At 68.8% G+C, this 85,745-nt stretch carries 80 protein-coding genes; 36 read left to right on the top strand and 44 right to left on the bottom strand.

Annotated elements, in window-relative coordinates:
• Positions 1-156: 156 nt before the first annotated feature.
• A complete protein-coding gene (locus ACFY2X_RS41410) occupies positions 157-624 on the bottom strand; it encodes an Lrp/AsnC family transcriptional regulator (protein WP_389948988.1) in 468 nt (155 codons plus the stop codon).
• A 120-nt stretch (positions 625-744) separates the two neighbouring features.
• Here ACFY2X_RS41410 and ACFY2X_RS41405 point away from each other — a divergent pair, with 120 nt between their 5' ends.
• Both ACFY2X_RS41405 and ACFY2X_RS41400 read left to right on the top strand, forming a co-directional pair.
• Positions 745-1,638, top strand: a complete 894-nt coding sequence (locus ACFY2X_RS41405) for a phenylalanine 4-monooxygenase (protein WP_389948985.1) — start codon at positions 745-747, stop codon at positions 1,636-1,638.
• 159 nt (positions 1,639-1,797) lie between these two features.
• Positions 1,798-2,853, top strand: coding sequence for a serine hydrolase (locus ACFY2X_RS41400; RefSeq protein WP_389948982.1), 1,056 nt, complete (start codon positions 1,798-1,800; stop codon positions 2,851-2,853).
• Here ACFY2X_RS41400 and ACFY2X_RS41395 read toward each other — a convergent pair.
• From ACFY2X_RS41395 to hisN, 6 genes are all read right to left on the bottom strand, one after another.
• Positions 2,826-3,545: a response regulator transcription factor gene (locus ACFY2X_RS41395; RefSeq protein WP_389948979.1), complete on the bottom strand. Its 720-nt coding sequence runs from the start codon at positions 3,543-3,545 to the stop codon at positions 2,826-2,828. The genes ACFY2X_RS41400 and ACFY2X_RS41395 overlap by 28 nt on opposite strands.
• A gap of 23 nt (positions 3,546-3,568) precedes the next feature.
• The gene (pstB, locus tag ACFY2X_RS41390; protein WP_389948976.1) at positions 3,569-4,348 is read right to left on the bottom strand and encodes a phosphate ABC transporter ATP-binding protein PstB; all 780 of its coding nucleotides are present in this window, start codon (positions 4,346-4,348) and stop codon (positions 3,569-3,571) included.
• A 13-nt stretch (positions 4,349-4,361) separates the two neighbouring features.
• Positions 4,362-5,237 (bottom strand): phosphate ABC transporter permease PstA, encoded by an 876-nt coding sequence (pstA, locus tag ACFY2X_RS41385; RefSeq protein ID WP_389948974.1) that lies wholly within the window; start codon positions 5,235-5,237, stop codon positions 4,362-4,364.
• Positions 5,234-6,211 carry a phosphate ABC transporter permease subunit PstC gene (pstC, locus tag ACFY2X_RS41380; protein ID WP_389948971.1) on the bottom strand — a complete coding sequence of 326 codons (978 nt, stop codon included), beginning with the start codon at positions 6,209-6,211 and terminating at the stop codon, positions 5,234-5,236. Before pstC ends, pstA begins: the two co-directional genes overlap by 4 nt.
• A gap of 2 nt (positions 6,212-6,213) precedes the next feature.
• Positions 6,214-7,326 (bottom strand): phosphate ABC transporter substrate-binding protein PstS, encoded by a 1,113-nt coding sequence (gene pstS / locus ACFY2X_RS41375; RefSeq protein WP_389948969.1) that lies wholly within the window; start codon positions 7,324-7,326, stop codon positions 6,214-6,216.
• 397 nt (positions 7,327-7,723) lie between these two features.
• Positions 7,724-8,527, bottom strand: a complete 804-nt coding sequence (gene hisN, locus ACFY2X_RS41370) for a histidinol-phosphatase (protein WP_389948966.1) — start codon at positions 8,525-8,527, stop codon at positions 7,724-7,726.
• 164 nt (positions 8,528-8,691) lie between these two features.
• On the opposite strand from hisN, the gene ACFY2X_RS41365 reads away from it, so the two are divergent.
• The gene (locus ACFY2X_RS41365) at positions 8,692-9,135 is read left to right on the top strand and encodes a DUF4442 domain-containing protein (RefSeq protein ID WP_389948963.1); all 444 of its coding nucleotides are present in this window, start codon (positions 8,692-8,694) and stop codon (positions 9,133-9,135) included.
• Between the two features lie 64 nt (positions 9,136-9,199).
• Here ACFY2X_RS41365 and rsgA read toward each other — a convergent pair whose 3' ends face one another.
• A complete protein-coding gene (gene rsgA / locus ACFY2X_RS41360) occupies positions 9,200-10,252 on the bottom strand; it encodes a ribosome small subunit-dependent GTPase A (protein ID WP_389948994.1) in 1,053 nt (350 codons plus the stop codon).
• A gap of 81 nt (positions 10,253-10,333) precedes the next feature.
• Positions 10,334-11,611 carry a 3-phosphoshikimate 1-carboxyvinyltransferase gene (gene aroA / locus ACFY2X_RS41355; RefSeq protein ID WP_389948960.1) on the bottom strand — a complete coding sequence of 426 codons (1,278 nt, stop codon included), beginning with the start codon at positions 11,609-11,611 and terminating at the stop codon, positions 10,334-10,336.
• A 59-nt stretch (positions 11,612-11,670) separates the two neighbouring features.
• On the opposite strand from aroA, the gene ACFY2X_RS41350 reads away from it, so the two are divergent.
• Both ACFY2X_RS41350 and ACFY2X_RS41345 read left to right on the top strand, forming a co-directional pair.
• Entirely contained in the window at positions 11,671-12,432 is a 762-nt protein-coding gene (locus tag ACFY2X_RS41350; RefSeq protein WP_389948957.1) for an SOS response-associated peptidase, read from the top strand.
• 333 nt (positions 12,433-12,765) lie between these two features.
• Entirely contained in the window at positions 12,766-13,098 is a 333-nt protein-coding gene (locus tag ACFY2X_RS41345) for a TraR/DksA family transcriptional regulator (RefSeq protein WP_389948955.1), read from the top strand.
• A gap of 3 nt (positions 13,099-13,101) precedes the next feature.
• On the opposite strand, the gene ACFY2X_RS41340 is transcribed toward ACFY2X_RS41345, so the two are convergent.
• Positions 13,102-13,842, bottom strand: a complete 741-nt coding sequence (locus ACFY2X_RS41340; protein WP_389948952.1) for a class I SAM-dependent methyltransferase — start codon at positions 13,840-13,842, stop codon at positions 13,102-13,104.
• 284 nt (positions 13,843-14,126) lie between these two features.
• On the opposite strand from ACFY2X_RS41340, the gene ACFY2X_RS41335 reads away from it, so the two are divergent.
• The 7 genes from ACFY2X_RS41335 to ACFY2X_RS41305 all read left to right on the top strand — a co-directional run bounded on the left by ACFY2X_RS41335 (position 14,127) and on the right by ACFY2X_RS41305 (position 20,744).
• Complete coding sequence (locus ACFY2X_RS41335; RefSeq protein WP_389948950.1) at positions 14,127-14,732, top strand: sigma-70 family RNA polymerase sigma factor; 606 nt, start codon at positions 14,127-14,129, stop codon at positions 14,730-14,732.
• Between the two features lie 67 nt (positions 14,733-14,799).
• Positions 14,800-15,066, top strand: a complete 267-nt coding sequence (rsrA, locus tag ACFY2X_RS41330; protein WP_389948948.1) for a mycothiol system anti-sigma-R factor — start codon at positions 14,800-14,802, stop codon at positions 15,064-15,066.
• A 53-nt stretch (positions 15,067-15,119) separates the two neighbouring features.
• Positions 15,120-16,064 (top strand): NAD-dependent epimerase/dehydratase family protein, encoded by a 945-nt coding sequence (locus ACFY2X_RS41325; RefSeq protein WP_389948946.1) that lies wholly within the window; start codon positions 15,120-15,122, stop codon positions 16,062-16,064.
• A 199-nt stretch (positions 16,065-16,263) separates the two neighbouring features.
• Positions 16,264-17,619, top strand: coding sequence for an HD-GYP domain-containing protein (locus ACFY2X_RS41320; protein WP_389948943.1), 1,356 nt, complete (start codon positions 16,264-16,266; stop codon positions 17,617-17,619).
• A gap of 114 nt (positions 17,620-17,733) precedes the next feature.
• Positions 17,734-19,026, top strand: coding sequence for an HD-GYP domain-containing protein (locus tag ACFY2X_RS41315; protein WP_389948942.1), 1,293 nt, complete (start codon positions 17,734-17,736; stop codon positions 19,024-19,026).
• A gap of 124 nt (positions 19,027-19,150) precedes the next feature.
• The gene (locus tag ACFY2X_RS41310; protein WP_389948939.1) at positions 19,151-20,482 is read left to right on the top strand and encodes an acetyl/propionyl/methylcrotonyl-CoA carboxylase subunit alpha; all 1,332 of its coding nucleotides are present in this window, start codon (positions 19,151-19,153) and stop codon (positions 20,480-20,482) included.
• A gap of 49 nt (positions 20,483-20,531) precedes the next feature.
• Positions 20,532-20,744, top strand: coding sequence for a biotin/lipoyl-binding carrier protein (locus ACFY2X_RS41305; RefSeq protein ID WP_389948937.1), 213 nt, complete (start codon positions 20,532-20,534; stop codon positions 20,742-20,744).
• An 89-nt stretch (positions 20,745-20,833) separates the two neighbouring features.
• Here the strand turns inward: ACFY2X_RS41305 and ACFY2X_RS41300 are convergent, their stop codons facing one another.
• Positions 20,834-21,214 (bottom strand): thioesterase family protein, encoded by a 381-nt coding sequence (locus ACFY2X_RS41300; RefSeq protein WP_389948934.1) that lies wholly within the window; start codon positions 21,212-21,214, stop codon positions 20,834-20,836.
• 282 nt (positions 21,215-21,496) lie between these two features.
• On the opposite strand from ACFY2X_RS41300, the gene ACFY2X_RS41295 reads away from it, so the two are divergent.
• Complete coding sequence (locus ACFY2X_RS41295) at positions 21,497-21,679, top strand: hypothetical protein (protein ID WP_389948931.1); 183 nt, start codon at positions 21,497-21,499, stop codon at positions 21,677-21,679.
• A gap of 243 nt (positions 21,680-21,922) precedes the next feature.
• Positions 21,923-23,590 (top strand): serine/threonine protein kinase, encoded by a 1,668-nt coding sequence (locus ACFY2X_RS41290; RefSeq protein ID WP_389948928.1) that lies wholly within the window; start codon positions 21,923-21,925, stop codon positions 23,588-23,590.
• Positions 23,591-23,630: 40 nt separating this feature from the next.
• On the opposite strand, the gene ACFY2X_RS41285 is transcribed toward ACFY2X_RS41290, so the two are convergent.
• The 6 genes from ACFY2X_RS41285 to ACFY2X_RS41260 form a co-directional block, all read right to left on the bottom strand.
• Entirely contained in the window at positions 23,631-25,283 is a 1,653-nt protein-coding gene (locus ACFY2X_RS41285) for an acetolactate synthase (RefSeq protein WP_389948925.1), read from the bottom strand.
• Between the two features lie 196 nt (positions 25,284-25,479).
• Positions 25,480-26,448, bottom strand: a complete 969-nt coding sequence (locus tag ACFY2X_RS41280) for a thermonuclease family protein (RefSeq protein WP_389948923.1) — start codon at positions 26,446-26,448, stop codon at positions 25,480-25,482.
• Positions 26,449-26,515: 67 nt separating this feature from the next.
• Entirely contained in the window at positions 26,516-27,511 is a 996-nt protein-coding gene (bioB, locus tag ACFY2X_RS41275) for a biotin synthase BioB (protein ID WP_389948922.1), read from the bottom strand.
• 24 nt (positions 27,512-27,535) lie between these two features.
• Positions 27,536-28,258: a dethiobiotin synthase gene (gene bioD, locus ACFY2X_RS41270; protein ID WP_389948920.1), complete on the bottom strand. Its 723-nt coding sequence runs from the start codon at positions 28,256-28,258 to the stop codon at positions 27,536-27,538.
• 62 nt (positions 28,259-28,320) lie between these two features.
• Entirely contained in the window at positions 28,321-29,040 is a 720-nt protein-coding gene (locus ACFY2X_RS41265; protein WP_389948917.1) for a GntR family transcriptional regulator, read from the bottom strand.
• Positions 29,041-29,116: 76 nt separating this feature from the next.
• The gene (locus ACFY2X_RS41260; RefSeq protein WP_389948913.1) at positions 29,117-30,289 is read right to left on the bottom strand and encodes an 8-amino-7-oxononanoate synthase; all 1,173 of its coding nucleotides are present in this window, start codon (positions 30,287-30,289) and stop codon (positions 29,117-29,119) included.
• A 59-nt stretch (positions 30,290-30,348) separates the two neighbouring features.
• On the opposite strand from ACFY2X_RS41260, the gene ACFY2X_RS41255 reads away from it, so the two are divergent.
• Complete coding sequence (locus ACFY2X_RS41255) at positions 30,349-31,812, top strand: sensor histidine kinase (RefSeq protein ID WP_389948910.1); 1,464 nt, start codon at positions 30,349-30,351, stop codon at positions 31,810-31,812.
• Positions 31,813-31,843: 31 nt separating this feature from the next.
• Here the strand turns inward: ACFY2X_RS41255 and ACFY2X_RS41250 are convergent, their stop codons facing one another.
• Both ACFY2X_RS41250 and ACFY2X_RS41245 read right to left on the bottom strand, forming a co-directional pair.
• Positions 31,844-32,098 carry a WhiB family transcriptional regulator gene (locus ACFY2X_RS41250; protein WP_389948907.1) on the bottom strand — a complete coding sequence of 85 codons (255 nt, stop codon included), beginning with the start codon at positions 32,096-32,098 and terminating at the stop codon, positions 31,844-31,846.
• A gap of 278 nt (positions 32,099-32,376) precedes the next feature.
• Positions 32,377-33,336, bottom strand: a complete 960-nt coding sequence (locus ACFY2X_RS41245; protein ID WP_389948905.1) for a diacylglycerol/lipid kinase family protein — start codon at positions 33,334-33,336, stop codon at positions 32,377-32,379.
• A gap of 77 nt (positions 33,337-33,413) precedes the next feature.
• Here ACFY2X_RS41245 and ACFY2X_RS41240 point away from each other — a divergent pair, with 77 nt between their 5' ends.
• On the top strand, positions 33,414-33,803 hold the full coding sequence (locus ACFY2X_RS41240) for a hypothetical protein (protein ID WP_389948903.1): 390 nt from the start codon (positions 33,414-33,416) through the stop codon (positions 33,801-33,803).
• On the opposite strand, the gene ACFY2X_RS41235 is transcribed toward ACFY2X_RS41240, so the two are convergent.
• From ACFY2X_RS41235 to sodN, 3 genes are all read right to left on the bottom strand, one after another.
• Entirely contained in the window at positions 33,800-34,579 is a 780-nt protein-coding gene (locus ACFY2X_RS41235) for an RNA polymerase sigma factor SigF (protein ID WP_389948901.1), read from the bottom strand. The genes ACFY2X_RS41240 and ACFY2X_RS41235 overlap by 4 nt on opposite strands.
• 17 nt (positions 34,580-34,596) lie before the next feature.
• The gene (locus ACFY2X_RS41230) at positions 34,597-35,022 is read right to left on the bottom strand and encodes an anti-sigma factor (protein WP_389948898.1); all 426 of its coding nucleotides are present in this window, start codon (positions 35,020-35,022) and stop codon (positions 34,597-34,599) included.
• 203 nt (positions 35,023-35,225) lie between these two features.
• On the bottom strand, positions 35,226-35,627 hold the full coding sequence (gene sodN, locus ACFY2X_RS41225) for a superoxide dismutase, Ni (RefSeq protein WP_389948896.1): 402 nt from the start codon (positions 35,625-35,627) through the stop codon (positions 35,226-35,228).
• Positions 35,628-35,717: 90 nt separating this feature from the next.
• On the opposite strand from sodN, the gene sodX reads away from it, so the two are divergent.
• A complete protein-coding gene (sodX, locus tag ACFY2X_RS41220; RefSeq protein ID WP_389948894.1) occupies positions 35,718-36,023 on the top strand; it encodes a nickel-type superoxide dismutase maturation protease in 306 nt (101 codons plus the stop codon).
• Here sodX and ACFY2X_RS41215 read toward each other — a convergent pair.
• Complete coding sequence (locus tag ACFY2X_RS41215) at positions 35,990-36,523, bottom strand: CGNR zinc finger domain-containing protein (protein ID WP_389948891.1); 534 nt, start codon at positions 36,521-36,523, stop codon at positions 35,990-35,992. The two genes, sodX and ACFY2X_RS41215, sit on opposite strands and share 34 nt — an antisense overlap.
• A 269-nt stretch (positions 36,524-36,792) precedes the next feature.
• Between ACFY2X_RS41215 and ACFY2X_RS41210 the strand changes: the two genes are divergently transcribed.
• Both ACFY2X_RS41210 and ACFY2X_RS41205 read left to right on the top strand, forming a co-directional pair.
• Positions 36,793-37,983: an NADP-dependent malic enzyme gene (locus tag ACFY2X_RS41210; protein ID WP_389948888.1), complete on the top strand. Its 1,191-nt coding sequence runs from the start codon at positions 36,793-36,795 to the stop codon at positions 37,981-37,983.
• Positions 37,984-38,200: 217 nt separating this feature from the next.
• Positions 38,201-39,562, top strand: coding sequence for a hypothetical protein (locus ACFY2X_RS41205; RefSeq protein WP_389948886.1), 1,362 nt, complete (start codon positions 38,201-38,203; stop codon positions 39,560-39,562).
• 199 nt (positions 39,563-39,761) lie between these two features.
• On the opposite strand, the gene ACFY2X_RS41200 is transcribed toward ACFY2X_RS41205, so the two are convergent.
• From ACFY2X_RS41200 to ACFY2X_RS41190, 3 genes are all read right to left on the bottom strand, one after another.
• Positions 39,762-41,279, bottom strand: a complete 1,518-nt coding sequence (locus tag ACFY2X_RS41200) for a hypothetical protein (protein WP_389948883.1) — start codon at positions 41,277-41,279, stop codon at positions 39,762-39,764.
• Between the two features lie 535 nt (positions 41,280-41,814).
• A complete protein-coding gene (locus ACFY2X_RS41195) occupies positions 41,815-42,972 on the bottom strand; it encodes a trypsin-like serine peptidase (protein WP_389948881.1) in 1,158 nt (385 codons plus the stop codon).
• 205 nt (positions 42,973-43,177) lie between these two features.
• Positions 43,178-44,734, bottom strand: a complete 1,557-nt coding sequence (locus ACFY2X_RS41190; RefSeq protein ID WP_389948879.1) for a hypothetical protein — start codon at positions 44,732-44,734, stop codon at positions 43,178-43,180.
• A gap of 539 nt (positions 44,735-45,273) precedes the next feature.
• Between ACFY2X_RS41190 and ACFY2X_RS41185 the strand changes: the two genes are divergently transcribed.
• The 5 genes from ACFY2X_RS41185 to ACFY2X_RS41165 all read left to right on the top strand — a co-directional run bounded on the left by ACFY2X_RS41185 (position 45,274) and on the right by ACFY2X_RS41165 (position 50,589).
• Complete coding sequence (locus ACFY2X_RS41185; protein WP_389948876.1) at positions 45,274-45,921, top strand: SSI family serine proteinase inhibitor; 648 nt, start codon at positions 45,274-45,276, stop codon at positions 45,919-45,921.
• 280 nt (positions 45,922-46,201) lie between these two features.
• Positions 46,202-47,662 carry an acetyl-CoA acetyltransferase gene (locus tag ACFY2X_RS41180; RefSeq protein ID WP_389948873.1) on the top strand — a complete coding sequence of 487 codons (1,461 nt, stop codon included), beginning with the start codon at positions 46,202-46,204 and terminating at the stop codon, positions 47,660-47,662.
• Between the two features lie 101 nt (positions 47,663-47,763).
• Positions 47,764-48,651 (top strand): hypothetical protein, encoded by an 888-nt coding sequence (locus ACFY2X_RS41175; protein WP_389948870.1) that lies wholly within the window; start codon positions 47,764-47,766, stop codon positions 48,649-48,651.
• 9 nt (positions 48,652-48,660) lie between these two features.
• Positions 48,661-49,623, top strand: a complete 963-nt coding sequence (locus ACFY2X_RS41170) for a zinc-binding dehydrogenase (RefSeq protein ID WP_389948867.1) — start codon at positions 48,661-48,663, stop codon at positions 49,621-49,623.
• Positions 49,624-49,710: 87 nt separating this feature from the next.
• Positions 49,711-50,589 carry an oxygenase MpaB family protein gene (locus ACFY2X_RS41165; RefSeq protein ID WP_389948865.1) on the top strand — a complete coding sequence of 293 codons (879 nt, stop codon included), beginning with the start codon at positions 49,711-49,713 and terminating at the stop codon, positions 50,587-50,589.
• Between the two features lie 116 nt (positions 50,590-50,705).
• Here ACFY2X_RS41165 and ACFY2X_RS41160 read toward each other — a convergent pair whose 3' ends face one another.
• From ACFY2X_RS41160 to ACFY2X_RS41140, 5 genes are all read right to left on the bottom strand, one after another.
• Positions 50,706-51,449 (bottom strand): helix-turn-helix transcriptional regulator, encoded by a 744-nt coding sequence (locus ACFY2X_RS41160; RefSeq protein WP_389948862.1) that lies wholly within the window; start codon positions 51,447-51,449, stop codon positions 50,706-50,708.
• Entirely contained in the window at positions 51,446-52,243 is a 798-nt protein-coding gene (locus tag ACFY2X_RS41155) for a DUF4097 domain-containing protein (protein ID WP_389948859.1), read from the bottom strand. Before ACFY2X_RS41155 ends, ACFY2X_RS41160 begins: the two co-directional genes overlap by 4 nt.
• A 70-nt stretch (positions 52,244-52,313) precedes the next feature.
• Positions 52,314-52,490, bottom strand: coding sequence for a DUF6104 family protein (locus tag ACFY2X_RS41150; protein ID WP_306864470.1), 177 nt, complete (start codon positions 52,488-52,490; stop codon positions 52,314-52,316).
• A gap of 64 nt (positions 52,491-52,554) precedes the next feature.
• A complete protein-coding gene (locus ACFY2X_RS41145) occupies positions 52,555-56,223 on the bottom strand; it encodes a multifunctional oxoglutarate decarboxylase/oxoglutarate dehydrogenase thiamine pyrophosphate-binding subunit/dihydrolipoyllysine-residue succinyltransferase subunit (RefSeq protein WP_389948991.1) in 3,669 nt (1,222 codons plus the stop codon).
• A 170-nt stretch (positions 56,224-56,393) separates the two neighbouring features.
• The gene (locus ACFY2X_RS41140) at positions 56,394-57,059 is read right to left on the bottom strand and encodes a B3/4 domain-containing protein (RefSeq protein WP_389948857.1); all 666 of its coding nucleotides are present in this window, start codon (positions 57,057-57,059) and stop codon (positions 56,394-56,396) included.
• A 232-nt stretch (positions 57,060-57,291) separates the two neighbouring features.
• Between ACFY2X_RS41140 and ACFY2X_RS41135 the strand changes: the two genes are divergently transcribed.
• From ACFY2X_RS41135 to ACFY2X_RS41105, 7 genes are all read left to right on the top strand, one after another.
• Positions 57,292-58,338 (top strand): MBL fold metallo-hydrolase, encoded by a 1,047-nt coding sequence (locus tag ACFY2X_RS41135; RefSeq protein WP_389948854.1) that lies wholly within the window; start codon positions 57,292-57,294, stop codon positions 58,336-58,338.
• 241 nt (positions 58,339-58,579) lie between these two features.
• On the top strand, positions 58,580-59,590 hold the full coding sequence (locus tag ACFY2X_RS41130) for an ABC transporter substrate-binding protein (RefSeq protein WP_389948851.1): 1,011 nt from the start codon (positions 58,580-58,582) through the stop codon (positions 59,588-59,590).
• A complete protein-coding gene (locus ACFY2X_RS41125; protein ID WP_389948848.1) occupies positions 59,587-60,381 on the top strand; it encodes an ABC transporter ATP-binding protein in 795 nt (264 codons plus the stop codon). The genes ACFY2X_RS41130 and ACFY2X_RS41125 overlap by 4 nt, the downstream gene beginning before the upstream one ends.
• Positions 60,374-61,405 carry an ABC transporter permease gene (locus ACFY2X_RS41120; protein WP_389948844.1) on the top strand — a complete coding sequence of 344 codons (1,032 nt, stop codon included), beginning with the start codon at positions 60,374-60,376 and terminating at the stop codon, positions 61,403-61,405. The genes ACFY2X_RS41125 and ACFY2X_RS41120 overlap by 8 nt, the downstream gene beginning before the upstream one ends.
• Positions 61,405-62,733, top strand: a complete 1,329-nt coding sequence (locus ACFY2X_RS41115; protein ID WP_389948841.1) for an LLM class flavin-dependent oxidoreductase — start codon at positions 61,405-61,407, stop codon at positions 62,731-62,733. Before ACFY2X_RS41120 ends, ACFY2X_RS41115 begins: the two co-directional genes overlap by 1 nt.
• Entirely contained in the window at positions 62,730-63,260 is a 531-nt protein-coding gene (locus ACFY2X_RS41110) for an NADPH-dependent FMN reductase (protein WP_389948838.1), read from the top strand. The genes ACFY2X_RS41115 and ACFY2X_RS41110 overlap by 4 nt, the downstream gene beginning before the upstream one ends.
• A gap of 162 nt (positions 63,261-63,422) precedes the next feature.
• Positions 63,423-63,926, top strand: a complete 504-nt coding sequence (locus tag ACFY2X_RS41105; RefSeq protein ID WP_389948836.1) for a flavin reductase family protein — start codon at positions 63,423-63,425, stop codon at positions 63,924-63,926.
• A 266-nt stretch (positions 63,927-64,192) separates the two neighbouring features.
• Here the strand turns inward: ACFY2X_RS41105 and ACFY2X_RS41100 are convergent, their stop codons facing one another.
• Complete coding sequence (locus ACFY2X_RS41100) at positions 64,193-65,251, bottom strand: dihydrodipicolinate reductase (RefSeq protein ID WP_389948833.1); 1,059 nt, start codon at positions 65,249-65,251, stop codon at positions 64,193-64,195.
• A gap of 249 nt (positions 65,252-65,500) precedes the next feature.
• Here ACFY2X_RS41100 and ACFY2X_RS41095 point away from each other — a divergent pair, with 249 nt between their 5' ends.
• Positions 65,501-66,397: an SDR family oxidoreductase gene (locus tag ACFY2X_RS41095; protein WP_389948830.1), complete on the top strand. Its 897-nt coding sequence runs from the start codon at positions 65,501-65,503 to the stop codon at positions 66,395-66,397.
• Positions 66,398-66,645: 248 nt separating this feature from the next.
• On the top strand, positions 66,646-67,653 hold the full coding sequence (locus ACFY2X_RS41090; RefSeq protein ID WP_389948827.1) for a sugar phosphate isomerase/epimerase family protein: 1,008 nt from the start codon (positions 66,646-66,648) through the stop codon (positions 67,651-67,653).
• A gap of 94 nt (positions 67,654-67,747) precedes the next feature.
• Here ACFY2X_RS41090 and ACFY2X_RS41085 read toward each other — a convergent pair whose 3' ends face one another.
• The 3 genes from ACFY2X_RS41085 to ACFY2X_RS41075 are packed head-to-tail and all read right to left on the bottom strand — an operon-like array spanning position 67,748 to position 69,512.
• The gene (locus tag ACFY2X_RS41085) at positions 67,748-68,833 is read right to left on the bottom strand and encodes an alcohol dehydrogenase catalytic domain-containing protein (RefSeq protein WP_389948824.1); all 1,086 of its coding nucleotides are present in this window, start codon (positions 68,831-68,833) and stop codon (positions 67,748-67,750) included.
• Between the two features lie 10 nt (positions 68,834-68,843).
• Positions 68,844-69,038 (bottom strand): ferredoxin, encoded by a 195-nt coding sequence (locus ACFY2X_RS41080; protein ID WP_389948822.1) that lies wholly within the window; start codon positions 69,036-69,038, stop codon positions 68,844-68,846.
• A 9-nt stretch (positions 69,039-69,047) separates the two neighbouring features.
• The gene (locus tag ACFY2X_RS41075; RefSeq protein WP_389948819.1) at positions 69,048-69,512 is read right to left on the bottom strand and encodes a pyridoxamine 5'-phosphate oxidase family protein; all 465 of its coding nucleotides are present in this window, start codon (positions 69,510-69,512) and stop codon (positions 69,048-69,050) included.
• A gap of 77 nt (positions 69,513-69,589) precedes the next feature.
• On the opposite strand from ACFY2X_RS41075, the gene ACFY2X_RS41070 reads away from it, so the two are divergent.
• Positions 69,590-70,237: a class I SAM-dependent methyltransferase gene (locus ACFY2X_RS41070; protein ID WP_389948817.1), complete on the top strand. Its 648-nt coding sequence runs from the start codon at positions 69,590-69,592 to the stop codon at positions 70,235-70,237.
• Positions 70,238-70,332: 95 nt separating this feature from the next.
• Here ACFY2X_RS41070 and ACFY2X_RS41065 read toward each other — a convergent pair whose 3' ends face one another.
• The 7 genes from ACFY2X_RS41065 to ACFY2X_RS41035 all read right to left on the bottom strand — a co-directional run bounded on the left by ACFY2X_RS41065 (position 70,333) and on the right by ACFY2X_RS41035 (position 82,451).
• A complete protein-coding gene (locus tag ACFY2X_RS41065) occupies positions 70,333-74,745 on the bottom strand; it encodes an SDR family NAD(P)-dependent oxidoreductase (protein WP_389948814.1) in 4,413 nt (1,470 codons plus the stop codon).
• Positions 74,746-74,775: 30 nt separating this feature from the next.
• Positions 74,776-75,729 carry an enediyne biosynthesis protein UnbU gene (locus tag ACFY2X_RS41060; protein ID WP_389948812.1) on the bottom strand — a complete coding sequence of 318 codons (954 nt, stop codon included), beginning with the start codon at positions 75,727-75,729 and terminating at the stop codon, positions 74,776-74,778.
• Positions 75,729-77,822: an FG-GAP-like repeat-containing protein gene (locus ACFY2X_RS41055; protein WP_389948810.1), complete on the bottom strand. Its 2,094-nt coding sequence runs from the start codon at positions 77,820-77,822 to the stop codon at positions 75,729-75,731. Before ACFY2X_RS41055 ends, ACFY2X_RS41060 begins: the two co-directional genes overlap by 1 nt.
• 32 nt (positions 77,823-77,854) lie before the next feature.
• On the bottom strand, positions 77,855-79,291 hold the full coding sequence (locus tag ACFY2X_RS41050) for a DUF1702 family protein (protein WP_389948808.1): 1,437 nt from the start codon (positions 79,289-79,291) through the stop codon (positions 77,855-77,857).
• Positions 79,292-79,405: 114 nt separating this feature from the next.
• The gene (locus ACFY2X_RS41045; protein ID WP_389948806.1) at positions 79,406-80,446 is read right to left on the bottom strand and encodes a prenyltransferase; all 1,041 of its coding nucleotides are present in this window, start codon (positions 80,444-80,446) and stop codon (positions 79,406-79,408) included.
• A gap of 7 nt (positions 80,447-80,453) precedes the next feature.
• Positions 80,454-81,170: a class I SAM-dependent methyltransferase gene (locus ACFY2X_RS41040; protein ID WP_389948804.1), complete on the bottom strand. Its 717-nt coding sequence runs from the start codon at positions 81,168-81,170 to the stop codon at positions 80,454-80,456.
• A 36-nt stretch (positions 81,171-81,206) separates the two neighbouring features.
• Positions 81,207-82,451 (bottom strand): glycosyltransferase family 4 protein, encoded by a 1,245-nt coding sequence (locus tag ACFY2X_RS41035; RefSeq protein WP_389948802.1) that lies wholly within the window; start codon positions 82,449-82,451, stop codon positions 81,207-81,209.
• A 290-nt stretch (positions 82,452-82,741) separates the two neighbouring features.
• On the opposite strand from ACFY2X_RS41035, the gene ACFY2X_RS41030 reads away from it, so the two are divergent.
• Positions 82,742-83,767 carry a GDP-mannose 4,6-dehydratase gene (locus tag ACFY2X_RS41030; protein ID WP_389948801.1) on the top strand — a complete coding sequence of 342 codons (1,026 nt, stop codon included), beginning with the start codon at positions 82,742-82,744 and terminating at the stop codon, positions 83,765-83,767.
• A 134-nt stretch (positions 83,768-83,901) separates the two neighbouring features.
• Positions 83,902-84,252, top strand: coding sequence for a hypothetical protein (locus ACFY2X_RS41025; RefSeq protein ID WP_389948799.1), 351 nt, complete (start codon positions 83,902-83,904; stop codon positions 84,250-84,252).
• Positions 84,253-84,433: 181 nt separating this feature from the next.
• Here the strand turns inward: ACFY2X_RS41025 and ACFY2X_RS41020 are convergent, their stop codons facing one another.
• Positions 84,434-84,649 carry a DUF397 domain-containing protein gene (locus ACFY2X_RS41020; protein ID WP_389948797.1) on the bottom strand — a complete coding sequence of 72 codons (216 nt, stop codon included), beginning with the start codon at positions 84,647-84,649 and terminating at the stop codon, positions 84,434-84,436.
• On the bottom strand, positions 84,637-85,470 hold the full coding sequence (locus ACFY2X_RS41015) for a helix-turn-helix domain-containing protein (protein ID WP_389948795.1): 834 nt from the start codon (positions 85,468-85,470) through the stop codon (positions 84,637-84,639). The genes ACFY2X_RS41020 and ACFY2X_RS41015 overlap by 13 nt, the downstream gene beginning before the upstream one ends.
• Between the last annotated feature and the right edge of the window lie 275 nt (positions 85,471-85,745).

Below are 85,745 nucleotides of genomic sequence, written 5' to 3'. Positions count from 1 at the left end.
GGTCGCCGCCGGACAATCATTGTGGGAAAGGCCATCCTTCGGGGTGGCCTTTCCTGCGTTTTGGGGGGTGTTCCCGGGGAACCGGGACACCCCCCTTTTTTTTCGGGTCTTTCCCCGGAGACCCCCAAGACAACGCCCTGCCCTTTTTTCGTGTGATCAGGCGTTCGGGGCGGCGCGGAGCAGCGGCTCGATCCGGTAAGGGATCTGGACGGACAGGGCGATCGTGGTGTCGGTGCGCTGGACCGCCGGAGAGGCCAGGATGCGAGCGATGATCTCCTGGAGGTCCGGCGTGCTGCGGGCGACCACGCGGCAGAGCAGGTCGGCCTGGCCGCTGGTGCCGTGCACCTCGAGGATCTCCGGAACGGACTGCAACGCCTGCACGGCCTCGGCCAGACGGCCCTGAGCTATCTGCAGGGAGACGAAGGCCAGGATCGGGTAGCCGACACCCTCGGGCGTGACCGTGGGGCCGAAGTCGGCGATGACGTTGCGAGCGGTGAGTTTCTCGACGCGGGCCTGCACGGTACCCCGAGCCACGCCGAGCAGGCGGGCGAGCTCGGTGAGGCCGATGCGGGGATGAGCGCGCATGGTCACCAGCAGGCGGCTGTCCAGGTCATCGATGGGCACCGCATCAGAGTAGGCGATACGACCAGTGGGAAACAGGTTTTACCGGGCGATCATGAGCAGATCGTGTAGTAAAACTGCTCGCTCTTGTCAACGATTCCGCGAATTGCTGTCATTTCATACATGTTCGAGGAAGCACAGTACTTCGCACCGGTGGCTACTCGTGACGACGGCACGGTCGAGGTCGAGCTCGCCGCGAGTCACCCCGGTTTCGCGGACCCGGTCTACCGGGCTCGCCGCAACGCCATCGCCGCGCTCGCGGTCGGGTACGTACCCGGTACACCGATCCCGACGGCCGAATACACCAGCCAGGAGCATGAGGTCTGGGCCCTGGTCAGCCGGGAGCTGGCGATCAAGCATCGTAAATACGCGACTGCGGAATACCTGGACGCGGCTGCGCGGCTGGGACTGCCCGAGGAGCGGATTCCGCAGCTGCAGGAGGTCGGTGACCTGCTGGAGCCGCTGACCGGATTCCGCTATCTCCCGGCTGCCGGACTGGTGCCGCTCCGCGACTTCTACGGCGTGCTGGCGGATGGTCTCTTCCACTCGACCCAGTACATCCGGCACCACTCCACGCCGCTCTATACGCCGGAGCCGGACGTGATTCACGAGGTGATCGGCCACGCCAACGCGCTCGCCTCGGATCGATACTCGCAGCTCTACCGCCTTGCCGGCGGTGCGGCCCGGCGCGTGGAGGGCGAGGAGGCGCTGGAGTTCATCTCGAAGATCTTCTGGTTCACCCTGGAGTTCGGCGTGATGATCGATCAGGGCGAACTGCGGGCCTACGGTGCGGGCATCCTGTCCTCCTACGGGGAGATCGAGGAGTTCCGTGGCATGGACATCCGGCCGCTGGACCTCGTCGCCATGGGCACGACCCAGTACGACATCACGAAATATCAGGATGTCCTCTTCCAGGCCGAATCGCTGGAGCACCTGGAAGACGTGGTCGGACAGTTCTGGGCGACCTGTGACGACGAGAGCATCGCCCGGCTGATCGCCGACGCCGACCAGAGCTGACCGCCGACCAGAGCTGACCGCCGGACCAGAGCCAGAAGCCCCGCCCGGCGTTCAAGGCTTGGATCTTATTCGGGCTAGGTTCCGCCCTGTCGTCTTCCGGCTTCGCTTTTCGGGATAGATCCCGATCATGCGTGACCGGAGGGGCGGTTGGGGCTCGTGATGAAACTGGTTTGTCGGGCGGCTGTGGCGGCGGCCGTACTGGCTCCCGTGGTGACGTGTGGCCACGCCGCCGAGGGCGAGACGGGCGAGACGGTGACTGGAATCGTCTCAGCAGCCGAACGGGCGGCGACGGCCGCCGGTGCCGCCGGGCGGGCGGTGGCGATCCCCGAGGACCTCGGGGATCCTGAGCCGCCGACCGTTCCCGCACCGCGGGCTTCCAGTTCACCGGCGTTGTCGGTCGTCCGGGAGACTCCCCGGCCGCCGGCGCCGCCGAAGGTCTCCGCCCCGGAACTCACACGCGTCCTCGACCGATTTCTCGCGCGCCACGGTGGCCGGGCGAGCGCCATGGTGCAGGACCTGGCCACCGACCGGGTCTATCGCTACCACCACGGTCTGCAGCTGCCCACGGCCAGCACATCGAAGGTCGATATCCTGATGGCGCTGCTGCTCAGGACACGATGGCGGGAGCTGAGCGAGCAGGACAAACACGACGCGAACCGGATGATCCGTTTCAGCGACAACGCGGCGGCCGACCGGCTGTATGAACGCATCGGCCTGGAGTCAGGTCTGGCCAGGGCCAACCGGAAGTTCGATCTCGAGCACACCTACACGCCGGCGGGCCGGTGCCTGAATCTCTACTGCTGGGGCATCACGCAGACCACCGCGGAGGACCAGGTCCGGTTGATCAGGGTGCTGGCGGGGGACGAGAGCCTTCTGGCCGAGAAGGACCGGGAGCGGGTGCTCCGGCTGATGGAAGACGTGACCCCCAGGCAGAAGTGGGGAATCAGCGCCGCGGCGTGTGAGGGTGGCCAGGTGTCGCTGAAGAACGGCTGGTTGCGACACGTGGCCAACCGGCGCTGGGCCGTCGTCAGCGCCGGGTTGATCCGGGAGCCTGGGCACGACTACGCCGTGGTGATCCTCACCGAGGACAGCCCGAGCATGAGGACGGGCGTCACCAAGGTCGAGGGCATGGCCAAGCGCATCCTGAACGCCTTCCGCGGCGAGCGAAGATGTGCGGCGAACGACCGTTACGCCGACTTGTCGATCAGCCGGTAGCCCACTCCACGCACGGTCTGGATCAGCTGGTCGTCGTTGTCGCCGAGGCGGGCGCGCAAGCGCTTGACGTGCACCGCGATCGTGTTGGTCGAGGTGGTGTCGGTGGAGTTCCAGACATGCCGCATGATCTGCTCGCGGGTGACCGTGCGATGCGCGTTGCGCATCAGGTAGTGCAGCAGCTCGAACTCCCGCAGCGGCAGATGGACGGTCCGGCCGTTCACCTTGACCTGGTACGCGTTCACGTCGAGCTCGACATTGCCGACCACCAGCGTCCGGCGAATCCCCGATTCGCCGGAGAACGCGGCCTGCACCAGGGGCAGGAGCTCGGGCACTCGGTACGGCCGGGCCACGCATGCGGTGGCTCCGGCCGCGAGTGCCTGGACGGCCTGCTCGGCATGGCCCTCACCCACACCGAGCAGGACTGGGATCGCCCGCGTCAGCCGTACGGCGCGGACGAACTCCACCGCCCCGATGACCGGCAGAGATGCGCTGACGAGTACGACATCAGGCTGGAGCGCCCCAGCCTGCAGCAGGGCTTGGGCACCGTCGGTCACGCCCGTGACTTCGACGCCCTCGCGTTCGAGGGCGCCGGACAGACCCTGGACCATGGCCGATTCTGGATCAGCCACCAGCAGCAGGGGTGCTGTCCGGGTGTCCCCGTTCACCTCGGGTGCCGACTGCGGCTGGATCACCCAGGTCCTCCAATATGGTCGGTTTATCCGAAGCGGCCGGTGATGTAGTCCTCGGTCGCTTTCTGGGTGGGGTTGGTGAAGATCCGGGAGGTGTCGTCCATCTCGATGACGCGGCCCGGCTGGCCCTGCCCCGCGAGGTTGAAGAAGGCGGTGCGGTCGCTCACCCGCGCGGCCTGCTGCATGTTGTGCGTCACGATGACGATCGTGAACTGGCTCTTCAGCTCGACCATCAGGTCCTCGATGGCCAGAGTGGAGATCGGGTCCAGGGCGGAGCACGGCTCGTCCATCAGGAGGACCTCGGGCTTGACCGCGATGGCCCTGGCGATGCACAGGCGCTGCTGCTGACCGCCGGAAAGGCCGGCACCGGGCTTGTTGAGCCGGTCCTTGACCTCGTTCCAGAGGTTGGCGCCCTTCAGCGACTCCTCCACGATGCCGTCGACCGAGGACTTGGAGGAGCGCTTGCCGTTGAGCCGGAGACCGGCCGCCACGTTCTCGTAGATCGACATCGTGGGGAAGGGGTTGGGGCGCTGGAAGACCATGCCGATCATCCGGCGCACCGACACCGGCTCCACGTCGGGGGCGTAGAGGTCCTCCCCGTCGAGCAGGACCTTGCCCTCCACACGTGCGCCGGGGATGACCTCGTGCATGCGGTTCAGCGTCCGGAGGAAGGTCGACTTGCCACATCCGGAGGGGCCGATGAAGGCGGTGATCGACTGCGGCTCGATCGTCATCGAGATGTCCTCGATCGCCTTGTGCTTGCCGTAGTACGCGTCGAGGCCGGAGACCTGGATTTGCTGGCTCATTTCGATATTCCTCCTATCGCCCTCTGGCCGGAGAGCGCCACCAGCTGATAAGGCGTGCCACCAGGTTGAGCAGCATGACGATCAGAATGAGCGTGAGCGCTCCGGCCCACGCGCGGTCGATGGCGGCGTCGGTCGGACGGCCCGCCTGGTCGAAGACGAAGAGCGGCAACCCCATCTGGGGCCCGTTGAAGGGGTCGCTGTTGATGGAGTCGGTGAAGAAGACCGTGAGCAGGAGCGGAGCCGTCTCGCCCGCGACACGGGCGATGGCGAGCATGACGCCGGTCGCGATACCGGTGAAGGAGGTCGGAAGGACGACCTTGACGATCGTCCGCCACTTCGGCACGCCCAGCGCGTAGGAGGCCTCGCGCAGGTCGTTCGGGACCAGCCGGAGCATTTCCTCCGCGGAGCGGACCACCGTCGGCATCATCAGGATCGACAGGGCCAGCGCGCCGGCGAAACCGGAGAACGGCATGCCCAGCGCCAGGACCCAGAAGGCCAGGATGAACAGGCCGGAGACCACCGACGGGATGCCGGTCATGACATCCACGAAGAAGCTGATCGCCCGGCTCAATCTGGTGCCCTGGCCGTACTCCACGAGGTAGATCGCGGTGAGCAGGCCGACGGGGATCGAGATGAGCGAGGCCAGCAGGACCTGCTCCAGGGTGCCGAGGATGGCGTGGTAGGCGCCGCCTCCCGCGTCCCTGGCGCCGATGTTGCGCATGGAGTGGGTCAGGAACTCCATGTCGAGCCGCGCGAAACCGTTTTTGATCACCATCCAGAGGACGGCGACCAGCGGCACCACGGCGATGGCGAACGCCAGGTAGACGAGCGACTGGACGAACCGGTCCTTGAGACGACGGCCCGTCGAGATGCGTTGAATCGCGGTCATGCGGCCGCCCCCGAGAATTCCTTGCGACGGGCGATGATCAGACGGGCGCCCATGTTCACGAGCAACGTGATGACGAACAGCACCAGACCGGATGCGATCAGCGCGCCGCGTCCGATCGGGGTGGCCTCGCCGAACCCGTTGGCGATGTTGGCGGCGATGCTGTTGCCCTGGGGCGTGAGGATCTGGAAGTCGATGCCGAACGTCGCGGGGAAGATGAGCGCGACGGCGATGGTCTCTCCCATGGCCCGGCCGAGGCCGAGCATCGAGGCGCTGATGACGCCGGGACGCCCGTACGGCAGGACCGCCATCCTGATCATTTCCCAGCGGGTGGCGCCGAGGGCCAGGGCCGCCTCCTCGTGCATTCTGGGTGCCTGGAGGAACACCTCCCGGGAGATCGCCGCGATGATCGGCAGGATCATGACCGCGAGCACGATCGACGCCGTCAGCATCGAACGGCCGGTGACGACGTCACCACCGAACAGCGGGATGAACCCCAGATACTTGTTGAGGAACTCGGAGGGACCCTGCATGAAGGGGACGAGGAAGACGACACCCCACAGGCCGTAGACGACACTGGGGACGGCGGCCAGCAGGTCGACGACGTATCCCAGGACCCCCGCCATGCGCCGGGGCGCGTAGTGGGAGATGAACAGCGCAACACCCACGGCCACCGGCACCGCCATGACCAGCGCGAGAGCCGCGCTCATCAGCGTGCCGAAGGCCAGGGCGGCGATGCCGAAGGACTGGCTGCCGTTCGGTTCCCACGTGGGAGTGGTGAAGAAACTGCCCTTGTTGGCCTGCAGGGCCGGGACCGCCTCGACGACGAGGAAGACGGCGATGGCCGCCATGATCGCCAGCAGGAGGATGCCGGCGGCCGTGGAGGCGTAGCGGAAGGGCACCTCACCTCGGCTGCGCCGAGAGGCGGACCGGCTCATGGCCGATCCGCCGTCACGGGTGCGAACTGGAGTCGCCATATTTAGGAGATCGCCTCGACCGCGGTGCGGACCTTGGCGAGCAGCGTCGTCGGCAGCGGGGCGTAGCCCAGGCCGGTCAGAGCCTTCTGGCCCTCGTCGCTGGAGGTGTAGGTGAGGAAGGACTTCACCAGCTTGGCCTCCTCGGGCGCGAGCCCCTTCTCGCAGGTGATCTCGTAGGTCACCAGGACGATCGGGTAGGCGCCGGCGGCCTTGGTGGCGTAGTCGATGCTCAGCTTGAGGTCGTTGCCCTGGCCGACGACCTCGGCGGCCTCGACCGTCTTGGCCGCGCTCTCCGGGGTCAGCTCCACGAACTCGCCGGAGCCGTTGGCGACCTTGGCCTTGGTGAGGCTGGAGTTCTCGGCGTAGGAGAGCTCCACGTAGCTGATCGCGCCGGGGGTGCTCTTGATGGACTGCGCGATGCCGTCGGAGCCCTTGGCGCCCTGGCCCTTGGCCTCGGCGGGCCACGCCTTGGCGGGCTCGTACGGCCACTCGGCGGTCTTGGCCAGGAACTTGGTGAAGTTGTCGCTGGTGCCCGACTCGTCCGAGCGGTGGAACGCCTGGATCGGGGTCGAGGGAAGCTTGGCGTTGGGGTTGTCAGCCTTGATCGCCGCGTCGTCCCACTTGGTGATCTTGCTGTTGAAGATGCCGCCGATGGTCTTGGGGGAGAGCTGCAGCCCCTCGACGCCGGGCAGGTTGTAGACGACGGCCACCGGGCCCGTCACCATCGGCAGGTTGATGGCCTTGCCGGTCTTGCAGCGCGCGTCGGCCTGAGCGGGCTCGCCCTTGTCGTCCTTGAGCGCCGAGTCGGAACCGGCGAACGCGATCGTGCCCTGGATGAACGCCTGGACACCCGCGCCGGAACCGCTGGGCTGGTAGTTGAGGCTCACGCCGGGGTTGGCCTGCTGGAAGTTCTTCTTCCACTCGTCGATGGCGTTGGCCTGTGCCGAGGAGCCCGCAGCGTTGATCGTGCCGCCGCTACCGGCGTCCGACCCGGCGGAGGCTGCCGTCGAAGCACCGCTGGTGCTGCCGGTGCTGGCATTGTTATCGGTGCCGCACGCAGCGAGGGAGAGCGCGCCGACGAGGGTGACGGCGGCGAGCCGGCCTGCATACTTCACGGTTGGGTTCCTCCCACTAAGTCCTTCAACGTTCAGAAGGCTAGGCAGGCAAAGTGACTCGAAACCCGTATAAAGGTGAACACAAAATGAATGCCTTCGGTCGCTGTCATGGCGGTCCCTTGGGCAAGCCCTGAAACTTCGGCCAGTTCGGCGGCTGTTCCCGACTCCCGGAAGGGGGTAGCGGGAATCATGGCTGAGTTTGGGCAGGGGTTTTGTTCATGTCGACGTGAGCAGGCGCCGGGCAGGCCGAAGGCACTGAGCGGGTCACTTCTGCGCCCCGCGGGTCACCTCTGCGCCCCGCGGGTCACCTCTGCGCCCCGCGGGTCACCTCTGCGCCCCGCGGGTCACCTCTGCGCCCCGCGGGTCACCCTCTACATGGGGAGGGTGAGCTGTCCGCCTACACGGGGAGGGTGAGCGGTCCGCCGCCGAGGCGCTTGAGGACCTCGCCGTGCAGGGAGCCGTTGCTGCACACCAGGCTGCCGCCGTCGAGGTCGGGAACCCCGGACAGGTCGGTCCAGATGCCGCCGGCCTCCTCGATGATCACGGTCAGTGCGGCGATGTCCCAGGGGGAGAGTTCCGGCTCGGCCGACACGTCGACCGCGCCTTCGGCGACGAGCATGTGCGACCAGAAGTCACCGTAGGCGCGGCTGCGCCAGACGGATCGGTTCAGGTCGAGGAACTCGTCGAGTTTTCCGGCCTCTTCCCAGCCTCCGAAGCTGGAGTAGGAGAAGGAGGCGTCTTCCAGGCGTGTGACGGAGGAGACGTGGCAGCGGGTGGCCTTGGTGAGGCTCTTGCCGGTCCAGGCGCCGCTGTCGCGGGCGGCCCACCAGCGGCGGCCGAGCGCCGGGGCGGAGACCAGGCCCACGACGACCCGGCCCTCCTCCATCAGTGCGATGAGCGTGGCCCAGACGGGGACGCCGCGCACGTAGTTCTTGGTGCCGTCGATCGGGTCGATCACCCACGAACGCGCGCCGTAGCCGGTGTTGCCGAACTCCTCGCCGATCACGGCGTCGCGCGGGCGGGCCCGGCTGAGCGTGCCACGGATGGCTTCCTCGACCGCCCGGTCGGCGTCGCTCACCGGGGTGAGGTCCGGCTTGGTCTCGACCCGGAGGTCCACGGCCTTGAACCGGCGCATGGTCAGATCGTCGGCGGAGTCGGCCATGACGTGCGCGAGGCGCAGGTCGTCGTTGTAACCCGTCACAGGTCGCAACGTTATCGCGTCGATGGTGGGTTACAGGAGAGGGGGGAACAAGCCGGGGAATTGTGTCGCGTCACGTCAGTCGGCTGGATAGGGCGCAAATCATCCGCCACCCATATGTTACCGACAAGTAGCGACTGGTGTTACTCGCAAGTAGCATTCGGGGCATGACCTTTGATGTTGGTGCCTTCATGCTGCAGAGCGTCCCGTTCGCCCGGACCTTGGACATCTCCTTCGACAAGGTGGAGCCGGGATTCGCGGTAGCCCGCATGCCCGACCGCGCGGACCTGCACAACCATGTGGGCGGCCCCCACGCCGGAGCCCTGTTCAGCCTCGCCGAGTCCGCCTCCGGCGCCGCGATGCTGTCGGCTTTCGGCGACCAGCTGACCCGGGCGACCCCGCTGGCCGCGAATGCGGCGATCCGCTACGTGAAGCTCGCGATGGGCGAGGTCGTCGCCGAGGCCCGCCTGCAAGCCTCCCGGGAGGAGGTCGTGGCCAAGCTGGACGCGGGCGAACGCCCCGAGTTCGAGGTCACTGTCGACATCAGGACGGTCGACGGCACCCTGGTCTCCGAGATGACCGTCGCCTGGACCCTGCGGCCCAACCGCTAGCCGGGCGGCGGATTCGCCTGGAACCACCCCGGGCTCGGGTGGCGGATCCGCCGGAGACCGGTCCCTAGTCGTCGTCGGGGGCGCCTTCCCGGCTGGCGAGCAGGCGGCGCAGGGAGACGAGCCGGGTGGGGTCGGCGTGGCCGGCCGCCACCCAGGCGTCCAGAGCGCACTCCTCGCCGAGGTGGTTGCAGGCCTTGGGACACGTGACCGTGCCCTCGACGAGGTCGGGGAAGCCGGCGAGGACGGTTTCCACCGAGACATGGGCCAGGCCGAAGCTGCGCACGCCCGGGGTGTCGATGATCCAGCCGCCCTCGGGAAGCTCCAGGGCCACGGCCGAGGTGGAGGTGTGGCGCCCCCGGCCGGTCACCGCGTTGACATGGGAGACGGCTCGATTGGCGTGCGGGACCAGGGCGTTGACCAGGGTGGACTTGCCCACGCCTGAGTGGCCGACGAGCACGCTGATCCGGCCGCTCAGGCGCTCCCGGATCCCGTCCAGGGCGCCGCCCTTCTGGAGCACCACGTACGGCACGCCGAGCGGGTCGTAGAGGGAGACCAGCTCGTCGGACGGGGCGAGGTCGGACTTGGTGAGACAGAGCAGGGGATCGATGTCGGCGTCGAAGGCCGCCACCAGCATCCGGTCGATCATGCGCGGGCGGGGCGGCGGGTCGGCCAGGGCGGTGACGATCACGAGCTGGTCGGCGTTGGCGACGACGGGGCGCTCGATGCCGTCGGTGTTGTCGGTGTCGTCCGCGGAACGGCGGAGCATCGAGGTGCGGGGCTCCACACGGACGATGCGGGCGAGCGTGTCGGACGCGCCGGAGACATCGCCCACCAGGGCCACCCGGTCACCGACCACGATTCCCTTGCGGCCGAGCTCCCGGGCCTTCATGGCGACCACGATCCGGCCGCTCATGGCGGCGTCCCGCACCTTGCTCTTCTTGTGGTGGCGGCTCTTCTCCCCGTCCACCTCGACCAGGCATGTGTAGCGACCCCGGTCGACCGTCACGACGAATCCCCGCACCGCGTTCTCATGGGCAGGACGAATCCGGGTCCGGGGCCGGGAACCCTTTCCCGGCCTGACCCTGACGTCGTCCTCGTCGTAGTCCCGCTTTCTCAGTTTCTTCGCCTCGATCTGCCTTCGTATGAACGGTTGCCTGCCACTATCGGGCAGCCCCAAGTCCCACCGGCCGGTGATCCGTCACCGCGCGCCGTGCAGCATGTTCAGCCACATGGAGGCGAACTCAGGGAGAGTCTTACCCGTGGTGGCGATGTCCTCCACCTCGACCCCCGGCACGGCCAGGCCGATCACCGCGCCGGCGGTGGCCATCCGGTGGTCGGCGTAGGAGTGGAACACCCCTCCGGTGAGCGGGCGCGGCCGGATCTCCAGGCCGTCCTCGGTCTCGTTCGCGTCACCGCCGAGACCGTTGATCTCGGCGACCAGCGCGGCCAGCCGGTCGGTCTCGTGCCCGCGGATGTGCGCCACACCGCTGATCCGGCTGGGGGAGTCGGCGAGGGCGGCGAGGGCGGCGATCGTCGGGGTCAGCTCGGCGACGTCGCGCAGGTCCGCCTCGATGCCGGTGATGCGCCCGGTGCCGGTGACCGCCAGGCCGTCGGGCGTGCGCTCGACCGAGGCGCCCATGTCGGCCAGCAGTTGCCGGAGCTGGTCGCCCGGCTGGGTCGTCTCGGAAGGCCAGCCGGGGATGGTGACCGTGCCCCCGGTGACCATCGCGGCGGACAGGAACGGCGCCGCGTTGGACAGGTCGGGTTCCACGGTGAAGTCCCTGGCACGGATCGGGCCGGGCTCGACCCGCCAGACGTCCGGCTCGGAGTCGTCGACCTGGACGCCGAACTCGCGGAGCATCTGGACGGTCATCCGGATGTGCGGCTGCGACGGGATCGGCGGGCCGTCGTGCCGTACTGTCACGCCCTTGTCGAAGCGCGCCGCGGTCAGCAGCAGGCCGGACAGGAACTGGGAGGAGCCCGACGCGTCGAGCGTGACCTCCCCACCGGCCAGCGGGCCCCGGACGGTGAACGGCAGCGCGTCACCCGTCACCTCGGCGCCGAGGGCGCGCAGCGCGCCCAGGATCGCTCCCATCGGGCGCTTGCGCGCGTGCGGGTCACCGTCGAAGAACACCTCGCTGCCGGCCAGCGCCGCCATCGGCGGCACGAACCGCATCACGGTGCCCGCGAGCCCCACGTCGATCCGCGCCCCGCCGGTGACCGGGCCGGGCACGATCGCCCAGTCGACGCTGGAGGCGCTCTCGTTGGAAGGGGTCATCGTGGCGCCGAGCGCCCTCAGGGCGTCCGCCATCAGGTCGGCGTCCCGGCTGCGCAGTGCCAGCCGTACGGTGCCGGGACCGTCGGCCAGCGCGGCGAGCAGCAGCGCGCGGTTCGTCACGGATTTCGAACCGGGCAGGGGAACGGTCGCGTGGACGGGTTCGGTCGCGGTCGGTGCGGGCCACAGCGGAACGGACATGCTCAAAAGCCTACCGGGGCAGTGACCCTCCGCCCCCGGACGCGTGGCAAGGTGGGGATATGTGCGGGAGATACGCGTCTGCGCGAGACAAGCACGAGTTGCTTGAGGAGTTTCAGGTCGAGGTCGACGGGGCGGCCGACGAGGAGCTCCGGCCCGATTACAACGTCGCGCCGACCAAACCGGTTTACGCGGTCCTGAGCCGGGTGCCCAAGTCCAATCCGGACGGTCGCGCGGTCCGGCAGCTGCGGGTGCTCCGGTGGGGCCTGGTCCCGGCCTGGGCGAAGGACCCGTCCATCGGATCAAAGCTGATCAACGCTCGGGTGGAGACGGTCGCCGAGAAGCCGTCGTTCCGCAGGGCGTTCGCCGAGCGCCGGTGCCTGCTGCCCGCGGACGGTTACTTCGAATGGGTCGTGCGGGAAGAGGCCGAGGCGGGCGGGAAGCCGAGGAAACAGCCCTACTTCGTCCAGCCGGCCGACGGCGGGATCATGGCCATGGCGGGGCTGTACGAGTTCTGGCGGGACCGGACCCGGGCTGACGACGATCCGCTCGCCTGGCTGGCGACCTGCACGATCATCACCACCACCGCTCTGGACGAGGCCGGTGCGGTCCACGACCGGATGCCGATGCTGATCGAGCGGGATCGCTGGTCGGAGTGGCTCGACCCCGGGGTGCCCGACGCGCGGGAGTTCCTGATCCCCGCCGGTTCGACCGGATTGAAGGTGTATCCGGTCTCCACCGCGGTGAACTCGGTGCGGAACAACGGCCCGGAACTCGTCGAGCCGATTCCGGAAGAAGAAAAAGGCAGCCAGGCGCTCTTCTGAAAACACTCCGTAATCGGTGTAAAACCTTTGCCAAGTGGGCATCCGCTGATGAAAGCGATCCTTCTGAAGGAGGCATCGCCGTACACATTCATCCCCTTCGCGCCTGACGGGAGTATCGGGGATCCCCCCACAGGCCGCCCCCATCTCGCGGAGGTGCGGATTGTCGACATCCTTCCTGCCCCTGGAGAACCGGGATGCCCGGCCGAAGCCAGGCGGTTCGCGGTTCACGGCCCCGCCCGGCGGCCGGAGGGCCCCTCGCGCCGCCACCCCGTGCCCTGAGGCGATCGCACACGCCGACGGCTCCATCACGGTGGAAGGAGCCGGCCGATTCCGATGAACGCCGCTGCCGCGCGTATGCGCCTGGAGAACATGCTCGCCGAGCTCGACCGGTCCATCAGGGTTCTGCGGGGAGATCCCCTGACCACGTGGGACCGGTCCACGGCCGACGCCGGATCGGTCCTGACCGACGCGGACCGCAACCAAGCCATGCTGGACGTGGCCATCCGCCAGCGCCGTTCGGTGGTCGAGGCGCTCAGGCGGCTGGATGAGGGGCTCTACGGCCTCTGCGCGGACTGCGGCAAGCCCGTGCCGGAAGGCAGGCTTGAGGCGCGTCCTGAGGCCACCCGCTGCGTTCAGTGCCAGGCCAGGCGCGAGCGGAGACGCTGAGCCTCACAGGCGGCGGGCGCTGGCGACCAGATGGATGCCCACGGTGTCGTCGTCGTTCGGGTGAGCCTCCAGCTCGGTGTTGACCAGCCAGGTGAGGGCCCGGGAGTCGGAGGCGAGCACGTGATCGACCGTCGAGGGAGACAGCAGCGTGCGGGGCCGTATCCACTCGACTTCCAGACCCGCCTCGGTGAGCAGGTCGCGAAGCTGGCCGCTGCTGAAGCACCGGGTGATGCTCCCGTCCGGCCAGGGCACGAGCATGACCTCGCCGGTCTGGCGCAGGTGGGCCCAGTAGTTCTGCTCGGCGAGGATCGCCATTCCCAGCACCAGGGAGTCGACGCAGACCAGCGCCCGGCCGCCGGGGCGCAGCACCCGGGCGACGTCGTCGATCGCGGACTCGGCCATGAGTTCCACCGACAACGCCCGTTCCTCGGCGAGCACGGCGTCCATGCTGCGGTCGGGCAGGAAACGCAGGTCGTCGGCGCGGACCTGGCGGACCTTGGAGGCGTCGTGAAGCAGGGGCTGGCCCTCCACGGCCCGGCGGAAGTCGACGACCTCCAGCACCCGGTGCCCGGCCTTCGCGGCCTGGGCGGACCAACGGCCTCTGCCACCGGACAGGTCGAGAACGGTGGAAGGACTCTCCGGCAGCCATCGGCTCAGTTGCTCGGCGACGACCGCGCGGTAAAAGGTCCAGTACGGCCCGAGCGTTCCTGAGCCATTCAGCTCCTCGGCCGGGATGGGCAGCACAAGCGGCTCCTGGCGTCAGGGTTTCCGGTGGTCTACAGCTACCTTCCGGTACGTATCTTTTTCCCCGTACCGGGTCCTTCGTCACCTTCTATCTTGAGGGAACAGATGACTGGGCGAGCGTGTTGCAAGCGGACAACGCACGATCCTTTCCGGAGGTTGCCAACCCCATGCTCGCACTGATCGACCCCGTCACCCGCCCCGGTGATCGGTCTTTCCCTGATGAGCGGGTATTCTCCGCTCAGTACGGAGTCCCGCGTCAGCCGGACTTCGGCGATCTTAAGGGGGTGGGTCCGGTCCCTGCGACAGACGAGGAGACTCTGGAGCAGCGGAGCACGCGGTTCGAGCGGGATGTAATGCCCTATCTCGACCAGCTTTACTCTGCCGCGCTTCGGATGACCCGGAACCCAGCGGATGCCGAAGACCTCCTCCAGGAGACTTTCGCCAAGGCCTTCGCGTCCTTCCACCAGTTCCAGGAAGGCACGAACCTCAAGGCCTGGCTGTACCGCATCCTCACCAACACTTTCATCAACAGCTATCGCAAGAAGCAACGCGAGCCCAAGCAGTCGGGCACCGAGGAGATCGAGGACTGGCAGCTCGCCAGGGCCGAGTCGCACACCTCGGGCGGGCTGAAGTCGGCGGAGATCGAGGCGCTCGAACACCTTCCCGACAGCGACGTCAAAGACGCGCTGGCCGCACTCCCCGAGGAGTTCCGGATCGCGGTCTACCTCGCCGACGTCGAGGGCTTTCCCTACAAGGAGATCGCCGACATCATGGGCACCCCGATCGGGACCGTCATGTCGCGGCTCCACCGTGGCCGTCGTCAGTTGCGGACGCAACTTGAGGACTACGCCAGAGAGCGTGGACTGATTCCTGCGGAGGGGGCGAAGTGAGCGAGCGAGCCGGCGGGCGGTGCGAGCTTGTGGACGCGGACCGTGAGCCTCTGGACGGGGTGATCGTATGAGCTGCGGCAAACCTCACGCCACCGACTGCCGCGAAGTCCTGGACAAGGTCTACAGCTATCTGGACGGCGAGCTCGACGAGCGCAACTGCGTCGACATCCGCGTGCACCTGGACGAATGCGGGCCCTGCCTGGAGGAATACGGCCTGGAGCAGGTCGTCAAGCAACTGGTCGCCAAGCACTGCGGGTGCGACAAGGCCTCCGAGGACCTGCGCGCCAAGGTGCTCGGCAGGATCGACCAGGTCCGCTCCGAGCTGGCCGGCTGACCTCCTAGGATCTCTCGTACGGCCATGGCCATACGAACTGGGGGTCAGTCAGCATGCGGATACTCGTCACCGGTGGAGCGGGATTCATCGGGTCCACCCTGGTGGACCGGCTGCTGGCCGATGGCCACGAGGTCGCGGCCGTGGACGACCTGTCCAGTGGTGACCGGGCCAATCTCGTCGACGCGGCGCGGAGCCCGCGCTTCGGCCTGCACGAGATGGACATCCGCGACCCCGCGCTGATCGGCCTGGCCGCCTCCTTCCGGCCCGAGGTCATCTGTCACCTCGCCGCGCAGATCAGCGTGCGCAAGAGCGTGGCCGACCCCGTTCACGACGCCCGGCTCAACGTCGAGGGCACCGCTTCCGTCCTCACCGCCGCCCACCGCGGCGGCACCCGCAAGGTCGTCTTCGCGTCCTCCGTCGCCGTGTACGGCAAGCCCGAGGTCATCCCGGTTCCGGGGGACGCGGCGACCGACCCGCGCTCGCCGTACGCGGCCTCCAAGCTGAGCGCGGAGGTCTACCTGGCCACCTTCAAGGCGCTCTACGGCATCGACTACACCACGCTGGTGCTCTCCAACGTCTACGGCCCGCGCCAGTCGCCCGACGGCGAGGCGGGGGTGGTCGCCATCTTCACCAACGCGCTGCTCAACGGCACCCCCACGGTGGTGTACGGCGAGGGCGCCCAGACCCGCGACTACGTCTTCGTCGACGACGTGGTGGACGGTTTCGTCCGTGCCTGCGGGGATGCCGGCAACGGCCGCCGGTTCAACCTGGGCACCGGCGTGGAGACCACCGACCGCGCGCTACACACCCTGGTGGCCGCGGCCGCCGGTGCCCCTGACAAGCCGGGCGGCGCCGAGCCGCGGCTGGGCGATCTTCCCGCGATGGCCGTGGACCCGGCGCCCGCGTTCGAGGGGCTGGGCTGGCGGCCCCAGACGGATCTGGCCACGGGGTTGAAAGCCACCGTCGACTGGGCAAGGACTCGTCTGGCGGCTCTTTAGCCGCCACCGGCCTGGGTGGCTTGTGGTGATGGATTGATTACGCTTTGCTTGCGATCCTCGGTCTGTCCCTCCCGGCCTAGCTCGCTTCTGTAACCTGAGTTGCGAAACCAACGTGGAGGCAGCGCATGTTGAAGGAAACGGTCAGCCCGGTGCGTCCGGGGATCTCCTGGACTTGAGCACGCGCCCGTAGGACCCAAGGGTGGCCGCTTTGCGTGGACTGCCGTGGTTTGCCAAGGTCTACCTTGTCGCTGTAATCGGAGCAGCGTTCGCGCTGCTCGGATACAGCGTGACGCTGAGCGGCCACACTGAGCGGTTCGACTGGTCGAACCTGCTCGTTCTGGCCTTGTTGTTCCTGGTGTGCGAGTCGGTGCCGACCCTGCTCAACGTCAAGCAGGCGGCGGTGTCGGTAAGTTTCTCGGCCGCTCTCGCCGCGGTGGTGCTTGTCGGGCCCGAAGGGGCGGCGCTGGTCGGCATGACGGCGGTGTTCAGCGTGCGGCCCGGTCTGCCGCTGGTGAAACGACTGTTCAACGGTGCCCAGTTCGCCGTGTGCGGTTACGCGGCGGGTCACGCCTATGAGTGGCTGGGCGGCAGGGCCGGTCTGCCGAACATCGCCGGGTTCGACGACCTGATCGTGCCGTTCGCGGGCGCGGCGGCGGTCTTCGTGCCGCTCAACTTCATCCTGATCGCCATCGTGCTCGTGCTCACCGGTCAGGCGGACCAGGTGCCGTTACGGGGGCTGGCCCAGTTCATGGTCTCGTATCTGGGCTATGCCACCTTCGGGTTGCTGATCGCGGGACTGTGGGCGACGGTCAACTCGATCTCCGCGGTGCTCGTGCTGCTTCCGCTGTTCGTCGCGCGCTGGGCCTTCGGCCAATACCTCGCGCAGCAGCGCTCCTACGACGCCACGATCGCCGCTCTCTGCCAGGCCGTGGAGACCAAGGACTACTACACCCGCGGTCACTGCACCCGCGTCTCGCTGGCTTCCGGCATGATCGCCCAGGAGATCGGCATGGGGCCGGAGAGACTGCGGGCGATCCGCTATGCGGGGATGCTGCACGACGTGGGCAAGCTGGGCGTGCCGACCAAAGTGCTGCAGAAGAACGGCCCGCTCACCGAAGAGGAATACGCCGCCATCCAACTTCACCCGATGCGCGGGCTGGAGATCGTCCGGGGCATCGACTTTCTGGACGAGGCGTTCGCCGGGATCATGCACCACCATGAGCGGCAAGACGGCAAGGGTTACCCGATGGGGCTGGCCGGGGACGAGATCCCGGAGTTCGCCCGGATCATCGCGGTGGCCGACGCCTTCGACTCGATGACCTCCGATCGCTCCTACCGGGGTGCTCGCCCGGTGGAGGTGGCGATGGAGGAGCTCCGCAAGGGCGCGGGCACCCAGTTCGATCCGGTGATGGTCATGGCCTTCATCAAGGCCGTGGACCGGTACGGCTGGGAGCCTCCGCGTAAGGTCATCACCCCTCCGGCCGACGTGACCGAAACCACCGCCAAGGACCACGACGACCCGACCATGCCCATTCAGGTGGTGTCGGAGCGGTGAGCCGCCGAGCGAGCGGAGCGAGGAAGAAGGCGAGCGCGACCATGGGTGCAGAGCGGTGAGCCGCCGAGCGAGCGGAGCGAGGAAGAAGGCGAGCGCGACCATGGGCGCAGAACGATGAGCAGCACCACCGCCGCCACCGCCGCTCCTCGCGCGCTCCAGAGGCTCGACTCGGGGCAGCTCCTGTTGATCTGCGCGGCGGGTCTGCTGGCGGTGGCCGGGGTGGCGCACACGGCCGCGACCGGACTGACCGACCCTGAGATCGCCATCGGCTTCGGCGCGCTGATCGCGGCGGGTGAGCTGGCGAGGCTCACCATGCCGGGCAACCGGGAGGTGGCGCCGATCGGAGCGGCCGCCGCGCTCGGCTACACGCTCCTGCTGGACATGGGCGACGTTCCGGCACGGCACTCGGCGCTCCAGGTCGTCGCAGTGCTGGCTGTCGGCATGGTCGCCGGGGTGCTGCCGCACCTCGCGGTGGGTCGCCCGCCGAGGCCGGACGCGATGGCGCGCAGGCTGCTCACGGGCGCGTTGCTGGCCCTGGCCTACCGGCCGCTGGCGGGGCCGCTGTTCGACCTGGCCAAGGGGCCCGAAGGCAGCTGGTGGCCCGCGCTCGGCGTGATGGCCCTGCTCATCCTGGTGATGGTGCTGGTGGATGTGGTGCTGGCCGCCGTGCTCCGGGCCGAGCAGGTGCGCGCGGCCTTCGGCGTGGCGGTCCACGACGAGCTGCGGATGGCGGCACCCCTGTGGGCCGCCGTCGCCGCCTCCGGGATCCTGCTCGCCCTCGCCTCGCACAGCATGGACATGGCGGCGCTGCTGGTTTTCGCCGCGCCGCTGCTGGTCACCCAGGTCGCCTTCCGTAAATATGCCGGGATCCGGGCCACCTATCTCCAGACGGTCCGGGCACTGTCACGGGTCACCGAGGTCGGCGGCTACGTCGAGCCGGGGCATTCACATCGGGTGAGCCGCCTGGCGGTCGCGATCGGGCGGGAGCTGGGCATGGCCGAGCCCGAGCTGCTGGAGCTGGAATACGCCGCGCTCATGCACGACATCGGCCAGCTCTCGCTGCGTGACCCGATCCCCGGCGGCGCCACGGTGCTCACCGAACCCGAGCAGGCGCGGCGCATCGCCGAACTGGGTGCGGAGGTGATCAGGCAGACCGGGGTGCTGGACCGGGTGGCCGAGATCGTCCGCCGCCAGTGCGATCCCTGCGCGGAGATGCCTCCGCTGGCCAGCCGCATCATCAAGGTGGCCAACGCCTACGACGACCTGGTCGGCAGTTCCGTCGACCGGGACCGGGCCGGGGCCACCCTCGAACGGCTCCGCCTCGGTACCGGCGAGGAGTACGATCCAGCGGTCGTCGAGGCGATGGCCCGCGTCATCGACAGGCTGGCTCCCACGCACTGGATCTGAAGCGATCCGATTCCCGCAGTTGTGGGTTTCCTACAGATCGCGTCACCGCGATCGGTGGTTTCGGGCAAAGGTTTGTGCCGAGATCACGGCCATAAGGTGGAGCGGTCGAAAGGGGGCCACCAACGTGTTCGAATCCGTTCTTGTCGCCAACCGTGGCGAAATCGCCCGGCGAATCATCCGCACGGTCCAGCGCATGGGGCTGCGAGCCGTTGCGGTGTACTCCGAGGCCGACGCGGACCTGCCGTTCGTCCGGGAAGCCGACGAGGCGATCCTGCTGGGGCCGGCCAACCCGGCGCAGAGCTATCTCGACGCCGACAAGGTGCTCGCGGCCGCACGCGCATCGGGTGCCCAGGCCGTCCACCCGGGTTACGGTTTCTTCTCGGAGAACGCCGGATTCGCCCGTGCGGTCATCGACGCGGGGCTGACCTGGATCGGCCCCTCGCCGGAGGCGATCGAGCGGATGGGCGACAAGATCAACGCCCGGAACCTGATGGAGGAGGCGGGCGTGCCCGTCGCCGCCGGGACTCGCGAGCCGGTCACCGACCTGGACCAGGCCGTGGTGGCCGCCACCAAGATCGGCTATCCGGTCATGGTGAAGACGGCAGGCGGAGGAGGAGGCATCGGCATGGGCGTCGCCCATGACGAGGCCGAGCTGGCCAAGGCGTTCGAGCAGGCGTCCAGGGCCGCCGCCCGCTTCGGCGGAACACCCGCGATCCTGCTGGAGCGCTACATCGAGCGAGCCCGTCACGTCGAGGTGCAGATCCTGGGCCTCGCGGACGGCACGGTCGTCGCGCTCGGCGAGCGTGACTGTTCGGTGCAGCGCCGTCACCAGAAGGTCGTGGAGGAGACGCCTTCTCCCGGCATCACCCAGGAGTTGCGCGAGCGCATGCTGGCGGCGGCCGTACGGGCGGGTGAGGCGGTCGGATACCTCGGCGCCGGAACCGTGGAATGCCTGGTGGACGCCGACAAGCAGGACTTCGTGTTCCTGGAGATGAACACCCGGCTCCAGGTGGAGCACCCGGTGACCGAGCTCGTCACCGGTCTGGACCTGGTCGAGCAGCAGCTGCGGATCGCCGCCGGCGAGAAGGTCGAGCTGTCGGTGGTCACGCGTGGTCACGCGATCGAGTTTCGGGTCTACGCTGAAGATCCCAAGAGGTTCTTCCCTGGACCGGGAAGGATCGATGTGTGGGCGGAGCCGTCCGGTGAGGACGTCCGGGTGGACTCCGGCTACGAGGAGGGGAACACGGTCACGCCGTTCTACGACCCGCTCATGGCCAAGCTGTGCGTGTTCGGGCAGACGCGCGCCGAGGCCCTGGAGCGAGCCCGTGAGGCCGTGGCGAGCTTCAAAATCGTAGGACCCAAGAACAATCTGCCGTTCTGCGAGGAGCTGCTTGAGCACTCCGCGTTCGTCGGCGGCGACTACGACACCGGACTGGTGGCTCGTATGAGGGCCTGATCGGGTCTATCTGGCACAGTTGAATCACAGTGATTGATGGGAGTGTCCGGTGGCTGAAGTACGCGCCGAGATGGTGGCTAATGTCTGGAAAGTCCTCGTCAATGAGGGTGACACCGTTGAAGACGGCGACACCCTCGTCATCCTTGAGTCGATGAAGATGGAGATCCCCGTCATCGCCGAGGACGACGGTGTGATCGCTGAGCTCAAGGTCGCCGAAGGCGACGTCGTCCAGGAGGGCGACCTCATCGCCGTCATCGAGTAGCCCGGGCCGCGCGCCGTACCCAGGCGCCGGCCGCCGCACGGGCCCTCACCGTACCGGCGCCGGAAAAGCGCCAGGTGAGGGCCGGGTGGTCAGCGGGCGAGCTTCGAGAGAAAACGCTCGCGCTCGACGACCACGCGCTCGATCGTGCCGGTCGCGACGGTGGTGTGCCGGTCGCGGGCGGTGAAGGCGAAGACCAGGCGGCGGCCGTCGACCTCGACGAGCTCGGCGGTGATCTCGACGTGGGTGCCGACCGGGCTGGCCGCCAGGTGCTCCAGGGCGACCTTGGTGCCCACGGAGGTCTGGCCGGGGCCGAGCGCACCCGCGACCGCCTGGACGGTCGCCCGCTCGGCGAGGGCCAGCACGCGGGGAGTGGCCAGCACGGGGACGTCCCCGCTGCCGACCTTCACCGCGGTGTCCCCCTGTTCGACCACGATGAGGAGCTGGGCGCGCAGACCGGGAGCGAGTGTCATGCGCGTCAGCATAGAGTCTGATTCTTTGACATCCTCCTGGCCTTTGAAGGACCGGGATTCCCGGCCGGAGCCGAGTGGTTCGCGGTTCACGGCCCCGCCCAGCGGCTGGAGGGCTCCCCGCGTCGTCGGCCCATGCCCTGGGGCGGTCGGACGATGCCGGCTCGGCTGTCGCCGACCCGACCATCCTGTCCGGCCTCACCGAGACCCGGAGGCCGGACTCAAGAACTCTTCCGCGGGTTCCCGCCACCCTGGAGAATGGGGCATCCACACTGGAGGTACTCGGTGACTTCTTACTGCGATCACTGCGGTCGCCCGGCCGATGAGGGCGACCACGCGGCGTGTCTCGCCGCGCGGGCGATGGAGCCGCCGCGCTACTGCGCCCGTTGCCGTCGCCGGATGGTGGTCCAGGTGACCCCCAGCGGCTGGACGGCGCGCTGTGCGGAGCACGGCCTGCTGAGCGGTTGATCCGGTTTGCTTGTCTGATCGTCGACCGAGGCTTCTTCGCAGCCCTGGCGGAAAGACGTAGAAGGCGTAGAACTCGTACAACTCCCCAAAAGTTCTGAGATTTGTGCGATGCTACGGCACGCGTCTTGATTTATGAGGCATATGGCATGCAGGGTTTCGTTACGATGCCGTGACGTTGGCGCGATACAAATCCGCTTTGTTGGAGAACCCTGGGGTGGGAGCGAAGAGGGTTACGGGGGAGTCATGGTGGCCCAAGGCACGACGCTGGCGGGGCGGTATCGCCTGGATACCCGCATCGGCGCCGGCGGCATGGGCGAAGTGTGGCGTGGTGAGGACATCGTCTTGGCCCGCACGGTCGCCGTCAAGGTGTTGCTCCCGGGCCGCACTGACGATCCGGGCTTCCTGGTGCGATTCCAGGGCGAAGCCCGGGCGATGGCGACGATCAACCATCCCGGGGTCGTGGACGTCTACGACTACGGGATTCACGAGGTGCCCGGCGCGGGGGCGACGGCATACCTGGTGATGAAATTCGTGGACGGCGAGCCGCTGGACCGCCTGCTCGGGCGGCTGGGGAGCATCGCCCCGGTGCCCGCGATGGAGCTCATCGCCCAGGCGGCCTCGGCCCTGCAGGCCGTGCATGACCAGGGCATCGTCCACCGCGACGTCAAGCCCGGCAACCTGATGGTGCGCTCCGACGGCACGCTCGTGCTCACCGACTTCGGCATCGCCAGGTCGGACGCGGCGAGCAGGCTGACCGACGCGGGCATGGTGCTCGGCACCGCCGCCTACTGCGCACCCGAGCAGGCGGAGGGCGCCCCGGTCACCCCCGCGGTGGACATCTACGCGCTGGGCGTGGTGGCCTACGAGTGCCTGGCGGGGCAGCGGCCCTTCGAGGGTGACACCCCGGTCACGATCGCGCTCAAGCACATCCGTGAGGCGCCCCCACCGCTGCCCCCGCACATCCCGCCCGCGATCCGAGCCCTGGTCGAGCGGGCTCTGGCCAAGGATCCGGCCCGGCGTTTCCCCAGCGCCGCCGCGATGAGCGCCGCCGCGAGGCAGGCCGCGGTCCTCGGGCCGGAGACCGGTGCGACGGCGGTGCCGCCCGTTTCGCAGGCGTCGCCGGCCGACGTCGCCCGTCAGGGCGGGTGGGAGGCCTCCCTGCCACAGACCGGCTGGCAGGAGCCCTGGGCGGCCCAGAACGGCCGGCAGGAGGCCGTGTCGCCCATGACGGCCCCGTCGCCCGGACCGGCCACCGAAGCCGTCCCGAGGGGACGTGGCCGCCGCGCCGCGCAGAAGCCACGGCGCAAGGGCGGGTTGCTGGCCCTGTCCGCCGTGGCGGGCGTGATGTGCGTCGGCCTCGCCACCGTCGTGATCAACGGCCTCCCGGCCTCCAGCGAGACTCCCGTCGAGCCACTCTCCCCGCCGCCCAGCGCCAGCGAGTCGCGGGGGCCCTCCAGGAGCCACAGCAACACGACGCGCAAGCCGACCCCGACCCGGACCACCTCGGGCCAGCGGCCCACGCCGGACGAAGAGCCCACCGAGACCGAGGAGCCCACCCCGACCGAGGAGCCGACCCCGGACCCCACGCCCACACCGAAGCCGACCAAGACTCCGACCAAATCCCCGACCCCGACACCGACGCCCACGCCGGTGACGAAGCGGAGGGTGCCGAGCGTCATGAACATGACGCGGGAGGCGGCCACGGAGCAGCTCAGGACGGCGGGCCTGAAGATCACGATCACCGACAGCGGCGACATCGATCACACGCAGTGCGAGAAGGTGGTGGAGCAGCGCCCGGGTGGCGGGACCCTGTGGGACCCAAGGAAGCCGGTGGAGGTCATCATGGCCAACTACAGGTGCACGCCGACCCCCACGCCGACTCCCTCACCGACCCCGACTTTCACCCCCTAGATCCTTTTCTGCGGCTCCTGGTGTCTGCCGTTGCCGGTCCTCAGATGCCGGTGGTGTTGCGGGGGTAGGCGACGGACGGGTCGGTGGCGATGTTCACCATGTACGGCACGCCGGAGTCGAACGCGCGGCGCAGCGCCGGGCCGATCTGCGACGGGTCGGTGACGAGCTCGCCGCCACCGCCGAGCGCGGTCACCACCTGGTCGTAGCGGCACTGCGGCTGGAGGTCGGCGGCCACGTCGTAGCCGTAGAGCATCTGCATGGGATGCTTCTCCAGACCCCACATGCCGTTGTTGCCGCAGATCATCACGACGGGCAGGCGGTGCCGTACGAGCGTGTCCACGTCCATCAGCGAGAACCCTGCGGCTCCGTCGCCGAGCAGGAGCACCACCTGCGAGGAAGGCCGGGCCAGCCGGGCGGCGATGGAGTAACCCAGGCCGGTGCCCAGGCAGCCGTACGGGCCCGGGTCGAGCCAGTTCCCGGGCTGCTTGGGCTCGACGTATTTGCCCGCGTAGGAGACGAAGTCGCCGCCGTCGCCGATCACCACGGCGTCGTCGGCGAGGACCTTGCCGAGCTCCCCGTAGATCCGCATCGGATGGATCGGGTCGGAGTCGGAGGCCAGCAGGGCGGCGTCTCCGGCGGCGGCCGACGCGGCGGCCTCGGCCAGCTTCGACAGCCACGGCTCGTAGGTCTTGGGGGAGACGCCCGCGTCGGCGCAGGCCGTACCGAGTCCCCAGAAGACCAGCGAGAGGTCGCCGGAGGCGACCCCGACGGGCTCGATGTGCGTGGTCAGCTGCGACGGCGCGTCGGCCAGGTGCACGACCTTGGCGAGGGGAGCGCCGTCCTTGCCGCCGAACCAGCCGTAGCCGAGGCGGAAGTCCAGCGGGGTGCCCGCCACGATCACCAGGTCGGCCTGGGAGAACGCCAGCCCCCGGGCCCGGGTGACCAGCAGCTCGTGCCCGGCGGGCAGGATGCCACGCCCCTGCCCGTTGGGGATGACCGGCAGGCGGAACTCCTCGGCGAAGCCCCGCGCGACCTCCTCGGCGCGGTCCATCCACACGTCCGAGCCCAGCACCAGCACGGGCCGCTCGGCCGCGGCGATCAGGCGGGCGATCCCGGCGAGCGCGTCGGGGTCGGGCTCCAGCGGCGACGGGGTCAGCGTCTCGGTGGCGTGGTCGAGCGGGGGCGCCGCCGCGAACAGGTGATCCATGTGGAAGTCAAGGAAGACCGGGCCTCGGTGCGGGGCGAGGGCCGTCCGAAAGGCCATCTCCACGTCCTGGCCGATGGAGTCGGGGCCGGAGCCGGTGAAGGCCAGCTTCGTGATCGGGGCGAACAGCGGCGGGTGGTCGATCTCCTGGAGCGCGCCGGATCCCCAGCGCGACTGCGGGGCACGGCCTCCCATGACCACGACGGGGGAGCCGTTGAAATGAGCGGTGGCCACGGCGCTGACGCCGTTGGTGACCCCGGGACCGGCGGTGAGCACGGCGAGCCCGGGTTTGCGGGTCAGCCGGGCGGTCGCCTCGGCGGCGAAGACCGCGCTCTGCTCGTGCCGTACGTCCAGGATGGGCACGCCTTCGTGGACCGCCCCGTCATACAGCGGGAAGACATGCCCGCCGGACAGGGTGAACATGGTTTCGATGCCGTAGGCCTTGGAGACGGTGACCGCGATGTCACCTGCGTGCTTGGGAGACTCCATATCGCGCAACCTACCAGTCAGTCACTTAGCCGGACAGTGATTGTTCACCCTGCCCAGATTCGTCCCATCTAACGCTCTCACCACGTATTGCGGCCGTTTGGCGGCGAAGCGGTGTGCCCGCCGATCACATGATCGAACGGCCCGCCTCGCCGCCGGTCCGCGGCGGTGATCGCAGTCGCCGTCTGGACGGCTGCGCCTAGAGCGGTGGGACCGACCAGCCCTTCTCGGCCCACAGGGGTGCGTGTTCGGCGTTGACGAACAGGCGGTCTTCCGGGTTCGGGACCCGGTGATAGCTCTGCGGGTGGAGCAGTTCCGAGGAACTGTCGGACAGGTCGAGGACATACCGGTCGGGTGCCCGGCGACCGGCCAGGAAGCGCAGCTCGAAGGCGTGCAGCCGCAGGGGGTCGGCGGGGTTCCAGACGCCGAGACCGGCCTGGCGTGCCCGCCGTACCGACTCGCGGGCCTGACCCAGCGCGCCTGCCTCGGCCAGGGTGCGGGCCGAGCCGGGAGCCGGTACGGCCTGCGCCACCCGGTTCTCCTGCCGGACGAAGGGATCGACGTTGGGCCAGATGAAGTAGGGCATGGCATGCCCGCCGGCGAGCAGCCGCTCGTTGTACGGCGCGGGCCTGGGCTTGAGCTTCTGGTCCCGGTTGACGTAGCAGAGCAACCGGCCGTACCGGTCGAGGACCTCGTGCGCGAAGGCCAGCCGGAACTTGAAGGTCTCGCCGCTCAGACCCTGCTCGGCGATGTCGGAGGTGATCATCTCCTTGAGTGCCTGGGCCGGAGGTCCCCCGTGCTCCGCGTGGTTGCGCGCGGTGGTCGCGTCCAGCTTGCCCAGGAGGTGGTCATGGAGTGCGGCGCGCAGCCGCAGCGGCTCGAAACCCGGAGCGAAGGGGTCGGCCAGGAAGTCGGTCCAGGCCGGGTGGGAAATCTTGACGAAGCCCTTGGGGAGGTCGGGGAGGTTGGGATTGCGCGGCAGCTCGAAGCTGACCTCGGGGGCGTCCACGCCGAGCAGGCGCACGCCGAAGTTTCCGTCGGCGGCGATGTTGATCGTGTCGCCGTCGTGAACGAGCTTGTCGACGGGCTGGGGAACACCGTCGGAACGCGCGAGGAGCGCATGCCCGATGGTGATACCGGGAACGGGCTGTTCGATCGCCTTGGCCATGCTCACATCATGAACGCCTGTTCGCGGCGCGTCATGGTATTGCTCCGTCCGACGCGTGTCGGAGAGTTCAGAGCGTGTCGGAGAGCGCCTTGATCGGCATCTTCAGGTCCGCCAGCAGCCCGAGGTCCGCCTCGGCGGTGCGCCCGAGGGTGGTCAGGTAGTTGCCCACGATGATCGCGTTGATCCCGCCGAGCATGCCGTCGCGGGTGCCCAGGTCGCCCAGGGTCAGCTCGCGGCCACCGGCGTAGCGCAGGATCGTGCGCGGCAGCGCGAGCCGGAAGGCGGCGATCGTCTTGAGCGCTTCGGAGCCCGTGAGGAGCGGGAACGACTCGAAGGGGGTGCCGGGGCGCGGGTTGAGGAAGTTCAGCGGGACCTCGTCGGGCTGCAACTCGCCGAGCTGCCCGGCGAACTCCGCGCGCTGCTCCAGACTCTCGCCCATGCCCACGATGCCCCCGCAGCACAGCTCCATCCCGGCCTCGCGCACCATCAGGCAGGTGTCCCAGCGCTCCTCCCACGTGTGGGTGGTGACGACCTTCGTGAAGTGCGACCTCGCGGTCTCCAGGTTGTGGTTGTAGCGGTGCACGCCGATCTCGGCCAGCTCGTCGACCTGGTCCTGGGTGAGCATGCCCAGCGAGCAGGCGACGTTGATGTCCACCGCCTCCCGGATCGCCTTCACGCCCTCGCGGACCTGGTCCATCAGCCGCCGGTCGGGCCCGCGCACGGCGGCCACGATGCAGAACTCGGTCGCGCCGGTCCGCGCGGTCTCCTCGGCGGCCTGGACCAGGGACGGGATGTCCAGCCAGGCCGCGCGGACCGGGGAGGAGAACTGCCCCGACTGGGAGCAGAAGTGACAGTCTTCGGGGCAGCCGCCGGTCTTGAGGGAGATGATTCCCTCGACCTCCACCTCGGGGCCGCACCACTTCATCCGAACCTCGTGCGCGAGCGCCAGCAGGTCCGGGAGGCGGTCATCGGGCAGTTCCAGGCACCGCAGGGCCTGTGCGGCGTCGAGTCCCCGGCCCTCTTCCAGAACCTGCGCGCGGGCGATTTCGAGGATGTCGCTCATGCTGCTCCACTCTGCGTCCGTCGTTTACGGCAGAAGCCTAAAGGTGGTGCGAAAAGCGGCGGGGTCGAACCCGCCGCCCAGAGCCGGGCCCAGGCCCGCGTGGGCCGTGCGGGCGAAGGTTTCCCGGTCGAGGTTCCCCGCTCCCTCGGGGAGCGCGCCCGTCAGCGGCCTGGCGGCCAGCATCTCCAGATCGGCCACGTTGCACCGCTCGGCCAGGCCGGGTTCGGCGGGCCAGGATCCGATCACCACTCCGGCCGGCTCCAGGCCGCGGTGGGCCATCGCCTCCAGCGTCAGCGCCGTGTGGTTGAGCGTGCCCAGCGCCGCCCGGACCACCAGGAGCACCGGAGCGGAGAGCATCCGGGCCAGGTCGGCCAGGGTTCCTCCCTCCTCGTCGAAGCGGACGAGCAGGCCGCCCGCTCCCTCGACGAGCACCAGCCGGTGCGACTCGGCCAGCTCCTTGATCCGGGCCGCCGCCTGGTCGAGGGAGACCTGCGGCAGGCCCATCACACGGGCGGCCGCCGCCGGGGCCAGCGGATCGGGGAATCTGGAGAACTCGAACGTGGTCGTCACCCCGGAGAGCCGGATGACGTCGTCCAGGTCTCCGGGTTCGGTTTCGCCCACTCCGGTCTGTGCGGGCTTCACCACCGCGACCGAGGAGCCCCGCTGCCTCGCGAGGGAGGCCACCGCCGCGGTGACGATCGTCTTGCCCACTCCGGTGTCGGTCCCGGTGACCACGAGGATGCTCACCCCCCTCACCTTAGGCGGCCCTGGCTTTTCGAGGGGACCCGGACAGGGGTGGAGGGGGAAGGTCAGGGGCGGCGCAACCGGGTGACGAACTTGTAGCGGTCGCCGCGGTAGAGAGACTGGGCCCACTCCACCGGGTTGCCGTCGGCGTCGAAGGCGTGCCGGGTGAGCAGGAGCATCGGCAGGCCGACGTCGACGCTCAGCACCTGCGCGTCGTACGGCGTGGCCAGCACGGTCTCGATGATCTCCTCGGCGTCGGTCAGCCGCACGTTGTAGGCGTTGTGCAGCGTTTCGTACAGCGAGGAGTGCACCTCCAGCTCGCGCCGGAGCCTGGGGAAGCGCCGGGCCGACAAGTGGGTGGTGTCGATCGACATCGGTTCGCCGTTGGCCAGGCGCAGCCGGTGGATGCGGAGCACCCGCCCGCCCGGGTTGATCGCCAGGCGGCGGGCCAGGGCCTCGTCGGCGGTGATGTAGCTGATGTCGAGGATCTTGGTGTCGGGTTCGAGACCGACGGTGCGCAGGTCGCCGGTGTACGAGGTCAGCTGGAGGACCTGAGCGACCTTGGGGTGCGCGACGAATGTCCCCTTGCCCTGGATGCGCACCAGGCGCCCCTCGACCACCAGCTCGGAGAGGGCCTGGCGCACGGTGGTCCGCGACGTCTCGAAGCGGATCGCGAGGGTCCGCTCGGGTGGCAGCGCGCTGCCCGCGGCCAGGCTCTTGGTGAGCGCGAGCAGGCTGCGCTTGACGTCGTAGTACTTCGGAATCCTGGGGGAGTCGTCTGTCACGCCCGCACCTCACCTAACGGCTCGGGACCGGCCTGGCCGCAGGCGCCGCACCTGCCGGCCCGCTCGCTTCGCTCACTCACACGGTCACCTTCATCATCTCGGCCACGGCGGTGAGCGCACCCCTGATCACCGCTAGATCATCGGAACTCAGATTGGCCCGCGCGGTCAACCGCAGACAAGAGCGGCCGACCGGCACCGAGGGCGGCCGGAAGCATCCGGCGCGCACTCCGTGTTCCGCACAGATGGCGGCGGCCCGAAGTGCGGTCTCGGGTGGGCCGAGCACGATTGGGACGACCGCACCCGCCGGGTCGTTGGTCTCCAGACCGAGTTCGCGGGCCATCGCGGCCAGCTCCTTCGCTCTGGTTCGCACGAATACGGGCAGTTCGGGCTGGTTTTGAAGGATATCCACAGCGGCGAGTGCCGCAGCCACGCTCCCCGGAGCCAGGCCGGTGTCGAAGATGAACGAGCGGCCCGTGTCTATCAGGGTTTCAACTATCTCCGGGGCCCCGAGCACGGCCCCGCCCTGGGATCCCAGGGACTTGGAGAGTGTGATCGTTCTCACAATGTGCGGCTCGGCCGCGAGGCCGGCGGCGTGCACCGCTCCCTGCCCGCCGGGGCCGATGACGCCGATCGAGTGGGCCTCGTCCACGATCAGCAGCGCGCCCTGCCGTACGGCTGCCGCGTGCAGTTCGGCGAGCGGCGCCAGATCTCCGTCCACGGAGAAGACCGCGTCGGTGACCACGACGGCGTGCTCCTCGCTCCGGTCGGCCAGGGCCTTCTCCACGGCCACCACGTCCTTGTGCGGGGTGACCACCACACGGGAACGTGACAGCCTGCAGGCGTCCACGATGGACGCGTGGTTGCCCGCCTCGGAGACCACCAGCGCGCCCTTGCCCAGGGCCGCCACGGCCGCCAGGTTGGCCAGGTATCCGGAGGAGAACACCAGCGCGCTCTCCGCTCGGGTGAAGGCGCACAACCGCGCCTCCAGCTCGGCGTGGAGCGCGGTGGAGCCGGTCACCAGGCGAGAGCCGGTGGAGCCGGTGCCCCAGGTTCGGGTGGCCGCCGTCGCGGCATCGGCCAGCCGGTCGTCCCTGGCCAGTCCGAGATAGTCGTTGGAGGCCAGGTCGATCAGGCCGTCGTCATCCGGGGTGCGGGCGCGCAGGGTCCGTTTCAGCCCCGCCGCCTGCCGAGTGGCCGCCTCCGAACGGAATCGTGCCAGCGGATCCGGGGTCTGTTCCATAGGGGGCATTGTCCCAGCCGAGTTCGCCCGATTCGCGTTCGGGCTGGCAAAGAACGCATGATGCACACGTGCCGACTCTTAGTGACCTGGCGGTTCGTCACACCGCGCTCGACGATGCCGACCTCGAGTGGATGCACTCGCTGGTCTCCGACTGGCAGCTCCTGGCGGACCTGTCCTTTGCCGATCTCATCCTGTGGATCCCGCTCCGGGACGGCACGGGATGGATCTCGATCGCGCAGATGCGGCCCACCACGGGGCCCACCGTCTATCACGACGACATCGTCGGGACGATCGTGGCCAAGGGCGAGCGGGCGCTCATCGACACCGCATGGAACGAGCGGCGGATCTGCCGCGAAGGCGATCCCGACTGGTCGAGCGGGGTCCCGGTGCGGGAGGAGACCATCCCGGTACGGCGGGCGGACCACTTCCTGGGCGTGATCCAGCGTTCGACGAACCTGTCCTCCGCGCGCACTCCTTCAAGACTGGAGCTCACCTACCTGCAGAGCGCCTCGGACCTGGCCCAGATGGTGGCCGAAGGCCGGTTCCCGTTCTCCGGCGCCGAGCCGATCCTGGTCCGCTCGCCGCGGGTGGGTGACGGGCTGCTCCGCCTGGACCGCGCGGGACGGGTCACCTACGCCTCGCCGAACGCCCTGTCGGCCTATCGACGGCTGGGCCTCAACGCCGACCTGGTCGGCGCCGAGCTGGGCCGTACCACCGCCACCCTCTGCTATTCGGACGAGCCCATCAACGAGAACCTGATGATCGTGGCCAGCGGCCGGGAGCCCCGGGAGACCGAGGTCGAGGCGGGTGGCACGGTCGTCCAGCTGCGGGCGATCCCGCTGGTCGTCGGGGGCGGGAGGATCGGCGCGCTGGTGCTCATCCGGGACGTGACCGAGCTGCGGCGCCGCGAGCGGGAACTGATGACCAAGGACGCCACCATCAGGGAGATCCACCACCGGGTGAAGAACAACCTGCAGACGGTGGCCGCGCTGCTCCGGCTGCAGGCCAGGCGCCTGCAGGTGCCGGAGGGGCGGGAGGCGCTTGAGGAGGCGGTGCGCAGGGTCGGGTCGATCGCGATCGTGCACGAGACCCTGTCCCACACGCCCGAGGAGCAGGTGGACTTCGACGACATCGCCGACCGCGTGATCGCGATGACGGGTGAGGTAGCGGCTCCGGAGGCGCAGGTCGTGCCGCGCCGCGTCGGGACGTTCGGGGTGCTGCGCTCGGAGATCGCGACGCCGCTGGCGATGGTCCTCACCGAGCTGCTGCAGAACGCGGTCCAGCACGGGCTGGCGCACCGGCCGGGAAGGCTTCAGGTGATCGTGTCGCGGGGGACCGACCGGCTGGACGTGATCGTGTCCGACGACGGAAGCGGCCTGCCCAGTGACTTCGACCTGGACTCGTCCACCAGTCTCGGCCTGCAGATCGTCCGCACGCTGGTGGTCGGAGAGCTGTCCGGGCGGCTGGCCATCGAACCCCGGCGGGGAGGCGGCACCGAGGTCACCTTGAGCATTCCCCTCCCCGCGGTCTGAGCCGGACCGGGGAGGGGGAGGTCTTCGGAGGTCAGACGCTGGCGCGGGCGCGGGCGCGGGCCGTGCGGCGCTTGAAGGCGCGGCGCTCGTCCTCGCTCAGACCGCCCCAGACACCGGCGTCCTGGCCGGATTCGAGGGCCCACTGCAGGCAGGCTTCACTGACGGTGCACGTACGGCAGACCTGCTTGGCCTCTTCGATCTGCATCAGGGCGGGGCCGGTGTTGCCGATCGGGAAGAACAGCTCGGGGTCCACGTCACGGCAGGCAGCGCGGTGGCGCCAGTCCATGCGTCCACTCCTTCGTAAGAGGAGCCCTTGCTGCGGCTCCGTCGGCTTACTTTGTGAAGACTTTCACTAACCAGCGCGAACAATTACCCGATCCTTGTTCGGTTCGGGACTGTTCGCTTGATCGTCAGTGGCCTGGGAGCGATGTTGCGCTCAAAGGTCCTACGTTCCGACGTCAATGTTGAGATTGTCAGCCACGTTCCGTACACGCAAGAGGTTTGGGAGAACGTTTTGCCGTATATGCATGTCGGATGCGTCACATGATGACCGCATGTAACTATCTAGACCAGAACTTGTAACACGTCCGGGATAGACCGGTACGTTACGCGCTCCACTTCTCCCAGGTAGTCGCCGTCGAGCTGGAACGCCACGGGCCGTTCGGCGTGCAGCGTGAACTCCCTCTCGTCATGGAACTGGACCAGATGGCGGCCGGTGGGCAGGGCGTCGCGCTCCCCGATGATCTGGGGGAGGAGGCTGAGCATCGAGGGCAGGCCCAGGCGCTGGAGCCCCAGCATGTCGAGACCGGTCTCGAAGCTCGCCCACGGGGTCGGGGAGACCGGCTGGGGGCCCACGTAGGTCCAGGGTGAGGTGTTGGAGACGATCGCCATGAAGATGTCGCCGGTCGACGGCAGATCCGGGCCCTCGACGGTCATGGCGGGGTGGCGTTTGTCGGTCGAGAGATAGTGACGCAACGCGGTGTTCACATAGCGCGCGGGGGTGGCCTTGCGGCCGGTGCCGCGCATTCCTTCGACCGCTCGGATCACCTCGGCGTCATACCCCAGGCCGCTACAGAAAGTGAAATATCGGCTTTCGTCGTTCCATAGGGCCTGGCCGAGCCCGACGGCCCGGCGCCGGTCGTCGCGGAGCGCCTCAAGCACCGCACCGGCCGCCTCGACCGGGTCGTTCGGCAGCCCGAGCGCCCGGGCGAACACGTTCGCGCTCCCGCCGGGGATCACCAGCAGCGCCGGCCGGTCCGCCGCGGTCCCGGCCCTCCCGCCCTCGCTTTCGTCGGCGTCGAGCAGGCCGTTCACGGTCTCGTTGATGGTGCCGTCGCCGCCGAGCACGGCCACCACGTCATACCCGGAGGCGTGGGCCTTTCGGGAGAGCTGGGCCGCGTGGCCCCGGTAGGCGGTCTCCTCGACGGTCAGGTTCATGGTCGCGCTCAAGGCCCTGATGAGCACGTCCCGCGTCCGCTGATTGGTCGTCGTCGCCTTGGGATTCACCAGGAGCATCGCGCGCATATTGCCAGCGTATCCGCCGAAAACGGCATCAGAGCCGCGAAAAGCGAGGGGAGAGGCCCCGGCGATAGGGTTGGGTTGTGTCGAACCGCCCGCTGACCCTCACCGTCGCCGCCGCCGTCATGGCCGTGGAAGGCTTTACCACCCTGTTGCTCGGCGGTTACGTCGGAGTCGAAACCGTGATCGGCGAACCCTCCGACGTGACGAGCTCGATCTTCGTCGCCGGGTTCGGGATCCTCGTCGGCGCGGTCCTGCTCTGGGTGGGCTGGGGCATGCTTCGCGTCGAGCGCTGGACACGGAGCCTGGGCGTGCTGGCGCAGATCTTCGCCGTCGTGGTCGGCATCACGCTGGTCCAGTCCGACCAGCAGACCATCGGCATTCCGCTGATCGCCGTGGCAGTGGTCGGACTGGTCGCGTTGCTGTCCCCGCCGACGACCCAGGCTCTCTACGGGGACCAGGACAGGGCCTAATCCTCCGCGGTCAGCCCCTCGCGGAGCTGGGCCAAAGTTCTGGCCAGCAGCCGTGAGACGTGCATCTGGGAGATGCCGAGCTCGGTGGCGATCTGTGACTGGGTCATGTTGCCGAAGAACCGCAGGAGCAGGATCCGCTTCTCGCGCGGCGGGAGCCGTTCGAGCAGCGGCTTGAGCGACTCGCGGTATTCGACGCCCTCAAGGGAGTCGTCCACGATGCCGAGGGAGTCGGCCACCGCGGGCGCGTCGTCGTCACCGGAGTCGGGCGCGTCGAGGGAGACCGTGGAGTAGGCGTTGGCCGACTCCAGCCCTTCGAGCACCTCCTCCTCGGTCATCTTCAGGAACGCGGCGAGCTCGGCGACGGTGGGCGCACGCCCCTCACGTTGCGAGAGCTCGCTGATCGCCTTGGTGAGCGAGAGCTTGAGCTCCTGCAGGCGGCGCGGCACACGAACCGCCCAGCCCTTGTCGCGAAAATGCCGCTTGATCTCGCCCACGATCGTCGGGGTGGCGTAGGTGGAGAACTCCACACCCCGGCCGAGATCGAAGCGGTCGATCGACTTGATCAGGCCGATGGTGGCGACCTGGGTGAGGTCGTCGAGCCATTCGCCCCGATTACGGAACCGGCGGGCGAGATACTCCACCAGGGGGAGATGGAGCTCCACGAGCTCGTCACGGATACGCTGGCGCCGTGAGTCGTCGGGGGTCAACTCCGCCAGTTCCGCGAAGAGCAGGCGCGCACGCACCCGGTCGGGCACCGCGTGGTCGCTGGCGGCCATGGCACGAGTCCTTTCCGTCACGCCGGCCTCGCTGCGCCTCGGCGCTTGCGTAGCACGATCGCCATGCGGTCGGGGGAGTCGGTTACGGCATCCACGTCGTCAGCCAGGGCGGTGAGCACCATCCACGCGAAGTCGTCGCGTTTCGGCGCGGAACTGCCGACCGTGTTGACCTCGACCCGGACCTGCATTAGCTGCCCGGTGAGCTCGAACTCGGCCGTCAGGTCGGTCCCGGGAACGGCCTGGGTCAGCAACATCGCGCACGCCTCGTCGACGGCGATCCTCAGATCCTCGATCTCGTCGAGCGTGAAGTCCAGCCGTGCGGCCAATCCGGCGGTCGCCGTACGTAGCACGGACAGATAGGCACTCGCGGCCGGTAGCCGGACGCTCACCACGTCACGGATCCCGCCCATACCGACTGCGGGTGTCTCGGTGTGTTCGGTCACGTTCCTCCTCGCAGAGTCGCTGACTGCAACCTACAGCCCCGTGAGGGTGGTTGGCCCGATTGGACTCGCGATCGGGGCGATTTGCACCTCAAGAACACCCTAAGACACGTGAATGGGGCATCTGAACAGGTCAGGCCCCATGTGGCCATACGCCACACGGGGCCTGTCAATATCCACTGCGACGTCGCGCGCCGCGCCGCGGATCAGGCGGCCTTGGTCGCCCAGAAAATCTTGGAGATCTCGTCGATCTTGCCCAGGAGCTCGTCGGCCTTGGCGACGTCGACGGTGCCCTTGGCCCCGGCGGCCCCGGCCAGCTTGGTGGCGTCCCAGAAGAGCTGGTGCAGCTGAGGGTAGGTCTCCAGGTGCGGGGGCTTGAAGTAGTCGGTCCACAGCACCCACAGGTGGTGCTTGACCAGCTCGGCCCGCTCCTCCTTGATGGTGAGGGCGCGCGAGCGGAAGACCGGGTCGTCGTTGCCGGCGTACTTCTCCATGATGGCCTTCACCGACTCGGCCTCGATGCGAGCCTGGGCGGGGTCGTACACGCCACACGGCAGGTCGCAGTGCGCGGACGCGACGTGCTTGGGTCGCAGAAGTCGTGCAAGCATCGGAAAATCCTTCCTTGATGCTGAGTTCAGCATGGTCCATTAGCGACCTTACTCGTCTTCGGATACCCGTGTGGGAGGGGGTTGCGCTCCATGAGGGTCCGTGTCGAAGGAGATTCGATGTTGCCCACGTTGCGGCCCGGTGACTGGCTCTGGGTACGGCGCGGCGCACCGGTCAGGGCAGGGGATCTGGTCGTCGCCCGGCTCCCGTCCGATCCGTCGCGGCTGATCGTCAAGCGTGCGGCCTGGGAGGCGGACGGAGGATGGTGGCTGGAGAGCGACAACCAGCGTGCCTCCGGCCGCCGCGACAGCTGGGACTTCGGCGCCTTGCCCCCGTCGTTGCTGGTCGGCCGGGTGGTGCTGCGCTACTGGCCGTTGACCTTCTTGCGGGCCCGGTAGGCGGCCACGTTCGCCCGGCTGGCGCACCGCTCGGAGCAGTAGCGCCGGGAACGGTTGGAGGAGGTGTCGAGGTAGACCCTGTTGCAGGGCGACGCCTGGCAGAGGCCGAGCCGGTCCACGCCGAGGTCGGTGACGATGGTGGCCAGGCCCATCACCGCGCCCACGGCGTACTGGTCGGCCATCCGGCCGCCCTCGGTGAGGTGCATGTGCCAGCGCTCGCCGTCGTGGCCGGAGATCTGCGGCTGGACCGGATGCTGGATCAGCAGCGAGTTGAGCCGGTCCACCACGTCGTCCTCGTTGCCACAGGCCGCGGCCTCGAACACGGTGACGAGCTCTTCGCGCAGGTCGCGCAGGGCGTCGAGATCACCCCTGGTGATGCGGCAACCGGGACGGTAGCGGCCGCCCTCCTCAAGGAGAGCGCGTAGCCCTTCCAGACCGGTCAGTCGGTCGGGGCTGTTGATGAGCAGCACAGCCAACTCGGCGTAGGAGGTCAAGTCCACCGGGCGATCCGTCAATGTAAGTGATGGGTGGGGAGTCCGAGTATTACACGTGTGACAAGGTGAACACTATGTCGGCGAAAGTAAGCCACTTGTGTCATCGGCCGGAGTCTCAACATGTGGCACAATCGAGCGACGGGTGACCCCCGTACCCTCCGGACGACCGCTCCCAGCGAGCAGGCCCCGAGCGGCTACAGAAGCCGGGCCGCGCTTCCCGCGGTGTGTCTACGAAGGAACCAATCCGTCTGCCTGACTGAACTACAGGGGTCGCTGTGGCTGTTACGCCATCCTCCATTTCCCTCGAAGCCCTCGATCTTGATCCGGCCTTCGCCCTGCACCGCGGTGGAAAGCTGGAGATCCGCTCGACCGTCCCGGTCCGCAACGCCGACGACCTGGCGCTCGCCTACACCCCCGGTGTGGCCAGGGTCTGCACCGCGATCGCCGAGGAGCCCGAGCTCGTCAACGACTACACCTGGGTCTCCAACGTCGTCGCCGTCGTCTCCGACGGCACCGCGGTGCTCGGCCTCGGTGACATCGGGCCCGCCGCCGCCATGCCGGTCATGGAGGGCAAGGCCCTGCTGTTCAAGCAGTTCGCGGGGGTCGACGCGGTGCCGATCTGCCTCGACTGCACCGACGTGGACGCGCTGGTCGAAACCGTCGCACGGCTCGCGCCCTCCTTCGGCGGCATCAACCTGGAGGACATCAGCGCGCCTCGTTGCTTCGAGGTCGAGGACCGGTTGCGCGAGCTTCTGGACATCCCCGTCTTCCACGACGACCAGCACGGAACCGCGATCGTCGCGCTGGCGGCACTGAAGAACGCGGCCAGGCTGACCGGCCGCTCGCTGGGAGACCTGAGGGCCGTGGTCGCCGGGGCGGGAGCCTCCGGTGTCGCGGTCAGCCGCATCCTGCTCAACGCCGGCATCGGCGACATCGCGGTCTCCGACTCCAAGGGCCTGATCCACCAGGGGCGCGACGGGCTCAACCCGGTGAAGGAGGCCCTGGCGCGCGACACCAACAAGGCCGGTCTGCGGGGCTCCACGGAGGAGGCGCTGGCCGGCGCCGACGTGTTCGTGGGCCTGTCGGGCTCGACGGTGTCCGAGCAGGCCATCGCGTCGATGGCGCCCGGCGCGATCGTCTTCGCGCTGTCCAACCCGACGCCCGAGGTGCACCCGGAGGTCGCCAGGAAGCACGCCCGGGTGGTGGCGACCGGCCGCTCCGACTTCCCCAACCAGATCAACAACGTGCTGGCCTTCCCCGGCGTGTTCCGGGGGGCGCTCGACGTCCGAGCCTCCACCATCACCGAGAACATGAAGGTGGCCGCGGCCGAGGCGCTGGCCGCCGTGGTCGGCGACGACCTCTCCGCCGACTACGTGATCCCGAGCCCGTTCGACGAGCGCGTCGCCCCCGCGGTCACCGCCGCGGTCGCCGTGCAGGCCCGTGCCGACGGGGTCGCCCGTCTGTAGATCCATCCGCCTTTCAGGCCCGCCTGAGAAGACGCCCCTCGCCCGATCGGCGAGGGGCGTTTTTGGTATGGGAAACTCAAAAAGTTGGTCACGGATTGTGCTATAAAAAAAGCTCTCCGTTACCTATCCGGGCAAGAGTGTGCAGGAAGGGCGGATGCGGGCGCGCGGGGCCTGAAGCGTCACCGGCGCCCCGACGGTTCTCACGGTGAGGAGAGCGATGGAGCGCGAGCCCAATCAATCACTCCAGCGACTCATCGCTGAAGCGGGCTTCACGTACAAGGGGTTGTCCCGCAGGCTTAACGACCTCGGTGCGACCCGCGGCCTGTCCGGTCTGAAGTATGACCATAGTTCCGTTCTGCGCTGGATAGGCGGCCAGCGTCCGAAAGACCCGGTTCCGGGACTGCTCGCGGAGATCTTCGCACTCCGGCTCGGCAGAACGGTCAGCTCGGAGGAACTCGGCCTGCCGGCCGTCTCGACACCTCTCAGCCTCGGACAGGAGTTCACCCATACCTGGCAAGAGGGAGTCGCGACCGTGACAGCACTATGGCGGGGGGATGTCGAGAGACGCAGGTTCCTGCTCGACTCCACCTTCGCGATCGGGGCCGGATCCGCCGGAGCTCTGCGCTGGCTGACCCTTCCCCTGGAGGGCCGCCCCGTCGCGAGCGGCACCCGGCGGGTGGGCAGGGCGGACATCGCCGCCATCCGAGAGGTGACCCGATCCTTCGGGGAACTGGACAACAGGTTCGGCGGCGGCAGGATTCGCTCTGCGGTCGTGAAATATCTGGACACGGCGGTCGCGCCGTTGCTCAGCGAAGGCTCCTACGACGAAGGCACCGGCAAGGCGCTGGCGTCCGCCGCGGCCGAGCTGACCCGGCTGGCCGGGTGGATGGCCTACGACCTGGAGCAGCACGGCCTGGCGCAGCGCTACCTGATTCAGGCGTTGCGGCTGGCCAGGGGGGCGGGGGATCACGGGCTCGGCGGGGAGATCCTCGCCGGGATGAGCCACCAGGCCATATATATAGGTCAGCCCACGCACGCCCTCGACCTGGCCCGGGCCGCCCAGCTCTCGGCCCGCCGGGCCGGCGTCTTCGCCCTGCTGGCGGAGGCGCACGTGCTGGAGGCCCACGCGCATGCCGTGATGGACGACCGCGCGGCGTGCGGAAACTCCCTGCACGAGGCCGAGCTGGCCTTCGACCGGCGCAAGGCCGGTGAGGAGCCGGCCTGGATCTCCTACTTCGACGAGGCCTACCTGTCGGCCAAGTTCGCCCACTGCTTCCGGGACCTGGGTGACGGGCCGGGCACCGTACGGCATGCGACGCGATCGCTGGACATGGACCGGCGCTACGTTCGCGGGCGGATGTTCAACCTGTCGCTGCTGTCGGCGGGGCTGGTCGAGTGCGGCGAGCTGGAACAGGCCTGCACGGTCGCCGGTGAGGCCCTGGAGCTGGCCGGGGGGCTGCAGTCGGCCCGGACCCGGTCGTACGCGACCGAGCTGTGGCGGAGGCTCGACCCGTTCGCCGCGGAGACGCCGGTGCGGGAGCTGAACGAGCGGGCCAGGGACCTCGTCCCCACCGCCTGAGTCTGGTTCACGCTCATCTGAGCGCCTTGCGAGTCCCCGTTGGGAGAACCCCGAAAACCAAGAGGGGCCCGGCCGCGATGGCCGGGCCCCTCTTGGTTTTCACCGGTGAAGGGCTGAGGAGCCCGGCAGAAGCCGGGCCCCTCAGGTGGAGCAAGATGAGCTTGAGGTTTGGACCCCCGAGCTCAGGTGATCGTCAGGACTACTTGACGATCGAGCCGGACCAAACAGCGGCGGCCTTGTTGTAGATCATCGCGGTCTCACCGTCGAAGTACGGCGAGGTGCTCAGGTCGTAACGGCCGTTCTTGTCCTGGTCACCGAACAGGCTGGTCACACCGTTCAGGTAGCCGAGACGCTTGGCGCTGCTGTACTTGACGAGCCACGGGGAGCCGTCGGCACCCGGGGTCATCGGGCACTTGAGGCCGATGTGCTCCTCGACCTTCTCGGCGGCGGAGACGTAGACCTTGCCGGAGGTCTTGCCGTAGCAGTACTTCGGCGTGACACCGGTGTAGGCCTTGTTGCCGTCGGGGTGCGCGTCCGCGGGGTAGCCGAAGACGAACACGGTCTGGCCGGTCTTCTGGTTCCAGGTCACACCCTGGCCGCCGACGACCTCACCGAGGTGGCCGGTGTCCTGGATGAAGCCGTCGACGACGTAGAAGACCGTCTTGTAGAAGGACTTGACGTCGGTCTTCTTCACCCAGTACTTGACGAAGTAGTGGGTGATGGTGTAGTTGCCCTTGTCGTCAATCTTCTTGTAGCCCGGGCCGGTGTAGGCGTCGTACTCGGACTTGGTGACGTTGACGGGGACGCCGCTCTTGGCAACAGCCTTGCCACCGTTGACCTCACCACTGGGGGCCTTGTCGTAGGCCTCCTTGGTGACCTCCTCGTACACCTTCACGGCGTCGGGGTGGCCCGGGCCCACCGGGTCCTTGATGGTGTCAGCCTTGGCCCAGCAGTCGGAGGTCTCGCCGCCGTTGAGGTCCTTGCACTTCTGGTACTCGGCCTCGGTGATCGCCACGTCCTTGGTGAACTTGGCACCGGCGAAGGCGTCGTAGTCCTTCTTGCTGACGACCTTGGGCGTGCCGCCGCCGACCTGGACACCGTTGTAAACGGTGACGAACGCGTAGTCCTTGTCGCGGTCGTTGAAGACGCTGTAGTCGTAGTGGGTGTAGGCGGTCTTACCGACGTAGATACCGTAGGGCGCCTTGCCCTGGTAGTAAGCCGGGACGAAGGCCCAGTTGTCCGCAACGCTGGCGTTCTTCTTGTCGTCGTAGACGCAGTGACCGGCCGTGGCGACCAGGTTGCGGTACTTCGACTGGACCGAGGTGCCGGAGCACCACTTCAGCTGGCCCTCGGAGTCGACAAAGAACACCTTACCGATGGTCTTCGGCAGGTTGACGTTCTTGATCTTGGCGGCGACCTTCTTCTCCTCGCCGATGGGAGCGACGGTGCCGGGCTTACCGTCGGGGGTGTAGCCACCGCCAGCGTTCAGCGACGGGGTCGCCTTGGTCTCCCAGGTGTAAGGCGTGGCCTTGGCGAGGTTGTTGGTGTGCTCGTTAGCAGCCAGCCAGAACTTGGCGACGTCGACGGCGGCCGGAGCGTCCTTGGCCATCGTGTCGTACGCCCAGTCGGGGTTGGCGTGAGCCGTGCCGGCCAGACCAGCGGCCAGCAGACCGGTGGCGAGAACGGCGCCGCCGGCGGGGAGGAGGATGCGCTTCAAGGGAACTCCTTGGTCTGATGTGGAACGCTTCTTGCGTCCCATGCGTCAGTAAAGGGATAGCCAGAAACATACAGGGCCGATCTTGAGGATCGGAAGCCGCTTTGGTGGGTAAAGAGACCGTGCGCCCCGCCGAGACCTTCCCGTTATGTTTGGCGAGCCTTGGAGCGGTTGTTGCGCTTGAGGCTTTTGGATGGCATTTCCGCAGATAGGCATGATCCTGTTGCGTATGTGACCGATGTGGTGTGAGTTTACGGATACGCTCGGTCACGAGGCTAATGTGACTCAGATCACATGGAACCGATGGCACCGATTTGCCGCGAATCACGTCTAACGCGTCCGAAGTGTCCCCGGATGAGGTCTGTGGTGCCCTGGAAACACGTGTGGGACCCGGCGTGTGCCGGGTCCCACTGAATAGGACAAAGGGGAGAAGCCCTCATTTAAGGGGTGTTCGGTCTACTCGCAGGGCTCGCCGTTGGGGCCGGCGATCCTGCCGGACCGGTCGTTGGCGGCCTCCGGGCAGGTGCCTTCCGGGTGTCTAGGCCGGGCGCTGCTTCTCCGCCCACTGGTAGACGGCGTAGGTCCACCGGGTGAAGTACGGCGAGGAGATCTGGTCGTACTTGCGGTCGACGTCGGTGTCCCAGGCGAGGCTGTTGACGCCGTTGAGATAGCCGAGGCCGGTCGAGGGGTTGTAGCCGACCAGCCAGGGGCCGCCGCTCGCACCGGCGGTGAACCCGCACTGGAGCGCGATGCCCAGCTCGACCAGCCGGGCGGGGGCGTTCTGCCTCTTGGTGCGCCCGTCGCACCACAGAACCTTCTGCCCGTCGTAGGGCCTGCTGCCGTCGATGTGGGGGGCCGCTGGATAGCCGAAGGCGAAGACGTACATGCCCGCGTGGCGGTTGATCACGAGACCCTGCCCGCCGACGTTGTCCTCCAGACTGCCGACGTCCTCCATCTCGTAGGTGTCCGGCGCCTTGCCCGGCTTCCATCTGAACCCGTCGTGCACGGTGACGAACGCGTAGTCGAAGTCGTAGTCGCCCATGCCGGGGAAGTCCTCGTGCAGGTTGAGCGAGTGTCCGACGTAGATGCCGTAGGGGGTTTTGCCCTGGGAGTAGCCCGGGATGAAGATCCAGTAGTTGGCGGCCCTGCCCTGCCTGGCGTCGTAGGCGCAGTGCGCGGCCGTGGCGACGAGGTTGTGGTTGGCGGACGCCACCGAGGAGGCGGAGCACCAGTAGTCCTTGTCCCCCATCCGGAAGAACACCTTGCCGACGGTTATCGGCGAGTTGCCGGTGGTCGGGAGGCTCTTCTTGGGGAGGGTGGGCCTGATGATCGGAGAGGAGGCGACGGTTTTGGGGCGCGGGGTGGCCTTCGCCGTGGCGACGGGGGAGGCCGAGGGGGTGGGGGAGACGGAGGGCGTGGCCGTGGGGGTGGCGGTGGCGGTGGCGCTCCCGCTGGGCTTGCTCTCGGGGATGGCCGGGGTGTTGTTCTGGACTTCCTTGAGCCTGGCCGGGGTCCAGTATTCCGCGATCCGCTTCATGTCCGCGGAGTTCTTGGTCAGCTTGATGGACATGATGCGGTCGGGCATCGTCGGGTAGGGCCTGGCCGCGGCGCTCCCGGCGAACGCGGACAGCATGACCACACAGGCGGCGACGAAGGCGCCGATTGTGGCCGTGAGCCGCCGAGCGCGGGGAGACATGGGGGAAATTCCTTTCGGGGGGAAGCGCCAGAGGGAAGGTTGCAAAGAGTGATTTTTCCAGATCAACTTAGTTTTGGTTAGTTCGCTTTACCAATCTGTTCCTGCTCCGTTCCCTGGTCAGCATGCCTTCAGGGGCATAAGCGCCCTGTCAAGGAGGGAAGGGCCCGGCGCCGTCCGGGCCCTTCTACATCATGACAACCTCACCCTAGGAAGGGAGCTTCCCGGTCCAGAGGTTGGCGGCGAACTTGTAGATGCCGTAGGTCTCACCGTTGAAGTACGGGGTGGTGACCCGGTCGTAGCGGCCGTTCTTGTCACTGTCGACCGTCAGGCTCACGACGCCGTTGAGGTAGCCGGTCCGCCTGCTGTTCTTGTACTGCAGCAGGAAGGGGCCGCCGCTGGCGCCCGGGGTGAAGGCGCACTTGATCGCCTGCTGCTCCTCGGCCTTGTACGCCGACACGACGGGCGCGGCGCCCGTCTTGCCGTAGCACCACTTCATGGTGTGCCCGGAGTACGGCTTGTCGCCGTCCAGATGAGGCAGTGTCGGGTAGCCGAAGGTGAAGACCTTCTTGCCGAGCGTCTGGTTCCAGGCGAAGCCCTGGCCGCCGACGTTGTCGCCGAGGCGACCGGCGTCGGCCACGGTGGTGATGTAGTACCGGAAGATCACGTACTTCACCGACGCGGTCTTCTTGATGTACTTCACCACGTAGTAGTGCGTGATGGTGTAGTTGCCCTTGGAGTCGAGCTTCCGGTAACCCGGGCCCTTGTAGTCGTCGTACTCGGACTTGGTGACGTTCTCGACGCGGCTCTCCAGCTTGGAGCCGCTCTTGGGCCAGTCGTCCTGAGCCAGCGGCTTGCCGTCGCGGGTGACCTTGTCGTCCTTCAGGCCGTAGACGTCGCCGTCGACCTTCTCCCAGGTCCACTTGTCGGCCTCGGTGGCGACGGCGACGGCGCCCTTGTACTGCGGGCCGACCTCGTCCTCGGAGGAGACGTTCTCGACCTTGCCGAGGCCGCCCTTCTGGGTCCACCGGTCGTAGGTCTCGAAGTCGACCGGCTTGGCGTCCTCGCGGCCCACACCGCCCTTGTCGACGTGAGCCTTGTAGGTCTTGTAGTCGACTTCCCGCTCGGGCTGCTGCTTGATGCCGTTGTAGACGTTGACGAAGGCGTAGTCGTAGTCGTAGTCCTCGAAGACGGTGAAGTCGTCGTGGCTGTTGACCTTCGCGCCCACGTAGATGCCCCAGGGGGCCTTGCCCTGGTAGTAGCCGGGGATGAACACGAAGTTGTCGTACGGCTTGTTCGTGTCGGTGTCGTAGACGCAGTGGCCGGCCGTGGCGACCAGGTTGCGGTACTTCGACTGCACCGAGGTGCCGGAGCACCAGCGCTCCTGGCCCTTGTCGTCGACGAAGAAGACCTTGCCGACGGTGATGGGCAGGTTCAGGTTCTTCGAGCGACCGGCGGACTTGCCCTCCTCGCCGATCGGGGCGACGGAGTTCGGCTTGCCGTCGGCGGCGGCCTTGGTGGCGCCGGCCTTGGACAGCTTGGCCGAGACGGTGGAGTCGGCGACGAAGGACTTCGCCGACCTCAGCTTGGAGGCGGTCCAGTAGCCCGCGATGGCCTTGGCGTTCCCGGAGGGAGTGAGGGGCGCCGACTCGATGTCGGGCTTGGGGGCGGCCTGGGCGGCGGTCGAGAGGGAGGCGCCGATCATGGAGGTGGCCACCAGGGCACCGCCGAGGGGGAGGGCCAGGCGCTTGACTCGGGAGTTCAATCTAGCTCCTTCTTTGTCACAAGCCACTCGGGATGACTCATGCATACGTAAAGAGACAAGACGAGACCGTACTGGTTAAAGAAGGTTTAAAGAGGTGTAAATCGGACAGCATGGTGGACCGATATGGTTTCGTTACCAAATTTAGGGAACCGAAGATCGGCGAGCTACGTCTGAATCCCCTTGAGTTGATCAGGTTTGGGGTGCTGGCCGTACGGGAGTGTTGACCTGTGGAAACGCCGGTGCTGTAAGGGGCGGTGGGGCCGGCCCGGTGAGCGCCCGGCGCGGGCGGTGTCCGGGGCGCGCGCTCACCGCACGCCGGCCGCCGGTTGACCTGGTCCGTGCCCTCAGTTGACGACGTGTTCCGGGCCGGTCCGCGTGCGTCCTATGACCGATGATTCGGGGTGAGTCGCTGCGGGACAGTCCGCCGGGGGCCGGTATAGCATTTCCGCAGTTCAGGGCCCAAATTAACAACCCCCCGATCAGGGTCAAAACCATCACTTCCGACCCGTATCTACAATGCGTGTTCATCGGGGGATTTCATGCGACGTCTTTTCTGCCTGGCCGCCACCGGGCTCTTCCTTCTCTCGGGCACGACCGCTGCCGGCGCCATGCCGCGGTCCTACGAACTCGACCTCGCAGCCAAGCCGAGCCCGCCGCGGTCGGCCGAGGCGAAGCCGGGCCCGCCGGGGGCTCACCGGAACAGGGACTTCAGGGATTCCCGGCACAGGCAGATCCAGCACAGGATGAACCGACACAAGGACGGCAAGGGCGGCAAGGACGGCTGGAGGACCATCCGGATCGAGTCGCCCACGCCGGAGCCCGACTCCGACTCCGCCCCCGCCCAGCAGGCCGCGCTCAAGCCTCCCGCCCAGAGGGACATGAAGGTGCTGGTGCTGAGCCTCGCGGCGGGGGAGAACGCGGTGCCCGCCGAGCGGTACGCCCTGCTCGGATGCGAGCCGACACGCGGCACGCACCCCGGCGCGCCCGACGCGTGCAGGGCGCTGCTGTCGGTGAACGGTGACCCCGCCGCGCTCAGGCCGCCGCCCGGCCTGGCCTGCACGATGCAGTACGACCCGATCACCGTGACCGCGACCGGTGTCTGGCAGGGCCGGCTCATCAGGTACGAGCGGACCTTCGGCAATGCCTGCTCGCTCCGTGGCGCGACCGGCCCGGTCTTCACGTTCTAGAACCTCCCGATCGCCCGGGGCTCCAGAGCCCGGAACGCGAAGAGGCCCGGCCTGAAAAGGCCGGGCCTCTTGTCATGTGGCTCCATCCCAGCGCTTTCTTGTTATTCAAATGCCCATTTGTCGTGAATTTGCGGATGGGCATTTCCGCAGCTCATCGCCACTGTGCGACGATGTGTCGATATCGCTAACAATATCGGTAGCAGTGCCCATCAATGGTTTCTCTGGCAATTCGGGCAACCTGCGGCTATTAAACCGAATGATGTTCTGGTTGGATGTGCGCATGAGCGTGGACCCTCGCACTCCCTGCCTCGTCGGTGTCGCCCAGCACACGGTTCGCGACCAGCCCGGGCCGGAACCGCTGGACCTGTGGGAGCTGGTCGCCCGCGAGGCCGCCGCCGACGCCGGGGTGCCCGGCGTGCTGGAGAGCCTCGATTCGATCCAGATCGTCTACACCGAGTCCTGGCAGTATGACGACCCTGTGGCCAGGCTCGCCGAGCGGCTCAAGGCCGAACCCCGGCACCGGGCCTACTCCAGGGTAAGCGGAACGGCCCCGCAGCTCCTTCTCGGCGAGGCGGCCGGTCGGATCGCCGCGGGGGAGATGGACGCCGCGTTGATCGCCGGGGCGGAGGCGCTGGCCACGCGCAGGACTTTCCGCAAGGCGGGAGAGCGGGTGGCCTGGAGTCATCCGGCCAGTCCCAAGCCGCCCTACGGCTGGGAGCGCCCCCCGCACCCGGCCGAGCTGGCCCATGAGCTGTTCCTGCCCGTTCACACATGCGCGATCATGGAGACCGCCCGGCGAGCGGCGAGCCGGGAGTCCCTTGAGGAGGAGCGGTGGAGCCGTGGCCGCATGATGGCCCCGATGACCCGGGTCGCCGCGGCCAACCCGCATGCCTGGTACCGGGAGATCCGGACACCGCAGGACCTGGTCACCCCGTCGGGGGACAACCGGTTCGTCGGCTGGCCGTACACCAGGCGGACCGTCGCGGTCATGGAGGTGGACCAGGCCGCCGCCGCGATCCTGGTCTGCGCCGGGCTCGCCGACCGGCTCGGCGTCCCCTTGGACAAGCGCCTCTACCTGCGGGGATGGGCGTACGCCGAGGACACGTGGGAAGTCGCGGCCAGACCGGAGCTGGGATCCTCCGCGGCCGCCGGGGCCGCGGCGCGGCAGGCTTTCGCGCGGGCGGGTGTCGGTCTCGACGACCTCGGCGCGCTGGACGTCTACAGCTGCTTCGCGATCGCGCTGCGTTCGGCCTGTGCCGCCATGGGACTCGACCCGTTCGACTCCCGGGGGCTGACGGTCACCGGCGGCCTGCCGTACGCGGGCGGTCCGGCCAGCGGCTATGTCCTGCACGCCACCGCGGCGATGGCCGGGCGCCTGCGGGAGGAGCCCGGCCACGGCCTGATCACCGGAGTCGGCATGCACCTGACCAAGCACACCTGTGCGATCTGGTCCACCGAGCCGGGTGGCACGCTGGGGGACGGCTCGCCCGTGCACCTCGCCGAGCCGGTGCCGATCGTGGCCTCCTATGAGGGACCCGCGACCGTCGCCGGATACACCGTCGCGCACGGCAGGGACGGATCGGCCGAACGCGGCGTCCTCGTCGCCGATCTGCCGGGCGGGGGCCGCGCGCACGCCCACATCCGCCATTCCGGCCTGATCGCCGAGGCCGAGTCTCGTGAGCTCGTCGGCAGCGAGGTTCGCCTGACCATCGACGGATCAGTAAATATCGCGACATGGTGATGTGGCGGGTTTGATCCGTGACCGGCTTGACATCGGCGCCGAGATCCTGAGAACTCGAAGATAGGGCGAAAGCCGTACTTCCGCGTGAGGCAGCCTGAGACATGGTCGGCGATCGATACGACATCATCGAGGCGGAGCCGCCGAGGGGCCCCCGGCGCTGGATCGGGATCGCGGTGCTGGCCGCGCTCGTGGCCGTGCCGGTGTTCGGCCTGCTGACCAGCCGGGAGCCCGACGCGGTGGCGCCGTTCCCCGAACCCGTGCCCGCGCCGCCGAGGGTCACCGTGACGGCGGTCTCCAACGTGCTCCATCCCAAGCCGCGCTACAAGAACGGCAGGGAGATCCTGGACGTCGTCTTCCCCGACGGCTCGAAAGCCGAGGTCAGCTACCCGGCCGAGCTGGGCCTGGCCAAGCTGGGCGTACGGCCGGCGCAGGGCGCCTGGCTGGACGGGTACTTCAGCCTGTTCCGGCAGCTGACCGCGCCGCCGGGCGGGCCCGCCGAGGTCTCCCAGGGCAACCCGATGATCCGGCGGCTGTCCGAGCGGGTCACGCTCTGGCAGCCCACGAGCGCCGCCGAGGGGCACGTGCTGCTGTTCGCCTTCGACCCCTGGTACGTCGCCCTGCACGATCTCAAGAACGGCATGACCTACGAGCAGCGGCTCCTGTGGGCCGAGAACCTGCACGGCAGGGTGACCAAGAGCGGCTATCTGGTGCTGGAGGGCAGGCCTCCCGTACGGCTGGCGAGACCGGGGCAGGATTTCAAGGGCGAACAGGTGGGACCGCAGCTGTGGTTCGGCGGGGCCCGCGAGACGCTGGTGGTGCTGGTGCCGGTGCCGGGCTGCGACGTCAGGACGATCCAACTGCCGATGATCGAGCAAAGACGTCGTTTCTCCGCCGAGACCTGCCAGGACGGGGTGTATGTCGCGGCCTCCGGAGAGCGCGGACACGTCGAGAGGGTAATCGCCGGCATCATGATCAAGGCGGGGGCGTAGGGTGCGGCCATGTTCGCCGTAACCGCCACACAGACCGATTCCGACAACCCGCTCACCGGGCTCACGCTCGGCGAGCACCCCGAACCCAAGGTTCCCGACGGCTGGACCACCGTCACGGTGAAGGCCGCCGCGCTCAACCACCACGACCTGTGGACGCTCAAGGGCGTGGGCATCCGCCAGGACCGGCTGCCGATCGTGCTCGGCTGCGACGCCGCCGGTCTCGACGAGGACGGTAACGAGGTCATCGTGCACTCGGTGATCGGCAGCGGTCCCGACGAGACGCTCGACCCGAGGCGGTCCCTGCTGTCGGAGACGTACGACGGCACCTTCGCCGAGCGGGTGGCCGTCCCCCGGCGCAACCTGGTGCCCAAGCCCGCCGCGCTCAGCTTCGAGGAGGCGGCCTGCCTGCCGACCGCCTGGCTGACCGCCTACCGGATGCTGTTCGACAAGGCGGAGCTGGAGCCCGGCTCGACCGTGCTGGTCCAGGGCGCCGGAGGCGGCGTGGCCACCGCCCTGATCGCCCTGGGCAGGGCGGGCGGTTACCGGATCTGGGCCACCAGCCGGTCGGAGGAGAAGCGGGCGCGGGCACTCGAGCTCGGAGCCGACCAGGTCTTCGAGAACGGCGCCCGGCTGCCCGAACGGGTGGACGCGGTGATGGAGACCGTGGGCCAGGCCACGTGGGACCACTCGCTGAAGGCGCTGCGTCCCGGTGGCCGGATCGTGGTCTCCGGCGCGACCAGCGGCGCGGTGCCCCCGGCCGACCTGAACCGGGTCTTCTTCCTGCAGTTGTCGGTGATCGGGTCGACCATGGGAACCCGCGACCAGCTGGCCAGGCTCGCCCGCTTCCTGGAGCAGACCGGCGCCCGTCCGGTGATCGACCGGACGCTCCCGCTGTCCGAGGCTCGCGAGGGGTTCGCCGCCATGCACGAGGGAGACGTGTTCGGGAAGATCGTCTTCACCGTGCAGGGCTGATCCGGGCCGCGCATGTAAGTAGTGAGTTACTTTCGGCCTCTCGGGTGGTAGACAGCAAGTGAGGACGTATCACCCGGGAGGCCCGGCATGACTGACTCCACCGCGCGACCCGAACCCGAGCCGTTCGGCCCCGGAGACATGCTCTGGGAGGGCATGGGCGACTACCGGCTGATGCTCCTGCTCGGCGGAGCCCTCGTCATGCAGGTCATGCACCCGGCCGTCGGCGCGGCCGTCGGCGAGCACTCGATCTACAAGACCGATCCGTGGGGACGGCTCACCCGCTCGCTCACCTCGCTGCAGACCTGGGTGTACGGCGGGCCGGAGGCGATCGCCGAGGGCAGGCGCCTACGGGAGATGCACAGGGACATCTGTGGGACCGACCCGCAGGGCAGGAGATATCACGCGCTGAGCGCCGAGCCGTACGCCTGGGTGCACCTGACCGCCTTCGAACGGGCCGTCACCATGTCGAGGTATTTCGGCGAGCCCTACACCCCGCGGCAGGAGGAGCGTCTATACGAGGAGGTCATCCGTCTCGGCCGGATCCTGCGGGTTCCCGAGCGGATGTTCCCCGCCACCGTCGACGACTACTGGCGTTACTTCCACCACATGGTCGAGACCACTCTGGAGAACCATCCGACGGCCCAGGACGTGCTGCGCACCACGCTCGCCGTGGGGCCTCCGCCGATCCTGCCCGCACCGCTGGGCAGGTTGTGGCGTCCGCTCGGCCTCACCTCAGGCCGGGTCAACCACTTCGTCACGGTCGGCACGCTGCCCCCCGCCGTGCGCGAGAAGCTGGGGCTGCCGTGGAACGCGCGGGACGAGGTGCGCCTGCGCCGTCTCGGCAGGGCGGTCGCGGCGACCATGCCGCATTTGCCGGAGCGGGTCAGATATATGCCGATCGCCTATCGCGCCAGGCAGGCCGCCCGGGCCCGGGAACGTCTCGCCCGCGCCATGCGCGTCGCCTGACTTCTCAGGCGCTGCCGACTCCTCGGGCACGCCTGACTCCTCGGGTACGGCCGGCCCGGGCGTGCGGGGCAGATGCCCTGGCAGGAGGAGGGGCGGGCGCGGGCCGTACAGGAGGATCACCGGAGTGCGTCGCGGATGCGGCGGGCGGCGTCGTAGAGGGCGTCCTGCGCGGTGGCCAGGGTCTCCTCGGTCACCTGTTTGCCCGCCACATCCCCCCGGAGCTCCTCGACGAACTCGGCCAGCATCTGCCCGAGCCGGGCGTCGCTGTCACGCGATCCATGGCCGGTGAAGCTCTCGGCCCAGATGCGCTTCCATTCGTGCGTCCACTCGTGGGTCTGGCGCTGCCACTCGCGCTTGTGGCGCTGCCACTCGGCCTTCTGCTCCCGCCAGGCCTCACGCTGGGCCTGCCTGGCATCCCGATGCTCCTGCCGGGCCTCGCGCTGGGCCTCCCGATGCTCCTGCCTGGCGTTCTGGCGCACATCGCGCGCCATCTGGGTGAGCTCCTCGCGCAGCGACTTGACCGTGTCGCGCACGTCCTCCTTGACCTCGCGGGCGATGTCGCGAACGGAGTCGGAGATCTCCTGCTCGAGGTCGGCGAGCTCGTCGAGGCGGGCGTTCAGCTCCTCGCGGCCCTGGTCGGTGAGGGTGAAGACCTTCTTGCCGTCCACGACCTCGTGGGTGACCAGGCCCTCTTCCTCCAGCCGGGCCAGGCGCGGATAGATCGTGCCGGGCGAGGGCGAGTAGACGCCCAGGAACCGGTCCTGAAGCAGCCGGATCACCTCGTAGCCGTGACGGGGGCTCTCCTCGAGAAGCTTGAGAAGATAGAGCCGCAGCCGCCCATGGCCGAAGACCGGGCTCATGCCTGCTCTCCTTTCAGAAGTGTGACGTTCGCTGAGACGGTCGTCGCCGACAAGGACGCCATGCCGCCGCCGATCCGGCCGGTCAGCGTCTTCATGCCAGGCTGGCTGGAGTGGCCGAGCTCGGTGAAGGCGGTGTCGATCCTGCCAGAGGTGGAGCGGATGGTGACGTCTGCTTCGACCTCGTGCGGTAACCGGAGCACGATCTCACCCGAGACGCTGCTCAACGTCACGTGACCGGTCGGCGGGAGCCGGAGGTCGGCGGTGATCCGGCCGGAGACGGTGGTGGCGCGCAGGCGGCGAGGCGTGCCCTCGGCGACGGTCAGCTCACCCGAGACGCTCTTGAACGACAGATCGCCGACCAGGCCGCGGCTCTCCACGTCGCCGGAGACGGTGTCGGCGTGGATCTCGCCGCTCACCCCGTCGAGCACGATCTCACCGGCGACGCTCTTGACCGAGGTGCGGCCCTCGAAGCCGGCGACGACGGCCGAGGCGGAGACCACCCCCGCGTTGATCGTGCAGTCCTTCGGCACGGTCAGCGTCAGCGTGGTCTCCCGGCGCTTGGCGCGCAGCCAGCCGAGCACGCCGTCCCAGGTCAGGTCCTTGTAGGCGACGGTGAGCGTGCCGTCGTCCTCGTGAGTGACGATCAAAGGCGAACTGTCGATGTCGGCGACTTCGAGGGCGGGCGGGCCGTCGCTGGCCAGCACCGCCAGTCTGCCCGCCACGATTCGGACATTGAGCTTGCTCACGGCGTCGAAGGTGAGCTGCTCCGGTTTCTCGATGATCCACTGTCGCATGTTCGTGACCTCCTTGTACAAACACGATATGTCGCGTTGTGCAAGGAGGTCAAGATATATCGTGTTTTGGTCATTCGTCTTCGTCGTCCAGCCGGGCCAGCCAGGTGGCCAGCCGTTCCACCGGGGTCTCGAACTCGGGGTTCAGGTCGACGAACTCACGCAGCCGCTCGGCCAGCCAGACGATGTTGACCTCTTCCTCGCCGCGGCGCTCGACGAGCTCCTCGATGCCCCGATCGGTGAAGTACATCGTTCTCCTCGTAGTAATGGGAAGTCCCCCACAGGGGCTCCTGTGGGGGACTTGTGGAAGTTGCCTAGCTGCCGAAGACCTCTTCGAGGATCTGCTGCAGCTCCACCTCGTGTGCGGAGTGCGAGCCCGTCGCCGGAGAGGAGTTGGCCTTGCGGGAGACCCGCTTGATCGGACGCCCGCCGAACACGTCGGGGCTCTCGGCCATCTTCAGCGTCAGGAACGGCCACGGGCCCATGTTGACCGGCTCGTCCTGCGCCCAGACCAGCTCGACGTTGCCGGCGTAGCGCCCCAGCTCGGCCGCGAGCGGGTTCGCCGGGAACGGGTAGAGCCGCTCCAGGCGGACGATCGCCACGTCGGTCCGGCCCCGCGCGTCACGTGCCGCCGCCAGGTCGTAGTAGATCTTGCCGGAGCAGAGCACGACCTTGCGGACCCCGGACGGGCTCACCGTGGTGTCGCCCAGCACCGGCCGGAACGAACCCGAGGTGAACTCGCTGACCGCGGAGGTCGCCGCCTTGTGCCGCAGCAGCGACTTGGGCGTGAACACCACCAGCGGACGGTGCCGGTTCGACTTCGTCTGCCAGCGCAGCAGGTGGAAGTAGTTGGCCGGCAGGGTCGGCTGGGCCACGGTCATGTTGTCCTGGGCGCACATCTGCAGGAAGCGCTCGATACGGGCCGAGGAGTGGTCGGGGCCCTGACCCTCGTAGCCGTGCGGCAGCAGCAGGGTCACGCCTGAGCGCTGGCCCCACTTCTGCTCGCCCGCCGTGATGTATTCGTCGATCACGGACTGGGCGCCGTTGACGAAGTCGCCGAACTGGGCCTCCCAGGCGACCAGGGCGTCGGGACGCTCCACGCTGTAGCCGTACTCGAAGCCGAGCGCGGCGTACTCGCTGAGCAGCGAGTCGTAGACGTAGAACTTCGTGGTGCCCTCGTTGAACGTCTTGAGCGGGGTGTGCTCCTCGCCGGTGACGCGGTCGACCAGCACCGCGTGCCGCTGGACGAAGGTGCCGCGCCGGGAGTCCTGGCCGACCAGGCGGACCGGGTGGCCGTCGATCAGCAGCGAGCCGAAGGCGAGGGTCTCGCCCATGCCCCAGTCGATGCGGTCTTCCGCGACCATCTGGCCGCGGCGCTGGATCACCGGCAGCAGGCGCGGGTGGATCGTGAAGCCCTCCGGCAGGTTGAGCTGGGTGTCCACGATCCGCTTGACGGTCTCCTCGGAGATGCCCGTCGGGGTGTCCTCGTGCGACCAGGGGATGGTCTCGATGTCGACCGGGCGGGCGAACGCGCCGGCCGGCTCCTTGGCCACGGCGCGGGTCTCGGCGAAGGCGTTCTCCAGCTTGGCCTGGTAGTCGCGCAGCGCGCTCTCGGCCTCCTCGACCGTGATGTCGCCCCGGCCGATCAGCGCCTCGGTGTAGAGCTTGCGGGTGGACCGCTTGGCGTCGATCAGGTCGTACATCAGCGGCTGGGTGAAGCTCGGGTTGTCGGACTCGTTGTGGCCCCGGCGCCGGTAGCAGATCAGGTCGATGACGACGTCCTTGCGGAACGCCTGGCGGTATTCGAACGCCAGCTTGCCGACCCGGACCACGGCCTCGGGGTCGTCGCCGTTGACGTGGAAGATCGGAGCCTGGATCATCCGGGCCACGTCGGTGGCGTACACGCTGGACCGGGAGCTCGCCGGGCTCGTCGTGAAGCCGACCTGGTTGTTGACCACGATGTGCACGGTGCCGCCGGTGCGGTAGCCGCGCAGCTGCGACAGGTTCAGGGTCTCGGCCACCACGCCCTGGCCCGCGAAGGCCGCGTCGCCGTGGACGAGCACGGGCAGGACGGTGAAGCCTTCCTCACCGCGCTCCAGCAGGTCCTGCTTGGCGCGGACCACACCCTCCAGGACCGGGTCGACCGTCTCCAGGTGGGAGGGGTTGGCCACGACCGAGGCCTTGAGCTTGGAGCCGTCCGGGGAGACGAAGTCGCCGGTGGCGCCCAGGTGGTACTTCACGTCACCGGAGCCGTGGGCGCTGCGCGGGTCGATGTTGCCCTCGAACTCGCCGAAGATCTGGCCGTAGGACTTGCCCACGATGTTGGCCAGCACGTTGAGGCGGCCGCGGTGGGCCATGCCGATCACGGCCTCGTCGAGGTCGTCCTCGGCGGCGGCGCTGAGCACCGAGTCGAGCAGCGGGATCAGGGACTCGCCGCCCTCCAGGGAGAAGCGCTTCTGGCCGACGAACTTGGTCTGCAGGAACGTCTCGAACGCCTCGGCGGTGTTGAGCCGTCCCAGGATGCGCAGCTGCTCCTCGCGGTCGGGCTTGGCGTGCGGGCGCTCCACCCGGGCCTGGATCCAGGCCCGCTCCTCGGGGTTCTGGATGTGCATGTACTCCACGCCGATGGTGCGGCAGTAGGAGTCGCGCAGCACGCCGAGGATCTCGCGCAGCTTCATCAGGGGACGGCCGCCGAAGCCGCCGGTGGCGAACTCGCGCTCCAGGTCCCACAGGGTCAGCCCATGCGACTTGATGTCGAGGTCAGGGTGCTTGCGCTGCTTGTACTCCAGCGGGTCGGTGTCGGCCATCAGGTGACCGCGGACCCGGAAGGCGTGGATCAGCTCGATGACCCTGGCCGACTTGGCCACGTCGTCGTCGTGGGTGGTCGAGATGTCCTGGACCCAGCGGACCGGCTCGTAGGGGATCCGGAGAGCCTCGAAGATCTCGTCGTAGAAGCCGTCCTCGCCGAGGAGCAGCCGGTGGATCTGGCGCAGGAAGTCGCCCGACTGGGCGCCCTGGATGATCCGGTGGTCATAGGTGCTGGTGAGCGTCATGACCTTGCTCACCGCGAGGCGGGAGAGCGTATCCGGCGAGGCTCCCTGGTACTCCGCGGGGTATTCCATCGCGCCGACGCCGATGATCGTGCCCTGCCCCGGCATCAGGCGCGGCACCGAGTGGACGGTGCCGATCGTGCCCGGGTTGGTCAGCGAGATCGTGGTGCCGGCGAAGTCGTCGACGGTGAGCTTGCCCGACCTGGCCTTGCGCACGACGTCCTCGTACGCCACCCAGAACTGGCGGAAGTCCATGGTCTCGGTCGCCTTGATCGACGGGACCAGGAGCTGGCGGGTGTCGCCCTTCTGGATGTCGATGGCCAGGCCGAGGTTGACGTGCTCCGGCTTGACCAGCACCGGCTTGCCGTCGACCTCCGCGTAGGAGTGGTTCATCTCCGGCAGGGCCGCCAGGGCCTTGACCACCGCGTAACCGATCAGGTGCGTGAACGACACCTTGCCGCCGCGACCGCGCGACAGGTGGTTGTTGATCACGATGCGGTTGTCGATGAGCAGCTTCGCCGGGACCGCGCGCACGCTGGTCGCCGTCGGAACCACGAGGCTGGCCTCCATGTTGGAGGCCGTACGGGCGGCGGCGCCACGGAGTCGGACTTCCTCGGCACCGGCGGGCAACGGGGTCTCCTGCTTGGGCTTGTCCGCCGGGATGGCCTGTGCCGTCGGCGCGGGGGTGGTAGGTGCGGGGGCCGGGGTCGCCGGAGCCGCAGCGGGAACGGGAGGAGCGGGCGCGGTTGGGGCCGCTCCCTGGGCCACGGCTTTGCCTGGCCCGGAATCAGGGGTGTAATCAGCGAAGAAGTTCCACCAGGCGCGGTCCACAGACTCGGGATCCTGGAGATACTTCTGATACAGCTCGTCGACAAGCCATTCGTTTTGACCAAAGGCTGCCAGCGGGTTTGTCCGCGACGACTCAGACGACACGGCGGAAATCGCCCTCTTCCGCAGATCGGCGTTGATGATGGAGAACCTGTCCAAGGCTACTCTCCTGGACTCGGACCTGCGCCAGTCTGGCCGCAGCTCGCCGCCTGATCCTCCCAGGACAGTCCAAAACGGTCACCCCCCGGGGGTGTATCTGGGGGGTGCGAACCTGGTCACCCATTGCTCACGAGCCGGGATTCGACGCGGATGCCGGGGGTGATCTCGTTGAGCAACCCGGCCAGCTCGTCTCCGGCCGTGCTCAGCTCCTCCAGTGACATGGGTGCGAGACGTTCCAGGAGGAACAGTGCGTCGGTGGTCTTCTCGGTGATCCGGGTCCGCACGCACTGCCGCCAGTTCCAGCGACGGCAGGTGGCCCCCCTGTCGTCCCGCCAGATCACCTCGCCGATCTCGGGATGGTCGATCGCGGGCTCGCCCTTCTCGACGACCTCGAACGGCTCGTCCCCCTCGGCGCGGACCAGCCTGGCGACTCCCTCGTAGTGGGCCAGGTCCTCCCCGCCGATCGGCAGCCCGTGCCTGACGCTGATCGCGTTGTAGGCGTCGACCACCAGGTTGATCTCCGGTAGGGGCATCCGCCTGACCAGGGCGTCCACCGACGGACGGGTTCGCTGCGGCTTCGCTCCGAACGTCCGGTAGGCCTCTCGCCACGCCTCGACCTTCGGGTCCTCGACGGTCACGGCGTTGTCGGCCGCCTCGGCCAGCCAGGCCCGGGACCTGTCGTCCGTCGGTCCGTTGCGCAGGCCGTACACGCCCATGACCAGGACCGCGAAGTCCGGCCTGAGTGCGACGACGGAAGGGTCTACCCAGATGTCCTCAATCACGAATCTCAGTTTAAGCCGTGCATATGCCGCTCACCTGTGAGAAAGCCGGACGGGCCGGGCTTTGCCCCCCGCTGCGGGCCCGGGCCGCCGTCGCCGGGACCGTCATCCCGGCGAAGCATCCGCTGCCGGAGATTTCATGTCCTGGCCGCATATTTCCGGCCATACGGCGTTCTGAGTAGAACATCATTCCGTTCAGAGGGCAGAATCGGGGCGACGAAGGGAGTTCGGGGACATGGTGACACCGGCGAACGAGGCACAGCGCGAAGCGTGGAAGAGCGGGGGATTCCCCGAGGTGGAACGGGTGCGGCCCGGGTTGTGGTCGATCCCGGTACCGATTCCGGTCAACCCGCTGCGTTACGTGCTGGTCTACGCCCTCGAACTTCCCGGCGGGGTGGCGATCGTGGACGCGGGATGGAACACCGACGAGGCGTACGGCGCGCTGGCCGCCGGGCTCGGGATCGCCGGATACGAGGTGACCGACGTCAAGGCCGTCCTCGTCACCCACATCCACCCCGACCACTACGGGCTGGCCGGGCGGATCCGCGAGGTCTCGGGCGCCTGGATCGGGCTGCACCCGGCGGACTCCCGGCTGCTGCACGGCCGCTACGACGAGACCGGGATCGATGCGCTGGTGGCGCGGGAGCGCGGGCTTCTGGTGCGATGCGGGGTGCCCGATCTCACGCTGGACGAGCTGGCCGGGGCTTCGATGATGATCCGGCACTACGTGAACATGGCCGCGCCCGACCGGCTGATCGAAGACGATGACCGCCTCGGCCTGCCCGGGTGGGACCTGCGGGCGATCTGGACCCCCGGGCACTCTCCCGGGCACCTGTGCTTCGTCGAGCAGGAGCGGCGGCTGCTGTTCTCCGGCGACCACGTGCTCCCCAGGATCACGCCCATCGTGGCCGTCCATCCGCAGTCGGCGCCCAACCCGCTCGCCGACTACCTGGAGTCGTTGGCGGCGGTGGGCAAGTTCGACGTGGACGAGGTGCTGCCCGCGCATGAGTACCGGTTCCTGGAACTGGCCGACCGGGTGGACCACGTGATCGCCCACCACGAGGAACGGCTGGCGGAGATCGAGGCGGCGGTCGCCGCCGCGAACGGGGTCACCTGCTGGGACACGGCCACCCGGCTGAAGTGGTCGCGCCCGTGGGAGACCATCCCGCCGTTCATGCGCCGGGCGGCCAACAACGAGACGCTGGCGCACCTGGTCTGGCTGGAGGCCAGGGGCCGGCTGCGCCGGGTCCCCGGTGAGCCGGAGCTCTGGTTCGCCGGATGAGGCGATGAGCCCATGAGCTCGTGAGCTGGGGTGCGATGCCTGGCTGGAGGCCTCACCAGAACATTTCATGTAAAACCTGTAGGAAATATTGACTTAGCTCGACGTCCTGCGTAGTTTCTCCGGTATGGGCCTCTATCTGACCCGGTGCGCACATGTCGACTTCTGCCGAGTGTTCAGCGCCCAATGTCCGTGATCACGAACCGACTCCACCGTCCCCCTCTCACCGCTCAGGACACCTATCGTGATCAAGATCAGACATGTCCCCGTCTTCGTGCTGCTCGTGGCGACCCTCGCCGCCTGCGGCGCCGAAGCCGCCGCCAAACCCGGCGGCCTTGAGACCCTGGAGCTGCGCTACCAGGGCAGCGTCGGCGCCGTCACCTTCCCCGAGTTCGCCGAGGAGCTCGGCTACCTCGGTCCCGTCAAGCTCAAGTGGATCGGTAACACGATCTCCGGCCCCCAGGACATCCAGGCCGCCGCGACCGGCCAGACCGACTTCGGCGGCGCGTTCAACGGCGCCATCGTCAAGCTGGCCGCCGCCAAGGCCCCGATCAAGGCCGTGATCGGTTACTACGGCAGCGACAAGGACAGCTATGTCGGCTACTTCGTGCCCGACGGCTCGCCGATCAAGGGTCCGCGCGACCTGATCGGAAAGAAGATCGGGGTCAACACCCTCGGAGCCCACCTGGAAGCCGTGCTCAAGGAGTACCTCAAGCGGGGTGGCCTGACCCCGGAGGAGGTCAAACAGGTCGAGCTGGTCGTCGTGCCGCCGGTCAACACCGAGCAGGCGCTCCGCCAGGGCCAGATCGACGTGGCCGCGCTGAGCGGCATCCTCCGCGACAAGGCGTTGCAGCGCGGCGGCATCCACCCGCTCTTCAAGGACATCGACCTGTTCGGCCCGTTCACCGCCGGGAGCGTCGTGCTCACCGAGAAGTTCATCAAGCAGAACCCGAACACCACCAGGAAGTTCGTGGAGGCCTTCGCCAAGGCCGTCGAGTGGACGCAGACCCACTCGCGCGAGGAGGTCGTCGCCAAGGCGAAGGAGATCATCGCCAAGCGCGGGCGCAACGAGGACACCACCGCCATCGAGTTCTGGAAGAGCAGCGGGGTGGCCAACAAGGGAGGCGTGATCGACGCCAAGGAGTTCCAGACCTGGATCGAGTGGCTGGAGCGCGAGGGCGAGATCAAACCCGGCCAGGTCAAGGCCGAGGACGTCTTCACCAACGCCTACAACCCGTTCGGAGGCACCCGATGAAGATCCAGTTCCAGGGGGTCGGCAAGGAGTTCCGGGTTCGCGGCGCGGACCGGCCGTTCGTCGCCCTCGACGACCTCGACCTCGACGTGCGGGCCGGGGAGTTCCTCACCCTGGTCGGGCCGAGCGGATGCGGCAAATCCACCCTCCTCGACCTGCTCGCCGGGCTGAGCGCGCCGACCAGCGGCCGGATCCTGCTGGACGGCGCCCCCGTCAACGGGCCCGGCCTGGACCGGGGGATCGTCTTCCAGCAGTACGCGCTGTTCCCCTGGCGCACGGCGCTGTCCAACGTCGAGTTCGGCCTGGAGGCGAAAGCCGTACCGAAGAGAGAGCGCGCCGAGCGGGCCAGGTCCTACCTGGACCTGGTCGGGCTGCGCGGGTTCGAGGACCGGTATCCGCACGAGCTCTCCGGCGGCATGCGCCAGCGCGTGGCCATCGCCCGGAGCCTGGTCGTGGGCCCGGAGGTGCTGCTGATGGACGAGCCGTTCGCCGCGCTGGACGCGCAGACCCGGGAGTCGCTTCAGGAGGAGCTGCTGCGGATCTGGGAGAAGACCGGCAAGACGATCGTGTTCATCACCCACGGCATCGACGAAGCCGTCTATCTCGGCCAGCGGGTCGCGGTCATGACGTCCCGGCCCGGCCGGATCAAGCGGGTCGTCGAGGTCGAGTTCGACTCCCGCGAAGGCGATCTGCGAGCCGACGCCCGGTTCGGTGAATATCGCCACGAGGTGTGGACGCTGCTCCGCGACGAGGTCGCGGCGGCCAGAGCCGAGGAGGCGGTTCCCGTTGGCTAGCTTCTCCGCCGGTGCCCCCGCCACCGGTGCTCCCGGCGCTCCCGTCGCGCCCGCCAGGCTCGTCCCCTCCCCGAGCCTTCCCCCGGAACCGGCCTCTCCTGTCCTGCGGGAAGCGGAACCGGTCTCCCCGGTCTCTCCTGTCCTGTGGGAAGCGGGGCTGGTCTCCCCGGTCTCCCCGGTCTCTCCCGTCCTGCGGGAAGCGGTGGCCGAGGCCGCGCGGGGGGTTCTGGCCGCCCCCGGCGCGGGACGCCGCCTGCTGCGCGGCTCGGCGCGCGTGGTCGCGGCGGTGGGCCGGCGTACGGTCGCCATGGTCGTGCTCGCCGCTCTCTGGGAGGCGCTGCCCCGCCTGGGGGTGGTGGACCCCACCTTCCTGACGCCGCTGTCGGGCGTCCTCGCGGCCTGGTGGGACCTGCTCCTGTCCGGTGAGCTGCTCGACCACACCCGGGCCAGCCTGATCAGGTCCCTGTCCGGGTTCGCCCTGGCGATCGTCGTGGCCATCCCGCTCGGCCTGCTGATCGGCTGGTACAAGCCGCTGGCCGACCTGCTCAACCCGGTGCTGGAACTGTTCCGCAACACCGCGGCGCTCGCCCTGTTCCCCGTGTTCGTACTGATCCTGGGGCTCGGCGAGACCTCGAAGATCTCGATCATCCTGTACGCCTGCTCGTGGCCGATTCTGCTCAACACGATCGCGGGCGTGAAGAGCGTGGACCCGCTGCTGATCAAGTCGGCCCGGTCGATGGTGCTGCCCCCGATCCGGCTGTTCCAGAAGGTGATCCTCCCCGCCGCGGTTCCCACGATCTTCACCGGCGTCCGGCTGGCCGGGGCCTACTCGATCCTCGTGCTGGTCGCCGCCGAGATGGTCGGCGCCAAGGCCGGCCTCGGCTACCTGATCAACTACGCCCAGTTCAACTTCCGGGTGCCCGACATGTACGCCGGGATCCTCACGATCTCCGTACTCGGACTGCTCTTCAACCAGCTCCTCGTCCGCCTGGAGCACCGATTCTCGACGTGGAGGACCTCCTGATGGCCGCGCGGAAGCTGCACCTGAACGCTTTTCTCATGGGAGTGGGTCACCATGAGGCCGCCTGGCGGCACCCGAGCGCCGAGCCCGGAAGGCTCACCGACATCCGGCACTACCAGCAGCTCGCCCGCACCGCCGAGCGCGGCAGGCTCGACTCGGTCTTCCTCGCCGACGGGCTGGCCCTGTGGGGCAACGTCAGGCACAACGCGCTCGGCGGCCTGGAGCCCCTGACCCTGCTGGCCGCGCTGGCCACGGTCACCGAGCACATCGGCCTGATCGCCACCGTCTCCACCACCTACAACGAGCCGTTCCACGTGGCGCGCAAGTTCGCCTCGCTGGACCACATCAGCGGCGGCCGGGCCGGTTGGAACATCGTCACCTCCGCGAGCGAGGCCGAGGCGCACAACTTCGGCATCGAACGCCCGGCCCACAAGGACCGCTATGCCCGCGCCACCGAGTTCCTGGAGGTCGTCACCAAGCTCTGGGACAGCTGGGAGGACGATGCGATCCTGAACGACCGCCGAGCCGGGGAGTACGCCGACACCGAGAAGATCCACGCCCTCGACCACGTCGGCCCCCACTTCCGGGTCCGCGGCCCGCTGAACACCTCCCGCCCCCCGCAGGGCCACCCCCTGCTCGTTCAGGCCGGATCCTCCGAGGACGGGAAGGAGTTCGCCGCCCGCTTCGCCGAGGCCGTGTTCACCGCCCAGCAGACCCTCGCCGAGGGGCAGGAGTTCTACACCGACCTCAAGTCGCGCCTCGGCCGGTACGGCAGGCGCGACGACGAGCTGCTGATCCTTCCGGGCATCTCGCCGATCATCGGCTCCACCGAGCGGGAGGCGCTCCAGCTGGAGAGGGAGCTCGAAGAGCTGATCATCCCCGAGTACGGCGTGCGGCAGCTGTCGACCATCCTCGGCGTGGACCTGTCGGACCATCCGCTCGACGCCCCCCTGCCCGAACTGCCGGGCGTGACCGAGGGCCAGCAGAGCCGGTTCAAGCTCGTCACCGATCTCGCCCGGCGCGAGCGGCTGACCCTGCGGGAGCTGATCAGCCGTCTGGCCGGAGGCCGGGGCCACCGCGTGGTCGCCGGTACGCCGGAGCAGATCGCCGACCAGATCCAGGAGTGGTTCACCGGCGGTGCGGCCGACGGCTTCAACATCATGCCGCCGATCCTGCCGGGCGGCCTGTCGGACTTCGTCGATCACGTCGTGCCCGAGTTGCAGGCCCGCGGCCTGTTCCGCACCGAGTACGAGGGCCGTACCCTGCGTGAGAACTACGGTCTGGCCCGCCCGATCTCCCGTTTCGAGGAGAAGGTGCCGGTGGCCTCATGAGCGTCGTGACTCTGGTGGGCAACCCGCGAGCCGGGTCGCGCACGTACGAGGTGGCCGTCCGGGCCACCGAGGCCATCGTCCGGGAAACCGGGTACGAGGGGCCGCAGGAGGTCATCGATCTGTCCGCCCTGGCGCCCCTGCTGTTCACGCCGGGAGCGTCGGCCGGGGTGGAGGCCGGGCTGGAACTGGTCGCCCAGGCGAGCGTGCTGGTGGTGGCGAGCCCGACCTACAAGGGCACCTACACCGGCCTGCTGAAGACCTTCCTCGACCGGTTGCCGGGAGGCGCGCTGTCCTCGACCGTCGCACTTCCGCTGCTGGTCATGGGGGACGCCCGGCACGCGCTGGCGGTGGAGGTCCACTTCCGGCCGCTCCTGGTCGAGCTGGGCGCCGCGGTTCCCACGCCGGGCCTGACGCTGCTGGAGTCGGAGATCTCCGAGCCGGGCGACCTCGACGCCACCCTCGGCCGCTGGGCCGGCCGGGTCGGGTCTCAGGTGACCGCCGCTCTCAGGCAGGGGGCATCTGCGTGATATCGGGAAGAGGCGGCGCTATGAATGGGTTGCTGACTATAAGCGTGGTTCATGCCGCGGAGGAGGAGAAGTGACCGAGCGGAGCGAGACGGCCGTAAGGCGTAGCACCCTGGTCATGCCCGACGAGTCCCCGGGCTTCCACGAACCCCCGAGCGAGGAGTCATGACCGAGACCTTGCCCGGCCGGGCCGTCGACAGCGAGCGTTTCCGGCAGGCGCTGGCCGTCCACGCGTCGGGGGTCGTCGTGATCACCGCGCAGTCAGGAGGAGTCCCGGTCGGCCTGACGGCGACCTCGTTCTCCTCGGTCAGTCTCGAACCCCCTCTGGTCTCCTTCTACGTGGGCCAGACCTCGACCACCTGGCCCTGGCTCCGCCAGGCCGATCACTTCGCGGTGAACGTCCTGGCCAGCGACCAGGCGGACCTGGCCTCCCGGTTCGCACGCAAGGGCGTCGACCGCTTCGCCGCCCCCACCGCCTGGCGTCCGGGGCATCTGGGCGTCCCGCTCCTGAGCGGGGTCTCCGCCCACCTGATCTGCGTTCCCCACTCCACCGTCGACATAGGCGACCACGTCCTCGTCGTCGGCCTCGTCGTCGAGACCACCCTCAACGGCGGTCGGCCCCTCCTCTACCACCAGGGCCGTTTCGGCCGCTTCGCCCCTCACCCCTGACCCCAGATTCCGCGTGGGGGACACCCTTTCGGGGGTTCTCCACGCGGATACGGGACGAATTCTGGGCGAAAGCGGCGAGCAGGAGGGAAATCAGTGCGCGTGGTACGGGTGTCAATGTGCCCCAGACATGATCGAGCTACTGATGCGAGTGGTAAACGGATAAAGCTCGACCAAGGTTCCATGTGGTGCATATCCGTATAAGCGGCATTGATAGGGCAATCGGCGGTATGTGCTTGATATCCGGAAAAGCCCGGACGGAACGGATGTCAGGCGAGGCGGGCGGTGCCGCAGCCGGTGGTGAGGGGAAGGTCGAGGACGGTACGGATGCCGGGCGGGGCGGCGCAGAGCCCGGCCACCGAATTGACGGCGTGGGCGGCGGCGCCGGCCAGACCGTGGGACATCTCCTCGATGGTGAGCATCATCTGGGGGACACCCTCGATGTGGACGGTGAAGCCGGGCTCGGGCCAGCGGCTGACCTTGGTGGCGTCGGCCTTGTAAACGCACTCCACGGTCATGAAGGGGCGGCCGCGGACCAGGCCGGTGAACGTCCAGCGGGACGCGCACACCGTGCCGGCCCTGACCAGACCCGCGGCGATCTCGAACTCCTCGGAGGTGAGCTCGAACTCGTCGCTCTCCTCGACCTCGTCGAGGGTCACGCCGAGGTGCCCGGCGACCAGCTGGACGCTCTCGGCGAACAAGGAGCGCTGGAAGGCGCGGAACGGGCGGACGGCGGCGGCGTAGTCCTTGGCGGAGCGGGTGAAGCCGTACAGGTCCACCACGATCTGGCGGGACGGGTGGCCCCGGAAGTCGGACGACTCGCGGACATAGATGTGGTCGATCCGGCTGGACAGCCCGGTCAGCGCGAGGGGGAGCATGTCGCTGATGAAGCCGGGGTTGATACCCGTGCCGTGCAGGGATGTGTTACCGGCCCGGCAGGCGGCCTCCAGGCGTTCGACCACGCCCGGCCCGTAGCACGGGGGATAGACGAACCCGGTCGTGGTGATGACGTTCTTGCCGGAGGCGAGCAGGGCACAGATCGTCTCCACGTCGGTCGCGTGGTCGCCGCCGAAGTAGGAGGCGGGCAGCGGCATGTGCAGCACGCAGTCGGCCTCCAGCGCGAAGATCTCCTCGACGTCGTCGGTGCAGGTGACACCGACCTCGGGCAGGCCGACGAGTGTTCCCGCGTCCTGTCCCACCTTGTCGGGGTCGTAGACGAGAACTCCGGCGAGTTCGAACTCGGGCCGAGTGATCAAACTGCGCAGTGAGTATCGGCCGACGGCGCCCGTGGCCCATTGGACCACGCGTAAGGGCCGCGATGTGGGCATGCGATGCCTCCAGCCCGGGTCTTTGGGCGGGGGAGTGCTTGGAGGAGTGTCGTTATGACCCTCGCCCGGTGCGGGGGCAAAAACTTTAGCAGAAATTCACACGCTCGATCACTATCCGCGACGATTCTGCATCCTGGCGTTTTTCTCCTGGTGCCCAGGCGCATCTAAGGCGACATTAACGATGGCATTCGAGGCGTCGGGCAAGTTATTGTTCTGAAAAACAGAACTATGTTCTCGTGGGAGAGTGCGATGTCAGAGCTGCGGTTCGACGGCAAGGTCGCGGTCATCACCGGCGCCGGTCACGGTCTCGGCCGCTCGCACGCGCTGTCGCTGGCCGAGCGCGGCGCCAAGGTGGTCGTCAACGACCTGGGCGGGGCACTGGACGGCACCGGCGCCTCCGCCGGCCCGGCCGCCGAGGTGGTCGAGTTGATCAAGAAGAACGGTGGCGAGGCTGTCGCCAGCATCGACAACGTCGCGACCCCGGAGGGCGCCAAGGCGATCGTGCAGGCCGCGATCGACGCCTTCGGGCGGCTGGACATCGTCGTCAACAATGCGGGCATCCTGCGTGACAAATCCTTCGGCAAGATGACCGTCGAGGAGTTCGACCAGGTCCTCGCGGTCCACGTGCGCGGTTCGTTCCTGGTCAGCCACGCGGCTTTCCCCTACCTCAAGGAGCAGGGATACGGCCGGATCGTCAACACCTCCTCGCCCGCCGGGCTGTTCGGCAACTTCGGCCAGGCCAACTACTCCACGGCCAAGATGGGCCTGGTCGGCCTGACCAAGACGCTCGGCATCGAGGGTGCCAGGGCGGGGATCAAGGCCAACGCGATCGCGCCGATCGCCTGGACCCGGATGACCGAGGCGCTGCTCCCGGCCGAGTTCGAGACCAAGTTCACCGCGGAGCGGGTCAGTGCGCTGGTGACGTTCCTGGCACACGAGTCCTGCGAGACCAGCGGCGAGGTCTTCAGCGTCGGCGGCGGCCGGATCGCCCGGGTGTTCGTGGCCGAGGGGCCCGGCTGGAGCCGGGACGACCACACCGTCGAGGACATCCGGGACAACTGGGAGGCGATCATGGCCGAGCAGCCGTACCTGACCCCGACCACCCTGGGCCAGCAGGCGGCGGCCTCCATGAAGGCCATGCTCTGACGGTGCTCTGACGGTGCTCTGAGAGGGCTCTGGGCATCTCGCGGTAAAGGGCGTCTCCCGGTGGGAGGCGCCCTTTTCGATTGCCCGGACCCCGAGTCGCGGCTTCCTTCACACCAGCCCCCTTTTGCAGAAGTCTGCAAAAGACTGCGAAGCAAAAGAAAAAGGTCTTCACAGGCTTGGCGGAAGGAGGTTACCTTCTGCTCAACCACATCCGAAGCCGGAGGCGTCGTGAAACGGACTGAAGAATCATGACCCGGCCCATCACGCTGTTCACCGGGCAGTGGGCCGACCTGCCGTTCGAGGAGGTCTGCCGGTTGGCGGCCGAATGGGGCTACGACGGGCTGGAGATCGCCTGCTGGGGCGACCATTTCGAGGTCGACAAGGCTCTGGCCGACGACTCCTACGCCGAGCGCAAGCTGGAGGTGCTCGCCGAGCACAACCTGAAGGTGTGGGCGATCTCCAACCACTTGGTCGGCCAGGCGGTCTGCGACCACCCGATCGACGAACGGCACAGGGCGATCCTGCCCGCGCGGATCTGGGGGCCGGGGGATCCGGAAGGGGTGCGCCGTCGTGCGGCCGAGGAGATCAAGGACACCGCCCGCGCCGCGGCCAAGCTCGGCGTGAACACCGTCGTCGGGTTCACCGGGTCGTCCATCTGGCATGCCGTCGCGATGTTCCCGCCGGTGCCGTCCTCCATGATCGAGGCCGGATACGCCGACTTCGCCGACCGGTGGAACCCGATCCTCGACGTCTTCGACGAGGTCGGAGTCCGCTTCGCCCACGAGGTGCACCCCAGTGAGATCGCCTACGACTACCACACCACCGTGCGGACCCTGGAGGCCATCGGCCGTCGCCCGGCATTCGGCCTGAACTGGGACCCCTCACACATGATCTGGCAGGACCTGGACCCGGTCGGATTCATCCTGGACTTCGCCGACCGGATCTACCACGTCGACTGCAAGGACACCAGGCTCCGCTGCGGCGACGGGCGGCGCGGCCGGCTCGCCTCCCACCTGCCCTGGGCCGACCTGCGCAGAGGCTGGGACTTCGTCTCGACCGGCCGTGGAGACGTGCCCTGGGAAGACTGTTTCCGCGCGCTGAACTCCATCGGCTACGACGGGCCCGTCTCCATCGAGTGGGAGGACGCGGGGATGGATCGGCTCGACGGCGCTCCGGACGCCCTGGCCTTCATCGGGAAACTCAACGCCGTCACACCCCCGGCCGCCGCCTTCGACGCCGCCTTCGGTCGTGAGTGAGGGCCGGCCGGGCCGGTGACCGCGTGACCGGTCCTCCGGCGAGGAGGCCGAAGCCGTACGGCCCGCGCCGGTGACGCGGGCCGTACGGAAATCGCTAGTCCATGACGACGACCTGGCGCAGGACCTCGCCGCCCCTCAGTGCGGCCACGGCCTCGTTGAGATCGGAGAGCTTGATGCGAGCGCTGATCATGCTCTCCAGGTCGAGCTTGCCCGCCTTGTAGAGACCGGCGAGGAACGGGAAGTCCCGGCGGACGTCCGACCCGCCGTACAGCGAGCTGAGGATGTTCTTGCCCTCGAACAGCAGGCTGAAGGCGTTCAGCGGGACGGTGTCGTTCGCCGCGCCCGCCCCCACCACGATCACGTCGCCGCCTCGGCGGGTCGCCTTCCAGGCGGTCATGATCGCGGCGGACTTGCCGACGGCCTCGAAGCCGTAGTCGAACCCCTTGCCGCCGGTCAGCGTGCCGACGGCATCCATGAGCTGGTCAGGGGTGACGGCGTGGGTGGCGCCGACCTTCTTGGCCAGCTCGTGCTTGGACTCGATCGGGTCGATCGCCAGGATCGTGGTCGCGCCGGAGATCCGGGCGCCCTGGATCACCGACAGGCCGATGCCGCCGCTGCCGACCACGGCCACGGTCGAGCCGGCCCTCACCCGGGCGGTGTTCAGCGCCGCCCCGACGCCGGTGGTGATGCTGCAGCCGATCAGCGCCGCCGCCTCGTAGGGCACCTCGGGGTCGACCTTGATCGCGCCCTGCCAGGGCACGACGATCTCCTCCGCCCAGGTGCCGCATCCGGCCATGCCGAAGGCGGGGGTGTCGCCGTCGTAGCGGAAGCGGGCGTTGACGAAGCTCTCCAGGACGTAGGTCATGCACAGGAACGGCTGGTTGACGAGGCAGTTGGCGCAGCTGCCGCAGGCCGGGGTCCAGTTGATGATGACGTGGTCGCCGGGCTCGACCGTGGTCACGTGGTCGCCGACCTCCACGACCTCACCCGCGCCCTCGTGACCGGGGATGACCGGCAGCGGCATGGGCAGCGTGCCGCTGATCACCGAGAGGTCGGAGTGGCAGACACCGGTCGCCTTGACCTTGACGCGAACGTCCGTCGGGCCTATCGGGGCGAGGGCGAAGTCATCGCGGATGTCGAGCTTGTCGTCGCCGACGGCGTGCAGAAGCGCACCACGCATGGGGGTCCTCCTAGTTCTCCTCAAGGGAGAGGGCGGCTTTGGGACAGGACCGCACGGCGTGCCGGACGCGGTCCATCATCTCCGGCGGCGGCTCAGGCAGCAGCAGGTGCAGCTGGTCGTCGTCGTCGACTTCGAAGACCTCCGGGGCGAGTCCCATGCAGACCGCGTTGGCCTCGCAGACCAGATAGTCGACTTTGATTCTCATGTGCGTCTCCTAGGCCGGGGTGGCGAGCTTACGGTGATCCCAGGAGATCACTCGGGTGGGCTCCACCACGAAGGCGACCCGTTTGCGGCCGGTATAGGTGACATACTCCGCCAGGAGTTCTTCGGCGTCAGGCATTCCCGCCATCCGCCGGGCCACTTTCATACCGATGTCGAGGATGCCCTCGGCGTCGTCGATCCGCCGGGCGACGCCGTACACCAGGACCCCGCGCAGGTCGGAGTATTCGTCTCCGGCCTCGATCAGGCAGCTCACCCGGGCGTCTCGCTGGATGTTGAGCGTCTTCTGGGCCTTGCCATAGCTCCAGAAGGAGATTTTGCCCTCGGCCAGCCCGTAAAACATGGTCACCAGGTGCGGTGTCCCGTCCGGGTTGATCGTGCCGAGCTGGAGTTTCCTCGACTCGTTGAGGAAGGAGGTGACCTCGTCCTCGGACATCACGATGCGAGCGCGCTGGTTCACGGTGCAAAGTAGAACACGTTCCATAGGGCCGGGCAAGGGTCATTTGGAATATTGTTCGGTCTGGGTAGTCTGCTCCGATGAGCATCCCGACCATGCCCGCCGACCTGCTGTACGCGGCCCAGCGCGCCAAGGGCTTCATGCCCCACGCCGAGGGTCTCGTCCTGTTCGAGACCGCCGCCGAGTACGGCTCGCGCGGCCCGATCTGCGAGATCGGCACCTACTGCGGCAAGTCCGCGATCTATCTCGGCGCGGGAGCCAGGCAGGCCGGTTCGGTCGTCTTCACCGTGGACCACCACCGGGGCTCGGAGGAGATCCAGCCGGGGTGGGCGCACCACGACCCCACGCTGATGGACCCCCGCTTCGGCAAGATGGACTCGTTGCCCACCTTCCGCTCCACGATCGCCGCCGCCGGTCTTGAGGACGAGGTCATCGCGATCGTCGGCAGGTCGGAGCGGGTCGCGGGCCTGTGGAGCACCCCGCTGGCGATGCTCTTCATCGACGGCGGTCACTCGGAGGAGCCGGTGACCGAGGACTACGAGGGGTGGGCCCCGCACGTCATGCAGGGCGGCGTGCTGGTCTTCCATGACATCTACCCCGACCCCGCCATGGGCGGGCAGGCGCCCTACCGCGTCTACCAGCGGGTTCTCGCTTCCGGAGCGTTCAGGGAGATCAGGCAGGAGGGGTCGCTGCGGGTGCTGGAGCGGGTCGGCCCCGGGATCGGCTGATCGGGATCCCGCCGGCTGAGGCTCCCTGCCGGCTGAGGCTCCCTGCTGACTGAGGCTCCCCGACGGCTGACCGGCCCGCCGGCCGCGGTCAGTCGTCAGGGCTGCTCCTCAGTCATGATCGCGACCGCCACCGGCGTCCGCACGCCCCTGACCTGGACCACCGTCGAGGCGATCAGCGCGGTGTCCGCGCGCAGCAGCAGCCAGCCGCCTTCGTGACTCCCCACGACGGCGAGTGGCGTCTCCGGCGGGCGGCCCGCCTTCGACAGGCACTCGACGACCGTCCGGACCCTGGTGGCCACGGTCTCCTCGGTTTCGTCCAGATGCGGCAGCAACTCGGCGGCCAGAAGGGCGGACGCGGCTCCCGAAGCCCGTGCCGCGCCGCCCCCCACCGGTTCCCAGGCACAGCGCGCCGGATCGTCCACGCCGAGCACGAGATCGCCCAGGTGGCTGTGGGAGGTCCCGCCGTCCATGGTCACGTGCAGCGCCGGGTCGAGGCCGAGCCCCACGGCGGCCCGCTGCAGATAGACGGCCAGCAGGTTCGGCGGCCACGGGTCATGCCGGGGCAGCGGGCCGACGTCCTTCAACCGCAGCCCGGTCCACGCCGCCACCAGCCGCCCGCGCACGTCGGTGGCGGTGACGTCCCAGACGTACTCGCCCCCATGGTGGTTGCGCTCGGTGGCGTGCAGCCTCACATCCCCCTGGGAGGGCCGCACCACCAGCCGCTCACCGCCGACCGGCAGCAGCCGCCGGTGCGGTACGCACGCCTGCAGCGCGTGGATCGTCGCGTCGCTCAGCCCGGGACTGCCCAGCACCGGCCTGTCCTCGAACCAGCCGTCGGGGTCGTCACCGTGCAGCTCGCCCCTGCACCCTCGCGCCTCGACGAGGGTGAGCTCCCTGACCCGCTGGAACCGCCCGGTGTGGAAGCACAGCGCGCCGTACAGGTCCCCGGCGTTCAGCGGCTGGGCGCCGTCCCGGTTCAGCTGCGGTACGGCCAGCGTCTCGTCGGCCGGGTCCACCGGGAACACCGCCCTGAAGTGGTCGACGCGGAACCCGGTCTCCTCGCTGCGGACCACGACCTCGACCGTCTGCTCGTGCCGGAGCGCGCACACCCGGATCGTGGTGCCGCCCTCGTCGGGCACGACCACCGGCCGGTCGAACGTCATCTGCACGGCCTCGTCCAGCGGACGCCCGGCCAGCACCCCGGCGGCCTGCGCCATCGCCTCCAGCGCCACCACCGCCGGAAGTACCGCCAGCCCGTCGATGCGGTGATCGTCCAGATAGCCATCGCTCTTGAGCGAAAGGCGGCTGTCGGCGACCAACTCCACCCCGGGAACATGCACGCGTATCCCGTCGAGGAACCGTCCTCCCGCCGGGCACGGGGCCGGGGGCTCGTCCAGCCTGCCGTGGACGGCCACGCTGGGCGGCAGGTCCTTGGTCCTGAGCAGCTTGAGGAACAGCTCCGTTCCCTCCCACGGTGCGATGGACGTCACATCCGCCCCTGCCGTGGCGCCGGTCGCGTCCGCCTCCTCCGTCCCGGCCGCGGACCACACCGGCCAGTCGATGTTCAGCCCGCCGAGCCTTCTGACCCGCTCCCGCATCAGCCCGTCGGCCAGCGCGCGGGGGCTCTCGCCGATCAGGCCGTGGCGGCCGGCCACCGATCCGAACGTCACCACGCGGTGCGGCATGGTCACGTCGAGGAGGTTGTCCAGACCGGTGAGCTTGGACGCGACGTGCCTTTCGAAGTCCTGGGCCGTGAGGTCGGTGAACCGGCCCGGCCGGTCGACGCCCGCGGCGTGGACCACCATGGTGACCGGTCCCAGCGCCCTCTCCAGATCCCGTACGGCACGAGCCACCTCACCGGCGTCGCTCACCTCGGCCGCCGCGTAGCCGTACCGGACGCCTGCGCCGGTCAGCCTGCCCAGATTGGCGGCCAGGGCCGCGTCATGATCCGGGCTCGCCCGCCCGAGCAGGGCCAGCGCGCACCCGCCGGCCTCGGCCAGCGCCAGGGCGCAGTCGAACCCGGCCCCCTTGCCGCCTCCGCTGACCAGCACCACGTCCGCGGGGCCCACCGGGAGCGGCCCCTGCCCGTCGAGGGCGAGGACGGTTCTCTCGCGCGGGGGTTCGGCGCCGAAGTCGAGATCGGGGTGTTCCGCCGCCAGGGTTCTCAGGAACCCGGTGACGGCGTCCGATTCGCAGACCACGGTCAGCGCCTCGTGGCCCGTGACCGCCTCGCGGGCCGCCGCGACCAGCCTCTCGGTCGTTTCCGGCCGCAGCGGGTCGTCGATCACGATCCGCCGGGCCGGCTTCCCCTCACGATCCGCCCGTGGCCGGGCGCCACGGTCGCCTTCCCGACCCCACGCCGTCGCGGAGGAGTCCGGGCCGCCGGTTTCCCGGTCCTCGGCGAAACACCTCACCCAGCGTGCCACCCCGGGCACCGGCCCGGTCGTGTCCGGCGGTTCCAGCCACGCCGCGTCGCCGGTGTCCCGGGTGAGCCTCTCCACGACACCGGTGTGGCGATCGTGACCGGCGTCGCCGTACGGCGAGCCGCCCGGCGCGGAGGAACAGGGGTTGGAGATGAAGACGCGGTCGCGCCAGATGTCGACGGGTCGGGCCGGCTGGTCTCCGTAAAGGACGGACAGGTCCGGGATCGCCCCGGACGCCCAGAGGACGGCGGTCTCAAGGACGTCCGGACGGCCGGAGCCGGGGTCGCGAGTGTCAGGCTGCGGCTGTGCGTCGGGCCGGGCGGGCTCCGCCGCGTCCTCCGGGCCGCGGGTGCCGGGCGCGGGCTGTGCGTCCGGCCGGGCGGCCTTCATCGTGCCTTCCGGGTCGCGGGTGCCGGGCGCGGGCTTCACCGTGTCCAGCCGTTCCAGGGCGAGTCCCGCCCGCTCGGCGAGTTCCTCCGCGGACCCCGCCACGATCGGGATCCGCAGCGGCCCGGCGGGGGCGGTCCCCAGCGCGCACGCGAGATCGCACAGCTCCGCCTCCGACCACCGCTCCGCCTGGTCCGCCACCCGCTCCAGCACCGGCCGTACGGCCTGCGCGTTCTCCCCTGAGAACGCGAACACCAGGGGCTCCTCCGGCGAAGGCCGGTCGGCCGCCCGCGGCGCCGGGGCGGTCTTCGGGACGGTGAGGCGGACGTCCGCGCCGACCGGGAGCGTGAGGACGACATGGGCGTCAACGCCGCCGAAGCCCATGGCGCTCACGCCCGCATGGCGGGGTCCGGCGGGCCAGGGCTCGGGGGCGGACAGGACGCGCAGGGGGGTGCCGGGGGCGGTCAGGAGACGATGGGGCGACCCGCATCCGGTGGTCGGGGGAAGGACGCCGGAGGCGATGCTCAAAGTGGCCTTGATCAGGCCCGCGACCCCGGCCGCCGCCTTGGTGTGCCCGATGTTGGCGCTGACCGCCCCGATCGCGGCCTGCCGTACGGCATCGGAGAGAAGCCGGGTGAGGGCGGTGAGCTCGACGGTGTCGCCGGCGGCGCTGCCGGTGCCGCTGCCCTCGAACAGGGCGACCCCGGCGGGAGAGACGCCCGCCCGGTCGTATGCGCGGCGCAGGGCCAGGAACTGGCTGCCGCCGGCCCCGGGGCGGGCGATGCCGCCGGAGGACACGCCCCAGCCGGTGATCTCCGCGTAGATCCGGAGCCCGGCGGCGCGCGCGTCGGCCGTGCGCATCAGGGCGACGATCCCGCAGCCCTCGCCCGGCCAGAAACCGTCCGACCGGGTGTCGTAGATCCGCATCCGCTCGCCGGCCAGCGCGCCCGTCTTGGCGAGGCCGACCAGCTCGAACGGGTCGAGGCCGAGATCCACGCCTCCGGCCAGGGCGAAGTCCGCGCTCGCGTCCAGCAGCGAGCGGCAGGCGATGATCACCGCCAGCAGGGACGAGGCGCACGCGCCGTCCACCGCGTATCCGCCGCCGCGCAGGCCGAAGTGGTCACAGATGCGCCCGGCGATCGCGCCGGGCAGGCCGCCGGCCAGGCTGTCGGCCGAGGTTTCGGGGAACGGCCGCAGATACTCGGCCTCGGCGCGGGCCAGCAGCCGGGCCGTCTCCTCCTCGGAGAACCCGGTCAGGACCGAGGCCAGCACGCGCCGCACGTACGGCCAGCGCAGCCGGAGCGCGCAGGCCCGGCTGACCTCGCCGGTCAGGGTGTTGCCGACGACCACCGAAACCCGGTCCCGATCGAGTCCCTCCCCGCCGGGAAACCCGGCGTCGGCCAGCGCGCGGGACGCGGTGTCCAAGGCGAGCCAGTGAGCCGGGTCGGTGACGCGGTGGACCTGGCCGGGGATGTGGAAGGCGTTCCGGTCGAATTCCCAGCCCTCGATCAGGGCGGCGCGGGTGCTGTGGGTGCGGTCGGGGGCCGACCGGTCAGGGGAGTGGTAGTCGGCCAGGTCCAGCCGTTCGGCCGGTACCCGCCGGAACGCCCGGCGCCGCCACAGCACCGTCTCCCACAGCGCCCGCGGATCGGGCGCATCGGGGTAGGTGCAGGCCAGTCCCACGATCGCGACGGACATTCGGGGCCACCCCTCAGGTGTTCACATGGATCATGACTGAACGCCCGCGGGAACCTCGGAGAGGGCATGCGCGGGCGCGGGAAGGGGGACGACTGCCGGATGGACGCGGGCCAGCACGGCCAGGCCCGCGCCTCGACCGGCGCAGACGGCCACGAGCGCGAGGAAAAGCCCGAAGACGATGTGGAACTGGACCAGCAGGCCGTAGACCGCCGCCGTGGCCAGGCCGAACACGACCTGACTGCGGGGTCCGAAGGGAGTCGTGCCGGGGTCGGTGATGATGTAGTTGGTGTAGAGGACGAAGAGCACGCCGGTCATCGGCAACAGGGCACTGATCACCGAGATGTCGCCCAGCCCGCCCCGGACGAGCCCCTGCAGGACGAACCCGCCCGTCCACCCCAGGATCAACGGCAGCTTCCCGGTCAGCTGGGCGTTCACCATCGAGCCCGCCACCAGTACGGCCAGCGGCACGATCGCGTCGAACGGCCCGGACGCCCACGCGGTGAACTGGTGCGGTGGTGCGATGCCGACCCATGGGAACAGCAGCAGCACGGCGACGACGCCGAAGGCCGCCGGGTTCAGGTAGTGCCTGCCGGACGCGCTCGCACCACGCTGCCTCATCCTGCTCGGCACTCTGACCCGCAGGACGTACTTGCTGCCGACGGCGATCAGGACGGCCAGCGCGACCGGCATCAGGTGCGCGTTGCCGTACAGCAGCATCGCGCAGACGAGACCGTCGGTGACGGACGGCAGGAAGAAGTCGACCACCCGGCCGCCCCGCCTCCCCCGGTACCGGACCGGGCGCCCGCGCGCCCACGCCTCCACGGTCTCCAGGACGAACTCGGCGGTCACGCCGGTGATCACGCCCACCACCGGCGCCAGGTAGGCCTGTTCGAGGCCGAGGAGGCCGTGCCCGAGCACGGTCACCAGGGCGGCGGATCCGGCGAAGCAGCGAAGCGCCGTGCTGCGCCTCTGAGCGGCGGTCATCATGGCTGGTCCATATCCGAGGCGTGGCCGTCGGCCAGCAGGATCCGGTGCCAGCCGGGTTTGACGGACACCGATGCGGTACGGGCGACGCCGCAGGCGTCGCGCCAGGACAGGTCGACGGGCAGCGGAGCGTTCGGCGCGCCGGCGCCCAGGCCGAACAGCAGCTCCGGCGCGGAGACGCCGTTGTGACCGCCTGCCGGGTAGAGCTGCCGGCTGAGCGTGGTCCCGTTGGGCAGGCGCATCCTGGCGGTGGCTCCGATCGCGGGACGCGTCAGGCCCGGGTGATGGGCCGAGGCGGCACCGGGCGGGGTCTGCCGGGCCGGCGCGGGGGGAGGAAGGGTGATGCGGGTCAGGGGAGGTCGCGGCAGGGTGAGAGGGGCGCCGGGGGCGGCGGGCAGGATGAGGCGGGTCAGGGGAGAGCGCGTCAGCGTGGGGTCGGCCGGGGCGGAAGCCGCCGAGGCGGCGGCCGTACCGCAGGATCCGGCGGGAAGGCGCAGCCGCAGGCCCACGAACGGGGCGGTGGCGCCGTCGTTGCGGTAGAGCACCGACTCGGCCCACTGGTTGGCGACCACGAAGTCCAGCCGCCCGTCATCGTCCACGTCGCCGATGGCGAAGGCGCGGCCGACCGTGTCGCTGCCGACTCCGGCCCGCCGGGCCACGTCCGCGTAGCGGCCGTCCGCGCCCCTGGTGAAGAAGCTGTTGGTGTCGCGGCCGGACAGGTCGTCCCCGGCCCTGATGTTCGGCCACAGCGCCGGGCGGGACAGGGTCAGATCGTTGGACATCGCCGCTTCCTGCAACTGCGCCCACCGGTTGACCTCGCCCCGGACGAACCCGGTCGCGTGCATGATCTCGTCGGTGCCGTCGTTGTCGAAGTCGGCGGCCTTGACGTCCCAGGACCAGCCCGTACGGCTCAGCCCGAGCTCCTCGCTGCGGTCGTCGTAGGGCGCGTGACCCTCGTGGAATCCGCCCGGCCGGGAGACGAAGGCGAAGTTGCTCTCGTGCAGCCCGTAGTCCTCGGTGACGTTGCTGACCAGGATGTCCGGCGTGCCGTCGGTGTTGAGGTCGGTGAAGCCGACCCCCATGCCCTTGAAGGAGTCTTCGCCGAGGACGTGGGATCTGGGCGTGGTCAGGTGCCGGGTGCCCCGCGCCTGCCGGAACCGGATCTTCCCGGGTGCGGACTCGTTGACCAGCAGCTCGTCCGGACCGAAGTCGTTGGCCACGTAGAGGTCGGGCCGCCCGTCGCCGTCGAGATCCTGAGCGCCCAGCGCGAGCGTCCAGCCCCTGCCGCCGGTGCCGTCCCCGGGGCCGCCGGCGGCGTCGAACGCCGCTTCGGCCTCGGCGAACCGTGCCGGTCCCGTCGCCCGGTAGAGCCGGTTCGCACCGCCGTCGCGGGCGTCGGAAAGCGAGCCGGCCATCGCGACGCCGCCCTGGTCGCCGGTGTCGTCCAGCACCTTGGCGCCGTCCGGGAAATAGTTGCCGAAGACCAGGTCGAGGCGCCCGTCGCCGTCGAAGTCACCGGCCGTGGCGGCGTTGGTGTTCCAGATCTCCGGTTGCGCGGTCAGGTCGCGGTGAAGGAAGGCCAGGGCGGAGGGCGGCGCGCCGGGGACGCGCAGGAACAGCGAGGGGGAGCGGCCCCAGTAGTAGACGACCAGGTCCTGCCAGCCGTCCTGGTCGAGGTCGGCCGGCAGGCATCCCATGGGCGCCTCGTACGGCCTGCGCCCCGGCGGGGCCAGAGCGAACGGCCTGTAGTCCTGGGGCGTCCCCGGCGCGGGGCGCACGGTCACGGTGTCGTGACGCGGGTCGACCAGGCACACGTCGTTGGAGACGACCTCGTTGTCGACGTCGAACAGCGCGACGCCCGCGCCCGTCGAGGACACCCATCCCCGGATGTTCTCGTAGCCCGGTGCGACCGGCCGCGTGCTCCGGTCGCCGGGCCCGCCGGCCGGGCCGAGCGGGCTGGCGGCGAAGGAGAAGCCCGCGGCCAGCTGCCCCGTCAAGGTGTCAGGCAGTCCGGTCAGCCCCCATCCGGCGGTGCAGGCTGCCAGAGCCAGAGCCCCCGCCACGTATTTGCGAGCCCCTGATATCGCTTTCACGGCCCCCCCGAGCTGTGGTCGTCTCGCGGTCGTCAATCGCGGTTGCGCCGCGCCCAGGCCTTCCTGATCCCCGCTCGCCAGGCCTGGTAGTGGTCGCTGCTGTGGGCGTTGTGACCCAGGGCGATGAGCGCGGTGTCGGTCCAGGCACCGGCCTCGTCAACGTCCACGCCGCACAGCACGGGTGTGGCGGCGGCCGTGTGCTCGGGTACGGCTCCGGAGATCAGCCGGGAGGCGCAGGCGAAGGCGCTGCCCTGGACGAGGTGGGCGCGGAAGCCGTCCTCGGACGCGGCGGTGCTCAGCCGCTCCAGCTCCGCGGTGCTCGCGCCGCCGGAGTAGGCGGCGGCCAGGCCCACGCCGCTCCACAGGTCGGCGCGGCGGCCCGCCGGGAATTCGGCGATGCGCAGGATGACGTCGTCCACGCCCGCACACTCGTGGAACCAGAGCATCCGGCCCAGGCCCTGGTCGAAGATCGCACGCCGGGTGCGGTCCATCAGGCCTGCCGAGCGCTGGCGCCCGATCGTCCGGTCGGTGGCGAAGAAGCCCTGGTGGAATCCGAAACCGTCGAACGCCAGCCAGCGCAGCAGCGGGTGGACCGAGCGGATGCCCCACATCGGCCGCATGCGCAGCCGGGCGTACGCCCAGCCGGCACCCATGTGGATCATGTGCGGATAGCGCATGCCCTGGCCGCTGAGCAGGTCTCTGAGCCGCCGGCCGCCGGTGACGGTGAGCACGTCGAAGGTCGCGCAGGCCATGCCCGCGCCCTCGTAGGCGAACCCCCGAAGCTCCTCGTGGAGGTCGTCGATCCGCTCCGTCTCACCCGCGATCACCGCGTTGAAGCCGGTCAGGAACGACTGCCCGGCCGTCTCCAGGCGCCGGCGGGCCGGGCCCAGCCGGAACCGGCGCGGCCCGAAGTCGATCTGGGAGAGGTTCTGCCACAGCAGGCCGGACAGGCCGCCCGGCCTGGTCAGCTTCAGCTCGGCCGGGTCCGAGACGATCGGCCTCGGCGTGACGTCGGGGACCTTTTCCGTGACCTTTTCCATGCCGGAGTTCTTCTCCGCGCCGGGGGGCTTCTCCGTCCCGGGGGTCCTTCCCGCGCTGGAGGCCTTTCCGGCTGCGGCCTTTCCCTCGTCGAGGGCCCTCCGGGGTGCGGTTCTCTCCGCGCCGGGAGTCTTCCCGGCCGCGGCCTGCTCCGTGCCGGTGGCCTGTTCCGCGGTGGTGGCCTGTTCCGGGGCGACCTGCTCCGGGGAGGTCTGATCCGGGGTGGCCTGTTCGGCGCCGGCAGGCTCCTTCATGTCCGCTGGATCGGCGGCCTGCCCGGTGCCGGTAAGTCTTTCCGTGTCGGCGGCCTGCCCGGTGCCGGTGGGCCTTCTCGCACCGGTGACCAGCTCCGCGTCAGGGGCCCGCTCCGCGTCGGCCCCACCGGCTCCATCGCTCTGAGCTACCGTCCGGGCACCCTCCGCATTGCTCACAGGCTCGAACGTAGTGAGCCGCATTGGGCCCTTCAAGCACCGCGTTTCGGGTTCCTGGCAAAGAAAACACCGGGGTGCGTCTGTGGATCTTTGCCCTGGCCGGGGGGATCCGTCTCAGGTCAGCGAACCGGCGTGACTGCACCCGCAGGCCGCCGTGGGGCGATCCGTCACATACTTGCCCGCGTCCCGGAAGATGCCCGAGGCCGGCGTGTAGCCGTTCAGCGCGTCGGCGGCGAGCACGACGGCGGCCGCGGTGTACGCCGAGCGCTCGTGCGGGAAGTGCTTGCCGTTCACGAACTGCCAGCCGGTCCAGTACGAGCCGTCCTCGTGCCGCAGGTGCTGCATGTCGGCGAAGAGTTTCACCGCCCGGTCACGGTCGTCCATGGCGTCCAGGGAGAGCACCAGCTCGCACGACTCGGCGCCGGTCACCCACGGCTGGTCGGAGACGCAGCGGATGCCGAGGCCCGGTTCCACGAACGTGTCCCACTCCTCGGCCAGCCGTGCCTGGGCGGCCGGGCCGCGCACCGCGCCGCCGAGGATCGGGTAGTACCAGTCCATCGAGAAGCGGCTTTTGTCGGCGAACGCCTCGGGATGGGCGACGAGCACGTGGCCGAGCAGATCGGCGGCGAGCTCCCAGTCGGGCTGCGGGTCGCCCAGATGCTCGCCGAGCAGCACGCCGCTGCGCAGCCCCTGGTGGATGGAGGCGCAGCCGGTCAGCAGGGCGTACTCGGCGGGCTTGCCGCCGGCCGCCCGCTCCCAGACGATCTCGCCCCGGGTGGTCTGCAGCTCGACCACGAAGTCCAGCGCCGACCGGACGACCGGCCACATCTCGCGGGCGAAGTTCTCGTCCCCGGTGACCAGCAGCTCGTGCCAGACGCCGACCGCGACATAGGCGGCGTGGTTGGACTCCCCGCCCTGCTCGACGGCCTCGCCCCCGACCAGCTTCATCGGCCAGGAGCCGTCGGCCCGCTGCGTGCGGACCAGCCAGTCGTAGCCCTTGCGGACCGGTCCGGTGAGCCCGGCCACGCTCATCGCCATCAGGCACTCGACGTGGTTCCAGGCGTCCACGTGCCCCTCGGGCCACGGAACGCCGCCGTCGGGCTCCTGCACGGCCGCGATGCTCTCGGCGGTCTGGACGACCTGCTCCCATCTCACCGGTCGCTCACCGCGCAGGCTTCCGGACGTAGAGCACCACGCTCTTGCCGATGAGCGGGTTCAGCACCGCTTCGGCGATCCGGGTGGCGGCCGGGCGCTTCATGATGTCCCAGACGAGGATCTCGTGGTACGCCTTGGCCAGCGGGTGGTCGTCGTTGTTGACGCCGACGGCGCACTTGATCCACCAGTACGGCGCGTGCAGGCCGTGGGCGTGGTGGTGAGGGCCGATCTCCATGCCGATCGACTTCAGCTTGGCGCTCAGCTCGGCCAGCGTGTAGATGCGGACGTGCCCGCCGGGGGCGGTGTGGTAGGCCTCGTCCAGCGCCCAGCAGATCCGCTCGGGCAGGAAGCTCGGCACCGTGATGGCCGCCTGGCCACCCGGCTTGAGCACCCGGTAGATCTCCCGCATCGCGGCCATGTCGTCGGGGATGTGCTCCAGGACCTCGGCGGCGATCACCCGATCGAAGCTCGCGTCCTCGAAGGGCATCTTGAGCGCGTCACCGGTCACGGTCTCGGCCGTCGCGCCCGGGGGAACCTCTCCGGCCTTGTCCATCGCGGCGAACATGCTCGCCACGCCTTCCAGCTCATCGGCGTCCATGTCGAAGGCCACGACGTCGGCGCCCCGGCGCAACACCTCGAACGCGTGTCGCCCGCCGCCGCATCCCAGGTCCAGAACTCGGGTTCCGGGCCCCACGGGCAACCGGCCGAAGTCGACAGTCAGCACTCGCCGCTCCTATTGAGATGATCGATTGGGGATCGGTTACTTCGCACGCCGGGATCGGATGGCCTCGTGGTAGGCCTCCACGGTCCGTTGGGCGACGACGTTCCAGGTATAGCGCTCCATGACCCGGTCGTAGCCCTTCCTGCCCACCGCTTCGCGTTCCTCGGGCGAGTCGTGCAGGCGGCGCAGTACGGCGGCCAGTTCCTCGGGGTCGCCGGGGGTCACCTGGATGGCCGCGTCCCCGACCACCTCGGGCAGCGCGCCGGTACGGCTGGCGACCAGCGGGGTGCCGCAGGCCATGTGTTCGACGGCGGGCAGCGAGAAGCCCTCGTAGAGGGAGGGGACGACCGAGATCTCCGAGGTGGCGATCAGCTCGCCCAGCTCGGTGTCGGAGATGCCGTGCACGAATTTGACCCGGTCGTGCAGGGAGAGCTCGGCGACCAGCTTCTCGGTCGGGCCCCCGGCGGTGGGCTTGCTGACCACGGTCAGGTTCACGTCGCGCTCGGTGGCGAGCTTGGCCACCGCCCGCAGCAGCGTCGCGACGCCCTTCATCGGGGAGTCGGCGCTGGCCACGGCGACGATCGAGCCGGGCCGCCTGGGCATCTCCGGGCGCGGATGGAAGTAGCGGGTGTCCACGCCCAGCGGGATGAGCCGCATGTTGGACTGGGGCACGTTGAAGTCGCGGTGGATGTCGGCGAGGGAGGACTCGCTGACGGTCAGGATCGGGTTCAGCCTGGGCGCGACCTTGGCCTGCATCCGGACGAAGCCGTACCACCTTCTGAGCGAGAACTGCTTGCGCAGCGGCGCGGCCTTGAGCTCGATGCGCCGGTCCACGCTGATCGGGTGGTGGATGGTGCCGACCACGGGGAACAGCTTCTGGATGCCGAGCAGGCCGTAGCCGAGCGTCTGGTTGTCCTGCACCACGTCGAAGTCGCCGACGCGCTTCTTCAGCTCGCGATACGCCCGGAGGGTGAAGGTCAGCGGCTCGGGGAACCCGGCGGTCCACATGGTCGCCACTTCGAGACAGTCGATCCAGTCGCGGTACTCGTGGAGTTTGGGAGTGCGGAAGGGGTCTTCGTCGCGATACAGGTCCAGGCTGGGGACCTTGTTGAGGATGACGCCCTCGTCGAGCTCGGGATAGGGCGGGCCGGAGAAGACCTCGACGTGATGTCCGAGGGCGACCAGTTCACGGCTGAGATGACGCAGGTAGACGCCCTGGCCACCACAGGTGGGCTTGCTGCGGTAGGACAGCAGCGCGATCCGCAGCGAGTCAGCACCCGGCACGGCAACCCCTTCCTCACCCTGTCCGGAAGGGGACAGGTACCGTGAAAGATGACCTTAGTATTCGGACCCTACCATTCGGTAGCTCTATCGGACTCGATGTGGAATTGTCCTCAACGCCAGCCGTACAGGGCCCGAACTGGGGCGTTAGCCTAACCGAGCATGATTCGGTGAAACGCGTTCTAGTCATGATATGACCGTCATGGTGCCCATCTGCGGAGGTGGCGGTACATTCGCCAGTCACACGGCACACAGCCCGGGCGAAAGTCCCGCCCACGAGCGAGGAGGACGCGTTGGCCAGGCGCGCACTGATCACCGGTATCACCGGGCAGGACGGTTCCTATCTGGCCGAGTGGCTGCTGAGTCAGGGCTACGAGGTCTGGGGTCTGGCCCGGGGGCAGGCCAATCCGCGGGTCTCCCGGGTGCGCAAGCTCCTCCAGGACGTTCAGCTCGTCCGCGGTGACCTGCTCGACCAGGGCTCGCTGATCTCCGCCGTGGAGAAGGTTCAGCCGGACGAGGTCTACAACCTGGGCGCCATCTCGTTCGTCCCGATGTCGTGGGAGCAGGCTGAGCTCACCGCCGAGGTCACCGGCATGGGCGTGCTGCGCATGCTGGAGGCGATCCGGGTCTGCTCGGGCATCTCGTCCTCGCGCACCGCCGGATCCGGCCAGATCCGCTTCTACCAGGCTTCCTCCTCCGAGATGTTCGGCCAGGTCCGCGAGACCCCGCAGAGCGAGACCACGCCCTTCCACCCCCGCTCGCCGTACGGCGTGGCCAAGGCGTACGGCCACTTCCTGACCCAGAACTACCGCGAGTCGTACGGCATGTACGCGGTGTCGGGCATCCTGTTCAACCACGAGTCCCCGCGGCGGGGCGCCGAGTTCGTGACCCGCAAGGTGTCCCTCGGCGTGGCCAGGATCAAACTCGGCCTGGCGGCAGAGCTGCGCCTGGGCAACATGGAGGCCCGCCGCGACTGGGGTTACGCGGGCGACTACGTCCGCGCGATGCATCTGATGCTCCAGGCGGGCGCGCCGGAGGACTACGTGATCGGCACCGGCCGCACCCACTCCGTCCGTGAGCTCGTGGAGGCAGCCTTCTCCGCCGCCGACCTCGACTGGGAACGGTACGTGGTCTGCGACCAGTCCCTGCACCGCCCGGCCGAGGTGGACCTGCTCTGCGCCGACCCGAAGAAGGCCCGCGTCCAGCTCGGCTGGGAGCCCACGGTCTCGTTCGAGGAACTCGTCGCGATGATGGTCGAGTCCGACGTCAAGCTGCTGTCCAGTGGCGGCGACCCCGACCAGGACTCCTCCTGGCCCTGAGCCGCTCTTCTCGCCGAAGGCGACTCGTTTGCCTCTTCCATCGTTTCATTACCGTAAGTAACGGAAATGTAGCGGTGAGTGACGATGAGGGGATGGTGTTCCGTGCCCATCCCCGAGTGAGAGGTGAAGCAGCGATGACCGAACAGCTGATACAGATCCCCATCTTCGCCGACGCCGAGGACGGGGAGGCTGAGCTCGCCCAGGGCACCTACCGCCTGTACTGGTACGGAAAGGACTTCAAGAAGACGCGCAACGAGGCCTACGCCTTCGCCGCCGCCCGAGGGGAGGGGCACCAGCTGGCCGACCTCCCCTCCGACGTCTGGCGCACCAGCGCCGCCAAGTACCTCGACGGCCCGGCGTGGATCTACTCCTGGAGGGGCGACAGCTACGGCGACGGCAACGTCGTGCTCCACCCCAGCGGATCGATCACCACCGTGGAAGACGGAAACCAGCCGCTTCCTTTCCTCATCAGCTACATCGAGTAATCGCCACCCTCGGCTCGTTCGGAGGCCTGGCCGTACAACTGACGGAGTACGGCCAGGCCTCTTCTTCTATCTCCGGGCGAAGCGTGCTTAGTGGTGCTTCTGGTGGTCTGGAGCGGATTGTTTACCGGGAAGCGCGCATGGCGCATCCGATTCGACGGAGCGTTTCCCAACAAACGATCAATCAGTCGAACTCGCCGTCTTTTACGCCGCCGACGAAGGCGGCCCACTCGGAGGCGGTGAAGACCAGCGCCGGGCCGTTCCTGTCCTTGCTGTCACGGACGCCTCGGCGCCCGCCGGACAGCTCGGCGACCTCGACGCAGTTACCGCCGTCGCCACCGGACAGGTGGGATTTGCGCCACGTGGCCGTGCGGAGTTCCTGGATCGTCAGGTCGTCCATCGCCGCATCTTCTCCTTGATCAGGTTCAGCGACTCGCGCCGGGACAGTGCGTCCGCCCGAATCACCTCGTATTTGAATGCCAGTGCCCGGACCTCTCCCGACCGCTCGGTCACCCGGCCGGTGATTCCCTGGGACTCAATGTAAGCCGTGTCATTGGCTTCCGGAAGCTCGGCGAGGAGGAATCCGCCGAGCAGACCGGCGGTGTTGCGAGCGCTTTCCGGAAGAACCTGGATGGAGATCCACGGGCTTTGTCCGACTTCGAGAAGATGAGTGAGCTGCTCTTTCATGACGCCGGGGTCGCCTATGGTCCGGTGCAGCACCCCTTCGTCGATGACCACCCAGAACATCGGGGGCGTGGTGCGCCTGAGAATGTGCTGGCGCTCCAACCGGGCGGTCATGTGCTCTTCCGCCCGCTCGGATGTGACGCCGGGTTCGCCGCTCAGCAGGGCCCTCGCATATCCCTCCACCTGAAGAAGGCCTGGAACGATCAGCGGCTCCCAGGATCGCAGGACTTCCGCCTCCTGTTCGACCTCCACCCATGGCCGGAACCAGTCAGGCACCTGGTTGGCTGCCCGGTCGAGCCTGTCCACCAGGTCCGCGAGTGAGGTTCCCAGCCCGAGGGCCTGGTCGATCGCCTGAGCCAGGGGCCGGTTCGGTGCCCTGTGGCCGTTCTCCAGCATGCTCAGCTGGCTGACAGACAGGTTTATCCTCGCGCAAAGCTGTCTTTGGCTGAGCCTGGCCTTGTTGCGGTGCTTGCGGAGTTCTGTCCCGAAATAGGTGCGTGGTGTGACCGCCATTTCGAGGTTTTCTGAATCGATCATGAGCCCTCCCTTTCGGCATTTTTTTCACGGCCTCCCGGAGGGCGCAAGGAGTTCACGGAATCTGTGAATCAAACGCGGACCCAGAATCGCCGCGTGCGCCCTCTCTGATTTGGGATCGTTGAGATACCCGAGGTGGGCGTGCATGGGCCGTGGTCAGCGGGGCGAGTGGAAATGTGAACTCAGTGAGGTGATCTCAGCGAAATAGTTCGGGCGATTGGGATTTCTTGAACGCCGCCCGTGGCGTTCCGGGCCTTTCGGGAGGAGTCGCCGAAGGC

This window comes from Streptosporangium sp. NPDC000396, assembly GCF_042898655.1.
In the GTDB taxonomy this organism is placed as follows: Bacteria; Actinomycetota; Actinomycetes; order Streptosporangiales; family Streptosporangiaceae; genus Streptosporangium.
This window is presented reverse-complemented; position numbering and strand designations above follow the sequence as displayed.

What these genes read in the sequence shown, in the direction of transcription:
- ACFY2X_RS41405 (WP_389948985.1), top strand. Translation starts at nt 745, where the DNA reads ATGTTCGAGGAAGCACAGTACTTCGCACCGGTGGCTACTCGTGACGAC.
- ACFY2X_RS41400 (WP_389948982.1), top strand. Translation starts at nt 1,798, where the DNA reads ATGAAACTGGTTTGTCGGGCGGCTGTGGCGGCGGCCGTACTGGCTCCC.
- pstB (WP_389948976.1), bottom strand. Translation starts at nt 4,348, where the DNA reads ATGAGCCAGCAAATCCAGGTCTCCGGCCTCGACGCGTACTACGGCAAG.
- pstA (WP_389948974.1), bottom strand. Translation starts at nt 5,237, where the DNA reads ATGACCGCGATTCAACGCATCTCGACGGGCCGTCGTCTCAAGGACCGG.
- pstC (WP_389948971.1), bottom strand. Translation starts at nt 6,211, where the DNA reads ATGGCGACTCCAGTTCGCACCCGTGACGGCGGATCGGCCATGAGCCGG.
- ACFY2X_RS41365 (WP_389948963.1), top strand. Translation starts at nt 8,692, where the DNA reads ATGACCTTTGATGTTGGTGCCTTCATGCTGCAGAGCGTCCCGTTCGCC.
- aroA (WP_389948960.1), bottom strand. Translation starts at nt 11,611, where the DNA reads ATGTCCGTTCCGCTGTGGCCCGCACCGACCGCGACCGAACCCGTCCAC.
- ACFY2X_RS41350 (WP_389948957.1), top strand. Translation starts at nt 11,671, where the DNA reads ATGTGCGGGAGATACGCGTCTGCGCGAGACAAGCACGAGTTGCTTGAG.
- ACFY2X_RS41345 (WP_389948955.1), top strand. Translation starts at nt 12,766, where the DNA reads ATGAACGCCGCTGCCGCGCGTATGCGCCTGGAGAACATGCTCGCCGAG.
- rsrA (WP_389948948.1), top strand. Translation starts at nt 14,800, where the DNA reads ATGAGCTGCGGCAAACCTCACGCCACCGACTGCCGCGAAGTCCTGGAC.
- ACFY2X_RS41325 (WP_389948946.1), top strand. Translation starts at nt 15,120, where the DNA reads ATGCGGATACTCGTCACCGGTGGAGCGGGATTCATCGGGTCCACCCTG.
- ACFY2X_RS41315 (WP_389948942.1), top strand. Translation starts at nt 17,734, where the DNA reads ATGAGCAGCACCACCGCCGCCACCGCCGCTCCTCGCGCGCTCCAGAGG.
- ACFY2X_RS41300 (WP_389948934.1), bottom strand. Translation starts at nt 21,214, where the DNA reads ATGACACTCGCTCCCGGTCTGCGCGCCCAGCTCCTCATCGTGGTCGAA.
- ACFY2X_RS41290 (WP_389948928.1), top strand. Translation starts at nt 21,923, where the DNA reads ATGGTGGCCCAAGGCACGACGCTGGCGGGGCGGTATCGCCTGGATACC.
- ACFY2X_RS41285 (WP_389948925.1), bottom strand. Translation starts at nt 25,283, where the DNA reads ATGGAGTCTCCCAAGCACGCAGGTGACATCGCGGTCACCGTCTCCAAG.
- ACFY2X_RS41280 (WP_389948923.1), bottom strand. Translation starts at nt 26,448, where the DNA reads ATGGCCAAGGCGATCGAACAGCCCGTTCCCGGTATCACCATCGGGCAT.
- bioB (WP_389948922.1), bottom strand. Translation starts at nt 27,511, where the DNA reads ATGAGCGACATCCTCGAAATCGCCCGCGCGCAGGTTCTGGAAGAGGGC.
- ACFY2X_RS41260 (WP_389948913.1), bottom strand. Translation starts at nt 30,289, where the DNA reads ATGCCCCCTATGGAACAGACCCCGGATCCGCTGGCACGATTCCGTTCG.
- ACFY2X_RS41250 (WP_389948907.1), bottom strand. Translation starts at nt 32,098, where the DNA reads ATGGACTGGCGCCACCGCGCTGCCTGCCGTGACGTGGACCCCGAGCTG.
- ACFY2X_RS41245 (WP_389948905.1), bottom strand. Translation starts at nt 33,336, where the DNA reads ATGCGCGCGATGCTCCTGGTGAATCCCAAGGCGACGACGACCAATCAG.
- ACFY2X_RS41235 (WP_389948901.1), bottom strand. Translation starts at nt 34,579, where the DNA reads ATGGCCGCCAGCGACCACGCGGTGCCCGACCGGGTGCGTGCGCGCCTG.
- sodN (WP_389948896.1), bottom strand. Translation starts at nt 35,627, where the DNA reads ATGCTTGCACGACTTCTGCGACCCAAGCACGTCGCGTCCGCGCACTGC.
- sodX (WP_389948894.1), top strand. Translation starts at nt 35,718, where the DNA reads ATGAGGGTCCGTGTCGAAGGAGATTCGATGTTGCCCACGTTGCGGCCC.
- ACFY2X_RS41205 (WP_389948886.1), top strand. Translation starts at nt 38,201, where the DNA reads ATGGAGCGCGAGCCCAATCAATCACTCCAGCGACTCATCGCTGAAGCG.
- ACFY2X_RS41195 (WP_389948881.1), bottom strand. Translation starts at nt 42,972, where the DNA reads ATGTCTCCCCGCGCTCGGCGGCTCACGGCCACAATCGGCGCCTTCGTC.
- ACFY2X_RS41185 (WP_389948876.1), top strand. Translation starts at nt 45,274, where the DNA reads ATGCGACGTCTTTTCTGCCTGGCCGCCACCGGGCTCTTCCTTCTCTCG.
- ACFY2X_RS41180 (WP_389948873.1), top strand. Translation starts at nt 46,202, where the DNA reads ATGAGCGTGGACCCTCGCACTCCCTGCCTCGTCGGTGTCGCCCAGCAC.
- ACFY2X_RS41175 (WP_389948870.1), top strand. Translation starts at nt 47,764, where the DNA reads ATGGTCGGCGATCGATACGACATCATCGAGGCGGAGCCGCCGAGGGGC.
- ACFY2X_RS41170 (WP_389948867.1), top strand. Translation starts at nt 48,661, where the DNA reads ATGTTCGCCGTAACCGCCACACAGACCGATTCCGACAACCCGCTCACC.
- ACFY2X_RS41165 (WP_389948865.1), top strand. Translation starts at nt 49,711, where the DNA reads ATGACTGACTCCACCGCGCGACCCGAACCCGAGCCGTTCGGCCCCGGA.
- ACFY2X_RS41160 (WP_389948862.1), bottom strand. Translation starts at nt 51,449, where the DNA reads ATGAGCCCGGTCTTCGGCCATGGGCGGCTGCGGCTCTATCTTCTCAAG.
- ACFY2X_RS41155 (WP_389948859.1), bottom strand. Translation starts at nt 52,243, where the DNA reads ATGCGACAGTGGATCATCGAGAAACCGGAGCAGCTCACCTTCGACGCC.
- ACFY2X_RS41150 (WP_306864470.1), bottom strand. Translation starts at nt 52,490, where the DNA reads ATGTACTTCACCGATCGGGGCATCGAGGAGCTCGTCGAGCGCCGCGGC.
- ACFY2X_RS41135 (WP_389948854.1), top strand. Translation starts at nt 57,292, where the DNA reads ATGGTGACACCGGCGAACGAGGCACAGCGCGAAGCGTGGAAGAGCGGG.
- ACFY2X_RS41125 (WP_389948848.1), top strand. Translation starts at nt 59,587, where the DNA reads ATGAAGATCCAGTTCCAGGGGGTCGGCAAGGAGTTCCGGGTTCGCGGC.
- ACFY2X_RS41115 (WP_389948841.1), top strand. Translation starts at nt 61,405, where the DNA reads ATGGCCGCGCGGAAGCTGCACCTGAACGCTTTTCTCATGGGAGTGGGT.
- ACFY2X_RS41110 (WP_389948838.1), top strand. Translation starts at nt 62,730, where the DNA reads ATGAGCGTCGTGACTCTGGTGGGCAACCCGCGAGCCGGGTCGCGCACG.
- ACFY2X_RS41105 (WP_389948836.1), top strand. Translation starts at nt 63,423, where the DNA reads ATGACCGAGACCTTGCCCGGCCGGGCCGTCGACAGCGAGCGTTTCCGG.
- ACFY2X_RS41100 (WP_389948833.1), bottom strand. Translation starts at nt 65,251, where the DNA reads ATGCCCACATCGCGGCCCTTACGCGTGGTCCAATGGGCCACGGGCGCC.
- ACFY2X_RS41095 (WP_389948830.1), top strand. Translation starts at nt 65,501, where the DNA reads ATGTCAGAGCTGCGGTTCGACGGCAAGGTCGCGGTCATCACCGGCGCC.
- ACFY2X_RS41090 (WP_389948827.1), top strand. Translation starts at nt 66,646, where the DNA reads ATGACCCGGCCCATCACGCTGTTCACCGGGCAGTGGGCCGACCTGCCG.
- ACFY2X_RS41085 (WP_389948824.1), bottom strand. Translation starts at nt 68,833, where the DNA reads ATGCGTGGTGCGCTTCTGCACGCCGTCGGCGACGACAAGCTCGACATC.
- ACFY2X_RS41080 (WP_389948822.1), bottom strand. Translation starts at nt 69,038, where the DNA reads ATGAGAATCAAAGTCGACTATCTGGTCTGCGAGGCCAACGCGGTCTGC.
- ACFY2X_RS41070 (WP_389948817.1), top strand. Translation starts at nt 69,590, where the DNA reads ATGAGCATCCCGACCATGCCCGCCGACCTGCTGTACGCGGCCCAGCGC.
- ACFY2X_RS41065 (WP_389948814.1), bottom strand. Translation starts at nt 74,745, where the DNA reads ATGTCCGTCGCGATCGTGGGACTGGCCTGCACCTACCCCGATGCGCCC.
- ACFY2X_RS41060 (WP_389948812.1), bottom strand. Translation starts at nt 75,729, where the DNA reads ATGACCGCCGCTCAGAGGCGCAGCACGGCGCTTCGCTGCTTCGCCGGA.
- ACFY2X_RS41025 (WP_389948799.1), top strand. Translation starts at nt 83,902, where the DNA reads ATGACCGAACAGCTGATACAGATCCCCATCTTCGCCGACGCCGAGGAC.
- ACFY2X_RS41020 (WP_389948797.1), bottom strand. Translation starts at nt 84,649, where the DNA reads ATGGACGACCTGACGATCCAGGAACTCCGCACGGCCACGTGGCGCAAA.
- ACFY2X_RS41015 (WP_389948795.1), bottom strand. Translation starts at nt 85,470, where the DNA reads ATGATCGATTCAGAAAACCTCGAAATGGCGGTCACACCACGCACCTAT.